Origin of the sequence: Enterobacter sp. PP-008-ECC_S150 (assembly GCF_045257065.1) — a bacterium.
Taxonomy (GTDB): Bacteria; Pseudomonadota; Gammaproteobacteria; order Enterobacterales; family Enterobacteriaceae; genus Enterobacter; species Enterobacter chengduensis.
Genome location: NZ_JBJHHG010000015.1, coordinates 56,273 through 152,026, shown reverse-complemented (window position 1 = coordinate 152,026; position 95,754 = coordinate 56,273). Strand labels below are relative to the sequence as shown.

The 95,754-nt window shown below is 57.5% G+C and carries 90 protein-coding genes, 7 tRNA genes and 2 pseudogenes (1 of these 99 running past the window's edge); 64 read left to right on the top strand and 35 right to left on the bottom strand.

The window, feature by feature from the left end; translation table 11 throughout:
- Positions 1-95, top strand: a 95-nt coding sequence (locus ACJBF3_RS17125) for an IS3 family transposase (RefSeq protein WP_135717608.1), incomplete at its 5' end; no start/stop codon positions are given.
- A gap of 26 nt (positions 96-121) precedes the next feature.
- Here the strand turns inward: ACJBF3_RS17125 and chiP are convergent.
- From chiP to nagE, 3 genes and pseudogenes are all read right to left on the bottom strand, one after another.
- Positions 122-607, bottom strand: a pseudogene (gene chiP, locus ACJBF3_RS17120) (chitoporin); the annotation flags it as partial.
- 446 nt (positions 608-1,053) lie between these two features.
- Positions 1,054-2,721 (bottom strand): glutamine--tRNA ligase, encoded by a 1,668-nt coding sequence (glnS, locus tag ACJBF3_RS17115; RefSeq protein WP_045325783.1) that lies wholly within the window; start codon positions 2,719-2,721, stop codon positions 1,054-1,056.
- Between the two features lie 179 nt (positions 2,722-2,900).
- The gene (gene nagE / locus ACJBF3_RS17110; protein ID WP_045325782.1) at positions 2,901-4,844 is read right to left on the bottom strand and encodes a PTS N-acetyl glucosamine transporter subunit IIABC; all 1,944 of its coding nucleotides are present in this window, start codon (positions 4,842-4,844) and stop codon (positions 2,901-2,903) included.
- 327 nt (positions 4,845-5,171) lie between these two features.
- Here nagE and nagB point away from each other — a divergent pair, with 327 nt between their 5' ends.
- The 12 genes from nagB to ACJBF3_RS17050 all read left to right on the top strand — a co-directional run bounded on the left by nagB (position 5,172) and on the right by ACJBF3_RS17050 (position 12,037).
- Positions 5,172-5,972 (top strand): glucosamine-6-phosphate deaminase, encoded by an 801-nt coding sequence (nagB, locus tag ACJBF3_RS17105; RefSeq protein ID WP_008501061.1) that lies wholly within the window; start codon positions 5,172-5,174, stop codon positions 5,970-5,972.
- 55 nt (positions 5,973-6,027) lie between these two features.
- Positions 6,028-7,176 carry an N-acetylglucosamine-6-phosphate deacetylase gene (gene nagA / locus ACJBF3_RS17100; protein WP_045325780.1) on the top strand — a complete coding sequence of 383 codons (1,149 nt, stop codon included), beginning with the start codon at positions 6,028-6,030 and terminating at the stop codon, positions 7,174-7,176.
- Positions 7,177-7,184: 8 nt separating this feature from the next.
- The gene (locus ACJBF3_RS17095) at positions 7,185-8,405 is read left to right on the top strand and encodes an N-acetylglucosamine repressor (RefSeq protein WP_045325777.1); all 1,221 of its coding nucleotides are present in this window, start codon (positions 7,185-7,187) and stop codon (positions 8,403-8,405) included.
- Between the two features lie 45 nt (positions 8,406-8,450).
- Positions 8,451-9,203, top strand: coding sequence for a ribonucleotide monophosphatase NagD (nagD, locus tag ACJBF3_RS17090; RefSeq protein ID WP_045325776.1), 753 nt, complete (start codon positions 8,451-8,453; stop codon positions 9,201-9,203).
- 248 nt (positions 9,204-9,451) lie between these two features.
- Positions 9,452-11,116: an asparagine synthase B gene (gene asnB, locus ACJBF3_RS17085; RefSeq protein WP_010428626.1), complete on the top strand. Its 1,665-nt coding sequence runs from the start codon at positions 9,452-9,454 to the stop codon at positions 11,114-11,116.
- A 226-nt stretch (positions 11,117-11,342) separates the two neighbouring features.
- Positions 11,343-11,419 (top strand) — tRNA-Met (locus ACJBF3_RS17080).
- 8 nt (positions 11,420-11,427) lie between these two features.
- Positions 11,428-11,512: transfer RNA gene (locus ACJBF3_RS17075), tRNA-Leu, on the top strand.
- A gap of 23 nt (positions 11,513-11,535) precedes the next feature.
- Positions 11,536-11,610: transfer RNA gene (locus ACJBF3_RS17070), tRNA-Gln, on the top strand.
- A 32-nt stretch (positions 11,611-11,642) separates the two neighbouring features.
- Positions 11,643-11,717 (top strand) — tRNA-Gln (locus ACJBF3_RS17065).
- Between the two features lie 17 nt (positions 11,718-11,734).
- Positions 11,735-11,811 (top strand) — tRNA-Met (locus ACJBF3_RS17060).
- 40 nt (positions 11,812-11,851) lie between these two features.
- Positions 11,852-11,926: transfer RNA gene (locus tag ACJBF3_RS17055), tRNA-Gln, on the top strand.
- A gap of 36 nt (positions 11,927-11,962) precedes the next feature.
- Positions 11,963-12,037, top strand: a tRNA-Gln gene (locus tag ACJBF3_RS17050).
- Between the two features lie 122 nt (positions 12,038-12,159).
- On the opposite strand, the gene ubiF is transcribed toward ACJBF3_RS17050, so the two are convergent.
- Entirely contained in the window at positions 12,160-13,335 is a 1,176-nt protein-coding gene (gene ubiF, locus ACJBF3_RS17045; protein WP_045325773.1) for a 3-demethoxyubiquinol 3-hydroxylase, read from the bottom strand.
- 135 nt (positions 13,336-13,470) lie between these two features.
- Between ubiF and miaB the strand changes: the two genes are divergently transcribed.
- The 10 genes from miaB to rihA all read left to right on the top strand — a co-directional run bounded on the left by miaB (position 13,471) and on the right by rihA (position 23,742).
- Positions 13,471-14,895, top strand: a complete 1,425-nt coding sequence (gene miaB / locus ACJBF3_RS17040; protein WP_028012350.1) for a tRNA (N6-isopentenyl adenosine(37)-C2)-methylthiotransferase MiaB — start codon at positions 13,471-13,473, stop codon at positions 14,893-14,895.
- A 163-nt stretch (positions 14,896-15,058) separates the two neighbouring features.
- Positions 15,059-16,105, top strand: coding sequence for a PhoH family protein (locus tag ACJBF3_RS17035; protein WP_014883007.1), 1,047 nt, complete (start codon positions 15,059-15,061; stop codon positions 16,103-16,105).
- Positions 16,102-16,569 carry an rRNA maturation RNase YbeY gene (ybeY, locus tag ACJBF3_RS17030; protein WP_045325771.1) on the top strand — a complete coding sequence of 156 codons (468 nt, stop codon included), beginning with the start codon at positions 16,102-16,104 and terminating at the stop codon, positions 16,567-16,569. Before ACJBF3_RS17035 ends, ybeY begins: the two co-directional genes overlap by 4 nt.
- Before the next feature lie 89 nt (positions 16,570-16,658).
- Positions 16,659-17,537 carry a CNNM family magnesium/cobalt transport protein CorC gene (corC, locus tag ACJBF3_RS17025; RefSeq protein WP_021242574.1) on the top strand — a complete coding sequence of 293 codons (879 nt, stop codon included), beginning with the start codon at positions 16,659-16,661 and terminating at the stop codon, positions 17,535-17,537.
- A 5-nt stretch (positions 17,538-17,542) separates the two neighbouring features.
- Positions 17,543-19,081, top strand: coding sequence for an apolipoprotein N-acyltransferase (gene lnt, locus ACJBF3_RS17020; protein ID WP_045325768.1), 1,539 nt, complete (start codon positions 17,543-17,545; stop codon positions 19,079-19,081).
- Between the two features lie 401 nt (positions 19,082-19,482).
- Complete coding sequence (locus ACJBF3_RS17015; protein ID WP_045325766.1) at positions 19,483-20,388, top strand: amino acid ABC transporter substrate-binding protein; 906 nt, start codon at positions 19,483-19,485, stop codon at positions 20,386-20,388.
- A gap of 155 nt (positions 20,389-20,543) precedes the next feature.
- The gene (gene gltJ / locus ACJBF3_RS17010) at positions 20,544-21,284 is read left to right on the top strand and encodes a glutamate/aspartate ABC transporter permease GltJ (RefSeq protein WP_008501048.1); all 741 of its coding nucleotides are present in this window, start codon (positions 20,544-20,546) and stop codon (positions 21,282-21,284) included.
- The gene (gene gltK / locus ACJBF3_RS17005) at positions 21,284-21,958 is read left to right on the top strand and encodes a glutamate/aspartate ABC transporter permease GltK (protein WP_032649550.1); all 675 of its coding nucleotides are present in this window, start codon (positions 21,284-21,286) and stop codon (positions 21,956-21,958) included. The genes gltJ and gltK overlap by 1 nt, the downstream gene beginning before the upstream one ends.
- Positions 21,958-22,683: an amino acid ABC transporter ATP-binding protein gene (locus ACJBF3_RS17000; protein ID WP_014883001.1), complete on the top strand. Its 726-nt coding sequence runs from the start codon at positions 21,958-21,960 to the stop codon at positions 22,681-22,683. Before gltK ends, ACJBF3_RS17000 begins: the two co-directional genes overlap by 1 nt.
- Positions 22,684-22,803: 120 nt before the next feature.
- Positions 22,804-23,742 carry a pyrimidine-specific ribonucleoside hydrolase RihA gene (gene rihA / locus ACJBF3_RS16995; RefSeq protein WP_045325763.1) on the top strand — a complete coding sequence of 313 codons (939 nt, stop codon included), beginning with the start codon at positions 22,804-22,806 and terminating at the stop codon, positions 23,740-23,742.
- Between the two features lie 64 nt (positions 23,743-23,806).
- On the opposite strand, the gene ACJBF3_RS16990 is transcribed toward rihA, so the two are convergent.
- Positions 23,807-24,289, bottom strand: coding sequence for a zinc ribbon-containing protein (locus ACJBF3_RS16990; RefSeq protein ID WP_032642499.1), 483 nt, complete (start codon positions 24,287-24,289; stop codon positions 23,807-23,809).
- 214 nt (positions 24,290-24,503) lie between these two features.
- Here ACJBF3_RS16990 and leuS point away from each other — a divergent pair, with 214 nt between their 5' ends.
- From leuS to lipA, 14 genes are all read left to right on the top strand, one after another.
- Positions 24,504-27,086: a leucine--tRNA ligase gene (gene leuS / locus ACJBF3_RS16985; RefSeq protein ID WP_045325760.1), complete on the top strand. Its 2,583-nt coding sequence runs from the start codon at positions 24,504-24,506 to the stop codon at positions 27,084-27,086.
- A 14-nt stretch (positions 27,087-27,100) separates the two neighbouring features.
- Positions 27,101-27,670, top strand: coding sequence for an LPS assembly lipoprotein LptE (lptE, locus tag ACJBF3_RS16980; RefSeq protein WP_045325758.1), 570 nt, complete (start codon positions 27,101-27,103; stop codon positions 27,668-27,670).
- Complete coding sequence (holA, locus tag ACJBF3_RS16975) at positions 27,670-28,701, top strand: DNA polymerase III subunit delta (protein WP_045325756.1); 1,032 nt, start codon at positions 27,670-27,672, stop codon at positions 28,699-28,701. The genes lptE and holA overlap by 1 nt, the downstream gene beginning before the upstream one ends.
- A complete protein-coding gene (nadD, locus tag ACJBF3_RS16970; RefSeq protein WP_045325753.1) occupies positions 28,694-29,359 on the top strand; it encodes a nicotinate-nucleotide adenylyltransferase in 666 nt (221 codons plus the stop codon). Before holA ends, nadD begins: the two co-directional genes overlap by 8 nt.
- Before the next feature lie 269 nt (positions 29,360-29,628).
- Positions 29,629-29,946: a ribosome silencing factor gene (rsfS, locus tag ACJBF3_RS16965; protein WP_023334893.1), complete on the top strand. Its 318-nt coding sequence runs from the start codon at positions 29,629-29,631 to the stop codon at positions 29,944-29,946.
- Between the two features lie 3 nt (positions 29,947-29,949).
- Positions 29,950-30,417, top strand: a complete 468-nt coding sequence (gene rlmH, locus ACJBF3_RS16960; RefSeq protein ID WP_003858701.1) for a 23S rRNA (pseudouridine(1915)-N(3))-methyltransferase RlmH — start codon at positions 29,950-29,952, stop codon at positions 30,415-30,417.
- A gap of 28 nt (positions 30,418-30,445) precedes the next feature.
- Positions 30,446-32,347, top strand: coding sequence for a peptidoglycan DD-transpeptidase MrdA (gene mrdA, locus ACJBF3_RS16955; protein WP_045325750.1), 1,902 nt, complete (start codon positions 30,446-30,448; stop codon positions 32,345-32,347).
- A gap of 2 nt (positions 32,348-32,349) precedes the next feature.
- Complete coding sequence (gene mrdB, locus ACJBF3_RS16950) at positions 32,350-33,462, top strand: peptidoglycan glycosyltransferase MrdB (protein WP_008501037.1); 1,113 nt, start codon at positions 32,350-32,352, stop codon at positions 33,460-33,462.
- Between the two features lie 16 nt (positions 33,463-33,478).
- Entirely contained in the window at positions 33,479-34,579 is a 1,101-nt protein-coding gene (rlpA, locus tag ACJBF3_RS16945) for an endolytic peptidoglycan transglycosylase RlpA (RefSeq protein ID WP_045325748.1), read from the top strand.
- Positions 34,580-34,718: 139 nt separating this feature from the next.
- Positions 34,719-35,930 (top strand): D-alanyl-D-alanine carboxypeptidase DacA, encoded by a 1,212-nt coding sequence (gene dacA, locus ACJBF3_RS16940; protein ID WP_032638844.1) that lies wholly within the window; start codon positions 34,719-34,721, stop codon positions 35,928-35,930.
- A gap of 106 nt (positions 35,931-36,036) precedes the next feature.
- Positions 36,037-36,300: a DUF493 family protein YbeD gene (gene ybeD / locus ACJBF3_RS16935; protein WP_003858718.1), complete on the top strand. Its 264-nt coding sequence runs from the start codon at positions 36,037-36,039 to the stop codon at positions 36,298-36,300.
- A 95-nt stretch (positions 36,301-36,395) separates the two neighbouring features.
- The gene (lipB, locus tag ACJBF3_RS16930) at positions 36,396-37,037 is read left to right on the top strand and encodes a lipoyl(octanoyl) transferase LipB (RefSeq protein WP_045325745.1); all 642 of its coding nucleotides are present in this window, start codon (positions 36,396-36,398) and stop codon (positions 37,035-37,037) included.
- Between the two features lie 291 nt (positions 37,038-37,328).
- On the top strand, positions 37,329-38,282 hold the full coding sequence (locus ACJBF3_RS16925; protein WP_045325743.1) for a YbeF family transcriptional regulator: 954 nt from the start codon (positions 37,329-37,331) through the stop codon (positions 38,280-38,282).
- Positions 38,283-38,489: 207 nt separating this feature from the next.
- Entirely contained in the window at positions 38,490-39,455 is a 966-nt protein-coding gene (lipA, locus tag ACJBF3_RS16920; RefSeq protein WP_023334887.1) for a lipoyl synthase, read from the top strand.
- Between the two features lie 81 nt (positions 39,456-39,536).
- On the opposite strand, the gene tatE is transcribed toward lipA, so the two are convergent.
- Together tatE and ACJBF3_RS16910 are read right to left on the bottom strand one after the other, a co-directional pair.
- Entirely contained in the window at positions 39,537-39,740 is a 204-nt protein-coding gene (gene tatE / locus ACJBF3_RS16915) for a twin-arginine translocase subunit TatE (protein WP_023310742.1), read from the bottom strand.
- Between the two features lie 125 nt (positions 39,741-39,865).
- Positions 39,866-40,654 (bottom strand): deaminated glutathione amidase, encoded by a 789-nt coding sequence (locus ACJBF3_RS16910; RefSeq protein WP_045325741.1) that lies wholly within the window; start codon positions 40,652-40,654, stop codon positions 39,866-39,868.
- Positions 40,655-40,721: 67 nt separating this feature from the next.
- Between ACJBF3_RS16910 and crcB the strand changes: the two genes are divergently transcribed.
- Entirely contained in the window at positions 40,722-41,105 is a 384-nt protein-coding gene (crcB, locus tag ACJBF3_RS16905; RefSeq protein ID WP_045325738.1) for a fluoride efflux transporter CrcB, read from the top strand.
- A 219-nt stretch (positions 41,106-41,324) separates the two neighbouring features.
- On the opposite strand, the gene cspE is transcribed toward crcB, so the two are convergent.
- Entirely contained in the window at positions 41,325-41,534 is a 210-nt protein-coding gene (gene cspE, locus ACJBF3_RS16900) for a transcription antiterminator/RNA stability regulator CspE (protein ID WP_002439184.1), read from the bottom strand.
- A 190-nt stretch (positions 41,535-41,724) separates the two neighbouring features.
- On the bottom strand, positions 41,725-42,342 hold the full coding sequence (gene pagP, locus ACJBF3_RS16895) for a lipid IV(A) palmitoyltransferase PagP (protein WP_045325736.1): 618 nt from the start codon (positions 42,340-42,342) through the stop codon (positions 41,725-41,727).
- A gap of 394 nt (positions 42,343-42,736) precedes the next feature.
- Here pagP and dcuC point away from each other — a divergent pair, with 394 nt between their 5' ends.
- The gene (gene dcuC / locus ACJBF3_RS16890) at positions 42,737-44,104 is read left to right on the top strand and encodes an anaerobic C4-dicarboxylate transporter DcuC (protein WP_045325734.1); all 1,368 of its coding nucleotides are present in this window, start codon (positions 42,737-42,739) and stop codon (positions 44,102-44,104) included.
- A 130-nt stretch (positions 44,105-44,234) separates the two neighbouring features.
- Positions 44,235-45,008 carry a ribonuclease I gene (rna, locus tag ACJBF3_RS16885; protein ID WP_371196657.1) on the top strand — a complete coding sequence of 258 codons (774 nt, stop codon included), beginning with the start codon at positions 44,235-44,237 and terminating at the stop codon, positions 45,006-45,008.
- Here rna and ACJBF3_RS16880 read toward each other — a convergent pair.
- Entirely contained in the window at positions 45,002-45,619 is a 618-nt protein-coding gene (locus tag ACJBF3_RS16880) for a flavin reductase family protein (RefSeq protein ID WP_045325731.1), read from the bottom strand. The two genes, rna and ACJBF3_RS16880, sit on opposite strands and share 7 nt — an antisense overlap.
- Positions 45,620-45,864: 245 nt before the next feature.
- On the opposite strand from ACJBF3_RS16880, the gene rnk reads away from it, so the two are divergent.
- Together rnk and yldA are read left to right on the top strand one after the other, a co-directional pair.
- On the top strand, positions 45,865-46,275 hold the full coding sequence (rnk, locus tag ACJBF3_RS16875; RefSeq protein WP_045325729.1) for a nucleoside diphosphate kinase regulator: 411 nt from the start codon (positions 45,865-45,867) through the stop codon (positions 46,273-46,275).
- 137 nt (positions 46,276-46,412) lie between these two features.
- Positions 46,413-46,502 (top strand): small membrane protein YldA, encoded by a 90-nt coding sequence (yldA, locus tag ACJBF3_RS16870; protein WP_274533061.1) that lies wholly within the window; start codon positions 46,413-46,415, stop codon positions 46,500-46,502.
- A gap of 9 nt (positions 46,503-46,511) precedes the next feature.
- Here yldA and ACJBF3_RS16865 read toward each other — a convergent pair whose 3' ends face one another.
- Entirely contained in the window at positions 46,512-47,750 is a 1,239-nt protein-coding gene (locus ACJBF3_RS16865) for a zinc-dependent alcohol dehydrogenase (RefSeq protein ID WP_045325727.1), read from the bottom strand.
- A 180-nt stretch (positions 47,751-47,930) separates the two neighbouring features.
- On the opposite strand from ACJBF3_RS16865, the gene uspG reads away from it, so the two are divergent.
- Positions 47,931-48,359 (top strand): universal stress protein UspG, encoded by a 429-nt coding sequence (gene uspG, locus ACJBF3_RS16860; RefSeq protein ID WP_023310731.1) that lies wholly within the window; start codon positions 47,931-47,933, stop codon positions 48,357-48,359.
- A 71-nt stretch (positions 48,360-48,430) separates the two neighbouring features.
- On the opposite strand, the gene ahpF is transcribed toward uspG, so the two are convergent.
- Positions 48,431-49,996, bottom strand: a complete 1,566-nt coding sequence (ahpF, locus tag ACJBF3_RS16855) for an alkyl hydroperoxide reductase subunit F (RefSeq protein ID WP_045325724.1) — start codon at positions 49,994-49,996, stop codon at positions 48,431-48,433.
- A gap of 188 nt (positions 49,997-50,184) precedes the next feature.
- Positions 50,185-50,748 (bottom strand): alkyl hydroperoxide reductase subunit C, encoded by a 564-nt coding sequence (ahpC, locus tag ACJBF3_RS16850; protein ID WP_008501015.1) that lies wholly within the window; start codon positions 50,746-50,748, stop codon positions 50,185-50,187.
- A 640-nt stretch (positions 50,749-51,388) separates the two neighbouring features.
- Here ahpC and ACJBF3_RS16845 point away from each other — a divergent pair.
- The 3 genes from ACJBF3_RS16845 (at position 51,389) to ACJBF3_RS16835 (ending at position 54,296) form a co-directional block, all read left to right on the top strand.
- Positions 51,389-52,288, top strand: a complete 900-nt coding sequence (locus ACJBF3_RS16845) for a DNA-binding transcriptional repressor CitR (protein ID WP_045325722.1) — start codon at positions 51,389-51,391, stop codon at positions 52,286-52,288.
- Positions 52,289-52,461: 173 nt separating this feature from the next.
- Positions 52,462-53,685 (top strand): phosphoadenosine phosphosulfate reductase, encoded by a 1,224-nt coding sequence (locus ACJBF3_RS16840; RefSeq protein ID WP_045325720.1) that lies wholly within the window; start codon positions 52,462-52,464, stop codon positions 53,683-53,685.
- The gene (locus ACJBF3_RS16835) at positions 53,670-54,296 is read left to right on the top strand and encodes a ParB/RepB/Spo0J family partition protein (protein WP_045325719.1); all 627 of its coding nucleotides are present in this window, start codon (positions 53,670-53,672) and stop codon (positions 54,294-54,296) included. Before ACJBF3_RS16840 ends, ACJBF3_RS16835 begins: the two co-directional genes overlap by 16 nt.
- On the opposite strand, the gene ACJBF3_RS16830 is transcribed toward ACJBF3_RS16835, so the two are convergent.
- The gene (locus tag ACJBF3_RS16830) at positions 54,297-55,457 is read right to left on the bottom strand and encodes a pyridoxal phosphate-dependent aminotransferase (RefSeq protein ID WP_045325717.1); all 1,161 of its coding nucleotides are present in this window, start codon (positions 55,455-55,457) and stop codon (positions 54,297-54,299) included.
- A gap of 122 nt (positions 55,458-55,579) precedes the next feature.
- Here ACJBF3_RS16830 and ACJBF3_RS16825 point away from each other — a divergent pair, with 122 nt between their 5' ends.
- The 3 genes from ACJBF3_RS16825 to ACJBF3_RS16815 are packed head-to-tail and all read left to right on the top strand — an operon-like array spanning position 55,580 to position 57,419.
- Complete coding sequence (locus ACJBF3_RS16825; RefSeq protein WP_045325715.1) at positions 55,580-56,194, top strand: methylthioribulose 1-phosphate dehydratase; 615 nt, start codon at positions 55,580-55,582, stop codon at positions 56,192-56,194.
- The gene (gene mtnC, locus ACJBF3_RS16820) at positions 56,191-56,880 is read left to right on the top strand and encodes an acireductone synthase (protein WP_045325713.1); all 690 of its coding nucleotides are present in this window, start codon (positions 56,191-56,193) and stop codon (positions 56,878-56,880) included. Before ACJBF3_RS16825 ends, mtnC begins: the two co-directional genes overlap by 4 nt.
- Positions 56,877-57,419: an acireductone dioxygenase gene (locus tag ACJBF3_RS16815; RefSeq protein WP_045325710.1), complete on the top strand. Its 543-nt coding sequence runs from the start codon at positions 56,877-56,879 to the stop codon at positions 57,417-57,419. Before mtnC ends, ACJBF3_RS16815 begins: the two co-directional genes overlap by 4 nt.
- Positions 57,420-57,516: 97 nt before the next feature.
- Here ACJBF3_RS16815 and ACJBF3_RS16810 read toward each other — a convergent pair whose 3' ends face one another.
- On the bottom strand, positions 57,517-57,741 hold the full coding sequence (locus ACJBF3_RS16810; RefSeq protein WP_045325709.1) for a helix-turn-helix transcriptional regulator: 225 nt from the start codon (positions 57,739-57,741) through the stop codon (positions 57,517-57,519).
- Between the two features lie 106 nt (positions 57,742-57,847).
- On the opposite strand from ACJBF3_RS16810, the gene ACJBF3_RS16805 reads away from it, so the two are divergent.
- Complete coding sequence (locus tag ACJBF3_RS16805) at positions 57,848-58,120, top strand: helix-turn-helix transcriptional regulator (RefSeq protein ID WP_045325706.1); 273 nt, start codon at positions 57,848-57,850, stop codon at positions 58,118-58,120.
- A gap of 35 nt (positions 58,121-58,155) precedes the next feature.
- Here ACJBF3_RS16805 and ACJBF3_RS16800 read toward each other — a convergent pair whose 3' ends face one another.
- Both ACJBF3_RS16800 and mtnA read right to left on the bottom strand, forming a co-directional pair.
- Positions 58,156-58,635 (bottom strand): SRPBCC family protein, encoded by a 480-nt coding sequence (locus ACJBF3_RS16800; RefSeq protein ID WP_045325704.1) that lies wholly within the window; start codon positions 58,633-58,635, stop codon positions 58,156-58,158.
- Positions 58,636-58,677: 42 nt separating this feature from the next.
- The gene (mtnA, locus tag ACJBF3_RS16795) at positions 58,678-59,694 is read right to left on the bottom strand and encodes an S-methyl-5-thioribose-1-phosphate isomerase (protein WP_045325703.1); all 1,017 of its coding nucleotides are present in this window, start codon (positions 59,692-59,694) and stop codon (positions 58,678-58,680) included.
- A 104-nt stretch (positions 59,695-59,798) separates the two neighbouring features.
- Between mtnA and mtnK the strand changes: the two genes are divergently transcribed.
- On the top strand, positions 59,799-60,998 hold the full coding sequence (mtnK, locus tag ACJBF3_RS16790) for an S-methyl-5-thioribose kinase (protein WP_045325702.1): 1,200 nt from the start codon (positions 59,799-59,801) through the stop codon (positions 60,996-60,998).
- A gap of 87 nt (positions 60,999-61,085) precedes the next feature.
- On the opposite strand, the gene ACJBF3_RS16785 is transcribed toward mtnK, so the two are convergent.
- From ACJBF3_RS16785 to ACJBF3_RS16770, 4 genes are all read right to left on the bottom strand, one after another.
- Positions 61,086-62,327, bottom strand: coding sequence for an LVIVD repeat-containing protein (locus ACJBF3_RS16785; RefSeq protein ID WP_072265699.1), 1,242 nt, complete (start codon positions 62,325-62,327; stop codon positions 61,086-61,088).
- 93 nt (positions 62,328-62,420) lie between these two features.
- Positions 62,421-63,485, bottom strand: coding sequence for a sugar ABC transporter substrate-binding protein (locus tag ACJBF3_RS16780; protein WP_045325699.1), 1,065 nt, complete (start codon positions 63,483-63,485; stop codon positions 62,421-62,423).
- 19 nt (positions 63,486-63,504) lie between these two features.
- Entirely contained in the window at positions 63,505-64,500 is a 996-nt protein-coding gene (locus tag ACJBF3_RS16775; protein ID WP_047717688.1) for an ABC transporter permease, read from the bottom strand.
- On the bottom strand, positions 64,497-65,999 hold the full coding sequence (locus tag ACJBF3_RS16770; RefSeq protein WP_045325695.1) for a sugar ABC transporter ATP-binding protein: 1,503 nt from the start codon (positions 65,997-65,999) through the stop codon (positions 64,497-64,499). The genes ACJBF3_RS16775 and ACJBF3_RS16770 overlap by 4 nt, the downstream gene beginning before the upstream one ends.
- Before the next feature lie 158 nt (positions 66,000-66,157).
- Here ACJBF3_RS16770 and ACJBF3_RS16765 point away from each other — a divergent pair, with 158 nt between their 5' ends.
- The 4 genes from ACJBF3_RS16765 to ACJBF3_RS16750 all read left to right on the top strand — a co-directional run bounded on the left by ACJBF3_RS16765 (position 66,158) and on the right by ACJBF3_RS16750 (position 68,913).
- Complete coding sequence (locus ACJBF3_RS16765) at positions 66,158-67,246, top strand: oxidoreductase (RefSeq protein ID WP_045325692.1); 1,089 nt, start codon at positions 66,158-66,160, stop codon at positions 67,244-67,246.
- A gap of 57 nt (positions 67,247-67,303) precedes the next feature.
- Complete coding sequence (locus ACJBF3_RS16760; protein WP_032638782.1) at positions 67,304-68,047, top strand: SDR family NAD(P)-dependent oxidoreductase; 744 nt, start codon at positions 67,304-67,306, stop codon at positions 68,045-68,047.
- Positions 68,048-68,231: 184 nt separating this feature from the next.
- Positions 68,232-68,528: a type II toxin-antitoxin system RelE/ParE family toxin gene (locus ACJBF3_RS16755; protein WP_045325690.1), complete on the top strand. Its 297-nt coding sequence runs from the start codon at positions 68,232-68,234 to the stop codon at positions 68,526-68,528.
- Positions 68,509-68,913, top strand: a complete 405-nt coding sequence (locus tag ACJBF3_RS16750; protein ID WP_045325687.1) for a helix-turn-helix domain-containing protein — start codon at positions 68,509-68,511, stop codon at positions 68,911-68,913. Before ACJBF3_RS16755 ends, ACJBF3_RS16750 begins: the two co-directional genes overlap by 20 nt.
- Here ACJBF3_RS16750 and ACJBF3_RS16745 read toward each other — a convergent pair.
- A complete protein-coding gene (locus ACJBF3_RS16745; RefSeq protein WP_006809671.1) occupies positions 68,910-69,107 on the bottom strand; it encodes a YbdD/YjiX family protein in 198 nt (65 codons plus the stop codon). The two genes, ACJBF3_RS16750 and ACJBF3_RS16745, sit on opposite strands and share 4 nt — an antisense overlap.
- Positions 69,108-69,167: 60 nt before the next feature.
- The gene (gene cstA, locus ACJBF3_RS16740; RefSeq protein ID WP_045325685.1) at positions 69,168-71,273 is read right to left on the bottom strand and encodes a pyruvate/proton symporter CstA; all 2,106 of its coding nucleotides are present in this window, start codon (positions 71,271-71,273) and stop codon (positions 69,168-69,170) included.
- A gap of 279 nt (positions 71,274-71,552) precedes the next feature.
- On the opposite strand from cstA, the gene ACJBF3_RS16735 reads away from it, so the two are divergent.
- Genes ACJBF3_RS16735 through ACJBF3_RS16725 form a run of 3 tightly spaced genes read left to right on the top strand, consistent with a single transcriptional unit; the run spans position 71,553 to position 73,853 of the window.
- Entirely contained in the window at positions 71,553-72,266 is a 714-nt protein-coding gene (locus ACJBF3_RS16735; protein ID WP_045325683.1) for a nucleoside recognition domain-containing protein, read from the top strand.
- Positions 72,263-72,727 carry a YjiG family protein gene (locus ACJBF3_RS16730; protein WP_045325682.1) on the top strand — a complete coding sequence of 155 codons (465 nt, stop codon included), beginning with the start codon at positions 72,263-72,265 and terminating at the stop codon, positions 72,725-72,727. Before ACJBF3_RS16735 ends, ACJBF3_RS16730 begins: the two co-directional genes overlap by 4 nt.
- A 13-nt stretch (positions 72,728-72,740) precedes the next feature.
- Entirely contained in the window at positions 72,741-73,853 is a 1,113-nt protein-coding gene (locus ACJBF3_RS16725; RefSeq protein ID WP_045325680.1) for a M20 family metallopeptidase, read from the top strand.
- Between the two features lie 90 nt (positions 73,854-73,943).
- Here ACJBF3_RS16725 and entH read toward each other — a convergent pair whose 3' ends face one another.
- From entH to entC, 5 genes are read right to left on the bottom strand one after another with little or no spacing between them, the layout of a single operon-like run.
- A complete protein-coding gene (gene entH / locus ACJBF3_RS16720; protein ID WP_045325677.1) occupies positions 73,944-74,357 on the bottom strand; it encodes a proofreading thioesterase EntH in 414 nt (137 codons plus the stop codon).
- A complete protein-coding gene (gene entA, locus ACJBF3_RS16715; RefSeq protein ID WP_045325675.1) occupies positions 74,358-75,113 on the bottom strand; it encodes a 2,3-dihydro-2,3-dihydroxybenzoate dehydrogenase EntA in 756 nt (251 codons plus the stop codon).
- The gene (locus ACJBF3_RS16710; protein WP_045325673.1) at positions 75,110-75,964 is read right to left on the bottom strand and encodes an isochorismatase; all 855 of its coding nucleotides are present in this window, start codon (positions 75,962-75,964) and stop codon (positions 75,110-75,112) included. Before ACJBF3_RS16710 ends, entA begins: the two co-directional genes overlap by 4 nt.
- A gap of 11 nt (positions 75,965-75,975) precedes the next feature.
- Positions 75,976-77,586 (bottom strand): (2,3-dihydroxybenzoyl)adenylate synthase EntE, encoded by a 1,611-nt coding sequence (gene entE, locus ACJBF3_RS16705; RefSeq protein ID WP_045325670.1) that lies wholly within the window; start codon positions 77,584-77,586, stop codon positions 75,976-75,978.
- A gap of 9 nt (positions 77,587-77,595) precedes the next feature.
- The gene (entC, locus tag ACJBF3_RS16700; RefSeq protein WP_045325668.1) at positions 77,596-78,771 is read right to left on the bottom strand and encodes an isochorismate synthase EntC; all 1,176 of its coding nucleotides are present in this window, start codon (positions 78,769-78,771) and stop codon (positions 77,596-77,598) included.
- A gap of 187 nt (positions 78,772-78,958) precedes the next feature.
- On the opposite strand from entC, the gene fepB reads away from it, so the two are divergent.
- A complete protein-coding gene (gene fepB, locus ACJBF3_RS16695) occupies positions 78,959-79,918 on the top strand; it encodes a Fe2+-enterobactin ABC transporter substrate-binding protein (RefSeq protein WP_045325666.1) in 960 nt (319 codons plus the stop codon).
- Positions 79,919-80,028: 110 nt separating this feature from the next.
- Here fepB and entS read toward each other — a convergent pair whose 3' ends face one another.
- Positions 80,029-81,264 (bottom strand): enterobactin transporter EntS, encoded by a 1,236-nt coding sequence (gene entS, locus ACJBF3_RS16690; protein ID WP_045325663.1) that lies wholly within the window; start codon positions 81,262-81,264, stop codon positions 80,029-80,031.
- A gap of 108 nt (positions 81,265-81,372) precedes the next feature.
- On the opposite strand from entS, the gene fepD reads away from it, so the two are divergent.
- The 3 genes from fepD to fepC are packed head-to-tail and all read left to right on the top strand — an operon-like array spanning position 81,373 to position 84,157.
- A complete protein-coding gene (gene fepD / locus ACJBF3_RS16685) occupies positions 81,373-82,377 on the top strand; it encodes a Fe(3+)-siderophore ABC transporter permease (RefSeq protein WP_045325661.1) in 1,005 nt (334 codons plus the stop codon).
- The gene (fepG, locus tag ACJBF3_RS16680; protein ID WP_072265709.1) at positions 82,377-83,366 is read left to right on the top strand and encodes an iron-enterobactin ABC transporter permease; all 990 of its coding nucleotides are present in this window, start codon (positions 82,377-82,379) and stop codon (positions 83,364-83,366) included. The genes fepD and fepG overlap by 1 nt, the downstream gene beginning before the upstream one ends.
- Positions 83,363-84,157 (top strand): iron-enterobactin ABC transporter ATP-binding protein, encoded by a 795-nt coding sequence (gene fepC / locus ACJBF3_RS16675; protein ID WP_045325656.1) that lies wholly within the window; start codon positions 83,363-83,365, stop codon positions 84,155-84,157. The genes fepG and fepC overlap by 4 nt, the downstream gene beginning before the upstream one ends.
- 87 nt (positions 84,158-84,244) lie before the next feature.
- Here fepC and entF read toward each other — a convergent pair whose 3' ends face one another.
- Genes entF through fes form a run of 3 tightly spaced genes read right to left on the bottom strand, consistent with a single transcriptional unit; the run spans position 84,245 to position 89,518 of the window.
- Entirely contained in the window at positions 84,245-88,102 is a 3,858-nt protein-coding gene (entF, locus tag ACJBF3_RS16670) for an enterobactin non-ribosomal peptide synthetase EntF (protein WP_045325654.1), read from the bottom strand.
- Entirely contained in the window at positions 88,099-88,311 is a 213-nt protein-coding gene (locus tag ACJBF3_RS16665) for an MbtH family NRPS accessory protein (RefSeq protein WP_045325653.1), read from the bottom strand. Before ACJBF3_RS16665 ends, entF begins: the two co-directional genes overlap by 4 nt.
- A 10-nt stretch (positions 88,312-88,321) precedes the next feature.
- Positions 88,322-89,518 (bottom strand): enterochelin esterase, encoded by a 1,197-nt coding sequence (gene fes, locus ACJBF3_RS16660; RefSeq protein ID WP_045325650.1) that lies wholly within the window; start codon positions 89,516-89,518, stop codon positions 88,322-88,324.
- 144 nt (positions 89,519-89,662) lie between these two features.
- Here fes and ACJBF3_RS16655 point away from each other — a divergent pair, with 144 nt between their 5' ends.
- Entirely contained in the window at positions 89,663-91,912 is a 2,250-nt protein-coding gene (locus ACJBF3_RS16655) for a TonB-dependent siderophore receptor (protein ID WP_045325648.1), read from the top strand.
- Positions 91,913-91,992: 80 nt separating this feature from the next.
- A complete protein-coding gene (entD, locus tag ACJBF3_RS16650) occupies positions 91,993-92,658 on the top strand; it encodes an enterobactin synthase subunit EntD (RefSeq protein ID WP_045325646.1) in 666 nt (221 codons plus the stop codon).
- A gap of 21 nt (positions 92,659-92,679) precedes the next feature.
- Here entD and ACJBF3_RS16645 read toward each other — a convergent pair.
- From ACJBF3_RS16645 to ACJBF3_RS16635, 3 genes and pseudogenes are all read right to left on the bottom strand, one after another.
- Positions 92,680-92,778 (bottom strand): annotated as a pseudogene (locus tag ACJBF3_RS16645) (metal ABC transporter permease); the annotation flags it as partial.
- A 24-nt stretch (positions 92,779-92,802) separates the two neighbouring features.
- Positions 92,803-93,783 carry a fimbrial protein gene (locus ACJBF3_RS16640; RefSeq protein WP_045325644.1) on the bottom strand — a complete coding sequence of 327 codons (981 nt, stop codon included), beginning with the start codon at positions 93,781-93,783 and terminating at the stop codon, positions 92,803-92,805.
- A 76-nt stretch (positions 93,784-93,859) separates the two neighbouring features.
- Positions 93,860-95,754 carry the 3' portion of a fimbria/pilus outer membrane usher protein gene (locus ACJBF3_RS16635; RefSeq protein WP_045325641.1) on the bottom strand. Its footprint extends 469 nt past the window's final position, so the window shows 1,895 of its 2,364 coding nt (coding positions 470-2,364); the start codon falls outside the window, past its right edge; its stop codon occupies positions 93,860-93,862.

Genomic DNA, 95,754 nt, shown 5'->3' with positions numbered 1-95,754 from the left:
ATATTGACTACTACAACAGCAGAAGAATTAGCCTGAAATTAAAAGGTCTGAGTCCAATTGAATATCGAACCCAGACCTATGTGCCTCGTGTTTAACTGTCCAACTTTTTGGGGTCAGTACAGTGCGGGGCTAACAGCGTTTGACCGGTTGGCTGAATATAGCCCGCGCGAGCCCATACCGGGCCGTATTTAAATTTCGCAGCCGCCTTATACAGGCTGATACCGCTTTTATCCCCGGAATAGTCTTCATCATAGGCTTTGTTACTTGAGGAGAAGGCGATTTCGTTCGGGTGGCCGCTGTCGCCGTTTTCCGCCATTTCAATCGCGGTGAACGCAGCAATATCCAGACCGAACATGTCGGCGGCATAGCCTGACTGGAAGTCCAGGTTGGCATTCCAGGTGGAGTGTGAAAGGTTGGTTTTATATTTGTCTTCAGTGACGTCTTTACGGTCACGTTCACGCTGCCAGTAATAGATACCGCCCGTGAGGGTCGAATCGTCGATAAAGCCTGCCGCTTTCGCTTCTGGTGTCACCACCAGGCCCGACATTGCTGTCACACCGGCAATAGCCAGCGCCAGCGCACTACGTTTGCCACTGAACGTACGCATAGATTATTCCTCTTTGACGAATTAAAACGCCTGAAACGGCGTAAATAAAAAAGACCAAATGGTCAGGGGTAGTTTTAAATACCCTCGAATTAACTACCGTCTTTAGGTTATTTTTCGCGACGCGAATTATCAATGCTTTTCAGCGGGCAAAAGTCAGGATTATGACGAAGTGCACATAATTGGTAGTGCTTTGTAACATTTGCAGAGAGGCGAGAAATGGCGGGGAATTATCAGGTATTTCAGGGAGTAGACGCGGGTTCTCTTTTCTTTTTTATAACCTTTTTGATTTTCGTAATGATACAAACTTTTTTTTGGAAAATAAGTAGCACGTCATTGACCTGATATTTTTATGACGCCTTTACAGGCCCTGGCTTAATACCCTGATCGTTATATAAAAAAACGCCGCATGGTGCGGCGTTTGTCTCTCATTGACCAGAGCAGCAATATTATTCGCCGATCTTCGTCCAGGTATCGCGCAGGCCGACGGTACGGTTAAATACCGGTTTTTCCGCCGTGCTGTAACGGCTGTCCAGGCAGAAGTAACCTTCGCGTTCGAACTGGAACGCTTTGCCCGCTTCAGCCGCTTTCAGGGACGGCTCAGCGTAGCCCTGCTTGATGACCAGAGATTCCGGGTTGATAGTGGCCAGGAAGTCTTCCGCCGCACCCGGGTTAGGCACGCTGAACAGACGATCGTACAGACGGATCTCTACCGGCAGCGCGTGGGATGCGCTCACCCAGTGAATAACGCCTTTCACCTTGCGGCCATCGGCCGGATCCTTGCTCAGCGTTTCCGCATCGTAAGAACAGAAGATGGTGGTGATGTTACCTTCCGCGTCTTTCTCAACGCGCTCGGCTTTGATCACGTAAGCGTTACGCAGACGCACTTCTTTACCCAGCACCAGACGCTTGTACTGCTTGTTGGCTTCTTCGCGGAAGTCAGCGCGGTCAATCCAGATCTCGCCGCTGAACGGCACGTCACGGCTGCCCATTTCCGGTTTGTTCGGATGGTTAGGCATCGCCACCAGCTCGCTCGCACCCTGCGGATAGTTTTCGATCACCAGTTTTACCGGGTCGATAACCGCCATCGCGCGCGGGGCGTTTTCGTTCAGGTCTTCGCGAATGCAGGACTCCAGGGAGGCCATCTCGATGGTGTTGTCCTGCTTGGTCACGCCGATGCGCTTGCAGAACTCACGAATAGAGGCAGCCGTGTAACCGCGACGGCGCAGACCAGAGATGGTTGGCATACGCGGGTCATCCCAGCCTTCAACGTGCTTGTCAGTCACCAGCAGGTTCAGCTTACGCTTGGACATCACGGTGTACTCCAGATTCAGACGAGAGAACTCGTACTGACGTGGATGCACAGGAATGGTGATGTTATCCAGCACCCAGTCGTACAGGCGACGGTTGTCCTGGAACTCCAGCGTACACAGGGAATGCGTAATGCCTTCCAGCGCATCGCTGATGCAGTGGGTGAAGTCGTACATCGGGTAGATGCACCACTTGTTGCCGGTCTGGTGGTGTTCTGCGAACTTGATGCGGTACAGCACCGGATCGCGCATCACGATGAACGGCGATGCCATGTCGATTTTGGCACGCAGGCAGGCTTTGCCTTCTTCGAAGCCACCAGCTCGCATTTTTTCAAACAGCGCCAGGTTCTCTTCCACGCTGCGATCGCGGAACGGGCTGTTTTTGCCCGGGGCGGTCAGCGTGCCGCGGTACTCACGGATCTCATCTGCAGACAGTTCGTCAACATACGCCAGACCTTTGTTGATAAGCTCTACCGCGTAGGCATACAGCTTATCAAAGTAGTCAGAGGAGTAGCAGATATCGCCAGACCAGTTGAAGCCCAGCCATTGCACGTCATTCTTGATGGACTCAACGTATTCGATGTCTTCTTTTGCTGGGTTGGTGTCATCGAAACGCAGGTTGCACTGTCCCTGGTAGTCTTGCGCAATGCCGAAGTTCAGGCAGATAGATTTTGCGTGACCAATATGCAGGTAGCCGTTTGGCTCCGGCGGGAAACGCGTATGAACCGTGGTGTGCTTACCACTGGCCAGATCTTCATCGATGATCTGACGAATAAAGTTACTCGGGCGGGCTTCTGCCTCACTCATCGTGGATTCCTCAAAGCGTAAACAACGTATAACGGCGTATGATCTTATAAGCCGGACGTAGTGACAACCCTTAGTTACGGAAAATACGTATCAGATGAAAATAATGGGGGCATTTGCTGCAAAAAAAAGCGGCGGAGGATATCCCCCGCCGCTTAAGGCATGACTCTACTCAGGAGCGATTATTTGCCTTTAATCTCATACAACGGGGTCTGACCCGCAACAACCTGACCTTTCGCCTGGATGACCAGACCGCCGAAGTCGTCGATGTTGCTGCACACCACCGGGCTTATCATGGAGCGTGCGTTGGCGTTCAGGAAGTCCAGATCCATTTCCAGAACCGGCTGCCCGGCAACCACTTCAGCACCCTCTTCCACCAGGCGAGTAAAGCCTTTACCGTCCAGCGCAACGGTATCGATGCCCATGTGGACCACGATCTCCGCGCCATTTTCGGTTTCGAGGCAGAACGCGTGGTTGGTGTTGAAGATTTTCACGATGGTACCGGCCGCTGGGGACACCACGGTTTTATCCGTTGGTTTCACCGCCACACCGTCACCAACCGCTTTGCTGGCGAAGGCTTCGTCAGGTACCTGCTCAAGGTCAACCACGTCACCCGTTACCGGAGAGACCAGAGCGGCAACCGTGACGGCGTTAGGCACGGCCTGCGGCTTCGCGACCGGTGCAGCAGGCGCGCTGTCGGCTGATGCCGCCGCGACCGGGCCACGAGCAACCACTTTCTTCATTTCGTCACCGATGGATTCCGCTTTGGCACCCACGATAACCTGGATAGTTTGCTTGTTCAGCTTAACGACGCCCGATGCGCCAAGACGTTTACACATTGCGTCGCTCACGCGCGCAGAGTCGCCCACGGTCAGACGCAGACGGGTAATACAGGCATCAATGGCTTTCAGGTTATCGGTACCGCCAACGGCGGCAATGTAGCTGGTTGCCAGCTGGGTTAAACCTTCTTCGGTATTGCTGTTGGCTTCGCCGGTCACTACGTCATCTGCGGTATCTTCACGGCCCGGCGTTTTGAGGTTAAACATACGAATAACCGCGGTGAACAGGACGAAGTAGATGACGAAGAAGGCCGCGCCCATCACCACCAGCATCCAGACGTTCTTGCTTGCCGCCGGCAGGTTGTACATGAGCACATAGTCGATCGCGCCTGCGGAGAAGGAGAAGCCCGCATGAATGCCCAGCAGGGTTGCCACAAACAGGCTGATGCCGGTTAACACCGCGTGCATCAGGTACAGCAGCGGAGCCAGGAACATGAACAGGAATTCCAGAGGCTCGGTCACGCCGGTCAGGAATGCGGTAATGGCCACTGACAGCAGCATACCGCCGACCATTGGACGACGCGCTTTCGGCGCAGCCAGGTACATTGCCAGCGCAGCGCCCGGCAGACCAAACATCATGATTGGGAAGAAGCCGGACATAAACATGCCCGCGGTGCCGTCACCCGCGTAGAAGCGGTTGATGTCGCCGTGGAAAATCGTGCCTGCCGCGTTGGTGAACTCACCAATCTGGAACCAGGCGATGGTATTGAGGACCTGATGCAGACCGGTTGGGATCAGCAGACGGTTAATGAAACCGAAGATGCCCGCACCCACTGCGCCTGCAGAGACGATCCACTCGCCGCCCGCATGAATAGCATGCTGCACCGGTGGCCAGACGTAGCCAAAGATAGCGGCCAGAACCAGACAGAAGAAGCCCGTCGCGATCGGCACGAAACGTTTGCCGCCAAAGAAGCTCAGGAAGTCCGGCAGCTTAATGTTCGCCCAGCGGTTGTACACCGCACCACCGACCAGACCGGTAATGATACCTGCCAGCACGCCCATGTTGATTTCTGGGTTAATCGTTACCATCGCTTTCGTCAGGATGAAATAACCGACTGCCCCTGCCAGCGCTGCGGCACCCGCGCTGTCTTTTGACCAGCTTGAGGCAACACCGATGGCGAAAATCAGCGCCAGGTTGTCAAAAATGGCACCGCCAGCCTGAGCAATAAACGGTACGTTAAGAAGATCGGGTTGCCCGAATCGCAGCAGCAGCGCTGCAACCGGTAGCACGGCGATAGGGAGCTGCAAAGCCCTACCGAGGCGCTGGAAAAAACCTAAAATATTCATCCTATTCCCCCTACGAGACCCTTTTCAGGCTCGCGCATAAACTATGTTTTTTATTGTGTCGCTAACGATAGATACCGTTGATAATTCACTGGCAGTCTGAGTGTGTAAAAAATTAATTCGTATCGCAAATTAAACACCTATTTTTTGTGATTTTTGTCACCAAATATCGTATTCAACCCTCCCTTACACTGGCTTACAGCGAAAACTTATTTTATCATTCAAAAAATCAAGGCGGAGCGATCCGGCCTGAAAGGTTCCAGGTTACGCTTAAGTATCCGGTTCCGAAAGCCATCCGCCCACTCTTCTACTTAAACTTCGAGGTGAACAATGAGACTGATTCCCCTGGCAACTGCTGAACAAGTCGGTAAATGGGCCGCTCGCCATATCGTTAACCGCATTAACGCGTTCAAACCGACCGCGGATCGTCCTTTCGTTCTTGGTCTTCCAACCGGCGGCACGCCGCTGACCGCCTATAAGGCGCTGGTTGAGATGCATAAAGCAGGCCAGGTTAGCTTCAAACATGTTGTTACCTTCAATATGGATGAATACGTTGGCCTACCGAAAGACCATCCGGAAAGCTACCATAGCTTCATGCACCGTAATTTCTTTGATCACGTTGATATCCCAGCTGAAAATATTAACCTGCTGAATGGAAACGCGCCTGATATTGACGCAGAATGCCGTCAGTATGAAGAAAAAATCCGTTCTTACGGTAAAATCCACCTGTTTATGGGCGGCGTGGGCAACGATGGTCACATCGCGTTTAACGAACCGGCGTCATCTCTGGCTTCCCGCACCCGTATTAAAACGCTGACCCATGACACGCGCGTGGCAAACTCCCGCTTCTTTGACGGTGACGTGAACCAGGTTCCAAAATACGCCCTGACCGTAGGCGTGGGCACCCTGCTGGATGCCGAAGAAGTGATGATTCTGGTGCTGGGCGGCGTGAAGGCGCAGGCGCTCCAGGCTGCCGTTGAAGGCAACGTTAACCATATGTGGACCATCAGCTGCCTGCAGCTGCACCCTAAATCAGTCATCGTCTGCGACGAGCCGTCCACGATGGAGCTGAAAGTGAAGACGCTGAAATACTTCAACGAGTTAGAAGCCGAGAACATCAAAGGTCTGTAATTGAATAACCGCCTCTGCATCAAGAGGCGGCCGCTTTTTTTAACCGGGGGTCGATATGTACGCTTTAACCCACGGTCGGATTTATACCGGCCATGAAATTCTGGATGACCATGCGATTGTTATCGCGAATGGCCTGATTGAACGTGTTTGCCCGCTGGCAGAACTGCCGTCGGAGATTGAACAGCGCTCACTCAATGGAGCAGTAATCTCCCCCGGTTTCATCGACGTACAGCTGAACGGCTGCGGCGGTGTGCAATTCAATGACACCGCGGATGCGGTGACGGTCGAAACGCTGGAGATCATGCAGAAAGCCAACGAGAAATCGGGCTGCACCAGCTATCTGCCGACGCTCATCACCAGCAGTGATGACCTGATGAAGCAGGGTATCCGCGTGATGCGCGAATATCTGGCCAAACACCCGAATCAGGCGCTCGGTCTGCACCTTGAAGGTCCATGGCTGAACCTGGTCAAGAAAGGAACGCATAACCCAGACTATGTGCGTAAGCCTGACGCGGAGCTGGTTGATTACATGTGTGCTAACGCCGATGTGATTGCCAAAGTCACGCTGGCACCGGAAATGACCGGCACGGACGTCATCAGCAAACTGGCTGCCGCCGGAATTGTCGTTTCAGCAGGCCACTCAAACGCCACGCTGAAAGAAGCGAAAGCCGGTTTCCGCGCGGGCATTACCTTTGCGACGCACCTTTATAACGCCATGCCTTACATCACGGGGCGTGAACCGGGTCTGGTCGGCGCGATTCTGGACGAGCCAGACGTTTACTGCGGCATTATCGCGGACGGCATGCACGTCGATTACACCAACATTCGCAACGCCAAGCGGCTGAAAGGTGACAAGCTTTGTCTCGTGACTGATGCCACCGCACCGGCAGGTGCAAATATTGAGCAGTTCATTTTTGCCGGTAAAACAATATACTACCGCAATGGACTGTGTGTGGATGAAAACGGTACGCTGAGCGGTTCCTCTCTGACCATGATTGAAGGGGTGCGTAACCTGGTTGAACATTGCGGGATTGCGCTTGATGAAGTCCTGCGTATGGCGACCCTTTATCCCGCTCGCGCAATTGGCGTGGATAAACAGCTCGGCGGAATTGCACCAGGTATGGTTGCAAACCTGACGGCATTCACACACGATTATAAAATTATTAAGACCATCGTTAATGGTAACGAGGTCGTCACTGAGTAAGTAAAAGTATGACACCTGGCGGACAAGCTCAAATCGGTAATGTCGATCTCGTTAAACAACTTAACAGTGCGGCGGTCTACCGCCTGATTGACCAACACGGCCCCATCTCGCGGATTCAGATAGCCGAACAAAGCCAGCTTGCTCCCGCCAGCGTGACAAAAATTACCCGTCAGCTCATTGAGCGCGGTTTGATCAAAGAAGTCGATCAGCAGGCCTCCACCGGGGGCCGCCGCGCCATCTCCATTATTACCGAAACCCGCAATTTTCAGGCTATTGGCGTCCGGTTGGGCCGTCATGACACCACGCTCACGCTGTACGATCTGAGCAGTAAAGCCATCGCTGAAGAGCACTATCCTCTTCCGGAGCGCACCCAGGAGACGCTGGAGCATGCGCTGCTGAATACCATTGCGACGTTTATTGAAAGCTGTCAGCGCAAGATCCGCGAACTCATCGCCATCTCCGTGATTCTGCCCGGCCTGGTCGACCCGGAAAGCGGCGTGATCCGCTATATGCCGCACATTCAGGTGGAAAACTGGGGGCTGGTCGAGGCGCTGGAAAAACGTTTTAAGGTGACCTGCTTTGTGGGCCACGACATTCGCTCGCTGGCGCTGGCGGAGCACTACTTTGGTGCGAGCCAGGACTGTGAAGACTCAATTCTGGTGCGCGTTCACCGCGGAACGGGCGCCGGCATTATCTCTAACGGCCGTATTTTTATTGGTCGCAACGGTAACGTTGGCGAGATCGGCCACATTCAGGTCGAGCCGCTGGGCGAACGCTGCCACTGCGGCAACTTCGGCTGTCTTGAAACCATTGCCGCCAACACGGCCATCGAGCAGCGCGTTCGCCATCTCCTTGAACAGGGTTACCAAAGCCGCGTCACGCTGGACGACTGCAAGATAGGCACCATCTGCAAAGCCGCCAATAAAGGCGACGCGCTGGCCTGCGAGGTGATCGAGCAGGTTGGCCGTCATTTGGGGAAAACCATCGCCATCGCCATTAACCTGTTTAATCCACAGAAAGTGGTGATCGCCGGTGAAATAGTGGAGGCGGAAAAGGTGCTGCTCCCCGCCATTGAAGGCTGCATTAACACCCAGGCGCTGAAAGCATTCCGCCAGAACCTGCCGGTGGTGCGTTCAAAGCTTGATCATCGCTCGGCGATCGGCGCGTTCGCGCTGGTGAAACGCGCCATGCTCAACGGAATTCTGCTGCAGCATTTGCTGGAAAGCTGATCGGACCTTATAGTAACGCCTTCTTTTTTTGATGCCGGACTGTCCATGACCATTAAGAATGTAATTTGTGATATCGACGGCGTGCTGATGCACGATAACGTTGCCGTGCCGGGTGCTGCGGAGTTTCTCCACCGCATCATCGACAAAGGAATGCCACTGGTTCTGCTCACGAACTACCCTTCTCAGACCGGTCAGGATCTGGCAAACCGCTTTGCTACGGCGGGCGTCGACGTGCCGGACAGCGTGTTTTATACCTCGGCGATGGCCACGGCAGATTTCCTGAAGCGTCAGGAAGGGAAAAAAGCCTACGTCGTGGGTGAAGGCGCGCTGATCCACGAGCTGTATAAAGCGGGCTTTACCATTACCGACGTGAACCCGGACTTCGTCATTGTCGGCGAGACGCGTTCTTTTAACTGGGAAATGATGCATAAAGCGGCCTACTTTGTCGCCAGCGGCGCGCGCTTTATCGCCACTAACCCGGATACGCACGGTCGCGGTTTTTACCCGGCCTGCGGCGCGCTGTGCGCCGGTATCGAGAAAATCTCCGGTCGCCAGCCGTTTGTTGTCGGTAAGCCTAGCCCGTGGATCGTCCGTGCCGCCCTCAACAAGATGCAGGCGCACTCAGAAGAGACGGTGATTGTCGGCGACAACCTGCGCACCGACATCCTGGCCGGCTTCCAGGCGGGTCTGGAGACGATTCTGGTTCTCTCTGGCGTCTCTCAACTTGATGACATTGATGCGATGCCGTTCCGGCCAAGCTGGATTTACCCCTCCGTCGATGAAATTGACATTATCTGATACCGAACCACGCCCAGGGCGTGGTTTTTTATTTTCTCGCCTGCAAAACACCGCCACATCTAACGAAAAAGCGCTTTCATTGCATAATCATCAATAAAACCGCTCATGCCATACGCTTTTTTCACCGATCCGCAACCGCCATTGCACTATTTCCGTTTTCACCCGTAAAACGCTTGCGCGCCCTGCCCCTTTGCGGCATTTTCATAAGCAAGCAACATTACAAAGCAACAGGGTTAACGGAGAAGGTTATGTGTTCAATTTTTGGCGTACTGGATATTAAAACTGACGCGGGCGAACTGCGTAAAAAGGCACTCGAACTGTCCCGCCTGATGCGCCATCGCGGACCGGACTGGTCAGGCGTTTACGCCAGTGACAAAGCGATTCTGGCTCACGAACGCCTGTCTATTGTTGACGTCAACGCCGGTGCACAGCCGCTGTATAACGAGAAAAAAACGCACGCGCTGGCTGTCAACGGTGAGATCTACAACCACCAGGCGCTGCGCGCAGAGTACGGTGACCGCTACGCGTTCCAGACCGGTTCTGACTGTGAAGTGATCCTGGCGCTGTATCAGGAAAAAGGACCCGAGTTCCTGGACGACCTGCAGGGCATGTTTGCCTTCGCCCTGTACGACAGCGAAAAAGACGCTTACCTGATTGGCCGTGACCATATCGGTATTATCCCGCTGTACATGGGACATGATGAACACGGCAACTTCTATGTTGCCTCTGAAATGAAGGCTCTGGTGCCGGTTTGCCGCACCATTAAAGAGTTCCCGGCAGGCAGCTACCTGTGGAGCAAAGACGGCGAGATCCGTCAGTATTACCAGCGCGACTGGTTCGACTATGACGCGGTTAAAGATAACGTTACGGACAAAGCCGAGCTGCGTCAGGCGCTGGAAGATTCCGTGAAAAGCCATCTGATGTCTGACGTCCCGTACGGCGTGCTGCTCTCAGGCGGTCTGGACTCCTCCGTGATCTCCGCGATCACCAAGAAATTCGCGGCCCGTCGCGTGGAGGATCAGGAGCGCTCGGAAGCCTGGTGGCCGCAGCTGCACTCCTTTGCCGTGGGCCTGGAAGGGGCGCCGGACCTGAAAGCCGCGCAGGAGGTGGCAAACCACCTCGGCACCGTGCACCATGAGATTCACTTCACCGTGCAGGAAGGCCTGGATGCGATCCGCGATGTGATCTATCACATTGAAACCTATGACGTGACTACTATCCGCGCCTCCACGCCGATGTACCTGATGTCGCGTAAGATCAAGGCGATGGGCATCAAGATGGTGCTCTCCGGCGAAGGTTCTGACGAAGTGTTTGGCGGCTACCTGTACTTCCACAAAGCGCCGAACGCCAAAGAGCTGCACGAAGAGACCGTGCGTAAGCTGCAGGCGCTGCACATGTTTGACTGCGCGCGCGCTAACAAGGCGATGTCCGCCTGGGGCGTTGAAGCACGCGTGCCGTTCCTGGATAAGAAATTCCTCGACGTCGCGATGCGCATCAACCCGCAGGACAAGATGTGCGGCAACGGCAAAATGGAAAAACATATCCTGCGTGAATGTTTTGAATCCTACCTGCCGGCAAGCGTGGCATGGCGTCAGAAAGAGCAGTTCTCCGATGGCGTAGGCTATAGCTGGATCGACACCCTGAAAGAGGTGGCGGCGAAACAGGTTTCTGACCAACAGCTGGAAACCGCAAGCTTCCGCTTCCCGTACAACACGCCGGGTTCGAAAGAGGCGTATCTGTACCGCGAGATCTTTGAAGAATTGTTCCCGGTCCCAAGTGCTGCGGAGTGTGTGCCTGGCGGTCCGTCCGTCGCCTGTTCTTCCGCTAAAGCCATTGAATGGGATGAATCTTTCAAATCCATGAACGATCCGTCAGGACGCGCGGTCGGCGTTCATCAGTCCGCCTACAAGTAATCGCTCATTTCATCTTCAGGCCCTGCGGGGCCTGATTTTTTTTGCCCTCCTTTTTGTCCTCTAAAATCGATTAATAACCAATAATTGCCGAATATTCGGTCACGCTGTTCGCAACCTAACCAAACAGTCACATTCCGGCTATTTTCGTTGAAAAAGGTGTTGACGCTGCAAGGGTCTATACGCATAATGCGCCCCGCAACGCCGATAAGGTAACGCGAAAAAAGATGGCTACGTAGCTCAGTTGGTTAGAGCACATCACTCATAATGATGGGGTCACAGGTTCGAATCCCGTCGTAGCCACCATCTTTTTTGCGGGAGTGGCGAAATTGGTAGACGCACCAGATTTAGGTTCTGGCGCCGCAAGGTGTGCGAGTTCAAGTCTCGCCTCCCGCACCATTCCCAAGTATGCGTTGCACGGATGGGGTATCGCCAAGCGGTAAGGCACCGGTTTTTGATACCGGCATTCCCTGGTTCGAATCCAGGTACCCCAGCCATATTTCTTCGATTTTGCGGTTCTCCGCGGTATTGGGGTATCGCCAAGCGGTAAGGCACCGGTTTTTGATACCGGCATTCCCTGGTTCGAATCCAGGTACCCCAGCCATCGAAGATTGCAGTACTGGCTACGTAGCTCAGTTGGTTAGAGCACATCACTCATAATGATGGGGTCACAGGTTCGAATCCCGTCGTAGCCACCAAATTAAGATTGTCGATTTATCGGGAATCAAAACAAATTGTTGGGGTATCGCCAAGCGGTAAGGCACCGGATTCTGATTCCGGCATTCCGAGGTTCGAATCCTCGTACCCCAGCCAATTTAAAAAGTCGTTAAGCAGATTGTTTAACGCAATTGGGGTGTCGCCAAGCGGTAAGGCTCTGGTTTCTGATACCAGCATTCCGGGGTTCGAATCCCTGCACCCCAGCCACTTAGTAACAAAAAAGCCCGCTCTGCGGGCTTTTTTGTTTTTGTTGCTCAGAGTTGTGCGGCCTGATTCCCCCTCACCCTAACCCTCTCCCCAAAGGGGCGAGGGAATAGTCGGAGCAAAGATTAGAGTCCGAGTGCGTACTTCAGCGCCTGACGCTTCAGGCCACCGGCACGCTCCGCTGCCATCAATCCAATATTACGCAGAATGCGCACCGGGGCGACGTCATTGCTGAACCCGGCATAGAACAGATCCATCCCCGACTGCATGATGAAATTATCCACCATACGCCGCGTCTGGTAGCGCTTCAGTACCTGATGGCTGGCCCAGCTTTCCGCGTGTCCGCGGGCGCTGCCCAACACATCCAGTAACGCATCAACATCACGATACCCGAGGTTTACCCCCTGCCCGGCCAGCGGATGAATGGTGTGTGCCGCATCCCCCACCAGCGCCAGCCCTTCGCGAGCATACTGCAACGCATGACGGCGCGTGAGCGGGAACGCCCCGGCGGAGACCGGCGTAACATGGCCCAGACGGCTCGGAAAGTTCAACAGGATCTCGCGCTGTAGCTGTTCCATCGAAAGCCCCTGCAGCTGGCGAATGCGCGCCGGTTTGTCGTACCACACCAGCGACGCCCAGCGATCGAACAGCGGTAAAAAGGCGTGCGGGCCGTTCGGCGTAAAGTGCTGCCAGGTGCTCTCGCCCGGGGCATTATCGCACTCGACGGTAATCAGCATGCAGGACTGTTCATACTGCCAGGCATGAACGCCAATGCCCGCCATCTGTCTGACCTGCGAGTTAGCGCCGTCCGCCCCGACGACCAGCTTCACGGCCAGCTCATCACCGCTGTCGAGCGTCAGCAGATAGCCGCGATGGTGAGAATGGAGTGACTTAAGCGACGCAGGCACGCGCAGCGTCACCTTCGGATGCGCCTCCAGCGCCTGCCAGAGCGCCCGCTGGAGCACGTTGTTTTCTACCATATAGCCCAGGCGCGGCAGCTTCAGCTCAGCGGCATCAAACGCGACGTGGGCATTTTCCCACTCCCAGGTTTCGAGACGGCTGTAGGGATGGGCGCGCATCGCCTGCACCGCCTCCCAGACGCCCAGCCCGCGGAGCAGATCGACGGACGCCGCGCTGATAGCCGAAATGCGCACATCCGGCTTGCTGGCGGGATCGAAAGTCGGCGGTGCAGCCTGTTCAATTACCGTTACCTCAAATCCCTGCTGCGCCAGCCCCAGCGCCAGCGCGCCGCCGACCATACCGCCGCCGACAACGGCAACTTCGGTGTGTTGGAGTGTCATGGTCAATTTTCCTTATTGGAGAATCCCTTAAGTTTACCGGATTTTTTCGGTCCTGAGGCACACAACCTTCATACTGGTCACAACCCCACCAAAGCATTACAATACGCGGCTTGCAATCCTGAGCTGAGCAAGTCGATGACTAAAAAACTCCATATAAAAACCTGGGGCTGTCAGATGAACGAATACGATTCATCCAAGATGGCCGATCTGCTGGATACCACCCACGGATACCAGCTGACTGAAAATGCGAAAGAAGCGGACGTGCTGCTGCTGAACACCTGTTCGATTCGTGAAAAAGCGCAGGAAAAAGTCTTTCACGTGTTAGGCCGCTGGAAGCTTCTTAAACGTAAAAACCCGGACCTGATCATCGGGGTGGGTGGCTGCGTCGCGTCGCAGGAAGGCAAGCTGATCCGTCAGAGAGCCCCGTATGTGGATATCGTCTTTGGCCCGCAGACCCTGCACCGCCTGCCGGAGATGATCAATCAGGTTCGCGGCAACCGTAGCCCGGTCGTTGACGTCAGCTTCCCGGAGATTGAAAAATTCGACCGCCTGCCGGAGCCGCGCGCCGATGGCCCGACCGCCTTCGTCTCCATCATGGAAGGCTGCAACAAGTACTGTACTTACTGCGTGGTCCCATACACCCGTGGTGAAGAGGTCAGCCGCCCGGCAGACGACATCCTGTTTGAAATCGCGCAGCTAGCCGCCCAGGGCGTTCGCGAAGTGAACCTGCTGGGTCAGAACGTTAACGCCTGGCGCGGTGAGAACTACGACGGCACCACCGGAAGCTTTGCCGAGCTGCTGCGCCTGGTGGCCGCGATTGACGGCATCGACCGCATTCGCTTTACCACCAGCCATCCGATGGAATTTACCGACGACATCATCGATGTGTATCGCGATACGCCAGAGCTGGTGAGCTTCCTGCACCTGCCGATTCAGTGCGGCTCTGACCGCGTGCTGAACCTGATGGGCCGACCGCATACGGTGCTGGAGTACAAATCTACCATCCGTAAGCTGCGCGAAGCGCGTCCGGATATCCAGATCAGCTCCGACTTTATCGTCGGCTTCCCGGGTGAAACCGCTGATGACTTCGAGCGCACCATGAAGCTCATCGGCGAAGTGAATTTTGACGTCAGCTACAGCTTTATCTTCTCTGCGCGTCCTGGCACCCCAGCGGCCGATATGGTTGACGATGTGCCGGAAGAGGAGAAAAAGCAGCGTCTGTATATTCTGCAGGAGCGTATCAACCAGCAGGCCAACGCGTGGAGCCGCCGTATGCTCGGTACCGTCCAGCGCATTCTGGTGGAAGGCACGTCGCGCAAGAGCATTATGGAACTCTCCGGCCGTACCGAAAATAACCGCGTGGTCAACTTTGAAGGCACCCCGGACATGATCGGTAAGTTTGTGGACGTCGAAATCGTTGAAGTGCTGACCAACTCGCTGCGCGCGAAGGTGGTCCGCACCGAAGACGAAATGGGCCTGCGTATCGCAGAGTCACCGGAATCCGTGATTTCGCGTACCCGCAAAGAGAACGATTCCGGCGTGGGGATTTACCAGCCTTAATCCTGATGGCCTGCCCTTCCGGCAGGCCTTGTATTTCCTCTCATCATCCCCAATATCTTCCGCAACGCTTGCGCCTTTATTCTGTGGCGTGAATAATTTCGGTAATGACCGTTTTATTACGCCGTGTGGCAGCAGGTCAGTTAACCAATCAAAGAGGAACAGTTTGAACATAGATACGCGTGAAATCAGCCTAACGCCCGCAGACAACGCTCGCCTGCTGAGCCTGTGCGGACCGTTTGATGACAACATCAAACAACTGGAGCGACGTCTGGGTATCGAAATTAACCGTCGCGATAATCACTTCAAACTTACCGGACGCCCTATCTGCGTCAATGCGGCAGCAGATATCCTGCGCAGCCTGTATGTCGATACCGCCCCGATGCGCGGCGAAATTCAGGATATCGAGCCGGAACAAATTCACCTCGCCATTAAAGAGGCGCGCGTGCTTGAGCAGAGCGCGGAAAGCGTGCCGGACTACGGCAAGGCGATCAATATCAAGACCAAGCGTGGCGTCATCAAGCCGCGTACGCCAAACCAGGCGCAGTACATCGCCAATATCCTCGACCACGACATCACCTTCGGGGTGGGTCCGGCGGGGACGGGGAAAACCTATCTGGCGGTTGCCGCGGCGGTAGATGCGCTGGAACGCCAGGAGATTCGTCGAATTCTGCTGACGCGTCCTGCCGTTGAAGCCGGTGAAAAACTGGGCTTCCTGCCGGGCGATCTGAGCCAGAAGGTCGACCCGTATCTGCGCCCTTTATATGACGCGCTGTTCGAGATGCTGGGCTTTGAGAAGGTCGAGAAGCTGATTGAGCGTAACGTGATCGAAGTGGCTCCGCTCGCCTATATGCGAGGCCGCACGTTAAACGACGCGTTCATCATTCTTGATGAGAGCCAGAACACCACCATCGAACAGATGAAGATGTTCCTGACGCGTATCGGCTTTAACTCGAAAGCGGTCATTACTGGTGACGTGACCCAGATCGACCTGCCGCGCAGCACTAAATCCGGCCTGCGCCACGCCATCGAGGTGCTGGCCGAGGTTGACGAAATCAGCTTTAACTTCTTCCACAGTGAAGACGTGGTACGCCACCCGGTGGTCGCGCGTATCGTTAACGCCTATGAAGCCTGGGAAGAGGCGGATCAGAAGCGTAGGGCCGAACTGGCCGCAGAACGTAAGCGCGACGCGCAGGAGCAAGAACAGAAATGAGTCAGGTGATCCTCGATTTACAGCTGGCCTGTGAAGACCATTCCGGCATGCCGGATGAGGCGCAGTTCCAGAAATGGCTGGATGCCGTTATCCCGCAGTTTCAGGAAGAATCAGAAGTGACGATTCGCCTGGTGGATGAAGCCGAAAGCCACGAGCTTAACCTGACCTATCGCGGGAAAGATAAGCCGACCAACGTGCTCTCTTTCCCGTTCGAAGCGCCGCCGGGTATTGAGATGCCGCTGCTGGGCGATCTGATCATCTGCCGCCAGGTGGTTGAGCAGGAAGCCAAAGAGCAGCAAAAGCCGCTTGAGGCCCACTGGGCGCACATGGTGGTACACGGCAGCCTGCACCTGTTGGGCTACGATCACATTGAAGATGACGAAGCGGAAGAGATGGAGTCCCTTGAGACAGAGATAATGCTTGCTCTGGGCTATGAGGATCCGTACATTGCCGAGAAAGAATAGTCCGTCACCTGACGGACTCACCTGCCGCCACGAAAGGATAACGCGTGGCGGTAAACGTTGAACTAACAAGAGAACCCTTAACAAACGCCATGAGCGACGACAATTCACACAGTAGCGACACGACAACCAGTAAAAAGGGATTTTTCTCCCTCATTCTGAACCAGCTTTTCCACGGCGAACCCAAAAACCGTGATGAACTGCTGGAGCTGATTCGTGATTCCGGGCAAAACGACCTTATCGACGAAGATACGCGCGAAATGCTCGAAGGGGTGATGGACATTGCCGACCAGCGCGTCCGCGATATCATGATCCCCCGCTCGCAGATGATCACCCTGAAACGTAACCAGACGCTGGACGAGTGCCTCGATGTCATCATCGAATCCGCCCACTCGCGTTTCCCGGTCATTAGCGAAGACAAAGATCACATCGAAGGGATTTTGATGGCGAAAGATCTGCTGCCGTTTATGCGCAGCGATGCCGAAGCCTTCAGCATGGAAAAAGTGTTACGCCAGGCCGTGGTCGTGCCGGAAAGTAAACGTGTGGATCGGATGCTGAAAGAGTTCCGCTCCCAGCGCTACCACATGGCGATTGTTATTGACGAATTTGGTGGCGTCTCCGGCCTGGTCACGATCGAGGACATCCTCGAGCTGATCGTGGGCGAAATCGAAGACGAGTACGACGAAGAAGAGGATATCGACTTCCGTCAGCTTAGCCGCCACACCTGGACCGTGCGTGCGCTGGCCTCTATCGAGGACTTCAACGACGCCTTCGGAACCCACTTCAGCGATGAAGAGGTCGATACCATTGGCGGGCTGGTGATGCAGGCCTTTGGCCACCTCCCGGCGCGCGGAGAGACCGTTGACATCGACGGTTACCAGTTCAAAGTAGCCATGGCCGACAGCCGACGTATTATACAGGTTCACGTCAGAACGCCGGACGACTCACCGGTGCCAAAACTGGAAGATTAATGTAAATGGCATTTGCCCCATTGCTTGAACGCCAGCGCGTCCGTTTGCTGCTGGCGCTGTTACTCGGAGCCAGCGGTACGCTGGCTTTCTCACCTTACGATATCTGGCCTGCGGCCATTCTCTCCCTGATGGGGCTTCAGGGTCTGACCCTGAACCGTCGCCCGGTGCAGGCTGCCGCGATCGGCTACTTCTGGGGGCTGGGGCTGTTTGGCTCAGGCATCAACTGGGTTTACGTCAGCATCGCGCAGTTTGGCGGTATGCCCGGGCCGGTAAACGTCTTCCTGGTGGTGCTGCTCGCCGCGTATCTCTCGCTCTATATCGGCCTGTTCGCCGGCATCCTTTCTCGCCTGTGGCCAAGAACCACCTGGCTGCGCGTTGCCATTGCCGCACCGGTGGTCTGGCAAATCACCGAGTTCCTGCGCGGCTGGGTGCTGACCGGCTTCCCGTGGCTGCAGTTCGGCTACAGCCAGATTGACGGCCCGCTGAAAGGCCTGGCGCCGGTCATGGGCGTGGAAGCCATCAACTTCCTGCTGATGGCAGTGAGCGGCCTGCTGGTATTAGCGCTTGTCACGCGCGGATGGAAGCCGCTGGCTGTGGCGCTGATACTGTTCGCTCTGCCCTTCCCGCTGCGCTATATCCAGTGGTTCACCCCAGAGCCCGCGCGCGCCATGCAGGTTTCCATGGTGCAGGGAAATATCCCGCAGTCCATGAAGTGGGACGAAAAAGAGCTGCTGAATACGCTGAAGATCTACGCCAACGCCACCGAAGAGGTGATGGGGAAATCGCAGCTGATTATCTGGCCGGAGTCCGCCATTCCCGATCTGGAAATTAACCAGCAGCCGTTCCTCAACATGATGAACGATCTGCTGGTAGCGCGCGGCAGCACGCTGATCACCGGGATCGTCGATGCGCGTCTGAATCAGCAGAACCGCTACGATACCTACAACACCATCATTACCCTCGGCAAAGACAGCGAGTACAGCTACCACTCCACTGACCGGTACAACAAGAACCACCTGGTGCCGTTTGGCGAGTTTGTTCCGCTGGAATCCATTTTGCGCCCGCTGGCCCCGTTCTTTGACCTGCCGATGTCCTCCTTCAGCCGCGGGCCGTACGTTCAGCCCCAGCTGCACGCGCACGGCGCGGCCCTGACGGCGGCCATCTGCTACGAAATTATCCTCGGCGAGCAGGTGCGCGATAACTTCCGCCCGGATACGGACTATCTGCTGACCATCTCTAACGATGCCTGGTTCGGTAAGTCAATCGGCCCGTGGCAGCACTTCCAGATGGCACGCATGCGCGCCCTGGAGCTGGCGCGTCCGCTGCTGCGCAGCACCAACAACGGTATCACCGCCGTAATTGGTCCTCAGGGTGACATTCAGGCGATGATTCCGCAGTTTACCCGTGAGGTGCTGACCGCTAACGTCACGCCAACCACGGGGCTGACGCCCTATGCCCGCACCGGCAACTGGCCGCTGTGGATCCTGACTGCGCTGTTCGGCTTTGGTGCTGTGCTGATGAGCCTGCGTCAGCGTCGTAAATAACCTTCCCTTCTGTTGCCGGGTGGCGGCTACGCCTTACCCGGCCTACTTTCCCATGCTGTAGGTCGGGTAAGGCGTAGCCGCCACCCGACAATTCCCTCCAAATGACCATTCTGGCACGCCTATTGCTTTGTTTATTCAGGTAAACGCCGTTTGGCTTAACGTGCAACCTTGTCGCACCAGCGTAGATCGTCGGTAGCGCCGAAACGGTGCAACGGGAGATTATTGCCTCTGAATGGTGCGGCGCGCTTCGCAAAAATAAACAATAACGCAGCAAAATCTTTACATTAAGCCAGACTAAATGTTAACAAGCTTGCATAACACTGCACTCGCATCGCGCGAGATATAACAACATCACAATGGGTATCAATGCGTCGCTGGCGCTGATAAGAAAGGAGTTGGGTATGCAATTACGTAAACTGGCCACAGCAATGCTGGTTATGGGAATCTCTGCCGGCGTGGTTCACGCTGAAGATGCACCGGCAGCAGGTAGCACTCTCGACAAGATTGCCAAAAACGGCGTCATCGTGGTCGGCCACCGTGAATCCTCTGTTCCGTTCTCGTACTACGACAACACGCAAAAAGTCGTGGGCTATTCACAGGATTACTCCAACGCCATCGTTGAAGCCGTGAAGAAAAAGCTGAACAAACCTGACCTGCAGGTGAAGCTGATCCCCATCACTTCACAGAACCGTATTCCCCTGCTGCAAAACGGCACCTTTGACTTTGAGTGTGGTTCCACCACCAACAACCTCGAGCGCCAGAAACAGGCGGCCTTCTCTGACACCATCTTTGTCGTGGGCACCCGTCTGCTGACGAAGAAAGGTGGCGAAATCAAAGATTTCGCTGACCTGAAAGGCAAAGCGGTCGTGGTGACATCCGGTACCACGTCAGAAGTGCTGCTGCACAAGCTGAACGACGAGAAGAAAATGGATATGCGCATCATCAGCGCGAAAGACCATGGCGACTCCTTCCGTACCCTGGAAAGCGGTCGTGCGGTCGCGTTTATGATGGATGACGCCCTGCTGGCGGGCGAACGTGCAAAAGCGAAGAAACCTGACAACTGGGATATCGTCGGTACCGCGCAGTCGAAAGAAGCCTACGGCTGTATGCTGCGTAAAGACGATCCGCAGTTTAAAAAGCTGATCGATGACACCATCGCCCAGGTGCAGACCTCCGGCGAAGCGGAAAAATGGTTCGACAAGTGGTTCAAGAACCCGATTCCACCAAAAAACCTGAACATGAATTTTGAACTGTCTGACGACATGAAGGCGCTGTTCAAATCTCCAAACGACAAGGCTCTTAACTAATTAGAACAACAGGGGCGGGATCTCCTGCCCTCTCGATTGTCGGGAAGCATGGACAGACTATACGTTGAGTGGTCGTTCCCCACTCAGCACGAAAAATGAGCTTCTCACCAATCTTCGAGGGTAGCGCTGCTACCCTTTTTTTTCTGGAGTTTATTATGTCAATAGACTGGAACTGGGGCATCTTTCTGCAACAAGCCCCGTTCGGCAACACCACCTATCTTGGCTGGCTGTGGAGCGGCTTTCAGGTCACCGTGGCATTATCGATAACGGCGTGGATCATCGCGTTTCTTGTCGGTTCTTTGTTCGGTATTCTGCGCACCGTCCCTAACCGTTTTCTTTCAACACTCGGCACCCTCTATGTGGAACTGTTCCGTAACGTTCCGCTGATCGTGCAGTTCTTTACCTGGTATCTGGTTATCCCGGAACTGCTGCCGGAAAATATTGGCATGTGGTTCAAGTCGGAGCTGGATCCTAACGTGCAGTTCTTTGTCTCCTCCATGATGTGTCTGGGGCTGTTTACCGCTGCGCGCGTTTGCGAGCAGGTGCGTGCCGCTATTCAGTCACTGCCGCGCGGACAAAAAAATGCGGGCCTGGCGATGGGCCTTACCCTGCCACAAACCTACCGCTACGTGCTGCTGCCTAACGCCTACCGCGTTATCGTTCCGCCGATGACCTCCGAGATGATGAACCTGGTGAAGAACTCGGCCATCGCCTCCACGATCGGCCTGGTTGATATGGCCGCGCAGGCGGGCAAGCTGCTGGATTATTCCGCCCACGCGTGGGAATCCTTCACCGCGATCACGCTCGCGTATGTTCTGATTAACGCTTTCATCATGCTGGTGATGAACCTGGTTGAACGCAAAATTCGCCTGCCGGGCAACATGGGGGGCAAATAATGTACGAATTTGACTGGAGTTCTATCGTTCCCTCCATGCCTTACCTGCTGGATGGACTGATGATTACCTTAAAAATCACCGTCATTGCCATCATCGTCGGTATCGTCTGGGGCACCCTGCTGGCCGTCATGCGCCTGTCGAGCTTTAAGCCGCTTGCCTGGTTTGCCACCGCCTACGTTAACGTGTTCCGTTCGATCCCGCTGGTGATGGTGCTGCTGTGGTTTTACCTGATCGTGCCCGGCTTCCTGCAGAACGTGCTGGGGCTGTCGCCGAAAACCGATATCCGTCTGATCTCCGCCATGGTGGCATTCTCAATGTTTGAGGCCGCTTACTACTCGGAGATTATCCGCGCGGGCATTCAGAGCATCTCCCGCGGGCAGTCCAGCGCCGCGCTGGCGCTGGGGATGACGCACTGGCAGTCCATGCAGCTCATTATTCTGCCGCAGGCGTTTCGCGCCATGGTTCCGCTCCTGCTGACCCAGGGTATCGTACTGTTCCAGGATACTTCGCTGGTCTACGTGCTGAGCCTGGCAGACTTCTTCCGTACCGCGTCAACCATCGGTGAGCGTGACGGTACGCAGGTCGAGATGGTGCTCTTTGCGGGTGCGGTCTACTTTGTGATTAGTTTAAGCGCGTCGCTGTTGGTCAGCTGGCTGAAGAAAAGGACGGTATAATGATTTCCCTGAAAAATGTTTCTAAATGGTATGGGCACTTTCAGGTGCTGACCGACTGCTCTACCGAAGTGAAGAAAGGCGACGTGGTGGTGGTGTGCGGGCCGTCCGGCTCCGGTAAATCGACGCTGATCAAAACCGTTAACGGGCTGGAGCCGGTGCAGCAGGGTGAGATCGTCGTCAACGGCACCAAGGTTAACGACAAGAAAACTAACCTCGCCCAGCTTCGCTCTCACGTGGGCATGGTGTTCCAGCATTTTGAGCTGTTCCCTCACCTCTCCATTATTGAGAACCTCACGCTGGCGCAGGTAAAAGTGCTTAAGCGCGATAAAAAAGCGTCGCGCGAGAAAGGTCTGAAGCTCCTGGAACGCGTTGGGCTTTCGGCGCATGCCGATAAGTTCCCGGCGCAGCTGTCCGGCGGCCAGCAGCAGCGTGTGGCGATCGCCCGCGCGCTGTGCATGGATCCGGTGGCGATGCTGTTCGATGAGCCCACGTCGGCGCTCGATCCGGAGATGATCAACGAAGTGCTGGACGTGATGGTCGAGCTGGCGCACGAAGGGATGACGATGATGGTAGTGACCCACGAAATGGGCTTTGCCCGTAAGGTAGCCAACCGCGTGATCTTTATGGATGAAGGGAAGATCGTCGAAGACTCGCCGAAAGAAGAGTTCTTCGCTAACCCGAAATCCGAGCGTGCGAAAGATTTCCTCGCCAAAATCCTGCATTAATCTTCCCGGTGCGCAATCTGCGGATTGCGCACTGCTTCACGCTTTAGCGCTCTTCATCTATTCGGCGTCACATTGCAGCGTTAACCTTGTCACAAAATAACGCTATGAATGGAGAACGCTATGGCACAGCCTATTATTCTCGATTGCGATCCGGGTCATGATGACGCGATCGCGCTCGTTCTTGCACTTGCCTCCCCTGAACTCGACGTCAAAGCCGTCACCTCGTCTGCCGGAAACCAGACGCCGGATAAAACCCTGCGTAACGTTTTGCGCATGCTCACCCTGCTCAATCGCTCCGATATTCCCGTCGCCGGCGGGGCCGTGAAGCCGCTGATGCGCGAGCTGATCATTGCCGACAACGTTCATGGTGAAAGCGGGCTGGACGGTCCGGCGCTGCCGGAGCCAGGCTTTGCGCCGCAAAACTGTACCGCCGTGGAGCTGATGGCGAAGGTGCTGCGCGAGAGCGCGGAGCCCGTTACGCTGGTGGCGACCGGACCACAAACCAACGTGGCGCTGCTGCTGAACGCCCATCCTGAGCTGCACGCTAAAATTGCGCGCATCGTCATCATGGGCGGCGCGATGGGGCTGGGGAACTGGACGCCAGCAGCGGAGTTCAACATTTTCGTGGACCCGGAAGCCGCTGAGATGGTCTTCCAGTCCGGCTTACCGATTGTCATGGCGGGTCTGGACGTTACCCACCGCGCGCAGATTATGGCGGACGATATTGAACGTTTTCGCGCCGTCGGCAATCCGGTTGCGACAACCGCGGCTGAGTTGCTCGACTTTTTTATGGAGTACCATAAGGCTGAGAAATGGGGCTTCCACGGCGCGCCGCTGCACGATCCGTGTACGATTGCCTGGCTACTGAGGCCGGAGATGTTTACCACCGTGGACAGATGGGTGGGCGTTGAGACGCAGGGGAAATACACCCAGGGCATGACGGTGGTGGACTACTATTCGCTGACGGGGAATAAGCCGAATACGACGGTGATGGTGGATATCGACCGGGAGGCATTTGTGGATTTGCTGGCTGAGAGACTGGCTTACTATAGTGCGTAGTGCGGCCTGATGCCCTCACCCCGGCCCTCACGGACAGGGAGAGGGCGAAAACCTGCACTTTTACCTATGGCTCAAACGGCCGACGCTGGAACTGATCGTGCCCGCATTTCGGACACAGCGGCAGGACATCCGGCGTGTACACCGCAATATGGTGGTGACATTTCTCGCACACCAGATTTCCTAGCCCGACCACCTCACCGCTGTGATACACGCCGTGATGGTTCAAATCCTGAAAGACCTCGCGCCACTCCAGCTGCGTTTTATCCGTGATATCGGCGAGTTCCTGCCACAGGCTCTCTTTAATCACCCGCATGAAAACGCTGTCCGTGACCTCCTCCTGACTCTCCTGGTAACTGCGCGCGAACTCTTCCAGATCGCGACGCACGGCGCGCGTCACCTCTTCCACTTCGGTTCGCGTTAACTCACCCGTTTGCGTCACGCGGGCACGCGCCTGCTCCACCAGCGCGTCGATATCGCGCTCGCCGTTACGCAGCCGTTCCGTCAGTGTCGCCACCAGTTCACGGTAAAATTGAGCAACCTTGTTCATCATTTTGCCTCCCGGGTCAGTAACTATTTCTAATAATAGACCTTATTTCATCACCGCTTTGTCAGGTGAAGCACAGACCGGGTAAATTCCTGCAAAGCGCATTTGTGCGAAAGGCTGTTTTGACGCGGGCGTTTGGGCTATGCTATGCGGATCTGAATTACCACATCCATTGGCTACATTTGTAGCTGTATTGAAAACAGGACCACTGGCTGCCATGCAAGAGCAATACCGCCCGGAAGAGATAGAATCAAAAGTCCAGCAACACTGGGACGAGAAGCGCACCTTTGAAGTAACCGAAGACGAGAGCAAAGAGAAGTATTACTGCCTGTCGATGCTTCCCTATCCTTCTGGTCGACTACACATGGGCCACGTGCGCAACTACACCATCGGTGATGTGATTGCGCGCTACCAGCGCATGCTGGGTAAAAACGTCCTGCAGCCTATCGGCTGGGACGCGTTTGGTCTGCCTGCGGAAGGTGCTGCGGTCAAAAACAATACCGCTCCGGCGCCGTGGACGTACGACAACATCGCGTACATGAAAAACCAGCTCAAAATGCTGGGCTTTGGCTATGACTGGAGCCGCGAGCTGGCAACCTGTACACCCGAATACTACCGCTGGGAACAGAAATTCTTCACCGAGCTGTACAAAAAAGGCCTGGTGTACAAGAAGACCTCTGCCGTTAACTGGTGTCCGAATGACCAGACCGTTCTCGCGAACGAACAGGTTATCGACGGCTGCTGCTGGCGCTGCGACACCAAAGTTGAGCGTAAAGAGATCCCACAGTGGTTTATCAAAATCACCGCTTACGCGGACGAGCTGCTGAACGATCTGGATAAGCTGGACCACTGGCCAGATACCGTTAAGACCATGCAGCGCAACTGGATCGGCCGTTCTGAAGGCGTGGAAATTACCTTCAACGTTGAGAACCACGACCAGCCCCTGACCGTCTACACTACCCGTCCGGACACCTTCATGGGCGCGACCTACCTGGCGGTGGCCGCAGGTCACCCGCTGGCGCAGAAAGCGGCGGAGAACAATCCGGAACTGGCGACCTTCATCGATGAGTGCCGCAACACCAAAGTGGCCGAAGCCGATATGGCGACGATGGAGAAAAAAGGGGTTGATACCGGCTTTAAAGCCATTCACCCGCTGACGGGCGAAGCAATCCCCGTCTGGGCCGCCAACTTCGTACTGATGGAGTACGGCACAGGCGCCGTGATGGCCGTTCCGGGTCACGACCAGCGCGACTACGAATTTGCCACCAAATATGGCCTGACCATCAAGCCGGTTATCCTGGCGGCTGACGGTTCTGAACCAGACCTGTCTGAGCAGGCGCTGACTGAAAAAGGCACCCTGTTTAACTCCGGTGAATTCAGCGGCCTGAGCTTCGAAGAGGGCTTCAACGCCATCGCCGATAAGCTGGCGTCTCTGGGCGTGGGCGAGCGTAAAGTTAATTTCCGTCTGCGCGACTGGGGCGTTTCCCGTCAGCGTTACTGGGGTGCGCCAATTCCAATGGTGACGCTGGAAGATGGCACCGTGATGCCAACGCCAGAAGATCAGCTCCCGGTGATCCTGCCGGAAGACGTGGTCATGGACGGTATCACCAGCCCTATCAAGGCCGATCCTGAGTGGGCAAAAACCACCGTTAACGGTCAGCCTGCGCTGCGTGAAACCGATACCTTTGACACCTTTATGGAGTCATCCTGGTACTATGCGCGCTACACCTGCCCGCAGTATCAGGACGGCATGCTGGATTCCAAAGCGGCGAACTACTGGCTGCCGGTAGATATCTACATCGGCGGCATCGAGCACGCCATCATGCACCTGCTCTACTTCCGCTTCTTCCATAAGCTGATGCGCGATGCGGGCATGGTGAACTCTGACGAACCGGCTAAACAGCTGCTGTGTCAGGGCATGGTGCTGGCGGATGCCTTCTACCACGTTGGTGCCAACGGCGAGCGTAACTGGGTTTCTCCGGTTGATGCGATCGTTGAGCGCGATGAGAAGGGCCGTATCGTTAAGGCGAAAGACGCCGAAGGTCATGAACTGGTTTACACCGGCATGAGCAAGATGTCCAAGTCGAAAAACAACGGTATCGACCCGCAGGTGATGGTTGAGCGCTACGGTGCAGATACCGTGCGTCTGTTCATGATGTTTGCCTCTCCGGCGGATATGACCCTTGAGTGGCAGGAATCCGGTGTTGAAGGCGCGAACCGCTTCCTGAAACGCGTCTGGAAACTGGTTTACGAACATACCGCCCAGGGCGATGCTCCGGCGCTGAACGCCGCTGCGCTGACTGAAGATCAGCAGGCGCTGCGTCGCGATGTTCATAAAACGATTGCGAAAGTGACCGATGATATTGGTCGTCGTCAGACCTTCAATACCGCAATTGCGGCTATTATGGAACTGATGAACAAGCTGGCGAAAGCCCCGCAGGACGGCGAGCAGGATCGTGCCTTAATGCGTGAAGCACTGCTGGCCGTTGTTCGCATGCTGAACCCGTTCACGCCGCACGTGAGCTTTACCCTGTGGCAGGAGCTGAAAGGCGAAGGCGATATCGACAACGCGCCGTGGCCGCAGGCTGACGAAGCCGCAATGGTGGAAAACACCACGCTGGTTGTGGTGCAGGTAAACGGCAAAGTTCGCGGTAAAATTACCGTGGCGGTCGATGCAACCGAAGAACAGGTTCGCGAGCGCGCAGGCCAGGAACCTCTGGTCGCAAAATATCTTGAGGGCGTTACCGTACGTAAAGCGATCTACGTACCGGGCAAACTGCTCAATCTGGTCGTTGGCTAAGCGCGGGAGGAAACGTGCGACAACTGGCAACAATACTCTTATCTCTGGCGGTGCTTGTCACCGCTGGCTGTGGCTGGCACCTGCGCAATACCACGGCGGTGCCCGCTGAGATGAAAACGATGATGTTCGACTCATCCGATCCGAATGGTCCACTCAGCCGGGCAATTCGCAATCAGCTGCGTCTGAACGGCGTTGAGCTTGTTGAAAAACAAACGCTGCGTCAGGATGTACCGTCTCTGCGTATTACAGGAAGCGGTCTGTCGAGAGATACAGCGTCAATCTTCCAGGATGGCCGTACCGCAGAGTATCAGATGGTGTTGACGGTCAACGCGGCAGTTCTGATCCCGGGTAAAGACATCTATCCGATCAGCACGAAAGTGTACCGTTCGTTCTTCGATAACCCGCAGACGGCGCTGGCAAAAGATGCCGAACAGCAGATTATCATCAACGAAATGTACGACAAGGCAGCGGAACAGCTGATCCGCAAGCTGCCGAGTATTGCGGCATCAACCAAACAAGGATCTGACATTGTTGAAAAACCGGTTGCTGGCACGCTTCCTGCTGCTACCTCTCTGGGTAAATGATGATCAGGCTGTATCCTGAACAACTCCGCGCGCAGCTCAATGAAGGGCTGCGCGCGGCGTATCTGCTTCTTGGAAACGATCCGCTATTGCTTCAGGAAAGCCTGGATGCCGTGCGGCACGCCGCCGCCGCGCAGGGCTTCGATGAACACCACACCGTCCAACTGGACAACAACACCGACTGGAACGCCCTCTTCTCGCTTTGTCAGGCGATGAGCCTGTTCGCCTCGCGCCAGACGATTCAGATCCTGCTGCCGGACAACGGTCCTAACGCGGCGATGAATGAGCAGCTCGCCACGCTGGTCAGCCTGCTGCACAGCGATCTGCTGTTAATCGTGCGTGGCAACAAGCTCACCAAAGCGCAGGAAAACGCGGCGTGGTTTACCCAGCTCGCGACGCACGCGGTGCTGGTCACCTGTCAGACGCCCGAGCAGGCGCATCTGCCTAAATGGGTAGCCGCGAGAGCGAAGCAGCACAACCTTCAGCTGGATGACGCGGCGAATCAGCTGCTCTGCTACTGCTATGAAGGTAACCTGCTGGCCCTGGCGCAGGCGCTGGACAGACTTTCCCTGCTCTGGCCGGACGGCAAGCTGACCTTGCCGCGCGTCGAGCAGGCCGTTAACGACGCGGCGCACTTCACGCCGTTCCACTGGGTGGACGCGCTGCTGTCGGCAAAAAGCAAACGCGCCCTGCATATTCTGCAACAGCTGCGCCTTGAAGGGAGCGAACCCGTTATTATGCTGCGCACGCTGCAGCGCGAATTACTGCTGCTGATTACGCTCAAGCGTCAGTCTGCCCATACGCCGCTGCGTTCGCTGTTTGATAAACACCGCGTGTGGCAAAACCGCCGCGCAATGACCACCGAGGCCGTCAACCGCCTGAGTCATGAACAGCTTCGTCAGGCGGTACAGCTTCTGATGCGCGCTGAGCTCACGCTAAAGCAGGATTACGGCCAGTCGGTCTGGGCGGAACTGGAAAGCCTTTCACTGCTGCTCTGCCACAAGGCGCTGGCAGACGTTTTTATTGATGGATAGTATGCACTCTTTACAGGCCCTGTATGGCGGCACCTTCGACCCGGTACACTACGGGCATCTGAAGCCGGTTGAAATTCTGGCAAATCTGATTGGTCTTCAGCGCGTCACCATCATGCCCAATAATGTCCCTCCCCATCGCCCGCAGCCCGAGGCAACCAGCGAGCAGCGAAAAGAGATGCTCGCCCTGGCCATCGCCGACAAGCCTCTTTTCCGGCTGGACGAGCGAGAGCTGCGTCGCGACACGCCCTCCTGGACGTCTCAGACGCTTCAGGAATGGCGCGCAGAACAGGGACCAGACCAGCCGCTGGCCTTTATCATCGGCCAGGATTCCCTGCTGAACTTCCCCACGTGGCATCGGTATGAAACCATTCTGGAGAACAGCCATCTGCTCGTCTGCCGCCGTCCGGGCTATCCGCTGACCATGCGCGAAGCGCAGTACCAGCAGTGGCTGGAAGATCATCTCACCGATAACGTAGAAGACCTCCACAGTCAGCCAGCCGGGAAGATCTATCTGGCGGAAACGCCGTGGTTCGATATCTCTGCGACCCTCATTCGCGAGCGTTTACAGCAGGGTCTGGAATGTGACGATCTGCTGCCAGGCGCGGTGCTGGCCTATATCCATAGTCACGGTTTGTATCAGAAAAGCGCAGATGAATAGCCGGAGGGCATAAAAAGCGGCTTATTGTTTATCCTGCCTTGACAGGGTAAGCCATACTGTTATTCTCCGCTGCCAGACTTTCCCGCCAGTCATTGCTTTACAGAAATTGTTTTACAAAAATGGCGATGCAATCTCAGGCGGAGGGTGGGATGATACCCGCCTTCTAAAGCCCGGCCGGAGACATTTGTCCCGACAGAGGCGTGAGTTCAGGTATACTGTCTGGCTACGAATTCAACGTTTTACAATCTCATTCACCCCAGGGGGAAAACTTGCAGGGTAAAGCACTCCAGGATTTTGTTATTGACAAAATTGATGACCTGAAAGGTCAGGACATCATCGCTATCGACGTTAAGGGTAAATCCAGTATTACCGACTGCATGATCATCTGCACCGGTACTTCGACGCGTCATGTTGTTTCAATTGCCGACCACGTGGTTCAGGAATCCCGTGCAGCGGGGCTGTTGCCGCTGGGTGTTGAAGGTGAAGCGACGGCTGACTGGGTGGTTGTCGACCTCGGCGATGTGATTGTCCATGTTATGCAGGACGAGAGCCGTCGCCTGTATGAGCTGGAAAAACTCTGGGGTTAATGCGTGAAGTTGCAGCTGGTCGCCGTCGGCACCAAAATGCCGGACTGGGTACAAACCGGTTTTACTGAATATCTGCGTCGTTTTCCAAAAGACATGCCGTTCGAACTGGTGGAGATCCCCGCCGGAAAGCGCGGCAAGAACGCGGATATCAAACGTATTCTCGATAAAGAGGGCGAACTGATGCTGGCTGCCGCAGGCAAAAACCGCATCGTCACCCTCGATATTCCAGGAAAACCCTGGGATACGCCGCAGCTGGCGCACGAACTGGAGCGCTGGAAGCAGGATGGCCGTGACGTCAGTCTGTTGATTGGCGGACCAGAAGGGTTATCCCCCGCCTGCAAAGCGGCGGCTGAACAAAGTTGGTCCCTCTCCGCGCTGACGCTTCCCCACCCGCTCGTTCGGGTTCTGGTGGCTGAAAGCCTGTATCGCGCGTGGAGCATTACTACCAACCACCCCTATCACCGCGAGTAATGACTGACCAGGGTAGATTAAGCAGCGGATGAAACTACAGAATTCTTTTCGCGACTATACGGCTGAGTCCGCGCTGTTTGTGCGCCGGGCGCTGGTCGCCTTTACCGGGATTTTGCTGCTTACCGGCGTGCTGATCGCCAACCTTTATAATCTGCAAATTGTCCGCTTCACCGACTACCAGACGCGTTCAAACGAAAACCGTATTAAGCTGGTGCCTATCGCACCCAGCCGCGGAATTATCTACGATCGTAACGGCACCCCGCTGGCGTTAAACCGCACCATCTATCAAATCGAGATGATGCCGGAAAAAGTCGATAACGTTCAGGATACGCTGGAAGCGCTCAAAAGCGTTGTCGACCTTAACGATGACGACATCGCCGCCTTCAAAAAAGAGCGCGCTCGCTCTCACCGCTTTACCTCCATTCCGGTTAAAACCAATCTGACGGAAGTCCAGGTGGCCCGCTTTGCGGTGAACCAGTACCGCTTCCCCGGCGTGGAAGTAAAAGGATATAAGCGTCGCTACTACCCCTACGGCTCCGCGCTGACGCATGTCATTGGCTACGTCTCCAAGATTAACGACAAAGACGTCGATCGCCTTGATAAAGACGGCAAGCTGGCCAACTACGCGGCGACGCACGATATCGGTAAGCTGGGCATTGAGCGTTACTACGAGGATGTTCTGCACGGGCAAACGGGCTATGAAGAGGTTGAGGTTAACAACCGTGGCCGCGTGATCCGCCAGCTGAAAGAAGTGCCGCCTCAGGCGGGGCATGACGTCTATCTGACGCTCGACCTTAAGCTACAGCAGTATATCGAAACCCTGCTGGCGGGCAGCCGTGCAGCCGTGGTGGTCACCGATCCTCGAACCGGCGGCATCCTGGCCATGGTCTCTATGCCAAGCTATGACCCAAACCTCTTCGTTGACGGTATTTCCAGTAAAGACTATTCCGGCCTGCTGAATGACCCGAACACGCCGCTGGTAAACCGCGCGACGCAAGGGGTTTACCCGCCTGCATCAACGGTTAAGCCGTACGTGGCGGTCTCTGCGCTGAGTGCCGGCGTTATCAACCGTAATACCAGCCTGTTTGACCCGGGCTGGTGGCAGCTGCCAGGTTCCGATAAGCGCTACCGCGACTGGAAAAAATGGGGCCACGGTCATCTGAACGTCACCAAATCGCTGGAGGAGTCTGCGGATACCTTCTTCTATCAGGTGGCATATGACATGGGTATCGACCGCCTGTCAGAGTGGATGAGTAAATTCGGCTACGGGCATTACACCGGCGTTGACCTTTCAGAAGAACGTTCAGGCAACATGCCAACGCGCGAATGGAAGCTGAAGCGCTTTAAGAAACCGTGGTACCAGGGTGACACCATTCCGGTCGGTATCGGCCAGGGCTACTGGACGGCAACGCCGCTGCAGATGAACAAGGCCATGATGATCCTCATCAATGACGGCGTGGTGAAAGTGCCCCATCTGCTGCAAAGCACGGTTGAAGACGGCAAAAAAGTGCCGTGGAACCAGCCGCACGAGGCGCCCGTGGGTGACATTCATTCCGGCTTCTGGGAAATTGCGAAAGACGGTATGTACGGCGTGGCAAACCGTCCGAACGGGACCGCGCATAAGTACTTCGCCGGTGCGCCGTACAAGGTGGCCGCGAAATCCGGTACTGCGCAGGTGTTTGGTCTGAAAGCCAACGAAACCTATAACGCGCACCGCATTGCTGAACGTCTGCGTGACCATAAGCTGATGACGGCGTTTGCCCCTTATGATAACCCGCAGGTCGCGGTGGCGATGATTCTGGAGAACGGCGGTGCCGGGCCAGCGGTCGGGACCATCATGCGCCAGATCCTTGACCACATTATGCTGGGTGATAACAACACCGAACTGCCGGCTGAAAACCCGGCCGCCGCTGCGGCGGAGGACCAATAATCATGACGGATAATCCAAATAAAAAATCGCTGTGGGACAAAATCCACATCGACCCAGCCATGCTGCTGATCCTGCTGGCGCTGCTGGTTTACAGCGCCCTGGTTATCTGGAGCGCCAGCGGCCAGGACATCGGGATGATGGAGCGTAAGATCGGCCAGATCGCGATGGGTCTGATCATTATGGTGGTGATGGCGCAAATCCCGCCGCGCGTCTACGAAGGCTGGGCGCCCTACCTCTACATCTTCTGTATTATTTTGCTGGTTGCGGTAGATGCGTTTGGCGCTATTTCAAAAGGGGCGCAGCGCTGGCTGGATCTGGGTATTGTCCGCTTCCAGCCCTCGGAGATTGCCAAAATCGCCGTTCCGCTGATGGTGGCGCGCTTTATCAACCGCGACGTCTGTCCGCCGTCGCTAAAAAATACCGCCATCGCGCTGGTGCTCATTTTCCTGCCGACGCTGCTGGTTGCGGCGCAGCCTGACCTTGGCACCTCAATCCTTATCGCCCTCTCCGGCCTGTTTGTCCTCTTCCTGTCGGGCCTGAGCTGGCGCCTGATCGGTATCGCGGTGGTGCTGATTGCGGCGTTCATCCCTATCCTCTGGTTCTTCCTGATGCATGATTACCAGCGCCAGCGCGTCATGATGCTGCTCGATCCGGAAACCGATCCGCTCGGCGCGGGCTATCATATTATTCAGTCCAAGATTGCGATTGGCTCCGGCGGGCTGCGCGGTAAGGGCTGGCTGCACGGCACGCAGTCGCAGCTGGAATTTTTACCGGAACGCCATACCGACTTTATCTTTGCCGTACTGGCGGAAGAGCTGGGGCTGGTGGGCATCCTGATACTCCTGGCGCTGTACGTCCTGCTGATCATGCGGGGATTGTGGATTGCCGCACGCGCGCAAACCACCTTTGGTCGCGTCATGGCGGGCGGGTTGATGCTGATTTTATTCGTTTATGTCTTCGTAAATATTGGTATGGTGAGTGGTATTCTGCCGGTGGTAGGCGTACCGCTGCCGCTGGTGAGTTACGGAGGCTCGGCACTGATCGTGTTGATGGCCGGGTTTGGTATCGTGATGTCGATCCATACCCACAGAAAAATGTTGTCAAAAAGCGTATAAAAATAAGGGGATCGGAATGCGTAAGCAGTGGCTGGGGATCTGCATTGCGGCAAGTTTACTTGCGGCCTGCACAAGTGATGATGGTCAGCAACAGGCAACCGTCGCGCCGCCGCAGCCTGCGGTGTGTAATGGCCCGATCGTTGAAATCAGCGGTGCCGATCCCGTTTATGAACCGCTGAATGCCAGTGCGAATCAGGATTACCAGCGCGATGGCAAAAGCTACAAAATTGTTCAGGACCCTTCCCGTTTCAGTCAGGCGGGCTTTGCCGCCATTTATGACGCCGAGCCGGGCAGTAACCTGACGGCCTCCGGGGAAGCGTTCGACCCCATGCAGCTGACGGCGGCACACCCGACGCTGCCGATTCCGAGCTACGCCCGCATCACCAACCTGGCGAATGGGCGCATGATCGTCGTGCGTATCAACGACCGCGGCCCTTACGGAAATGACCGGGTGATTTCCCTGTCGCGCGCGTCCGCCGATCGCCTGAACACCTCGAACAACACCAAAGTCCGCATTGACCCGATTATCGTCGCGCAGGACGGCTCGCTTTCCGGGCCGGGTACCGCGTGTACGACGGTAGCGAAGCAGACCTATGCCCTTCCCGACCGCCCAAATCTTGACGGCGGAATGGGCAGCGTTTCATCTCCAGCCGAGCCTGCTCAGCCGGGGGGAGAAATACGCCCAATCAGCAACGACACGCTGCAAAGCGAGGATTCAACGGGCGCGCCGGTAAAGAGCAGCGGCTTTCTTGGCGCACCGACGACGTTAGCCTCGGGCGTGCTGGAAGGCAGTGAGCCTGCGCCGGTTGCTGCACCAGCGACGCAACCGGCCCCTGTAACCGCGCCAGTGGCTACGCAAAGTGCAGCGGTGGCAGCACCCGCAGCGGCCAGCGGAAGCTATGTGGTTCAGGTCGGCGCAGTAAGCGATCAGGCCCGGGCCAAACAGTATCAGCAGCGTCTGAGCCAGCAGTTTGGCGTACCCGGACGCGTTGAGCAGAACGGCGCGGTCTGGCGTATTCAGATGGGGCCGTTTGCCAGCAAACCGCAGGCTGCGTCCCTGCAGCAGCGCCTGCAGAATGAAGCTCAGCTTCAGTCATTTATCGCTGTTGCGAAATAATTAACCGGCGGTATCCGAATTGTCAGTTTGTGTAAAATACATTCACAAACTCATGCTTAAAGTCGGATGCCTGCCTGAATAGCATTTGCTATAGTAAGGCACTTTTTTTAATTCCATCACGGATGTCGTAGTTCTGACCATGAAGACCACTTTTTCTGCTCGTTTTGTGCAGCGCATGGCGCTGACCACGGCCCTTTGCGCGGCTGCGCTCTCTGCAGCTCACGCCGATGACCTGAATATCAAGACCATGATCCCTGGCGTTCCGCAAATCGACGCGGAATCCTACATCCTGATCGATTACAACTCTGGCAAAGTGCTGGCAGAACAGAATGCCGATGCCCGCCGTGACCCGGCCAGCCTGACCAAAATGATGACCAGCTACGTTATCGGCCAGGCGATGAAGGCAGGTAAATTTAAAGAATCGGATCTCGTCACCATCGGCAACGATGCGTGGGCAACCGGGAACCCGGTTTTCAAAGGTTCCTCGCTGATGTTCCTGAAGCCGGGTATGCAGGTTCCGGTTTCCCAGCTGATTCGCGGTATCAACCTGCAGTCGGGTAACGATGCCTGCGTGGCGATGGCCGATTTCGCCGCCGGTAGCCAGGATGCTTTCGTGGGCCTGATGAACAGCTACGTGAACGCGCTGGGTCTGAAAAACAGCCATTTCCAGACCGTACACGGCCTGGATGCAGACGGTCAGTACAGCTCCGCGCGCGACATGGCGCTGATTGGTCAGGCGCTGATCCGTGATGTTCCTAATGAATACTCTATCTACAAAGAGAAAGAGTTCACCTTCAACGGCATTCGTCAGACCAACCGTAACGGCCTGCTGTGGGATAACAGCCTGAACGTCGACGGCATTAAAACTGGCCACACCGACAAAGCGGGCTACAACCTGGTGGCCTCTGCCACTGAAGGTCAGATGCGTCTGATCTCTGCCGTGATGGGCGGCCGCACCTTTAAAGGTCGTGAGACAGAAAGCAAAAAGCTGCTGACCTGGGGCTTCCGTTTCTTCGAAACCGTGAATCCACTGAAAGCAGGCAAAGAGTTTGCGTCTGAACCCGTCTGGTTCGGCGACAACGACCGTGCTTCTCTCGGCGTTGACAAAGACCTTTACCTGACCATTCCGCGCGGTCGTATGAAGGATCTGAAAGCCAGCTACGTGCTTAACAGCACCGAGCTGCACGCTCCGCTGCAGAAAAACCAGGTTGTGGGCACCATCAACTTCCAGCTGGATGGTAAAACAATCGATCAGCGTCCGCTGGTGGTTCTGCAAGAAATTCCTGAAGGCAATTTCTTCGGCAAAATCATTGATTACATTAAATTGATGTTCCACCACTGGTTTGGTTAAAAATCGAACACTTGAAAGTGTGATTTTGATCCCCATATACTAAGTATCCTGATAACTCCCACCTGACGTGGGAGTTATTATTTTTTGACGTTACGCCGGAGCTGACATGAAAACCAAACTTAACGAACTGCTTGAATTCCCTACCCCATTTACCTACAAAGTAATGGGTCTGGCGAAACCTGAGCTGGTTGATCAGGTGGTTGAAGTGGTACAGCGCCATGCGCCGGGTGACTACTCTCCGTCAGTAAAACCAAGCAGCAAGGGCAACTACCACTCGGTTTCTATTACCATCACTGCGACACACATTGAGCAGGTTGAGACGCTGTACGAAGAGCTCGGCAATATCGAAATTGTTCGCATGGTGCTGTAGTCCCTTTGCGGTTACCCGGTTTGCCGGGTAACCCCTCTCCCCCGCTGTGATATACTCCCCCCACACTTTTGTCCCTCGTCTTCGGAGACGCAGTTTTGTATCAGGATAAAATTCTGGTCCGTCACCTCGGGCTGCAACCTTATGAGCCTGTCTCCCAGGCCATGCATGACTTCACCGATTCACGCGATGACAGCACCCCAGATGAGATTTGGCTGGTCGAACACCTGCCGGTCTTTACGCAGGGTCAGGCCGGTAAAGCGGAACATCTGCTGATGACGGGAGATATCCCGGTTATCCAGAGCGATCGCGGTGGTCAGGTGACTTATCATGGGCCCGGACAGCAGGTGATGTACGTCCTGCTTAATCTGAAACGCCGAAAGCTGGGCGTGCGAGAGCTGGTCACTCTGCTAGAACAGACTGTCGTCAACACGCTGGCGGAGTATGGCATTGACGCGCACCCGCGAGCCGATGCGCCGGGCGTCTACGTTGGGGAAATGAAGATCTGCTCCCTGGGCCTACGTATCCGTAAGGGCTGCTCATTCCATGGTCTGGCATTGAATATTAATATGGATCTCGCGCCTTTCCAGCGCATAAACCCCTGCGGCTACGCCGGCATGGAAATGACGCAAATGTGCCAGTGGGTTAACACCGCTACGCCTGAAAATATTCGTCCCGTGCTCTTGAAGAACGTGTTAGCGCTACTTAACAATCCCCCGCACGAATATATCCTTGCTTAATATATCGTACAACAGGGCTCGATAATTTGACGGGCCACTGTTTATTTACCGCTTTTGCACTTTACAATAATCCACAGATTCTATATTTTCGAAGCGCCCGAATATTACCGCTACATATTATTTAGCCTCCAGCAAGCACAGCAAACACGGCATAAGTAACGTGAGCAATTATCACACAAGTGTTTGCTTTTGATATACAAGTGAAACAAAACCAACACTTTACGAATCTCTACAAGCATAATAAATAAATTCAACTATCATTCATATTGTGAATGTATACGGAGTGAAAGCGTGGAGTATAATAATTTACCAGCCAAACGACTGAATGAACCTGGTGGCGAAGACAAGCCGCAAATTTTTCGGACTTTACGTAATATTGATCTCAATTTACTGACTATTTTTGAGGCAGTATATGTCCATAAGGGTATCGTTAACGCTGCGAAAATTCTTAATCTCACGCCTTCTGCAATAAGCCAGTCAATCCAGAAGCTACGCGCTATATTTCCTGACCCATTATTTATCCGTAAGGGCCAGGGGGTCACGCCGACGGCTTACGCCACCCATCTCCATGAGTACATCAGCCAGGGGCTGGAGTCGATTCTTGGCGCCCTGGATTTGACCGGAAGCTATGACAAGCAGAGAACCATTACCATCGGCTGCTCCCCGTCTGTGGGTGTGCTGGTGATGCCGGCGATCTTTAAGGCCGTGAAAGAGCATGCGCCACAGCTCCTGCTTCGCAATGTGCCGCTCAATGAACCTGACATTCAGCTTGCCCAGTTCCAGACGGACCTGATCATAGAAAGCGGCAGCTTCAGTGCCAGAGCGCTGGGGCAAAATGTGCTCTATGCTGATAACCTGGTGCTGGTTTGCCGCCAGCAGCATCCGGTTCTTAGCGAACCGTTGAACATCGAAAACCTGCGCAACTACGATCACTCGTCCTTCATGACCGAAGGGCAGTCTAACCATGCTCTGCGTCAGCGTATTGATGAAATTTTCCCGGAACGGCAGATCAGCTTTAGCAGTTACAATATGTTTACGACTGCATCCCTGATCGGCAGCAGCGACATGCTGTGCGTCATGCCATCACGCCTCTACAGCCTGCTACGAAAATGCTGGCCGCTGGAGAGTATTCCGCTTAGTCAGCTTAATGCGGAATCTATCGAGATTTCACTGCATTATAACAAGCTGAGCTTGCGCGACCCGGTCCTGGAAAACGTCATCCGCATTATCCGTCAGGCCTTCTGACAGGTTCAGCCAGCACACGTCCCTGCAACACGCAGGGCAAAAAGCACAAAACAACAACTATTTTACAAATTGGCGATCTGGCAGGCTGCTTTAACGACCGTTTCAATGATATACTGCCTGTCGTTCGTTCAAAAATAGTTGATAAATACAACATTCCCTTGAATTGAAACGCTTTCCTTCGATATTCGCAACTGGAACACGCACGCTATGAGTAAACCCATTGTGATGGAACGCGGTGTTAAATACCGCGATGCCGATAAAATGGCCCTTATCCCGGTTAAAAACGTGGCTACAGAGCGCGAGGCGCTGTTAAGAAAACCGGAATGGATGAAAATCAAACTTCCGGCCGACTCTTCGCGTATCCAGGGGATCAAAGCGGCGATGCGCAAGAATGGCCTTCACTCCGTATGTGAAGAAGCCTCTTGTCCGAACCTTGCCGAATGTTTCAATCACGGTACCGCGACGTTTATGATTCTGGGTGCAATCTGTACCCGCCGCTGCCCGTTCTGCGATGTTGCTCATGGCCGTCCGGTCGCACCTGATGCTAACGAACCCCAGAAACTGGCGCAGACCATCGCCGACATGGCGCTGCGCTATGTGGTCATCACCTCCGTTGACCGTGACGATCTGCGTGACGGTGGTGCTCAGCACTTCGCTGACTGTATTACGGCCATCCGCGAGAAAAGCCCTAATATCAAAATCGAGACGCTGGTGCCTGACTTCCGCGGCCGTATGGACCGCGCGCTGGATATCCTGACCGCGACGCCGCCGGATGTGTTTAACCACAACCTGGAGAACGTGCCGCGTATTTACCGTCAGGTCCGCCCGGGCGCTGACTATAACTGGTCGCTGAAACTGCTGGAGCGCTTTAAAGAAGCACATCCGCATATTCCGACCAAGTCAGGTCTGATGGTCGGTCTGGGTGAAACCAATGAAGAAATCATTGAAGTGATGCGCGATCTCCGCCGCCACGGTGTGACCATGCTGACGCTGGGGCAGTATCTGCAGCCAAGCCGCCACCACCTGCCGGTGCAGCGCTACGTGAGCCCGGACGAGTTCGATGAAATGAAAGCCGAAGCGATGGCGATGGGCTTCACCCACGCAGCCTGCGGCCCATTCGTTCGCTCCTCATACCATGCAGATATGCAGGCAAAAGGCGAAGAAGTTAAATGATGCTGTAATATTCATTTACAGTAATACAAAAAAACCGGCCTCATGAGCCGGTTTTTTTTCGCAAGCCCTCAGGCATTGCTGTCACTCTTTGTGAGAAAGCTTGTCAGCCGGGACGTCATCCTCGGCGCTTTTCTTCGCCGCAGCATCATCGTCGTTCATTGCTTTCTTAAAGCCTTTGATGGCAGCCCCCAGGTCACCACCCAGCGTGCGTAACTTCTTGGTACCAAACAGCAGGACGACCAGTGCGGCAACCACCAGCAGTTTGGTAATACTAATCTCACCCATAGATACCTTCTTTACTTAAAACAGGCTGCATTCAGCGCCAAAACCTGATTGTATTAACGGTCATTTAGCGCGTGCACACAATAGCAATCTGTAACAAGGTGAATCAAGCATTGTTGAAAAAAACATCACAATAATTGCGGTGGCGCAAAACGTCGGTTGCGAAGAACAGGTAATTGCTGGCGCGCAAGCGCAATTCTTTCTAAAAATATCTCAGCCATCAGCAAAACCGGCCCTTCCGCGGCGGCGGCAATCGTCACGCCCAGCGGATCAACCACCCTGCTCTGCCCAATATTTTTATTTCCGCACTCGCCGGACGCAACAATATAGCAGGTCGTATCCAGCGCGCGGGCCGCAAGCAGCGTCGCCCAGTGGTGCTCTTTTAGCGGCCCCCTGACCCACGCGGCAGGCAGTACCAGTACGTCCGCCCCCTGCAGCGCAAGATGAAGCGCCAGTTCGGGAAAACGCAGGTCATAGCAGGTCATCAACCCAACCTTAAACCCGTCAACATCAATTAACGGCGGAACACGGTCTCCAGGGTCAACGCGCCGCGACTCCTGTATGCTGAACGCATCATAGAGATGAAGCTTGGCATAGCGCGCGACGATGGCACCGTTGCGGATGGCTACCAGCGTATTCACCGCGCGCCCCGGCGCAGAGGGGACATGGATCGTTAAGATCGTCGTCATCGTATTGCCCACGCTCTGGGCGAGCAGCTGCTGTATAAATTCCCCCTCCAGCGGCTGGGCGGACTTTACCGACAAATCCGGGTCATTATCATCCCTGGCCAGCAGCGCTTCCGGGAGAACCAACAGCGACGCCCCTTTCTGTCGCGCCTGCACCATCAGGTTCACACACTGCATTGCGTTAACCTGCCAGTCAGGCGCAACTGCAAACTGCCCTACCGCCACATACATATTTGTCCCCTCATCCTAAACGGCGTTAAACTCGCTTCTCTTACACATCAAATAGCAGGTATTTAGCGTGTTACAACTCCTTTTGGCAGTTTTTATTGGTGGAGGCACAGGAAGCGTAGCGAGGTGGTTCCTGAGTATGCGGTTTAACCCTCTGCACCAGGCGATCCCCATGGGGACGCTGGCCGCTAACCTGATCGGTGCCTTTATCATCGGCATGGGGCTGGCCTGGTTTAACCGAATGACGCACATCGACCCCATGTGGAAGGTATTAATTACTACCGGATTCTGCGGCGGGCTAACCACCTTCTCCACCTTTTCCGCAGAAACGGTTTTTCTCTTTCAGGAAGGTCGTATCGGCTGGGCGCTGATGAATATCGGGGTTAACATGCTCGGCTCCTTTGCGATGACGGGGCTCGCATTTTGGCTATTTTCCTCTGTAAGTACGCATTAACAGCCGGACCGTTAATGTTGGCTTAATTTTTCTCTGTCACTCTGAAGGCAATACTGAACGAGGGTGACAGAATGAAACAGAGTCTGATGAGCGCAGGAATGGTGTTGCTGAGCGTGCTGATCGTGGCCAGCTTCCTGAAAATGTATCTGCTGGGCTGATTCCAAACGAAAAAAACCCGCTCAGTGAGCGGGTTTTGAAATTCTTGCTGACGCGTCTGAATTACAGAGCGATTACGTTAGCAGCAGAAGGGCCTTTGGCACCGTTAGTGATTTCGAACTCTACGCGCTGACCTTCAGCCAGAGTTTTGAAACCATTAGACTGGATTGCAGAGAAGTGTACGAACACGTCTTTGCTGCCATCTTCAGGAGTAATGAAACCGAATCCTTTGGACTCATTAAACCACTTAACGTTACCTTTAATCTTAGACATCAAAATTACCTTTACATTAAAAAACGACACAAATGCTGTGTCGGTTACCAGTACATCAATTGTGGGACCTTTTGTCCAGCGGATCTTTGAGAAAAAGTGACTAAAGTCGCGTTAATTTTCACTCACAGATTTTTATCGTTTATGAATCAACGCCTGCGCGTTTTTTCACCAGAACGCGACGTTTTGTCAGTTAAAACTGAAAACGCATCCAGGCGAAGTAAACGTTTCCGTTGTTGTATGTCCCCGGAATGTAGGTCATCTGGAACGTTGCGGGGCCATAGCCAATAGAGGCCAGGGGCAGCAGCACCGGGATCGGGATGTAGTTCCAGTTGTCACGCGCGGTGACCCCGGCGGTATAGCCCAAACCGACGTGGAAGTTCTCGTCCGCGAGCGGTCGCCAGGTTTTTTCCCAACCATAACCCCCAATCGGCTCCCATTTATTAAACGAGTCCTTGAAGGCCATCAGATAGATGCCGTGCCAGTTTCCCTTTTCATCCCAGCGCGACTGACCAAAACCCGCGCCCCACGGACGCTCGTTGTATTTATCGGTTTTCTCTTTGTCATAAGCAAAACGCGCATGCCACGTTATTGCCGGAACATAGAGATCGTAATGTTCAGGTGCCGTCCAGGTCTGGGAGACATTATCCGTAAAGGTTGAGAACCAGCCTTTACCCGTCGCGTTACCTTCTGCCTGTGCAACAGAAGAAAACGTTAACTGCCCAAAAATACACAACAAAATAGAGAAAAATGTATTACGTACGATCACAATGCAATTACCATTCTTAGTATTCGAGGCAAAGTTTACCATAAAATAGTTGAATCAACGCTTAACGGCATGGGCGTTATTCCTAATTGTTCCTCCTCTTTCCGGGAATATTCTTAAATAAAGCGGGGACCAGCCTCAAATAATCTCACTATGAGTAAGGTTTATTGCATATAACCATCCAAATCAATAACATACAAAACAACACATAACATTAACAATTTGTTATCATTATTGGGACATGTTGCGCTGTTTCTGATGGTCAAGGGCGGCGTGACATAAATGTCTGGGCCATGGCAAAAACGCGGTTGTTCTGTTCTCTAGTCGTCTGTTTATTGATTTTAATCAGCAAGAGCAGGCCAATTATTCGGCACATTTTCATCCTTATTTTTTTTATTGATTTTTTGTGCTCCATTACAGCAGAGATACAGGGGAAATCATGCTTACGTTATTCGAGCTCCTTATTGGCGTCGTCGTCATTGTCGGCGTCGCGCGCTACATCATTAAAGGCTACTCGGCCACGGGCGTATTATTTGTAGGCGGCTTAACGCTGCTGATTATCAGCGCACTCATGGGGCACCAGGTGTTACCTGCCAGCGCGGCCAGCACCGGTTACACCGCTACCGATATTGTTGAATATATTAAGATACTGCTCATGAGCCGCGGCGGCGACCTGGGCATGATGATCATGATGCTGTGTGGTTTTGCGGCCTACATGACCCACATTGGTGCCAACGACATGGTCGTTAAGCTGGCCTCCAAACCCCTGCAATACATCAACTCGCCGTATCTGCTCATGGTCGCCGCCTATTTCCTCGCCTGCCTGATGTCGCTGGCCGTTTCGTCGGCGACCGGACTGGGCGTACTGCTGATGGCGACGCTGTTCCCGGTTATGGTGAACGTTGGCATCAGCCGCGGCGCGGCAGCGGCCATTTGCGCGTCTCCGGCAGCCATTATTCTCTCCCCAACCTCCGGCGACGTTGTGCTCGCGGCAAAGGCGGCAGAGATGTCGCTCATCGACTTCGCCTTTAAAACCACGCTACCGATCTCCATTGTTGCGATTGTCGGCATGGGTATCGCGCATTTCTTCTGGCAGCGCTATCTCGATAAGAAAGAAAACATCAGCCATGAAATGATGGACGTAAGTGAAATCACCACCACCGCTCCCGCGTTTTATGCCATCCTGCCCTTCACGCCCATTATCGGGGTGCTGATTTTTGACGGCAAATGGGGTCCGCAGCTGCACATCATTACCATTCTGGTCATCTGTATGCTGCTGGCCGCCGTGCTGGAGTTTGTGCGCGGTTTCAACACGCAAAAAGTTTTCTCGGGTCTGGAAGTGGCCTATCGCGGTATGGCGGATGCCTTCGCTGGCGTGGTGATGCTGCTGGTTGCCGCCGGCGTTTTTGCCCAGGGTCTGAGCACCATCGGCTTTATCCAGAGCCTGATCTCTATCGCCACCTCGTTCGGCTCGGCCAGTATTATCCTGATGCTGGTTCTGGTGGTGCTCACCATGCTGGCGGCCATGACTACCGGTTCCGGTAATGCGCCTTTCTACGCTTTCGTTGAGATGATCCCGAAACTGGCCCACTCCTCCGGTATTAACCCGGCCTATCTCTCCATTCCCATGCTGCAGGCGTCAAACCTGGGCCGCACCATTTCCCCGGTGTCGGGCGTGGTGGTCGCCGTTGCGGGGATGGCGAAAATCTCACCATTTGAGGTCGTCAAACGCACCTCAGTGCCCGTTTTGGTGGGTCTGATTATCGTGATTATCGCCACGGAAGTGCTGGTCCCCGGCGCTGCCTAAGCGAAATTCTGGATATCCAAAAAGCGCCTGCGGGCGCTTTTTGTGCTTTAATAACTCCCAGAAATTAATCACGCTCATTCGATCAGGAAATTATATGTTCAGGAAGGATATCGTCATCCCGTCTGGCGCAATGGCGCTTGCACTTTGTATCTTCTCCGCACAGTCGGAACCGCTCAAGGCAACACAGTATGGCGATTTCGATCGCTATGTGCTGGCGCTGTCCTGGCAAACCGGATTTTGCCAGAGCATGGTTGAGCGCAACCGCAATGAACCTGACGAATGTCGCCTGCAGAAAGAGCTCGAGAATAAAGCCGATTTTCTGACCGTTCACGGACTCTGGCCCGGCCTGCCAAAATCGATTGCCGCACGCGGCGTGGATGAGCGTCGATGGATGCGTTTCGGCTGTGCCACGCGGCCCATCCCGAACATGCCGGAAGTGAAGGCCAGCCGCAAATGCGATGCCGCCGAAACCGGACTGTCGCTTTCCGCTGCCGCGAAGCTTAACGACGTAATGCCGGGCGCGGGCGGAAATTCCTGCCTGGAACGTTACGAATATGCCAAACATGGCGTCTGCTTTGGTTTCGACCCCGATGCCTATTTCGGCACGATGGTGCGGTTGAATCAGGAGGTTAAAAACAGCGCGGTCGGTAAATTCCTCGCCGATAGCTACGGGAAACCCGTCAGTCGCAGCGACTTTGACAGTGCCGTTGCCCAAAGCTGGGGCAAGGAGAACATCAAGGCGATCAAGCTGACCTGCAACGGCAACCCGGCGTATCTCACCGAGATGCAGATTTCGCTGAAGGCTGACGCCATCAACAACCCGCTTTCTTCGGCGTCATTTGCTCCGCAGCCACATCCGGGTAACTGCGGAAAACAGTTCGTGATCGATAAAGCCGGTTACTGATCCGCGCCCGGGCGCACCATATCAAACCGGTTTTCATCGCTGATGCCATAATACGCCGTCGGCCCACCCGCTCGCAGGATGGGCTGCGCTTTCGCCGTCTGATAGATCCCCTCTTCCAGCAGCGTTTCATCGATATGGATACCGATCACCTCCCCCAACACCAGCCAGGTATCCACCGGCGTACCGTCGGCACCGGTAAGCTGAATGCACTGCGACAGGCGGCACTCAAAGTTCACCGGGCTTTCTGCGACGCGCGGGGCGTTCACCAGCAGGCTCGCCGCGGGCGTCAGCCCGGCAAAGCTAAATTCATCCCGATCGTGCGGCAGCATTGCCGAGGTTTGGTTCATCGCTTGCGCGAGATCGCGCGTGGCCAGATTCCAGACAAACTCTTTTGTCTCATGAATATTACGCACGCTGTCCTTCCAGCCGTTGCTGGAAAAGCCGATGATCGGCGGGCGATAGTTAAAGCAGTTAAAGAAGCTATACGGCGCGAGGTTCAGCTGACCGGCCTTATCGCATGAGGAGATCCAGCCGATCGGACGTGGACCAATAATGGCGTTCAGCGGATCGTGCGGCAGGCCATGCCCCTGGGACGGTTGGTAGAAGTACATAGTTCTCTCTCGTTGATGGGCAACGCCCGGGTTCAGGACACTCAGCGTAACGTATTCTGCCCGGAATGAAGACTGAATAAATTTCAGCGAAAATTCATATGGCGCATGAATGTGACCTTCATCACTTCAAACTTATGCGCTCAGCCAGTATCATCGGGAGAGTTAAACCCTCGCTGCCAGACGGCGAGGGTTTTCTTTTGGAACCGTTTCTGCGTTAGACGCAGCATTAACGACATGGAGTAAAAATGTCCAGACCTACCATTATCATCAACGAGCTCGACGCAGAACGTATTGACCGGCTGCTGGAAAAAGCGGAGTTTGCCTCACTTCCCGTGGCCGATGCCCTGAATGAGGAGCTCGACCGGGCACAGATGTGCACGCCTGAGACGATGCCTCATGACGTGGTCACCATGAACAGCCAGGTGAAATTCCGCAACCTGACTACCGGTGAAGAGCTGACCCGCACGCTGGTTTACCCGGCCCAGATGACCGACAGCAGCGCGCAGCTTTCTGTCCTTGCGCCGGTGGGCGCCGCGCTGCTCGGCCTCCGCGCGGGCGATACCATTCACTGGGAGCTGCCGGGCGGTGCCTCTACCCATCTGGAAGTGCTGGAGCTGCTCTACCAGCCGGAAGCCGCGGGCGATTACCTGCGTTAATCTCTTCTGAACAAGCGCCTCCGCGTTGCACAGAGGATGCAGCTGCATCCTCTTTCCGTAAATTCACCCTAATTTCCTATACCGCGCAAAATGGCCTTCATCCACGCTTAATCTGTTTTAGTGCCGCGGGGACGGTCATGAGTGAGATACTGGCTATCACACTTATCTTTCTGGTTTTTGTGGCGATTATCGTCGCGGCCGTGCTCTGTCTGGAGCGCTACGGATAAGCGTCACTCTCATGCAACCCCACCCGGGAAGGCATTCACCAGCCCCTTAACCTTCTGCTCTGCGGCTTCGGGTGTGTCTGCTCCGGGGACCAGAATCACCTTCCGGCACTCCTCCTCGCGTTTTTCGAATACCTTATAGGCGCGTTCCGCGTCAGCAAGAGGGAGATAATGGGTCACGATCTCTTCCGGCGTCAGCAGCCCTTTTTCAATCAGCGGTAACAGTTCGCCCAGCCAGGCGTGGACGTGGGTCTGGCCCATCTTAAACGTCAGCCCCTTGTCAAACGCATCGCCAAACAGGAAGCCATGGATAAACCCGGCGTACACGCCGGGTACGCTAACCACCCCACCGCGACGAACGGCCGCAATGCACTGGCGCAACGCTTTGCCGCTGCTGCCTTCAAGCTTAAGGTTGCTGAGGATCGTTTCCGTGGTACTGCCTTTTGCTTCGAACCCTACGGCATCAATCACGGCGTCAACGCCGCGCTGGCCAGCGGTCTGCTCAATGATTTTTTCCGCGGCGTCGTTATCTTCATCAAAGTTGATGGGGATTGCGCCATAGCGCGCCTCGGCAAATCGCAAACGATATGGGTGATGATCGACAACGAAGATCTGCTCTGCCCCTAACAGCCGCGCGCAGGCGATGGTCAGTAACCCCACCGGCCCGGCCCCGAAGACCGCTACGCTTGAGCCTTTTTCAATCTGCGCATTCTTTGCTGCCTGCCAGGCCGTGGGCAAAATATCGGACAGGAACAGCGCCTTATCGTCGGAAAGGAGTTGCGGGACCTTAAAAGGCCCGACGTTGCCTTTTGGCACGCGAACGTATTCCGCCTGGCCGCCCGGCACGCCGCCGTAGAGATGGCTATAGCCAAACAGCGCGGCCGGCGCGGGGATTTGCTTTTTGTTCAGCGCGGCGCCCTGCCCGGCATTGGTATTCTCACAGGCCGCGTACTGCTGTAGCCGACAAAAGAAACAGTCTCCGCAGGCGATGACGAAGGGGATCACCACGCGATCGCCTTTTTGCAAATTCTTCACCTCTGCGCCGCGCTCGACGACCTCCCCCATAAACTCATGGCCAAATATATCGCCGTGCTGAACTTTTGGGATCTTTCCGCGATAGAGATGCAGGTCGGAGCCGCAGATAGCCGTGGCCGTGACGCGCAGAATGATATCGTCGGGCTGCTCGATGATGGGATCGGGGACATTCTCAACGCGCACATGGTGCGGACCGTGATACGTCAGTGCTTTCATGCGACCTCCGGAAGGTGCCAGGTAAGTGTATAAGGGTAGCTACCCCTGAAGGTCTGCCCCGGAATACGGGCCTTTTGAGATTTATCCTGGCAAGATAAGAAAACTGACGGGGCGCTTACAGAAACCATGGGTATTTTATGGTTAAATGAATTCAGCGTTTATAAACAAGGAGAAACGGGTATGTATCAGAGAATCATTATGCCGGTTGATGTTTTTGAGATGGAGCTGAGCGACAAGGCCGTTCGCCATGCGGAGTTTCTGGCGCAGCAGGACGGCGTCATCCATCTGCTACACGTTTTGCCGGGATCCGCCAGCCTGAGCCTTCACCGCTTTGCCGCCGACGTGCGCCGCTTCGAAGAGCATTTGCAGCACGAAGCGGAAACGCGCCTGCAAACCATGGTCAGCCACTTCAGCATCGACCCTTCACGCATTAAAACGCACGTCAGATTCGGCAGCGTACGCGATGCGGTCAACGAACTGGCGAACGAGCTGAAAGCCGACGTGGTGGTCATCGGTTCGCGCAACCCGTCCATTACCACCCATCTGCTCGGCTCTAACGCCTCCAGCGTGATCCGCCACACGCACATTCCGGTGATGGTCGTAAGATAAAAATAAGATAAAAAAAGAGGCCACCTTTCGGTGGCCTCTCGCTATTGCAGGTGTAGCCTTACTTTCTTCTATTATGCGGTTTTGGTGCGAATCAGGTAGTCAAACGAACTCAGCGACGCCTTCGCCCCTTCGCCCGTGGCGATAATGATCTGCTTGTACGGCACGGTGGTGCAGTCGCCCGCCGCAAACACGCCCTTCACGCTGGTTTCGCATTTTGCGTCGATGATGATTTCGCCCATGCGGTTGCGCTCAATCGCGCCTTCCAGCCAGGTGGTGTTCGGCAGCAGACCAATCTGGACGAAAATCCCCGAAAGCTGAACGCTGTGCACGTCGCCGCTCACGCGGTCGCGGTATTCCAGGCCGGTCACCTTGCTGCCGTCGCCCTTCACTTCCGTGGTTTGCGCATTCAGCACGATGTCGACGTTTTTCAGGCTGCGAACCTTATCCTGCAGAACCTGGTCGGCCTTCATCTCTGGCGCGAACTCCAGCAGGGTAACGTGTTCAACAATCCCCGCCAGGTCGATAGCCGCTTCCACGCCGGAGTTACCGCCGCCGATTACCGCCACGCGTTTCCCCTTAAACAGCGGGCCGTCGCAGTGCGGGCAGTAGGTCACGCCTTTGGTGCGATACTGCTCTTCGCCCGGGACGTTCATGTTGCGCCATTTCGCACCGGTGGCAATGATGATGCTGCGCGCTTTCAGCACCGCGCCGGACGCGGTTTCAATCTGGTGCAATCCGCCCTCGACGGCTGCCGGCACCAGCCTGCTGGCGCTCTGGCTGTCGATCACGTCCACGTCGTAGTCGCTGACGTGCGCCTTCAGCGCGCCGGCCAGCTTCTGGCCTTCGGTCTTCGGCACGGAGATGTAGTTCTCAATGTCCACGGTATCGAGCACCTGGCCACCGAAGCGTTCGCCCATCAGGCCGGTACGGATGCCTTTACGCGCGGAGTAAACCGCTGCCGCCGCGCCCGCAGGGCCGGAACCGACGATCAGCACGTCGTAGGCATCGCGTTTGTTCAGCGCTTCCGCCGCACGTTTTTCGGCACCGGTATCCACTTTGCCTACAATTTCGGTCAGCGTCATGCGACCCTGGCCAAACTCCTGACCGTTCAGATACACCGCCGGAACGCCCATCACGTTGCGATCGGTGATCTCATTCTGGAAGGTACCGCCGTCAATCGCCGTGTGCTTGATGCGCGGGTTGAGTACCGACATCAGGTTCAGCGCCTGCACCACGTCCGGGCAGTTGTGGCAGGAGAGCGAGTAATAGGTTTCAAATTCGAAATCACCGTCGATATCGCGGATCTGTTCCAGCAGCGCCTGCGCTTCTTTTGACGGATGACCACCGGTCCACAGCAGGGCCAGCACCAGCGAGGTAAATTCGTGACCCAGCGGAGAGCCGGCAAAGCGCGGTCCCTGGTCGGAGCCTGGGTTGGTAATCAGGAAAGAGGGCTTACGGACCGGCAGCGCGTTGTCTTCTTTGAAGGTCACTTTCGGCGACAGTTCGGCGATCTCCGCCAGCAGTTCCTTGATCTCTGCCGATTTGGCGCTGTCGTCCAGCGTGGCAATCAGCTCAACGGGTTTGTTCAGTTTCTCAAGGTAGGCCTTGAGCTGGGTTTTCATGTTTGTGTCGAGCATTGTTCTTCCCTCTCTTAAGACGTCATCATGCAAGCTGCCTTGTGCGGGCGGCCTGAATGCAACTTGCATCATGGTGCTGGAATGAAATGGGCGCGGGTGCGCCCATCGAATGCCGGGTGGCACTTCGTTTACCCGGCCTACGGCTGTTGTAGGCCTGTGCAAGCGCAGCGCCGCCAGGCAAGAAAGGCTTAGATTTTACCCACCAGATCCAGAGATGGAGCCAGCGTTGCTTCGCCTTCTTTCCATTTAGCCGGGCACACTTCGCCTGGGTGAGAAGCCACGTACTGAGCGGCTTTCACTTTACGCAGCAGGTCAGACGCATCACGGCCGATACCTTCAGCGGTAACTTCGATGGCCTGGATAATGCCCTGCGGGTCAACAACGAAGGTGGCACGGTCAGCCAGGCCTTCATCTTCACGCATGTTGTCGAAGTTACGGGTCAGGGCGCCAGTCGGGTCACCGATCATCGCGTATTTGATTTTTGCGATGGTTTCAGAGCTGCTGTGCCATGCTTTGTGGGTGAAGTGGGTATCGGTAGACACAGAGTAAACGTCCACGCCCAGCTTCTGCAGTTCGTCGTAGTGGTCTGCCACGTCGCCCAGTTCAGTCGGGCAAACGAAGGTGAAGTCAGCCGGATAGAAGAAGAAGACGCTCCAGCGGCCTTCGGTATCTTTCTCGGTAACTTCGATGAACTCACCGTTTTTGAACGCCTGGTTTTTGAAAGGTTTAATTTTGGTGTTAATCAAAGACATCTGTACTTCCTCCGTGTTTTCGTTGAGATGTAAGGTAACCAACTTTATCCATCGGGGCTAATGCGTATGCTTTATCAAATCAATCAGCCAAACCTTACAACGCTAACAAGACAACGTGATGAACTGAATTAATGGAAGGCCGAAATGTAAAAAGGCCGCCCTGGTGGGCGGCCCTGATACCTGAACTTTCCACAGGAACTTTCAGTGCCAGCCTGAACTGGCGTTGCGTTGCGCTCTACATACCTTGATCTCAAGGCGGTAACAGCCCCCTGATTACAGCATCCGCAATGACGCAGGGCAATGGATGCAAGGGGTAATCTTATCTATGACTGCGATAGGTTTTACCAAACGGTGCAGGCCGCGTGTTCGTTATCGAAACCGCGGCTAAAAATAAAAACGCGTGATAATTCTCTGTCCATATATAAATCAAACTATTTATATTCAATTTTATTTTCTTTTTTAAAGATAAAAATATCTTAATTATTATTGAAGTTCTATTTCATTAATCTATTTTCGTGATATATTAAGTTGGTTTTCAATAACAATTAAGTTAGTTAACTATCATGGATGGTAAATGGTTAACTTAGTTCTATAGTTATCAGTGATGTGATAACGAACCGCAGCGCACTCAGGATGAAACATGGCAAATCTTTACGACCTCAAAAAATTCGATCTCAACCTGTTGGTTATTTTTGAATGTATCTACCAGCACCTGAGCATCAGCAAGGCAGCAGAAACGCTCTACATTACCCCGTCGGCGGTCAGTCAATCGCTGCAGCGGCTGCGCAACCAGCTCAGCGATCCTCTCTTTATCCGTTCGGGAAAAGGCATTACCCCCACCACGGTGGGCGTCAATCTTCACCATCATCTTGAGCAAAACCTCAATCAGCTTGAGCAGACGATTAACATCATGAATGCGTCTACGCTTAAGAAAAATTTTGTGGTCTATAGCCCGCAGATCCTGACGACGCAAAACCTGCTTTCTCCGCTTAAGCTATTAATGAGCAATCATAATTATGAGATAGAGCTTCACGATATGCTGCTGAGCGCAGATTCAGCAGAAGACCTGCTGGCGTACCGTAAAGCGGATCTCATCTTCTCGATGGCGCCGATCAACAACCGTTCAATGGTTTGCGTTCCTTACGCATCTTACAAAATCATTTTGATATGCAGCCAGGATCATCCTCGTATCAAAGACGTTGTTTCAATGGAGGACCTCCAGGAAGAGAAGTTTACGTTGTTCATGAGTGATGAACCCGGTATTAAGAACTACCAGGCCCAGACTGAGGAAGTGCACGCCGAAAAAAAAGTTATTTTCCGCTGTGATTCAGCGTCCACCATCCTCGCCATGATTAGCGCCTCGGATTTAATCGGATACATGCCGGAAGTCTTATATGAAAAATACAAAGACGTCTTGCGTTTCAAGAAAGTTAATGCTCCCTTCACACCACCTCCAATGGATGTCTTTATGATTTATAATCGTTCAGCACTCAACAACGCGGTTTTCTCGTCATTCATTGAACAAATTACAAAAAAATAACCAGCGGGGTTGTGAGCATCACAACCCTTAACCTTTCATTAAAATATAACCCCCATGTATAGATAACAAAAACATTGCTCTTTTCCATTTACCTGCGCTTTTTTTCCTCTAGTATTATTCTCTCTCCATTATTGACACCCATAAGGTATTTATATCCAGGGAGGCGTTTGGCTATGTCAATGTGTAAGTATCCGCTTAATCAAAATGTCCTTGAGGCCGCGAAAGAGCGCATTACATGGGCGCTTGAGAATCTACCCAGGGTTTGTGTTTCATTTTCAGGCGGGAAAGATTCAACCATAATGCTGCATTTGACGGCCCAGCAGGCCCGAAAAATGGGAAAGAAAATCTCTCTGCTCTTTATCGACTGGGAAGTGCAGTTCACTTATACCATTCAGCACGTAAATAATATGATGGCGCAATACGCCGATGTTATTGAGAACTGCTGGTGGGTTGCGCTACCGCTCACCACGCAAAATGGTCTTACGCAATTTAACCCCGAATGGCAATGCTGGGAGCCCGGCAAACAGTGGGTGCGCCAGCCGCCCGAAGGGGCCATTACCGATTCAGCTTACTTCGATTTCTACCAGCCGGGCATGACGTTTGAGGCTTTTGTTCGCGCGTTTTCAGACTGGTTTGCCGCAAACCGTCCGGCGGCAATGTTGGTCGGCATCCGCGCCGATGAATCCTACAATCGTTTTTTGACTATCGCGAACGCGCGTAAGCGGCGCTTTGCCGATGACAAACCCTGGACCAGCGCCTCCCCGGGTGGCCACGCCTGGTACATCTATCCGCTTTACGACTGGAAAACCGCCGATATCTGGACATGGTTTGCTAAAACGGGCGGATGCTACAACCCCCTTTACGATCTGATGTTTCAGGCAGGCGTTCCACCACGCTATATGCGCATTTGTGAGCCGTTTGGCCCGGAACAGCGCCAGGGACTGTGGCTTTATCATATTGTTGAGCCGGAACGCTGGGCGGCGATGTGCGAGCGGGTAAGCGGCGTGCACAGCGGAGGGATCTATGCGGGCCAGGACAATCACTTCTATGGCCACCGTAAAATCCTCAAACCCGACGCGCTCAGCTGGCGCGAATACGCCATGCTGCTGCTCGACAGCATGCCGCAAACGACGGCAGAGCATTACCGCAATAAAATTGCGATTTATTTGCACTGGTATCAAAAGCGAGGCATGGACGATATCCCGGACACCCAGGAAGCCGATATCGGGACAAAAGATATTCCGTCCTGGCGACGCGTGTGCAAGGTATTGCTCAACAATGACTACTGGTGTCGCGCCCTTTCATTCAGTCCTAACAAACCGAAGCACTATCAGCGCTACAGCGAACGAATAAAGTCAAAACGCAAGGAATGGGGGATCTTATGCAGCAACGATTGATTAAAGAGATGGAGCACTATCTTCAGTCTCTTCCCGAAGACAAACGCATTGAAGCCATCAATGCCTTTCGCCAGGCCATCCATGAAAATAGCCCTTTTCGCGAGCAGCCTGTCGACTGCGTGCTGTGGATAAAACAGGACGAGATTACCGCGAATGATTACAACCCCAATAACGTCGCGCCGCCGGAAAAACGTCTGCTCTGTAAATCGCTCGAGATAGATGGCTTCACGCAGCCCATCGTGGTGACGGAGAGCGATCCTCAGCATTATGAAATTGTCGACGGCTTTCACCGTCACGAGATTGGTTCAAACCGGGCGGTATTAAAGCGCCAGCTCAAAGGTTACCTGCCGGTAACCTGTCTGCGAAAAGCGCGGCAGAAAAAGCTCGACCGGATGGCGGCGACCATCCGCCATAACCGGGCGCGAGGCCGACACCAGATTAACGCGATGTCCGATATCGTCCGCGAACTGGCTCAGCTTGGCTGGAATGACGAGAAAATCGGCAAAGAACTGGGTATGGATCGCGACGAGGTTCTGAGGCTTAAGCAGATTAGCGGTCTGCTGGAACTCTTTGCAGACCGCCGTTATTCCGAAGCCTGGACGGTCAAGTAATCAGAGCGCGCTCAGGCGCTCTGCCGCCGCCAGCAGCGTCGATTCCTGTTTCGCAAAGCAGAGACGAATCAGCCTGTGCGGGAAGGGATCGGCGCAAAAGACAGAGAGCGGAATAGCCGCAACGCCCACCTCTTTGGTCAGCCACTGGCAGAAGCTGACGTCATCCAGCTCGGAAATGGCGCTGTAGTCCGCCAGCAGGAAGTAGGTCCCTTCCGCAGGCAGGATCTCCAGACGGCTTTGGCTCAGCGCGGACACAAACAGATCCCGGCGCTCGCGATAGAAACGCGGCAGCTCGCGGTAATGCTGGGGTTCTGCGCGCAGCATATCCGCCAGCGCCAGCTGAGCCGGTGTGTTGACGGCAAAGGTCAGGTACTGATGCACCTTGCGCAGCTCAGCGCTAATCGCGGCAGGTGCAATGCAGTAGCCCACCTTCCAGCCGGTCATATGGTAAGTCTTACCGAAAGAAGAGACGGCGATAGCACGCTCGCGAAGCTGGGGATGGGCCAGCACGCTGGCGTGCCCCTCTTCTGCAAAGCAGATGTGCTCATACACTTCATCGCTCAGCACGAAAATTTCACGTTCGGCAATTGCCTGCCACAGCGTCGCAAAATCGGCTTTCTGCCACACGGTCGCGGACGGGTTATGCGGGGTGTTCAGGATCACCAGGCGGGTTTTATCACTCAGCAGCGCGGCAAATGCCTGCCAGTCCGGGCGGAAGTGCGGCGGCTGTAACGCCACGCGTTTCACCACGCCGCCGGAGAGTTCAACCGCAGGCGCATAGCTGTCGTAGCTCGGGTCAAAGCAGATCACTTCATCGCCCGCGCGCACCAGCGCGGTGATGGCCGCATACAGCGCTTCGGTCGCCCCTGCCGTCACCGTGATATCACTGTTCGCATCGGGCTTATGGCCATATAGTTCCGCCGTTTTGTCCGCAATCGCCTCCCGCAGCGCCTGTACGCCCGTCATCGGCGCATACTGATTCGCCCCCTGCGCCACGTGATAAGCCAGACGCGCCTGCAGATACGCCGGGCCGTCAAAGTCCGGGAACCCCTGAGAAAGGTTGATGGCGCTGTGCTGCTGCGCCAGAGCACTCATTTGCGTAAAGATTGTCGTTCCCAGGTTGGGCAGTTTACTTTGTGGAATCAATGGGTTGTTGCTCATTGCGCGGCGCCTGTTTGTAATACTGTTGTTGCTGCCACTATAACACGATGTTAGTCTTTGGCAATCAAGACGCTTAGACGTCTATATGCTATGAATATTCCTGGCCGAGAGGGTAAAAGGAAATGACAGACAACCTGCAACTCACACATCTTGTTGATGCCTGCCGCTGGATTGGCGCCAAAGGCTGGGCTCCCGCCACCGGCGGCAACATGTCGGTACGTCAGGACAAACATCTCTGCTGGCTCAGCGAATCCGGGAAAGACAAAGGCAGCCTGACAACGAAGGATTTTCTCCAGGTCGAGATCGCCACCAACCGCGCGCCGTCTGGCCGAAGGCCGTCGGCGGAAACCGGTCTGCACACGCTGATTTATCGCCTGTTCCCGGAAGCCAACGCCGTCCTGCACGTTCACACGGTTAACGCCACGGTGCTGTCCCGCCTGGTCAAAGAAGCCGAGCTCCACATCAGCGGCTTCGAAATGCAAAAAGCCCTCACCGGACAGACCACGCATCTGGATACGGTGGCTATCCCGGTCTTTGATAATGACCAGGATATCGACGCCCTCGCCTCGCGCATTGCCCATTACGCGCAGGAACGTCCGCTTAATTATGGTTTTCTTCTGCGCGGCCATGGCTTAACCTGCTGGGGACGCGATGTGGCCGAAGCCCGCCGTCATCTGGAAGGACTGGAATTCCTGTTTGAATGTGAAATGCGTTTACGCCAACTGGAGAGAGTATGATTCGCGCGATTGTGACGGATATTGAAGGGACCACCAGCGATATTCGTTTTGTCCATGATGTTTTGTTCCCCTACGCGCGCGAGCGGCTGGCGGCCTTCGTGACGGCGCAGCAGTACGCCGAGCCGGTGAAATCCATTCTGGACAACCTGCGTGATGAAATCGGCAACCCGCACGCCAGCGTCAGCGAGCTAATCGACGCCCTGTTTGCCTTTATGGACGAAGACCGCAAATCCACGGCCCTCAAAGCGCTGCAGGGGATCATCTGGCACGACGGCTATGTGAACGGCGACTTTACCGGCCACCTCTACCCGGACGTGCTGCCCGCGCTGGAAAAATGGAAAGCGCAAGGGATTGATCTCTATGTTTATTCCTCTGGCTCCGTCGCCGCGCAGAAACTGTTATTTGGCTACAGCGACGAAGGTGATATTACTCATCTGTTCAGCGGCTATTTTGATACCCACATCGGCGCCAAGCGCGAGGTGCAGTCTTATCAAAACATTGCGGCGCAAACGGGCATCGCCCCGTCGCAGATCCTGTTCCTGTCCGATATTCATCAGGAGCTGGACGCGGCTGAACGGGCAGGTTTTCGCACCCTGCAGCTGATTCGCGGTGATGATGACGGCGCGAGCCATCACCATCAGGTCCACCAGTTTGACGAGATTAATCCGGAGCAGATCCCTTCATGAGCGCATTGACCCTTTATTCCGACAAAGACGCCAGCCAGCCGCTGTGGCACAGCACCGACGCGGCAGAGATTGCCCAACGGCTCAACGCTAAGGGCGTGCGCTTCGAACGCTGGGCGGCTGACCGTGATTTAGGCCAGGATCCCGCCCCTGAAGCCGTGATCGAGGCGTATCAGCATGCGATCGACAGGCTGGTGGCGGAGAAAGGCTATCAGAGCTGGGACGTCATCAGCCTGCGCGCCGACAACCCGCAGAAAGAGGCGCTGCGCGCGAAGTTCCTGAATGAGCACACCCACGGCGAAGACGAAGTCCGCTTTTTCGTCGAGGGCGCGGGCCTGTTCTGCCTGCACATCGGCGACGAGGTGTATCAGGTGCTGTGCGAGAAAAACGATCTGATTTCCGTCCCCGCGGGTACGCCGCACTGGTTTGATATGGGCTCAGAGCCGAACTTTACGGCGATTCGTATTTTCGATAACCCGGAAGGCTGGGTGGCGCAGTTTACCGGTGACGCCATTGCGGATGCGTATCCGCGCCTCGCGTGATCTGCCAGCACGGAGCTATCCCCTCGCCCCTCTGGGGAGAGGGTTAGGGTGAGGGGAACATGTGGCTCAGGTAGTAAGTTCCATATTCAGGCATTAATTAAATACTGGCGATAATTCTCTGCACATCTGCGCCAACTAACCTCGCCAGATGTACAAACTCCACCACGTCTAGCCTACGCTCACCGTTTTCCACTTTTGCAATAAACGATTGTGGTTTATCTAAGGCCTCAGCAAGCTGCGCCTGAGTAATCCCCTTCTCTTTACGAGCTTTCTTCAACGCATTGATAACACGCTGGTATTCATCCGAGTAGACTGAAGCCATTGTTCCGATTTCCTACAAATATCCTGAAATCGAATATCCACCCATTGCGTTTTTATCCCAAAACAGGATAATTCAGCGCGTAACAAACACATGTAAGGAGGACACAATGCGTCATCAGAACTGGCATCCTGCCGATATCATTGCCGCACTAAAGAAACATGGAACAAGCCTGGCTGCGTTGTCACGAAAGGCTGGCCTTTCCTCATCCACGCTGGCAAACGCGCTTACCCGACCATGGCCCAAAGGTGAACTGCTTATCGCTCAGGCGCTAGACATTCCACCCGATGTGATATGGCCGGAAAGATACTTTGATGAAAAGGGAGCGCCAGTTTTTCGTCAGATGAGGAATACCAAAAAGAGAAATCTGTCTTCAACATAATCAATACATTCTCCCCCTCACCCCAACCCTCTCCCTCAAGGGAGAGGGGGTCTCAAACCCTTCACATACCCCACCAGCTGATCCAGCACAATCCTCCACCCGTCGTGGAAACCCATCTGCTCGTGCTGCTCGCGGATTTCCTTCGTGGGGTGGCGCGCTATCGCCGTGTAGCGGGTTTTGCCCTCGCCAACATCCTCCAGCAGCAAAATCGCGGTCATGAACGGTTTCTCCGCCGGTTTCCAGCCTTCGGTGTAGCCGTCGGTAAAAACCAGCTTTTTACCGGGATCGATTTCCAGAAATACGCCGCGGTTATCCATCCGCTGCCCGTCCACCTCAAACACGGTGTTGAACCGCCCGCCCACGCGGAGGTCGAGGTCGCATTCGGTGACCTTATGGGGCGCAGGGATGAAGAAATTTTTGATGTGCTCTGGCGTGGTCCAGCAGAGCCACAGCAGGTCGCGCGGTGCATCCACCACGCGCTCCAGCTTTAAGTCTGTTTCAGGATCGAGCGTCACGATGATGTCCTCTAAAGGGAGACCCTTAAAGGATAGCCAGGCTCAGGCAAATTTCCCTTCCGCGACCTCTTGCGGCGTGACCACCCCCGTATCCAGCACCCAGCCGCTAATCAGCGAGGCTGGCGTAACGTCAAACGCCGGGTTATAGACCTGCGCGTCTTCCGGTGCCCACTGCACCGCGCCAAAGCTTCCGGCGGCGCCCGTCACCTCGCTGGCAGCGCGCTGCTCAATCGGGATCGCGTCACCGTTCGGGCAGTCCGGATCGAGTGTCGTTTGCGGCGCGGCCACGTAGAACGGAATGCCGTGGAATTTCGCCAGCACCGCCAGAGAATAGGTCCCAATCTTGTTCGCCACGTCGCCGTTGGCCGCAATACGGTCTGCGCCCACCCACACGGCATCCACCAGCCCTTTCGCCATCAGGCTGGCGGCCATGGAGTCGGTAATCAGACGATACGGCACGCCCAGCTCGCCGAGCTCCCACGCCGTCAGCCTGCCACCCTGTAAGAGCGGACGGGTTTCATCCACCCAGACGTTGCTCACGTTGCCATCCTGATGCGCCCGGGCAATCACGCCCAGCGCGGTGCCGACGCCCGCCGTTGCCAGGCCGCCGGTGTTGCAGTGGGTCAGCAGGCGGCTGCCGGGCTTCACCAGCGCGCTGCCCGCTTTCGCAATCGCGTCACAAAGCCGTTTGTCTTCGTCGATCAGGCGCAGCGCCTCCGCCACCAGTGCCGGAACATACTCTTCCTGCCAGAGCGCCAGCTTCATGCGGTCGAGGTTGTTCATCAGGTTCACCGCCGTCGGGCGGGACGCGCGCAGCGTTTCCAGCGCCATCGCCAGCTCGTCGCGGCTTTTGCCGTTTTCCGCCAGCAGGGCCAGCAGCAGGCTTGCAGAGAGACCAATCAGCGGCGCGCCGCGCACCCGTAAAGCGTGGATATGCCCTACCAGCGTCTCTACCGTCGAGGCCTCCAGCCAGCGTTTCTCCTGCGGAAGCGCCTGCTGGTCGAGAATAAAAAGCTGATTATCCGCCACCCGCAGGCTGGTCGTCTGTAATGTCTGCATGTCGTTAATTCCCTGTTGCGTTGTTGTAGCACATTGTGTCAGGATGAAATCCAGATGTATAGACGTCTACATGTCTTTATTAGCAATCTTGTGAGGAGCAGGCCATGTCGCAATACCGTACCTTTACCGCTCAGGACGCCGTGGAGTATGCCAGGCAGTTTGGCGGACTTGACGATCCGTTATCGCTGGTAGAGGCGCAGGAAGTTGGCGACGGCAACCTCAATCTGGTGTTCAAAATCTTCGACAGCGCAGGCGTGAGCCGCATCGTCGTTAAGCAGGCGCTGCCCTACGTGCGCTGCGTCGGCGAGTCGTGGCCGCTGACGCTGGACCGCGCGCGTCTGGAGGCGGAAACCCTGGTCGAGCATTACCAGCACAGCCCGCAGCACACCGTAAAAATCCACCACTTCGACCCGGAGCTGGCGGTGATGGTGATGGAAGATCTCTCCAGCCATCGCATCTGGCGCGGCGAGCTGATTAAAAACATTTATTACCCGCAGGCGGCGCGTCAGCTGGGTGAATACCTCGCAAGCGCGCTGTTCCACACCAGCGATTTCTACCTGCACCCGCATGCGAAAAAAGCGCAGGTGGCGAAATTCATCAACCCGGAGATGTGCGAGATCACCGAAGATCTGTTCTTCAACGATCCGTACCAGATCCACGAGCGCAACAGCTACCCGGCCGAGCTGGAAAATGACGTCGCCGCCCTGCGCGACGACGGCCAGTTGAAGATTGCCGTAGCCTCCCTGAAGCACCGCTTCTTCTCGCACGCTGAGGCGCTGCTGCACGGCGATATCCACAGCGGGTCGATTTTTGTGGCGGACGGCAGCCTGAAGGCTATCGACGCCGAGTTCGGCTATTTCGGGCCGATTGGCTTTGACGTCGGCACCGCCATCGGCAACCTGCTGCTCAACTTCTGCGGCCTGCCGGGGCATCTGGGCATTCGCGATGCCGCCGCCGCGCGCGAGCAGCGCCTGACCGATATTCAGGCGCTGTGGAACACCTTCGCGGAGCGCTTCCAGGCGCTGGCAAATGAGAAAACGCGCGATGCCGCGCTCGGCGCGCCGGGCTATGCCTCCGCGTTTCTGAAGAAGGTCTGGCATGACGCGATTGGCTTCTGCGGCACCGAGCTGATTCGCCGCAGCGTCGGGCTTTCCCACGTCGCGGATATCGACACCATCCAGGATGACGCCATGCGCCACGAATGCCTGCGCCACGCGATTACGCTCGGCAAGGCGCTGATTCTCATTGCCGACCGCATCGACAGCGTGGAAGATCTGGTGGCGCGCGTTCGGCAGTACAGCTGAGAACATTTGCCCGGTGGCGCTGCGCTTACCGGGCCTACGGGTACAAAATGAAGGCCGGGTAAGGCGAAGCCGCCACCCGGCAAAAACTCACCCCAAATACTCAATCACCGACAGCCCGCCGTTATAATCCGTGCTGTAAATAATCCCCTGCGCATCCACAAACACGTCGCAGGACTGGATCACCTGCGGGCGATTTGGCCGCGTATCCATCATCCTCTCCGGCGCGGCAGGCACCAGCGCGCCGGTCTCCACCGGACGATACGGATTGGAGATGTCATAGGCACGCACGCCCGCGTTCTGATAAGTCGCAAAAATCAGCGTCGAGCTGACAAAGCTCCCCGGCCGGTTCTCGTGCAGGTTGTGCGGCCCGAAATGCGCCCCTTTCGCCACGTAGTCGGTTTCATCCGGCTGCGGGAAAGTGGAGATACTCACCGGGTTCGACGGCTCGCGGATATCAAACAGCCAGATCAGCTTCTCGCCGTCCTCCTGGTTGTCGAGCACCGCTTCGTCCAGCACCACCAGCAGATTGCGGTCCGGCAGCGGCAGCGCGGTGTGCGTGCCACCGCCAAACGGCGGGCTCCAGTTACGGTGGCTAATGAGCTTAGGCCGGGTGCGGTCCTTCACGTCCAGCAGCGTCAGGCCGCCGTCGCGCCAGCTGCCGTACGCGGTATCCCCTGCAATAATCGCATGGTGGAGCGCGTAGCGTTTCCCTTCCGGCCAGTTCGGCTTCTCCCCTTCGGCCTGGTTCATTCCCGGCAGCCACCAGCGCCCCGCCACTTCGGGCTTACGCGGATCGGCAAGGTCGATGGTCAGGAAAATGTAGTCGGTAAAGCCGTCAATCAGCGCCGAGACGTACGCCCAGCGCCCGCCAACGTACCAGATACGGTGAATACCGATACCGCTCAGCGACAGAAAGCCGATTTCGCGCGGCCTCTCCGGCGTGGAGATATCAAAGACGCGCAGCCCGGCGCTCCAGCCTTTGTCCCGCACGTCGCTGACGGTCTCCCCCACCTGGCGGGTGTAGTAGACCTTCTCATCGGCAAAGCGGGCATCGGCAAACAGATCCCGGGCGTTGATCACCAGCAGCAGGTCGTCATGCGCCTGCAGGTGCACGTTCCAGGTGCCGGGCGGCGCGGGCACGTAGCCTGACGATTTCGGGTTCTTCGGGTCGCGCACGTCGACAATCGAAAAGCCCTGCGACACCATATGGCCGATATAGGCGAAACCGCGGTGCACCATGAGCTGCACGCCGTCCGGACGACCGCCCTGGTCGCTATGGCCAATCAGCCGCATATTGCGGCTGTATTCGGGAGGGGGTAAATGAGTCACCTTGAGCTCCTTTCGCCCGGTGGCGCTGCGCTTACCGGGCCTACGGGCGCGAAATGTAGGCCGGGTAAGGCGCAGCCGCCACCCGGCTGGGTTTTATTTATTCTTCGCTTCCAGCGTCGCAAACCACGGCGCGATAAAGTCTTCCGTCTGGCCCCAGCCCGGAATGATTTTCCCCAGCGACGCCACGTTCACCGGGCCCGGCTGGGCGGTCAGCAGCGCCTGCGGAATGGCGGCCGCTTTGAAATCGTAGGTCGCAGGCGTGGCTTCTCCGGCAATCTTATTGGCCACCAGACGCACGTTGGTTGCGCCAATCAGCTTCGGATCCACCGCCACGCTCACCTTCCACGGGCTGCCCGGCTCGCGCATCAGCTGCAGATCCTGGTTGGAGATATCGATGCTGTAGAGCTTGATCTCGGTGCGGCCATTCTCTTTCAGCGCCTTATAGGCGCCCTGGCTGAAGGCGTCCCAGGTGCCCCAGATGGCGTCGATTTTGCCTTTCGGGTATTTCGCCAGGATAGCGCCCACCTTGTTGGCGGTGTCGCCCTGCACGTCAGACGAGACCGCGCCGATTGACTCCAGCTCTTTGATGTCCGGATACTGCTTTTGCAGCGCTTTGTACGCCGCCTGACGACGCTCCATCGGCGGGAAGCCCGCTACCCACAGCTTGACGATATTGGCCTTGCCGTTGAAATCTTTCGCCAGCTGGCCGAAGGAGAGGTTCGTCAGCGAAGCATCATCCTGCTGGGTAACGGTCACGCCTGGGATCTCGCCGTTGACGGCGGTATCAAACACGGCGACCTTGATCCCGGCATCCACCGCCTTCTTCACCAGCGCGGTAGAGTACGGGTCGCGGCCCTGAGACAGGATAATCCCGTCGTACTTCTGGCTGATGGCCTGGTTCACGAAGTCCTGAAATTTAGCGTCGTCCCCGTTGCTTAAAAAGGTGCTGATCTTAAAGCCGAGCTTTTTCCCTTCCTGAATGGCCCCCGCAATAAACTGCGTGGTGTTGTCGTCTGAGCCAAGGTTGCGGATCACCGCGATGCGAATCGGGCCGTCATGGTTGGCAATGGCCGCCGGAAGCGGCGCGGGCGTGGCCGCGAAGCCAGGCAGAGCGGTGAATAACCCAAGTGCCACCAAAGAGAGAGCAATTTTTTTCATTTTGTATCCCGTTGTGTTGTCAGCGTTTTTGTATGTAGGTAATCGCCAGCGCTACCGCGAGCACCAGCCCTTTTATAATGTCCATGGCGTAATACGGCACGGAGAGCATCACCAGCCCGTTCGACAGCACGCCGAGAATCACCGCCCCGACCAGGGTTCCCAGCGCGTTCGGCTTGCCGGATCCGGCCAGCGAGAAGCCGATCCACGCCGCCGCCACCGCGTCCATCAGATAGCCGCCGCCCGCATTCACCTGCGATGAGCCGATGCGCGAGGCCAGCAGAATGCCGCCCAGTCCCGCCAGCAGGGAGGCGATCACGTAAGCCGCCACCTTGTAGCGCGTGGTGCGAATGCCGGAGAGACGCGCGGCCTCGGGGTTACCGCCAATGGCGTACATGCGTCGTCCATGCGTGGTCAAAGAGAGCCCCAGCTGCGCCAGCACGGTCACCACCAGCATCACGATCACGATAGTCGGCACCTGCCCCAGCAGGCTGAACGCCGCCGGAATGGTCCCTTCCGCCATGTCGCCGCTCGGCAGCACCATGTTCTCGGTAATTGACCCGCCGTAGCTGTAGGTCATCGCCACGCCCTGGATCACAAACAGGCTGGCCAGCGTCGCGAGCATGTCCGGAATGCGCAGGATGACGATCAGAAAGGCGTTAAACAGCCCCACCAGCGAGCAGAGCGCGAGGGTGATCAGAATCGACTCGGTGGTGCCGAAGCCGTGCCAGACGAAAAGCGAAATCACCAGCGCGTTCGCCAGCGAGGCGGTCGATCCCACGGAGAGATCGAACCCGCCGATGGTCAGCGATATCGACACGCCAATGGCTATCACCGTCACGATGGCAATCGAGCGCAGAATATTGATGATGTTGTTTGGATCGAGGAAGCTGTCCGACGCCAGGCCAAAGACGACCACCAGCGCAACCACGGTCAGCAGCATGCCCCACTTGTAGAGAAAATCGAAAATCTGCTGGCGGCCCGACGCCGCCGCGTTTACTGAAAGGGCCTTGCTCACGACGCCGTTCCTCCGGTTGAATAATAAAGTAGTGTCTCTTCGCGGGCCTCGGCCCCGGCGATTTCCGCCACGATGCGCCCGTCCCACAGCACGCAGATGCGGTCGCACAGCCCCACCAGCTCGGCGAATTCGCCCGAGGCGTAAATCACCCCTTTGCCCTCGCGCGCCAGGCCGTCAATCAGCTGGAACAGATCGGTTTTGGCCTTCACGTCCACGCCTTTGGTCGGCTCGTCGAAAATCAGCACGCGGGCGTCATTGCGCAGCCACTTGCCGATGGCGACCTTCTGCTGGTTGCCACCCGATAAGCGGCGCAGCACCTGCCCCGGTCCACGCGCGCGCACCCCGACGCGAGCAATCACCTCTTCCGCCCAGCGCCACGCCTGACGATGGCCGAACAGGCTCCAGCGCGAAAAGCTGTTATCCGCCGTCACGGCCAGGTTCATGCTCACCGGCTCGTCGATAAAAATGCCCTCTTTGCGCCGCTCCTCCGGCACCAGCGCCAGGCCGCGCAGCACGGAATCCGCCGGGTCGCGCGGCTGCCAGGACTGATGATTCAGCTCACCGCGCGCCACGCGGCTTTTGCTGGCGCCAAACAGCGCCTTGCAGAGTTCGGTTTTGCCCGCACCCGCCAGCCCGGCAATGCCGAGGATTTCGCCCTTACGCAGGTGCAGAGAGATATCCTTCAGCAGCGCGTCGTCGTGCAGCCCTTCTACCCGCAGCAGCGTTTCGTCGCTGTGCGGCGGCCGCGCGGGCGGATAGATATCGCTCAGCACGTGGCCGAGCATCTTCTCGACGATCGCTTCGCCGCTGAGATCGCCCATCGGCCCGGACTCAATCAGATTGCCGTCGCGCAGTACCGTCAGGGTGTCGCAGATGGCCTTCAGCTCGTGAATGCGGTGGGAAATAAACACCACGCCGATGCCCTGCTGCTTTAAGCGTCTTACGACCGCAAACAGACGCTCGCTCTCGTGCGCGTCCAGCGGCGCGGTAGGTTCATCAAGAATTAAAAAACGGCAGTGGTGGGATAGCGCCCGTGCCAGCAAAATCTGCTGCTTTTCGGCAAGCGTGCAGCTGTCGATGGAACGGCGCACGTCCAGAGCGACATCCAGCTGGGCCAGCGCCCGTCTCGCCTGCTGGCGGATCGCGCGCCAGCTGAAGCGGTGCCCCGGCTGCGCCAGCTGGTCGAGCATGATGTTCTCGGCGATGCTTAACCCCGGGATCAGGGCCACGTCCACCTCCTGCTGCACGAGGTGGATCCCCAGCCGTTTGGCGTCGAGCGGTTCACGGATCGTCACCGGCTGGTTGTTAATGCTTATCTCGCCCTCATAGTGGTCGTGCGTGCCGCACAGCACCGCCATCAGCGTCGATTTCCCCGCGCCGTTGGCGCCGGTCAGCGCATGTACCGATCCGCCGGTTAAGGTGAAATTCACGCGTGACAGCGCCTGAAAGCCGGAAAAGGCCAGGCTGATACCGCGCATCTCAAGGCGACTGGAAACCATCCGCGTAAATCCTTCATTACTCTTCTGATTTATCGAATTTTTCACAGCTCTGGTTGACTGACAACGACGGAAAAGGCATAAGTTAAAGCGAAATATTATTAGCCATCCGGATGTCCAGACATAACATCGGGTTAGCGCTTCCCAAAAAGGACAACACCATGAGCAACACCGATATCCGCGTCGTGCCTGGCCCGGCGAACTACTTCTCCCATTCCGGAAGCCTTGCGCATCTGAAAGACTTCTTTACCCAGGAACAGCTGTCCCGGGCGGTGTGGATCTACGGCGAACGCGCCATCGACGCCGCGCGCCCTTTTCTGCCGGAGAGCTTTCACGCGCCGGGGGCGAAGCACCTGCTGTTTAAGGGCCACTGCAGCGAGCGCGACGTCGCCCACCTGGTGAACGAATCCGGCAGTGACGCCAGCGTGGTGATTGGCGTCGGCGGCGGTGCGGTGCTGGATACCGTCAAGGCCGTGGCGCGTCGACTGAACGTGCCGTTCGTGGGCATCCCCACCATTGCCGCCACCTGCGCGGCGTGGACTCCGCTCTCCGTCTGGTACAACGATGCCGGTCAGGCGCTGCATTTTGAGATCTTCGACGACGCCAACTTCCTGGTGCTGGTGGAGCCGCAAATCATCCTTAACGCCCCGGCGGAATATCTGCTGGCAGGCATCGGCGATACGCTGGCGAAGTGGTACGAAGCGGTGGTCCTCGCCCCGCAGCCTGAAGATCTGCCCCTGACCGTCCGGCTGGGCATTAACGGCGCGCTGGCGATCCGCGACGTGCTGCTGGAACGCAGCGAGGAGGCGCTTGCTGACCAGCAGCGCGGCAAGCTGACGCAGGCGTTTCGGGACGTGGTGGATGCGATCGTCGCCGGTGGCGGTATGGTCGGGGGTTTGGGCGAACGCTATACGCGCGTGGCGGCGGCCCATGCGGTGCACAACGGCTTAACCGTGCTGCCGCAGACGGAAAAATACCTGCACGGTACCAAGGTAGCCTACGGCATTCTGGTGCAAAGCGCCCTGCTCGGCCAGGACGACGTGCTGGCGCAGCTGGTGACGGCGTATCAGCGCTTTAAGCTGCCGACCACGCTTCGCGAGCTGGACGTCGATATTAACAGCCGTGACGAGCTGGATAAGGTGATTGCCCACACCCTGCGCCCGGTGGAGTCGATTCACTATTTACCCATTACGTTAACCCCTGACGTTCTGCGCGCCGCGTTTGAGAAAGTGGAATCCTTCAGCCGTTAATCGTTCTGACCGTCTATACCTAATGATGATTCTTACCACTCTCGTCACGAGGTCATCATGCAGATCGATTTAACAGGAAAAAAGGCGCTGGTTACCGGTGCCAGCCGCGGGTTGGGTCGTGCTATCGCGCTGTCGCTGGCGCGCGCCGGTGCGGATGTGATTATTACGTATGAAAAATCTGCCGATAAAGCCCAGGCGGTCGCCGATGAGATAAAGGCGCTGGGACGTCACGGCGAGGCCGTGCAGGCCGACAGCGCCAGCGCGCAGGCGATTCAGGATGCCGTCACCCATGCGGCGCGTTCACTTGGCGGGCTGGATATTCTGGTCAATAACGCCGGGATCGCGCGCGGCGGCCCGCTGGAGTCCATGACCCTGGCGGACATCGACGCTCTGATCAACGTCAACATCCGCGGCGTGGTGATCGCCATTCAGGAAGCGCTGGTGCATATGTCCGACGGCGGGCGCATTATCAACATCGGGAGCTGTCTGGCGAACCGCGTGGCGCAGCCGGGCATTGCCGTTTACTCAATGACCAAGTCGGCCCTTAACTCTCTTACCCGCGGCCTGGCGCGCGATCTCGGCCCGCGCGGCATCACCGTAAACCTTGTCCACCCCGGTCCCACCAACAGCGATATGAACCCGGAAGACGGGGAACAGGCTGACTCTCAGCGTCAGCTTATTGCTTTGGGCCATTACGGTCAGCCGGAAGACGTCGCGGCGGCGGTCACGTTTCTTGCCAGCCCGGCCGCCGGGCAGATCTCCGGTACCGGTCTGGACGTTGACGGCGGCCTGAACGCCTGATCGCAATTTTCCTGCAAGCCTCTGTCGACCGGCAGAGGCCTTTTCGAGCCGCCTCGACGCTTTACCTTTTGCCGCTTTCTCGCATTTTTTCTCCGCTCTACAGTACCCCCATTAGAAATTCGGAATTTATCTAATAGTCTTATTATTTCCTTATATTTTGTGTGGGCGTACAGTGGAGGTACGGATGAAGATTGTCTGGGCAAATGGTGCAAAGAAGGCATTTTCAAAGATTGACGAGCGGTATCAGCGACGCATTGAGGTAAAGCTTGCCGAACTGGATGACCGCTCGGCACCCCGGCCCGATATCAAAAAAATATCGGCGACTGAAGATCATTTCCGGCTACGCGTTGGCGATTACCGCATCATCTATATGCTTCGGGACGAGCCTGATAACCATTGTTATGTTTTGGCCGTCAAGCGCAGAACTTCAACGACTTACCTGCATGAGGAGAAAGCCACCTATGGCTGTTCAGCTAATTAAGGACGATAACGGTAAAACGCAGTATGTGGTTATTCCTTATCACGAATACTTCCGCATGTGCTCACAGATGGCAGAGATCGACGACGAAACCGATGACGATCTGGAGGATATTGAGGTCGAACACGATAGTCTGGATGACGTGGAATTGCCCGGCGAAGTGTGCAGCATCATGACCTGGCAGAACGTCAGCCTGCAGGCCGCGTGGCGTATCCTGCGCGGGCTATCCCAGCAGGAGGTGGCGGAGAAACTTGGCATCACCCAGTCCGCCGTGTCGCAGCTGGAAGCGGTGGACTCCCGTCCGCAAAAGCGCACCCGCGAAAAGCTGGCGGCGCTCTACGGCTGTAAGCAGGAGCAAATCAGCCTCTATTTACCGAAAGAGGGTTAACAGCACTTCGCTCCGCCCTTGCCGCCGTAGCGAGCGTCCTGGCGATCGCGGAAAAATTCTTCGTAGGTCATGGGCGTCTGGTCCGGATGGTTGACGCGCATATGCTCGACGTAGTTGTCGTAGTCCGGCACGCCAATCATCATTTTGGCAGCCTGGCCCAGGTACTTACCTGCTTTGGAAAGGGTGTCGAACATCGTTCTGATCTCACAGGAAATGTAGGCCGGGTAAGGCGAAGCCGCCACCCGGCACACAGGTTAATGCGCCCCTTTCGCCTGGGTGACAATCTCTTCCAGGTTTTCAGGCATTGGCTCGTACGGCGTCTCTTTCGCCGTCGGCTTGTCTTCCTTCAGGGCCGCCAGCGCGGTCTTCAAAGAATACAACGCCAGCACCACGACCACCACCATAAAGAAGATGGTCAGCCCGGCGTCCAGACGGTTGTTAAACACCAGCTGCGACAGCTGGGACTCGGTGTACTGCGCCGGGATCTTGCCGCTGTCGATCATCGCCTGGAACTTGTTGGCAATCGCCAGGAAGCCCACCTTGTTATCGGGGCTGAAGGCTTTCTGCCAGCCCGCAGTCAGGGTACAGATCAGCAGCCACGCGGTTGGCAGCAGCGCCACCCACGCATAGCGCTGGCGCTTCATCTTGAACAGCACCACCGCGCAGAGCATCAGCGCCATGCCCGCCAGCATCTGGTTGGCGATGCCGAACAGCGGCCACAGGGTGTTAATGCCGCCCAGCGGATCCACCACGCCCTGGTGCAGGAAATAGCCCCACGCCAGCACGCACAGCGCCGTCGCCAGCAGGTTAGCCGGGAGCGAATCGGTGCGCTTCAGGTTCGGGGAGATCACCCCCAGCAGGTCCTGCAGCATAAAGCGCGCCGCACGGGTTCCCGCATCCACCGCCGTCAGGATAAACAGCGCCTCAAACAGGATGGCGAAGTGATACCAGAACGACACGTCCATCAGCCCGCCCAGCGCGCCGTGGAGAATGTAGGCCATGCCCACCGCCAGCGTCGGTGCCCCGCCCGCCCGGGAGATAATGGACTGCTCGCCCACTTCGTTAGCAATACTTGTTAACGTGTCCGGGGTAATCGCAAAGCCCCAGCCGCTCACCACCTGTGCGGCAGATGCCACCACGTCAACGGTGCCCGCCGGTGCCAGGACCGCCATCGGGCTGTTCATCGCGAAGTAGACGCCCGGGTCGATAATACAGGCGGAGACCAGCGCCATAATGGCGACGAAGGACTCCATCAGCATGCCGCCGTAGCCAATCAGGCAGGCCTGATTCTCATTCGCCAGCATCTTCGGCGTGGTGCCGGAGGCAATCAGCGCGTGGAAGCCCGACACCGCCCCGCAGGCAATGGTGATAAACAGGAACGGGAACAGGTTGCCGGTCCAGACCGGGCCGGTGCCGTCGATAAATTTGGTCAGCGCCGGCATGGTCAGGGTCGGACGCATAATCAGAATGCCGATCGCCAGACCGACGATGGTGCCGATTTTCAGGAACGTAGAGAGGTAGTCACGCGGAGCCAGCAGGAGCCACACCGGCAGCACCGCCGCCACGAACCCGTAGCCCACCAGCATCCACGTCAGCTGAACGCCGGTAAAGTCGAAGAACGGTGCCCAGGTCGGGCTTTCCGCCACCCAGCCGCCGGAGATAATGGCGAACACCAGGAACACCAGGCCAATTACCGACACTTCACCAATGCGGCCCGGGCGCAGATAGCGAATGTAGATCCCCATAAACAGCGCCAGCGGAATGGTAAAGGCAACGGTATACGTTCCCCACGGGCTGTGGGTCAGCGCTTTCACCACGATCATTGCCAGCACGGCGAGGATGATCACCATGATCATAAAGGTCGCCACCAGCGCAATCACCCCGGCGGTGGCCCCCATCTCCTCTTTCACCAGCTCCCCCAGCGAACGCCCGTCGCGACGGGTCGAGACGAACAGCACCATAAAGTCCTGCACCGCGCCCGCCAGCACCACGCCCGCAAGGATCCAGATCATCCCGGGCAGGTAGCCCATCTGCGCAGCCAGCACCGGTCCCACCAGCGGGCCTGCCCCGGCAATCGCCGCAAAATGGTGACCGAACAGCACTTTCTTGTCGGTCGGCACATAGTCCAGCCCATCGTTATGGCGAACGGCAGGCGTCATGCGCGTCGCGTCAACGCCGAGGACGTTCTTCGCGATATAGCGGCCATAAAAACGGTAGGCGATCAGATAAATGCAGACGGAGGCGACAACGATCCACAGCGCGTTGATCTGTTCCCCCCGGTTGAGGGCGATATAGCCCAGGGCAAAAGCTCCCACAACGGAGAGCCCTGCCCATGTAAGGTATTTCCCTGAGTTGTTCATCGTGGTTATCCGTTGTTGTGAAACAGTGAGATGTTACATTTTGTTTCTAGAACAACCGGAAAAATTTAACAACTCTGAAACGCAATAATGCGTGGTCAAACCAGAGATTTACACCACAGTGTTAAGCCGATCACTTTCGCTTCTCCCCCGCTCCGTCACCGGTCACATTTTTATCTTTTTCATCCCGTGACGCCGTTACGAAATGATTTGCATCATCTTTTTTGGGTAAAACATCGCCAGAATGAGCCTGCGCACCCGCGCATTTACAAGGAAAAGGATATGAAAAGTTCAGAACCTCGGGAGTATAAGGTCGGGCCCGGCGCGTACTTTGCGCTGGCTTTCGCAGCCGTTTTCTTCTCCGGCCTGTTGGGTGGAAAAGAGTGGTACGGCGTGTTTGATTTCACCACCCTCAACGGCGCGTTCGGCAAGGTTGTCAGCAAAGCCAGCCTCGACGACGGCACGTTAACCACCGCCACCAGCGCCTTTCGCGGCGCGGGCGGCAGCGGCGCGATGGACGGATTTCTGTTCGCGCTCGGGCTGATTCCGGCAGTCATGTTTGCGCTCGGCATGATCAACGTGCTGGAGCACTACGGCGCGCTGCGTGCGGCGCGCAAGCTGTTAACCCCGCTGCTGCGCCCGCTGCTGGGCATCCCCGGCACCGCCGGTCTGGCGCTGATCGGCAGCCTGCAAAGCACCGACGTCGGCGCGTCGCTTACGCGCAACCTGGCCGACGAAGGGCAGATTAGCGAAACGGAAAAAGACGTCTTCGCCATGTTCCAGTTTTCCGCTGGCGCGATGATCACCAACTTTTTCTCCTCGGGCGCGATCCTTTTTACCCTGGTCGCCGCTGACGGCACCGCGGCGGTTCCGGCCTCAATAGGCGGATGCATCGCCGTGATGTTTGTGATGAAAATCGTTGGCGCAAACCTGCTGCGCCTGATCCTGACGTTGACGGGAAAAACCGCCGCCGTGAAGCAAGGAGAAGCCGCATGAGTGCGCCACAATCGAATCCCGTTATTACCGATGTCTTCGTCGAGGGCGCGCGCAAGGGCTGGGGCATCGCCACCAGCAGCACCCTGCCCAACGTAGTAATGGCGTTTATCATCATCAAGGCGCTGGAAATTACCGGTGCCCTGAAAGGGCTGGGCATGATCTTCGCCCCATTGATGGGCCTGTTCGGCCTGCCGGGCGAAGCCGCCGCCGTGCTGATTGGCGGCTGGATGTCGATGGGCGGCGGCATCGGCGTGGCGATTGGCCTGTTTGATAAAGGCATTCTGACCGGGGAACACTTAGCCATTCTCGCCCCGGCGATCTATCTGATGGGCTCGCAGGTGCAATACCTGGGCCGCATCCTCGGCGTGATCGGCACCCGCGCCAGACGCATTCCGCTGATGATCGCCCTCTCGGTGATCAACGCCTTCTTAGCCATGCTGCTGATGCGCATCATTCTCTGAACAGGACGTAACCATGAATCTTGACCACTATATTGAAGAACTTAAAACCCTGGTGAACGTGGACTGCGGCACCCAGACTACCGCCGGCGTGGCTACCGTCGCGGGCATCATGCAGACGCTCTGGCAGCGCGAGGGCTGGCACGCCGAGCAGGTCGATTTGGGCGATAAGGTTGGCCCCGGCGTGTTCGTCAGCAACAGGCCGCAGGCCGAGCGGTTCGACGTGCTGCTGGTCGGGCACCTGGATACCGTGTTTGCCCCCGGCACCGTGGCCGAGCGTCCGATGAGCGAGGACGATTCCCGCCTGTACGGCCCCGGCGTCTCGGATATGAAGAGCGGACTTCTGAATATTTTGTGGGCGATGCGCGGGCTCGACGCCGCGGATAAAGATCGTCTCGCGATTGCCGTGGCGATGAACCCGGACGAAGAGACCGGCTCGGTCCATTCCCACGCGTGGATTGGCGAGCTGGCCAAGCGTTCCCGCTGCGTGCTGGTGTGCGAAGCGGCCCGCGCCGACGGCTCGCTGGTGAAAGCGCGTAAAGGCATGGCGGGCTACCACCTCACCTTCAGCGGCGTGGCGGCGCACGCGGGCAACGACCCGGAAAAAGGCCGCTCGGCGATTACCGCGCTGGCGCACGCCGTGACCGCCATTAACGCGCTCACCGACTGGGATCGCGGCACCACGCTCAACGTCGGGGTGATCCGCGGCGGCAGCGCGGCCAACGTGGTGGCGGACAGCGCCTTTGCCGAACTCGACGTGCGCTTCTGGGAAAACGACGAGTATGACCGGGTCAATCAGGCGCTGGACGCGCTGTGCAGAAATGGCTTTTTAGAAGGCGTAGCCACCTCGCTGACGCGCGTTAACCACAAGCCGGCAATGGCGGCGAGTGAAGCCACGCGGCAGCTGATGCAGCTCGTCGAAAAAGCGGGTAAAGAAGAGGGGATCGCCATCACCTGGCAGGCAGTCGGCGGCGGCAGCGACGCTAACCACACCGCCGCGCTCGGCGTTCCGACCCTCGACGGCCTGGGGCCAATAGGCGCGGGCTTCCACAGTCCGGCGGAGTGGCTGGATAAAGCATCCATTGAACCGAGGATCCGGCTGCTGAAGCGGGTTGTGTCGATGCTGTAAACACCGCCCGGTGGCGCTGCGCTTACCGGGCCTACATTTGGCGCGTAGGCCGGGTAAGGCGAAGCCGCCACCCGGCGATTCAGTACAATACTAGCCCAGCACCATCGTACTCAACCGACAGGTGCAGCAGCGCCTTCCCTGCTCGTCGAAAATCACAATCTCCCAGCTCTGGCTGGTACGCCCCAGATGCAGCGGCTGGCACACCCCGCGCACCTTGCCGTGGGATACCGCCCGGTGGTGCGTCGCGTTCAGCTCTGTGCCCACCACGCTCTGCCCGTCGCGGGTCATCAGAAACCCGGCCATCGAGCCGAGCGTCTCCGCCAGCGCCGCCGAGGCGCCGCCGTGCAGCAGGCCAAACGGCTGGTGGGTGCGCGCGTCCACCGACATCTCCGCTTCCAGCGTGTCGTCACCGATGCGGGTATAGACAATGCCGAGATGCGCCACCATTGTGTTCAGGCTGGTGGCGTTCAGCGCCTCAAGCGATAAATGACGTTTCCAGATCATTTATGCCCCCAGCGTGGAGCCGCCGTCCACCACGATATCCTGCAGGGTGATGTGGCTGGCGGCATCGGAGGCCAGGAACAGCACCGTGCTGGCGATCTCCTGCGGACGGGCGATTTTACCCAGCGGAATGCCGAGCTTGAACTGCTCGCCAAAGCCGCGAATGCGCTGCTGTTCCGCATCGTCGCTTTTCCACAGGGTGCGCTGCATGTCGGTGTCCGTTGAGCCCGGCGACACCAGGTTACAGCGCACGCCGCTGCCCGCCAGCTCCAGCCCCGCGGTCAGGGCAAGGCTTTTCAGCGCCGCTTTCGACGCACCGTAGGCGCTCATGCCGATGCGCGGGGTGTGCGCCGCGTCGGACGCCACGGTGACGATCGCCCCGCCCTGCTGGCGTCGAAACTGGCCCATCGTCTGCTGGAACAGGTTGAACGCGCCGCCAACGTTGACCGCGAAGGTCTGCTGCCAGTCCGCCTGCGAGAGCTGGTCCGTCGCCCCCATGCGCAGAATGCCCGCCGCGTTGACCAGCACGTCCAGGCGTTCAAGCGACGCCAGCACGCGCCCGCACACCTCCTGCACCTGCCCTGCATCCGCCACGTCCAGCGTTTCGGTGGTAAACGGATAATCGCCCAGCGGAAACGCCAGGTCGAATCCGGTCACCTGCGCGCCCGCCTCGGCGAACGCCAGCGCCGTCGCATAGCCAATGCCCTTGCCCGCCCCCGTCACCCAGACGGTTTTACCGGTGAAATCCAGTCCCATCACTTCACCTCGCGGGAGAGCAGCGCCCACCAGGCGTCGAGGGTGGGGTTTTTTGCCAGCATAACGAAGTCGATGTCGCCGTGCACTTTGCGCCAGCGGGCGGCCAGCGCCATCATGCGAACCGAGTCCAGACCGTAGTCGATCAGGTTTTCGTCATCCATCGGCTCGTCGGACTCGTCCAGCAGCGGCAGGATAAGCTCGCGCAGCGCGGCCTTCGAGGCCGGAACGGACGGCAGCAGCTCGTCGGTCATCACCACGCGGCCAGAACGCCCGGCCACGTAGTTAAGGGACATCAGATGCTCGTCGCGGGTAAAATCCGCCAGCGCGTCGGCAATAAAAAACGGCTTGATGTCGCGCATAAAGGCGTCAGTAGCGGTGGTCATGCAGCCGATGTGGGCGTACACGCCGGTAATCAGCAGCTGGTTGCGGCCCGTCTCCTTCAGCATCTGCTCCAGCGGCGAACGGTGGAACGCGCTGTAGCGCCACTTCACCAGCACCGTGTCCGCCTCGTCCGGCGTCAGTTCAGCCACGATGCGCTGCTGCTCCGGCGAGCGGGTCAGGCCCGGCCCCCACATGTCGTTCAGCAGGGCGCGGTCTTCGTCGCTCTGCTCTTTCGGCTGCGCGGTGTAGTACACCGGAATATTGTACGCTTTGCAGTACGCGCGAAGTCTGGCGATGTTCGCCACCACCTGCTGCATCATGGCGCTGTTTTCGCCCCAGAAGTTCAGGAAATACTCCTGCATGTCGTGGATCAGCAGCGCCGCGCGTTCAGGCTCAAACGCCCAGTTCACCTTGTTGGTCGGCAGCTCTGCCGCTGTTGGCAGCGCGTATGCGGTTAATTTTGGGATAGCCATACTCTTTTTCCTCAGCCCTGTGCGCGTTCCGCGAGCCACAGGCGCAGCTGTTTCTTATCGACTTTGCCGACCGGCGTCAGCGGAAGCGCATCCACGCTCTCCACGCGGTCCGGCAGCTTGAATTCGGCAACGCCCTGCTCGCGCAGGAAGCGGCGCACCTCCACCGCGCGCAGGGGCTGTTTCACCACCAGATACGCGCAGCTCTTCTCGCCCAGCAGGGCATCGTCCATGCTCACCAGCGCGGCGTGGATCACCGACTCGTGGCGCAGCAGCAGGTTCTCGATCTCTTCCGCGGCGATCTTCTCGCCGCCGCGGTTGATCTGATCCTTCTCGCGCCCCTGCACGGTAATGTAGCCCTGCTCGTCGATGGCGATCAGATCGCCGGAGCAGTAAAAGCCGTTGGCGTCGAAGGCGCTGGCGTTGTGTTCCGGGCTGTTGAAATAGCCGCGGAAGGTGTACGGCCCGCGCGTCATCAGACGCCCGACCTCCCCGCGCGGCAGCGGGTTGCCGTGCTCGTCCGCCACCCACACTTCGTCGTCCGGGCACATCGGTCGGCCCTGGGTGTTGATGATGCGTTCCGGCGCGTCGTCGAGCGCGGTGTAGTTCACCAGCCCTTCCGCCATGCCGAACACCTGCTGCAGCTGGCAGCCAATCTCGGCCGGAATGCGCGCCGCGAGCGTGGCGGAGAGCCGTGCGCCGCCCACCTGGAGCAGCTTAAGGGAGGCAAGCTGCGCGCTCCCCGCGCCGTCGGCAATCGCCTGCAGCCACAGGCTCACCGCCGGGGGAACCAGCGAGGTGACGGTAATCTGATGCCGTTCGATCAGCGGGAAGCAGAGCGTGGCGCTCGGATCGTTCGCCAGCACCACGCAGCCGCCCGCGGTGAAGACGCCGAGCGATCCCGGCGAGCTCATGGCGTAGTTATGCGCCGCGGGCAGCGCGTTCAGATACCGGGTATGCGCAGTGATACCGCAGATCTCGTTGCTGCGGCGGATGCTGTAGTCGTAGTCGTTGTGCGTGCGCGGGATCAGCTTCGGCGTGCCGGTGCTGCCGCCGGAGAGCTGGAAGAACGCCACCTCGTCGGCGGGCGTCGGGTTCGGGATGAAGCTGTCCGCCTGGCGCGCAATCGCCGCTTCCAGGGCGTGTTCGCCCTTATCGCCGCGCAGCAGCACGACGCGTACCGAACGGTGTTCATCCACGAAAGCATTGAGGAAGTCATCGCCCGCAAACAGCGCGTGGTCGCGATCGGCAATCAGCACGGCGGGTTTGATCTGCATCGCGTAGGCGTTCAGCTCGCTGCGCTGGTGGCTGAAGAGCGCGTTGACCGGCGCGACGCCGATTTGCAGCAGCGCAAAGAAGGTGATGTAGAACTCGGCCACGTTGCCAAGCTGCACCAGCGCGGTCTCGCCGCGCTGCAGCCCCTGCGACTGAAGGGCTGACGCCAGGCTGTTCACCGCCTGATTAAAGGCGCGGTAGGTGATGTGCCGCTCGCCGTCGATAATCGCCACCGCATCGCTGTCCGCACGATCCGTCAGGATGTGGGTCAGCGGCAGATCCTGCCAGTAGCCTTTTTCACGATAGCGGCGGGCAAAATCTTCAGGCCAGCGGGTAAAGGGAATAGTCATCAGTCTTCCTTAGTGCAGGCCAAACACGTTGAGCATGGTGGAGAGCTTAACGCCCGTCTCGCGCCACTCGCCAACCGGCGAGGAGGCAGGCACAATGCCCGCACCGGCAAACAGGCGAACGGTGTTCTTATGCAGACGCGCGCAGCGGATGGTGACCACCCACTCGCCGTTGCCTTCGCTGTCGCACCAGCCGACGATGCCGCCGAACAGCTCGCGGTCGAACGGCTCCAGTTCGGCAATCAGTTCCTTCGCCGCCTGATGCGGGAAGCCGCTCAGCGCCGGAGTCGGGTGCAGCAGGCAGGCCAGGGTCAGGGCGTTCTCGTTTTCACGCGCCTCGCCTTCCACCGGTGTCGCCAGGTGCCACAGCGTCGGGGTGGTAATCAACTGAGGAGAATCCGGCATGCTGAGATGGTGGCTGCGCGGTGCCAGAATGGCCTTCATCGCCTGGGTCACCAGGTCGTGCTCGTGACGATCTTTTTCGGAGGCCAGCAGCTTATTGCCCGCCTCGCGGTCCAGCACGTCGTCCGGCTGACGGCGCGCGGAGCCCGCCAGCGGCAGCGAGCTAAAGTGCGCGCCCTCTTTGCGCAGCAGCAGCTCGGGGCTGGCCCCCAGCAGCACGCCGCCGTCTTCCAGCGGCACGTGGAAGTTGAAGCTCACCGGGTTCTGGGCGATCAGGCGCTCCATCAGCGCGCCGCTGTCCATTTTTTTGTCGGTTGCGATATCAATCAGGCGCGATAGCACCACCTTATTGACCTGCGGCGTGGCGGTGAGCGACGCGGCGCGAGCGACCATCTCTTCAAAGACGGGCTGCGGGGGGATCTCGGTGCGTTGTGCCACCTTCAGCGCCTGCGCGGCGGAAAAATAGCGTGCGGACTGCTGTCGCGCAGGACGGGAAAAGCTCTGCCAGCGCTGCGGAATAAACAGCGACGAAGGTTTGCGGGTATCGAACGGGATCGCCCCTACCATCACCGGGTGAGCAATACCGCTGGCTTTTGCATTCCGGAAGGCCTGGGCTAATTTCTGCTGGAAGCCACCCGCCGGATCGTCGCCGCCGACGGCGGGTTCACTGAAGCGGGCAAAACAGCCGGAGGTGGTAAAACTGCGGTATGGCGACATAAAGAAAAAGCTGTCTGACGGCAGCGTGGTCGCGGCGTGCTGAACTTCCTCAGCCAGGGACGTGTCCATATCATCCTCCACAAACGATAAAAGAAGCAATAATGATTATCATTTATATTTTCGTTGGCTAACCTAATCCCACATCGCTTCGCTGTCAACCGTCGGACAAATAACTTCTGCGACAAACGCTTGCATCCCGTGACAGCAACCATGAAAATGAGAAGCATTATCTTCAACAGAAACAGGACGTCGCGCTGTGAAATTCCCCGCTCTTTTCCGTAATACCCTGCTTTTACCTGGACTTTTTGTTTTAGGACTTGCCTCAGCCGCTGCCGCCGACTGGCCGCGTCAGGTGACCGACAGCCGCGGCGTGCACACGCTTGAGAGCAAACCGACGCGCATCGTCTCCACCAGCGTGACCTTAACCGGCTCCCTGCTGGCGATAGACGCACCGGTCATCGCCAGCGGCGCGACCACGCCGAACAACCGCGTGGCGGACGGGCAAGGTTTCCTGCGCCAGTGGGGGGATATTGCGAAACAGCGCAAGGTGGCGCGGCTGTACATTGGCGAGCCGAGCGCCGAAGCGGTCGCCGCGCAAATGCCGGATCTGATTTTGATCGGCGCCACCGGCGGCGATTCCGCGCTGGCGCTGTACGATCAGCTCTCCGCCATCGCCCCGACGCTTATCATCAACTACGACGACAAGAGCTGGCAGGAACTGCTGACCCAGCTGGGCAGCATCACCGGACAGGAAAAACAGGCTGCCGGGCGCATAGCCGCGTTTGATAAACAGCTCGCCCAGGTGAAACAGCAGATGACGCTGCCGCCGCAGCCGGTCAACGCCATCGTCTACACCGCCGCCGCGCGCAGCGCCAACCTGTGGACCGCAGAATCCGCGCAGGGCAAGCTGCTGCACCAGCTGGGCTTTACGCTGGCGCAGCTGCCCGCCGGGCTGCACACCTCCCAAAGCCAGGGGAAACGCCACGACATCATTCAGCTGGGCGGGGAAAACCTGGCGACGGGGCTGAACGGCGAAGGGCTTTTCCTGTTTGCAGGTGATGAGAAAGACGTGGCGGCGATTTACGCCAACCCGCTGCTGGCGCATTTGCCGGCGGTGAAAAACAAACGGGTTTGGGCATTGGGCACGGAGACGTTCCGCCTGGATTATTACAGCGCGATGTTGGTGTTGCAGCGTTTGGATTCAATGTTTAAATAAGCGCAGCGCCACCGGGCCTTTTGTCGGGTGGCGGCTTCGCCTTACCCGACCTACAGGGTCAGGGGAGTGCAAAATGTAGGCCGGGTAAGGCGCAGCCGCCACCCGGCAAATCACGCCGGAGCCCTCTCCTGCCTGAACCGACGCAACTCCACCAAAACCGCCAATAAAATCACGCCAATAATCGCCAGTACAAACCCGCTGCTGCTCGCCGATGCCGCCGGGCTCATTATCGCCCCCAGCCCGCCGAGGATCGCCGCACCAATGGCATCCCCCGTGACGTTCTGCGCGGTCCACAGGCCGTTGATGCGCCCGAGCATCCCTTCCGGCGTCTGGGTCTGGATCAGGGTGTACTGCAAGAGCGAGCTGATGGCGCTCAGCCAGCCGAAGATCGCCAGGCACAGCACGCCCAGCGCCCACACCGGCATCAGGCTAAAGAAGCCCACGGCGATAAACGAGGCCAGCGTGGCAAACAGCATAATCAGCCCCGGACGCGCGCTCTGCGCCAGGTTGCCGCTGGTCAGCGCCCCGCACGCCGCGCCGAGCGGAATGGCAGCGTACAGCACGCCTATTTCCGAGGCGCTCATCCGCCACTCGCCCGCCAGCGCCGGGTAGAGCACGCGCACGGCGCTCGCCATGGTCAGCAGGCCGCCGAGCAGCGCAATGCCGCCAATCAGCCGGTTGCTGAACAGAAAACGAATGGCCGCCATCAACGACTTAAGCGGATGCTCGCGCGGCTGCGGCGGAGGCGGCAGCCGCGGCAGGCGCAGCAGCGTCAGCGTGGTGATGAAGGTTCCCGCTGCCGCCAGGCCGTAGTTCCACGCCACGTTGCCGGTTGCCAGCAGCAGGCCGCCCACCATCGGCGAAATCACCGAGCCCAGACGCACGGTGAGCATGGTGATCGCCCCCGCCTGCATCAGGTTCTCGCGCCCGACTAGCGCGGGGGTGGCCGCCAGCAGCGCCGTCACGCCCAGCGAGGCGAAAAAGCCGTCCCACAGCCCCAGGGCATAAATCGCGATCAGCGACGGCTCCGGCAGCATCGCGTTCAGACACAGCCCGATAAAGCCCACGCCGCAGGTGCCGCGCGCCAGCAGGATCAGCTTTTTACGCTCGTAGCGGTCCGCCAGCACGCCGCCGACCATCAGGCCGATAAACATCGCGCTACCGGTTAAGGTGACGGACAAGCCCACCAGCCAGCTGGAGTGCGTCATGGCCTGGATCTGGACAGGCACGGCCACGCCGAGCAGGCCGAGGGACAAAATGGAGATAAAGCGTGCGATAAAGACGGCGCGATATGCCGGGTGCGTTTTGAGCAGGCTGAGGTTGAGCAGCCAGGATTTTTGATTCATGACAAAGCCTTGAGTGTAATTCTACCCATTCCATGGGCGCACATGCTAACATAGCCAAATAAGATAGATAACGATAATCACTATCATTATCAGATCATGGATGTTGCTATGTCGTTTTCCTCTTCTTCGGTGCGCGCCCTTGCCGTGCCCGTTTTATTGCTGCTGCTGATCCTTGCGGTTGCGCTCAGCCTGCTGGTCGGCGCGAAGCCGCTGCCCGCATCCGTTGTCGTTGATGCACTCATTGGACGCTGCCAGAGCGCCGACTGCGTCATCGTGCTCGACGCCCGCCTGCCCCGCACGCTCGCCGGGCTGCTGGCCGGTGGCGCGCTCGGCCTTGCCGGTGCGCTAATGCAAACCCTCACCCGCAACCCGCTGGCGGACCCGGGCATTCTCGGCGTCAATTCGGGTGCCAGCTTTGCCATCGTGCTCGGCGCGGCGCTGTTCGGATTGAGCTCACCTACTGAACAGCTGGTGATGGCCTTTTGCGGCGCGCTGGCCGCCTCGCTGGTGGTGGCGTTTACCGGCAGCCAGGGCGGCGGCCAGCTAAGCCCGGTACGCCTGACGCTGGCGGGCGTGGCGCTCGCGGCGGTACTGGAAGGCCTATCCAACGGCATCGCCCTGCTCAACCCGGACGTTTACGACCAGCTGCGCTTCTGGCAGGCCGGATCGCTGGATATCCGCACCCTTGAAACCCTGAAAGTGGTGGCGCTTCCGGTGATGATCGCCGCCGCCGTGGCGCTGCTTTTAAGCCGGGCGCTCAACAGCCTGAGCCTCGGCAGCGACACCGCCACCGCTCTCGGCAATAGGGTGGCGCGCACGCAGCTCATTGGCCTGCTCGCCATCACCGTCCTGTGCGGCAGCGCGACCGCCGTGGTCGGGCCAATCGCCTTTATCGGCCTGATGATGCCGCATATGGCGCGCTGGCTGGTGGGAGCGGATCACCGCTGGTCGCTGCCAGTCACGCTGCTGGCAACCCCGACCCTGCTGCTGTTTGCCGACGTGCTGGGGCGCCTGCTGGTGCCCGGCGAGCTGCGCGTCTCGGTGGTCAGCGCCTTTATCGGCGCGCCGGTGCTCATCTTCCTGGTACGCCGTAAACGCGGAGGTGGCGCATGATGGCTCCGTCCCGTCGCTTAACCACCAGCGTCTCGCTGCTGAGCATTGCCATTCTGCTGCTGGCGGTCTGGAGCCTGCGCAGCGGCGCGGTGACGCTTGATTTCACCCAGGTCTTTAACGCCCTGCTCGGCAGCGCGCCGCGCAACATCACCCTGGTGGTGACGGAGTGGCGACTGCCGCGCGTGGCGATGGCGATTCTGGTGGGCGCGGCGCTCGGGGTGAGCGGTGCGATATTCCAGTCGCTGATGCGCAACCCGCTCGGCAGCCCGGACGTGATGGGCCTCAATACCGGGGCCTGGAGCGGCGTGCTGGTGGCGATGGTGCTGTTTGGTCAGCACCTGACGGCCATTACCTTTACGGCAATGGCGGGCGGCATTCTGACGTCCTTACTGATCTGGCTGCTTGCCTGGCGCAACGGTATCGACACCTTTCGTCTGATCCTTATCGGCATTGGCGTCCGCGCGATGCTGATGGCCTTTAACACCTGGCTCCTGCTGCAGGCCTCGCTGGACACCGCGCTCTCCGCCGGGCTGTGGTATGCCGGTTCCCTCAACGGCCTGACGTGGGGCAAAACCTGGCCCGCCGCGCCGCTCATTTTGCTGATGTTTATCGGCGCGCTGCTGCTGGTGCGCCGCATGCGCCTGCTGGAGATGGGCGACGACAGCGCCTGCGCGCTGGGGGTAAGCGTTGAGCGCTCGCGCCTGATGCTGATGCTGGTCGCCGTATTATTAACCGCCGCCTCCACCGCCATCGCCGGGCCAATCTCCTTTATTGCTCTCGTCGCCCCACACATTGCGCGGCGGCTTAGCGGCACCGCGCGCTGGGGACTCGCCCAGGCGGCGCTGTGCGGATCGTTATTGCTGCTGGCCGCCGACCTCTGCGCCCAGCGGCTGTTTATGCCTTATCAACTGCCGGTGGGCGTGGTAACCGTCAGCCTCGGCGGGATTTACCTCATCGTCTTGCTCGTTCAGGAGTCACGCAAGAAATGACCGATTCAACCACCCGCTTGCGCGGCGAAAAACTTACCCTTGGCTACGGCAAAAAAATCGTTGCCCGTGACTTATCCGTCACTATTCCGGACGGCCACTTCACGGCGATTATCGGCCCAAACGGCTGCGGGAAGTCGACCCTGCTGCGCACGCTGAGCCGCCTGATGACGCCGGTTGAAGGCAGCGTGCTCCTTGATGGAGAGCAGATCCAGCGCTTCGCGAGCAAAGAGGTGGCCAGGCGCATCGGATTGCTGGCGCAGAATGCCACCACGCCGGGAGACATCACGGTGCAGGAGCTGGTCGCGCGCGGGCGCTACCCCCACCAGCCGCTGTTCACCCGCTGGCGTAAAGAGGATGACGAGGCGGTGAACCGCGCGATGCAGGCGACGGGGATGACCGATCTGGCCCAGCAGAGCGTGGATACCCTTTCCGGCGGGCAGCGCCAGCGGGCGTGGATCGCGATGGTGCTGGCGCAGGAGACCTCGATCATGCTGCTGGACGAGCCGACGACCTGGCTCGATATCAGCCATCAGATAGACCTGCTGGAGCTGCTGAGCGATCTGAACCGCACGCAGGGGTACACGCTGGCGGCGGTGCTGCACGATTTAAACCAGGCGTGCCGCTACGCCACGCACCTGATTGCCTTGCGCGACGGGGAGATTGTGGCCCAGGGCGCGCCGAAGGAGATTGTGACGCCGGAGCTGATCGCGCGGATCTACGGGATGCGCTGCATGATTATCGACGATCCGGTGGCGGGCACGCCGCTGGTGGTGCCGTTAGGTCGGCGGTAATTGCCGGGTGGCGGCTACGCCTTACCCGGCCTACGGGATCCGAATGTAGGCCGGGTAAGGCGTAGCCGCCACCCGGCACTTTTGACGTTACCTCAAGATATCCTTCAACACTGGCCCAATTTTCTCAAACGCCTGCGGTGAAATGATGTCTACGTGGGCGCAGTCCTGGCTGTATACCTCAAGCGCTGCCACCCACGGTGCCCAGGCGACCTGCGGATCCATCGTTCGCGTGCGTTCGGCGACAAACAGCGTCGCCTTACCGTCAAAGCGTGCGCTGTGCGCCGTGGTGAGCAGCCGCACCGCGTCGGCGTAATTGCCCTCGATGGCGTTAAACAGCTCGCTGCTCCCCTGCCCCTGCTGGGCGGCGATAAACGCCTGCCGCTCGCGCTCGATTTCCGCCAGCACTGCCGGGTCGAGGCCGTTGGCCTCTTTTTCCGCCCAGTTCTGGGTTTCCGGCGGCCAGGTGTCCAGCAGGCCAAGGAAGGCCACCTCTTCCCCCTGCTGGCGCAGGCGGGCCGCAATCCCCTGCGCCAGCGTGCCGCCGAGGGAATAGCCGAACAGGTAATACGGCCCCTGCGGCTGCCGCGCGCGCAGCGTATTCAGGTGATGTTCGATCACCCCGTCCAGATCCGCACACTGCTGCATCGGCCCATCAGGTCGGGGAGACTGAATGCCCATAATGGACCAGCGCGGGCTGAGATAGCGCGCCAACACGCTGAACTGCCAGGCAAAGCCGGATGCCGGATGGAAGCAGAACAGCGTCGGACCGTCGCTCTCACGGAGCGGCAGCAGGGTTTCATATCCCAGACGCTGCGCCTGCTCGTCGCTTAGCGTTGAGTCCAGCAGCGCGCTAAGCTTGCTCACGGTGGAGGCGACCATTATCTGCCCCGGCGTGACCTTGCGGGCGAACGTGCGGCTGAGCTGCGCCGCCAGGCGCATCGCCAGCAGCGAATGTCCGCCGAGGGCAAAGAAGTCGGCCTCAATGTCGTTCACCTCGCAGCCCAGCAGCGCCGCAAACGCCTGCGCGACGGCGATTTCGGTTTCACTTTCCGGCGCGCGGCCGGACGTTTTACTCGTCAACGCCGGCAGCGGCAGCGCCTTGCGGTCGAGCTTGCCGTTCGCGCTGAGCGGCAGCGCGCTGATTTGCAGCAGCACCACCGGCACCATATGCGGCGGCAATTGCGCCTTCAGCAATTCGAGCAGCGCGTCGCGGTCCAGCGGTAAGCCGGATTCAGAGACAACGTATCCCACCAGCTGGCGGGCATCCCCCCCCGTTTCCGCAGCCTGGTTGAACACGCAGGCGTGCGCCACGGCCTGGGCGACGTCCGGCAGGGCAAGCATCGCCCGGTCGATTTCGCCCAGCTCGATGCGCTGGCCGCGAATTTTCAGCTGATCGTCGCTGCGGCCCAGATATTCCACCGCGCCGGTGTCCAGCCAGCGGGCAACGTCCCCGGTGCGGTACATCCGCTCGCCGGGAGCAAACGGGTCGGCGATAAAGCGGCTGGCGGTGAGGTCCGGACGTCCCAGATACCCCTGCGCCAGCTGAATGCCGGTGAGGTAGAGATCGCCCGCCACGCCGAACGGCACCGGGCGCATCATCGCATCCAGAATGCGCAGCCCCGTGTTCCACACCGGGAAGCCGATCGGCACGCTGTTGCCTGTAACCGCCGCCAGTTCAGGGCCGTAAGCCGGATACCAGCTGACGTCCACCGCCGCTTCGGTCGGGCCATAGAGGTTATGCAGCGGCACGCGGGTGAGCTGCTCCCACTCGCGGCACAGTTCGGCCGGCAGCGCTTCGCCGCTGCAGAACACCTGCTTAAGCGTTTTGCAACACGCCACGTTTTCCGGCGTCAGCGAGGCGACAAACGCCGCCAGCATCGACGGCACGAAGTGGGTTGTCGTCACGCCGTAGCGGGCGAAGAAGTTCTGCATCGCCTGCGGGTCCCGGTGCGCGTCCGGCTCGGCCATCACCAGCTTCGCCCCGGCGATAAACGGCCACCAGAACTCCCACACCGACACGTCAAAGCTGCACGGCGTTTTCTGCGCCACGACGTCAAACGCCGTCAGTTGATAATGATCCTGCATCCACTTCAGGCGGTTAACGATGGCGGTATGGCCGACCATGACCCCTTTTGGACGCCCGGTCGAGCCGGAGGTAAAGATGATGTACGCCGTCTGCTCCGGCTTCGCCAGGCGCAGCGGTTCAGCACCCGCGGTCGGTAATAGTGTGTTGTAACTAAACGTCTCGACGGAAAGATCGCTAAAGCGCGGAAGCTGTTCGTCGGTGGTAATAAGCAGGGAGGGCTTCGCGTCCTCCAGCATCATCCGCAGGCGGTCGTCCGGGTAGCCGGTATCGAGCGGCAGCCACGCGGCACCGGCTTCAACGATGGCGTGCAGCGCCAGCGTCAGGAACACCGAGCGCGGCAGGGCCACCGCCACGCTGTCGCCCGGCGTCACGCCGCGTTCGCGCAGCAGGTTTGCCAGCGCGACGACCTGCTCGCGCATCTGGCGATAGCTGAGTTCAATGTACGCGTCCGCCAGCGCGGGGGCGTCCGGCGTTTTGCTCGCCTGCTCCGCCACCAGCCCTGCCAGCGTGGTTGACGGCAGCGCCAGCCCGGTATCGTTGATCCGCGCCAGCTGCGCGTATTCCTGCTCAGATACCGTTTCCACCTCGCCGCAGCGCAGGTCCGGGTTGGCCGCGAACTGCACCAGCATCGCGTTCAGGCGCGCCACGTGACGGGAAAGCGTCGCTTCATCGTAACGCTGCTTATTGGCGAGGATCTCTATGCTCAAACCGCCCTCTTCGTCCGGGAACAGCGCCAGCTCCAGATCGTTCACCGGGCCGGTTGCCAGCGTGTGGGTAATGGCCTCCACGCCGTCGATATCCAGCTGATAATCGAACACCTTGACGTTCAGCACCGGGCCAAACAGCGCTTCGTCGCCCGCCGCTTTCCCGCTGTCGCGGACGATCTGCTCGGCGTCGTAGCGCTGGTGGCGGCGCATTTTTTTCAGCTGGTTCGCCAGGCGCAGCGCCAGCGTCGGGAGGCTCTCCTGCGGATCGATATTGACCGCCAGCGGCAGGACGTTGAGCACCGGTCCGGTCGCGGTCAGCGCCGCGGAGCCCATGCGGCGCATAAAGATAAACCCGGCGGCGTAGTCCAGCCGCCCGGTCAGGCGGCCCAGCCACAGCGCCACCAGCGCAAGCGCCAGGTCGGTGCGCTGCGCCTCCCCTGCCGCCTGCGCAAGCTGGCTAAACGCCCGACCGTCGGCGGCAATCTTCAGGCGCAAAATATCGGTGGTAGCGGCGCGTCCCGGCAGCGGCGCGGAGGAGAGCGAGACCGGCGAAGGCAGCCGTTTACGCTGCTCGGCCCAGAAGGCGCCGTCGCGCAGGTACGCCTCGCTGTCGCGATAGCGCTGATATTCTTCCACCACCTCGGCAAACGGCGTAAACGGGGATTCGGGGGGGGGGTTGCCCTTCTTCCAGGCGGCATAAATTGTGGCGATCTGGCGGGTAATGGCCGGGAAGCTGAAGCCATCCACTACCAGATGGTGATAGCGCTGATACCAGTACCAGTGGTTTTCACCGACCTGAATCAGCTGGTGAAACGCCAGCGGCTGACCGCTGTCGACGCGCAGGTTCTGGTTAAGATCGGCCTCCATCAGCGCCACGGCTGCACCGTGGGAATCCACGCAAACAACGGACGGCTCCGGCCGCATGACGGCGTCATCCACCCACTGCCACACCTCGCCGTTCTCCTCGGCAAAACGCATCCGCAGGGTATCGGCCTGCATCATGCCAGCGGCAATGGCCTTTGCCAGCAGCGGCGCGTCGATATCGCCTTTCAGCTCGGTGTAGTGCGCCACACTCCAGGCGTTGGGCAGTGTGGACAGCTGCTCCGCCATCCAGATGCCCGGCTGGGCGGCGACGAGAGGAAGACGGTTCATGCGATCTCCCCCGCAAAATAAGACGGTTCAAGCGTTTGCCAGCGCGCGGCCAGCCACTGCTGGCACGCCTCCTGAGACTGGGCTTCGCACACCACGCGCCACCCTGCCGGAAGCCCGCACTGCTGCGGCCACAGGCTGTACTGCCCCCGGTCGTTTTGCAAAATGGCGAACTGTCCCTGCGGATTATCGAAAGGATTGCTGAATTCCATACAGACTCCGTTAGTGAATGAGCGGCTGCCAGAGGGTCATCAGCCCCTGCGTCAGCCCACCGCGCCAGCACAGCGCGTCGTGCCCGCCGTCAACCTGACGCCAGTAAACCTGCCGGGCGTGCAGCTCGGCGTAAATCGCCTGGTTCGCGCGGAAGATGAGCGGCTCGTTGCGCCCGGCTTCAAGGATGACGCGTAGCCCGTGAGCGGATATTTCACCTGTTTTAAGCTGTTCGATTAACAGCCCGTCCTGCTGCCCACCGCGGTGCGGCCACCAGTACGAACCGGACTGGCTGAGCACGCAGCCAAAGCGCTGCGGCCAGTTGAGGCCAGCATAAAGCGACGCCAGGCCGCCAAAGCTTTGGCCCGCCACCACGGTACGGTCGGCGCGGTCGCTAAACGGCGCGAGATTTTTTACGCGGGGGAGAAGCTCTTCCTGCACCGCCAGCCAGAAATCGGGATTGCAGGGCAGCTCGCGGCTGCGATGCGCCATGTCGATAACATCGATTAAGACGTAGACAGCAGGCGGTAACTTGCGCTCGGCGGTGAGCGACACCAGCGCGGGCCAGATCGACATGCTTTCGGCCCAGAACTGCCCGTCGAGCAGCACCGCCAGCGGGCGTTCGGGGTTATCGTCCCCGGTGGTAAAAATCCAGACGCGACGGCGATTTTTAAGGCGCGCGCTTTCCCATTCAATGCAGGTCGGCGCGTCGTAGGGCGTATCCGGATGATTCCAGCCAGGCTGAACCGGCGCTTGCGGCATCTCCAGCGCGGAGACGGCATGACCGCGCCCGCCGCGCCAGCTCTGCGGATTCAGCGGGTCGGAAACCGCGTGCGGCAGCAGCTTGCGCCAGCCTTCGCGCAGCGCCATGCGGTCCGGCTGCGCGCCTTCAAACACAACGCTGGCAAAATCGTTTTCATTTACGGAAGGGATAAAACAGTAGCTTCCGCGCCACTCGGGGCTGAACTCGCCCTGCCACTGCCAGACGTCGGTATCGGGAATGCGTTCGAGGGACTGCGGGCGGGCATTTTGATGGTGATCGGTCACGCCGGTGACGTAGAGCCAGACGCGTTTGATCGGTGACGAATCTTGCGTTCCTTTCGGGTCGCGCCACCAGAACGTGACGCGATATTTTCCCTTTTCCGGCGTCCATTCAGGCCCGTTTTTCGACTGCCACCACGCATCACTTCCCGTTGTTAACGCCGTCACCCTTATAACCTCATGTTTAACAGTCTTTTTTGTCTCAGGACAAATTTTATTGATAATATTATTGATAACTATTTGCATTTGCAATAGCGTAGTGCCCGCGCTGTGGGAAGCGCTCATAAAACAACCACAAAAGCGGGACGTACAATGAATAAGAAGATTCACTCTCTGGCCTTGCTGGTCAATTTAGGGATTTATGGCGTCGCGCTGCCCGCCATGGCAGCCGACAACACCGCCTCTGCGCAGCACGAAGACACGATGGTGATTACCGCCGCCGAGCAGAATCTGCAGGCGCCGGGCGTATCAACCATCACCGCCGATGAGATCCGTAAAAACCCGCCCGCGCGCGACGTGGCTGAAATCATCCGCACCATGCCGGGCGTTAACCTGACCGGGAATTCCACCAGCGGCCAGCGCGGGAATAACCGTCAGATTGATATCCGCGGCATGGGGCCGGAAAACACGCTGATCCTGATCGACGGCAAGCCGGTCACCAGCCGTAACTCCATCCGTCTGGGCTGGCGCGGCGAGCGCGACACCCGCGGCGATACCGGCTGGGTGCCGCCAGAGATGATCGAACGTATCGAAGTGATCCGCGGCCCGGCAGCAGCGCGTTACGGCAACGGTGCGGCAGGCGGCGTGGTTAACATCATCACCAAAAAATTCGACGACCAGTGGCACGGTTCCTGGAACACCTACCTGAACGCGCCGGAACACAAGGACGAAGGTTCAACCAAACGCACCAACTTCAGCCTGAGCGGCCCGCTGGGCGGCGACTTCAGCTTCCGCATGTTCGGCAATCTGGACAAAACCCAGGCCGACGCCTGGGCCATCAACCAGGGCCATCAGTCCGATCGTACCGGAGCCTACGCCGACACGCTGCCGGCGGGCCGTGAGGGTGTGGAGAATAAAGACATCAACGGCGTGGTGCGCTGGGACTTCGCGCCAATGCAGTCTCTGGAGTTTGAGGCAGGCTACAGCCGTCAGAATAACCTCTACGCCGGTGATACCCAGAACACCAACAACGACAACAGCTCCAGCGGTCTGGTGAAGAAAAACTACGGCAAAGAGACCAACCGTATTTATCGTCAGAACTTCGCGGTGACCTGGAACGGCGGCTGGGATAACGGCATCACCACCAGCAGCTGGGCGCAGTACGAGCACACCCGCAACTCGCGTCTGGGCGAAGGGCTGGCGGGCGGTCTGGAAGGCCTGTTCAACAGCAATAAATTCACCGACACCGACCTGGCCGACGTGATGCTGCACAGCGAAATCAACCTGCCGATTGATTTCGTCGTTAACCAGAATCTGACCCTGGGCACCGAATGGAACCAGCAGCGCATGAAGGACTCGACCTCCTTCACGCAAACCCAGCAGGGCGGCACCATTCCGGGCATGAGCAACGACCGCAGCCCGTACACCTCGGCGGAGATCTTCTCCCTGTTCGCCGAGAACAACATGGAGCTGACCGACAGCACCATGCTGACCCCGGCGCTGCGCTTCGACCACCACACCATCGTCGGCAACAACTGGAGCCCGTCCCTGAACCTGTCGCAGGGCCTGGGGGATGACTTCACGCTGAAGATGGGGATCGCGCGCGCCTATAAAGCGCCGAGCCTGTACCAGACCAACCCGAACTACCTGCTCTACAGCAAAGGCCAGGGCTGCTACGCAAGCTCCGATGGCGTGGGCTGCTACATGATGGGCAACGACGACCTGAAGGCGGAAACCAGCATCAACAAAGAGATTGGTCTGGAGTGGAAGCGCGACGGCTGGCTGGCGGGCGTGACCTGGTTCCGCAACGACTACCGCGACAAGATTGAAGCGGGCTACGCGCCGATTGGCCACACCTCTTCCGGTAAGGTGCAGACGGATATCTACCAGTGGGAAAACGTGCCGAAGGCGGTGGTGGAAGGGCTGGAAGGCTCCCTGAACGTGCCGGTCAGCGACACGATTAACTGGACCAATAACATCACCTACATGCTGCAGAGCAAGAACAAGGAGACCGGCGACCGCCTGTCGATCATTCCGGAGTATACGCTGAACTCGACCCTGAGCTGGCAGGTGCATCAGGACGTGTCGCTCCAGTCGACCTTTACCTGGTACGGCAAGCAGCAGCCGAAGAAATACAACTACAAAGGTCAGCCTGTGACCGGGTCTGAAAAAGACGAAGTCAGCCCGTACAGCATCGTTGGCCTGAGCGCGACCTGGGACATGACCAAAAACGTCAGCCTGACCGGCGGCGTGGACAACGTCTTCGACAAGCGCCAGTGGCGCGCGGGTAATGCCCAGACGACCGGAAATGCTACCACCGGGGCGTATATGTATGGTGCAGGGGCGTATACGTATAATGAGCCGGGCCGCACGTGGTATATGAGCGTCAACACAAGATTCTGATACAGGCAGTCACTTCCCCCTCTCCCTGTGGGAGAGGGTCGGGGTGAGGGCATCAGGCTGCACAATTCTGAAGGGAAAACATGCACACCACCCACACCACGTTCATTCTCGCCGGCCACACCGTCCACCATGTCACCTTCGCCCCCACCACCTTCACCGATGCCGATCTCCTCTGGCTCCCTCACCACGCTGAGCTTTCAAACGCCGGACGCAAGCGCAAAGCTGAGCATCTTGCAGGCCGCATCGCCGCCGCGCATGCTTTGCCCGATCATACCGTGCCCGGTATCGGCCCCAGCGGTGAACCGCTCTGGCCGGAAGGATTTTCAGGAAGTATCACCCACAGCGGCACGCGGGCGATGGCGGTTGTCGTCCATCATCCAGATGCACTGGTGGGTATTGATTGCGAAGCCGTTCTTCCAGACCGTGAAGCCCGCGAAATCCAGGACGGCATCATTGACGAGCAGGAAGCGATGTGCCTGACGCGCTCGGGGTACTCCTTTGCGCTGGCGTTGACGCTGGCATTCAGCGCTAAGGAGAGCCTGTTCAAGGCCCTCTTTCCGCAGGTGCGGTCATGGATGGGTTTTGACAGCGCTCGCGTCACACAGCTCGACGATAAGTCACTTACGCTGGCCTTGACCCGTCAACGCGCGGGCTATGCCAAAGGCACCGTCTTCACCCTTTACTGGCAACAGCACGGCGAACAGGCGATCACCCTGCTGCCACGCTCTCCGGTCGGCGTGCCTTAACGCCGATCGCCACCAGCGGGTACCGAACCTGCCGGAAAAAATGTTCCCCATAAACGTATCCTGCTTGATTCGGCTGTTATCTTTCAGGTATTCAGTGGGGGCCGCGCAGAACAGACCGGATGCGAGGCCATTTCAAATAAAGCGCTAACGATAGGTCATGGTAAACGACGCCGTGGCGCTCACCGAACCCGATTGCGCATTTGCTGAGGTCATGTAATACGCGGCCTTAAAGGGAATATTGACAACTTCCCCTGGCGAAGTCGTCGTGCCGTATTTAATAAGCTTGCCGAACTGCACGGGCGAATCATTATATTTCAGCTGAATGCCCAGACCTGTAGCCGTCGAACTGCTGTTTAAGCCCAACACGCCGTTAGCGGCATCGGCAAGCGGGCTGACGTTATCCAGCGTCACATTCACTGCGGTCTGCTCACTACAGATAAGCGGTATGGAAAATGTCACCGGATTCTGGGTGCTACCGACGCCGTTAAACTTCGGTAATAACGCAATCCCCATATTAATATTCAAATTTTTATCTTCAATCTGACAGGATGCGGTGCTGATATTCATCGGCGAAAAAATATATTTAAAAAGCGGAAGGCGCATAATGTTATTGCTCCTCGGTGTACTGTATTCAGTATTGAGCGTCAGAGCGGGTATAGACCCCGTCGCCGGGGTGGCGCTGGTTTTGATCAGCTCAAAGGTATCCGTGAACGTTGATACGCCATTCTGGAGGATCCCTCGCCGCCAGCTCGGATTATTGAGGCTCATTCTGGTGACAAACTCGCTGCTTTGCGTGGTGCTGGAAAAGTTCTTCCACCGGATGCCGATGCCGGGGACCTCAGTCGCCCGCACGTTTACCAGCGGCGAGGCGCCGTAATCCGTATTTGCCCCGGAAAGCTGAATAAACCACGAGCCATCGTATCCAATTTGCTGACCCTCAGGGTCACATGTTATGGGGTTACTGGTGACTATCGTTGCTAATACCGTTCCAACGGGCGCATCCCGCTGAACGACAATATTGTGATCGAAGTTGACCGCTACGTCATTTGCAGAACACAGCGCAAAGGCATTCAGAGAGACAGCGCACCCCACGGCTGCCGTCGCAATTTTAAATACAGTGGGCATAATATGTTCCTTTATTTCAGGCGAGGCGTGGGCCTTCTCTCGCAAAGTCATCACGCGCATTAACGCAATGAGAAATTTAACGACACGCCGCAGTGGTACGCTGAATTTTACCCGGCAAGGCGTTCACGTTTATTTTGGCGCGGCAGGTTTTCGCTCCCCACTGTACGGTTATACTGTCACCGTCGTTCAGGCCGCTCATATAGACCTCTCCGTCGCTCCCGACAATGCTCATCGCATCGCTTCCGTTGAGCTTTACCATGGCTCCAAAGGGCACCGGCGAGTTCTGGTACAGCAGCGTTATCAGTGCCCGGAATCCCGTTCTCGCCTTGAACGTCGCGCGCACCACCGCACCGCGCGTAGGTACCACGTTAACGACGGATTCGGCCACATCCACGTCCGGCCCCAGCGAACCGGTGTCTATCGCAATCCGGTTTTCCTGATAGGCGCTGGCATAGGGCACTACCGCATATCCACGCCAGTCCGTTTTAACGCCAGGATTATTGCGCACGCTCACGCCGGACGCGCCCTGCGCTTCCAGCAGCACAACGGTATCCCCCAGCGGCTGAGAGAACGTCACGCCATGCTCGTGGCCGACAATCCCCCCCTGCAGGCCAAAGTTCAGCTGGCTGTTCTGTCGGCTGTAGTTGTAACCTGCGCTTACGGTGCCGTAGCCGCCTTTATAGCTTCCACTCAGGGCGCTTCTCGATTCCCCGCCAGACGAGGTATAGCCCTGCTGAACCAGGTAGCTCAGGTTATTATCGGCAAGGGCGGTGCCGCTCAGACCCACCTGGTGCGTTTCGGGGCCGTTCTTTTGCATATTCACGCTATAGCTGGCCCAGCTTTGCGGCAGCCATTTGCTCAGCGGCACCTGAAGGTTAAAGGCGAGAATCTGGTCCTTACGGTCTTTGCCCGGCGTTTCGCTATAGGTGTAGCCGAGCGAGTAATTGATATCGCGAATACTGGTGTTAAAGCCGGTGCTGACGTTGCGCTCATAGCCCTGCCTGCTCCAGTAGTCCTGCTGGTATGCTGAAATATAAAAGTTCCCCCAGCTTTGCAGCGACTGGCTGAGGTTGAGCTGCAGTCGGCTTCGCTTGTTGTAGCGCTGGCTGCTAAATTCATTCACTTCCTGAAAGGTATAAAACCCTTGCGTGGAGTAGCGATAGCTGGCGAGCGTCACGGTGGTGTCGGTCGTGGCCACCGTTTTTGAATACTGCACCCGATAGGACTGCCCCCGGCTGCGGCGATTTTTCTCCTCAACGATCTGGCTATCGGCTAGGGTAACGTCCGCCGACAGTGAGCCTATATCGCCAAAGCTGAGGCCGGAACCGAGCACGCCGGAGGTATAGTTACCTGCCCCCAGAATACCGCCGTAAAGCGTAAGATGGTTGGAGAGGCCATAGGCCAGCGTGCCCAGGCCGAATGTGGGCGTATGCGCGCCATGCCTGGTGGTTCGAAACTCCCCTGTGCTCAGCGCATACTTCATGCGGCCTTCCCGCAGCATGACGGGAACCGCGGAGAAAGGCTGCACGAAATGCTGGACGCTGCCGTCGGCTTCGGTGACGACAATGTCCAGATCGCCGCTCGCTGACGTAGGATAGAGATCGCGAATGACAAAGCTGCCGGGCGCCACGTAGGTTTGATAAACCGTGTAGCCGTTTTGCTTCACGGTAACCGTGGCGTTGGTGCGGGCAATTCCCCGAATGATGGGGGCGAAGCCGCGCATGCTCTCCGGCAGCATGGTGTCATCGGAAAAAATTTGCGCGCCGCGAAACATCACGCTGTCAAACACGTCGCCGGGGGTGCTGGTTTCCCCCACCTGAAACTGCCCTCTCAAAAACTGGACGTCACGGCTCAGGGTCGTATTCAACGACGAAAACGACTGTTTTCCGTTGTTCTTCGTCAGGGTGCTGTAATTACGCAGGCGCCACGGCCCTGCATTAATACCGCTTTGCAGGTTAGTGTAAAGCTGAT

What these genes read in the sequence shown, in the direction of transcription:
- ACJBF3_RS16640 (WP_045325644.1), bottom strand. Translation starts at nt 93,783, where the DNA reads ATGCCCACTGTATTTAAAATTGCGACGGCAGCCGTGGGGTGCGCTGTC.
- leuS (WP_045325760.1), top strand. Translation starts at nt 24,504, where the DNA reads ATGCAAGAGCAATACCGCCCGGAAGAGATAGAATCAAAAGTCCAGCAA.
- ACJBF3_RS16780 (WP_045325699.1), bottom strand. Translation starts at nt 63,485, where the DNA reads ATGAAAAAAATTGCTCTCTCTTTGGTGGCACTTGGGTTATTCACCGCT.
- nagA (WP_045325780.1), top strand. Translation starts at nt 6,028, where the DNA reads ATGTACGCTTTAACCCACGGTCGGATTTATACCGGCCATGAAATTCTG.
- fepD (WP_045325661.1), top strand. Translation starts at nt 81,373, where the DNA reads ATGTCGTTTTCCTCTTCTTCGGTGCGCGCCCTTGCCGTGCCCGTTTTA.
- fepG (WP_072265709.1), top strand. Translation starts at nt 82,377, where the DNA reads ATGGCTCCGTCCCGTCGCTTAACCACCAGCGTCTCGCTGCTGAGCATT.
- ACJBF3_RS16805 (WP_045325706.1), top strand. Translation starts at nt 57,848, where the DNA reads ATGCGTCATCAGAACTGGCATCCTGCCGATATCATTGCCGCACTAAAG.
- ACJBF3_RS16725 (WP_045325680.1), top strand. Translation starts at nt 72,741, where the DNA reads ATGAATCTTGACCACTATATTGAAGAACTTAAAACCCTGGTGAACGTG.
- gltJ (WP_008501048.1), top strand. Translation starts at nt 20,544, where the DNA reads ATGTCAATAGACTGGAACTGGGGCATCTTTCTGCAACAAGCCCCGTTC.
- rlpA (WP_045325748.1), top strand. Translation starts at nt 33,479, where the DNA reads ATGCGTAAGCAGTGGCTGGGGATCTGCATTGCGGCAAGTTTACTTGCG.
- ACJBF3_RS16655 (WP_045325648.1), top strand. Translation starts at nt 89,663, where the DNA reads ATGAATAAGAAGATTCACTCTCTGGCCTTGCTGGTCAATTTAGGGATT.
- holA (WP_045325756.1), top strand. Translation starts at nt 27,670, where the DNA reads ATGATCAGGCTGTATCCTGAACAACTCCGCGCGCAGCTCAATGAAGGG.
- entC (WP_045325668.1), bottom strand. Translation starts at nt 78,771, where the DNA reads ATGGACACGTCCCTGGCTGAGGAAGTTCAGCACGCCGCGACCACGCTG.
- entE (WP_045325670.1), bottom strand. Translation starts at nt 77,586, where the DNA reads ATGACTATTCCCTTTACCCGCTGGCCTGAAGATTTTGCCCGCCGCTAT.
- mtnK (WP_045325702.1), top strand. Translation starts at nt 59,799, where the DNA reads ATGTCGCAATACCGTACCTTTACCGCTCAGGACGCCGTGGAGTATGCC.
- ACJBF3_RS16710 (WP_045325673.1), bottom strand. Translation starts at nt 75,964, where the DNA reads ATGGCTATCCCAAAATTAACCGCATACGCGCTGCCAACAGCGGCAGAG.
- ybeY (WP_045325771.1), top strand. Translation starts at nt 16,102, where the DNA reads ATGAGTCAGGTGATCCTCGATTTACAGCTGGCCTGTGAAGACCATTCC.
- lnt (WP_045325768.1), top strand. Translation starts at nt 17,543, where the DNA reads ATGGCATTTGCCCCATTGCTTGAACGCCAGCGCGTCCGTTTGCTGCTG.
- ACJBF3_RS16765 (WP_045325692.1), top strand. Translation starts at nt 66,158, where the DNA reads ATGAGCAACACCGATATCCGCGTCGTGCCTGGCCCGGCGAACTACTTC.
- fepC (WP_045325656.1), top strand. Translation starts at nt 83,363, where the DNA reads ATGACCGATTCAACCACCCGCTTGCGCGGCGAAAAACTTACCCTTGGC.
- mtnA (WP_045325703.1), bottom strand. Translation starts at nt 59,694, where the DNA reads ATGCAGACATTACAGACGACCAGCCTGCGGGTGGCGGATAATCAGCTT.
- ACJBF3_RS16835 (WP_045325719.1), top strand. Translation starts at nt 53,670, where the DNA reads ATGCAGCAACGATTGATTAAAGAGATGGAGCACTATCTTCAGTCTCTT.
- ACJBF3_RS16910 (WP_045325741.1), bottom strand. Translation starts at nt 40,654, where the DNA reads ATGTATGTGGCGGTAGGGCAGTTTGCAGTTGCGCCTGACTGGCAGGTT.
- ACJBF3_RS16810 (WP_045325709.1), bottom strand. Translation starts at nt 57,741, where the DNA reads ATGGCTTCAGTCTACTCGGATGAATACCAGCGTGTTATCAATGCGTTG.
- uspG (WP_023310731.1), top strand. Translation starts at nt 47,931, where the DNA reads ATGTATCAGAGAATCATTATGCCGGTTGATGTTTTTGAGATGGAGCTG.
- ACJBF3_RS16865 (WP_045325727.1), bottom strand. Translation starts at nt 47,750, where the DNA reads ATGAAAGCACTGACGTATCACGGTCCGCACCATGTGCGCGTTGAGAAT.
- ACJBF3_RS17000 (WP_014883001.1), top strand. Translation starts at nt 21,958, where the DNA reads ATGATTTCCCTGAAAAATGTTTCTAAATGGTATGGGCACTTTCAGGTG.
- ACJBF3_RS17095 (WP_045325777.1), top strand. Translation starts at nt 7,185, where the DNA reads ATGACACCTGGCGGACAAGCTCAAATCGGTAATGTCGATCTCGTTAAA.
- entH (WP_045325677.1), bottom strand. Translation starts at nt 74,357, where the DNA reads ATGATCTGGAAACGTCATTTATCGCTTGAGGCGCTGAACGCCACCAGC.
- ACJBF3_RS16845 (WP_045325722.1), top strand. Translation starts at nt 51,389, where the DNA reads ATGGCAAATCTTTACGACCTCAAAAAATTCGATCTCAACCTGTTGGTT.
- ybeD (WP_003858718.1), top strand. Translation starts at nt 36,037, where the DNA reads ATGAAAACCAAACTTAACGAACTGCTTGAATTCCCTACCCCATTTACC.
- rna (WP_371196657.1), top strand. Translation starts at nt 44,235, where the DNA reads ATGGCGCTTGCACTTTGTATCTTCTCCGCACAGTCGGAACCGCTCAAG.
- ACJBF3_RS16750 (WP_045325687.1), top strand. Translation starts at nt 68,509, where the DNA reads ATGGCTGTTCAGCTAATTAAGGACGATAACGGTAAAACGCAGTATGTG.
- ACJBF3_RS16825 (WP_045325715.1), top strand. Translation starts at nt 55,580, where the DNA reads ATGACAGACAACCTGCAACTCACACATCTTGTTGATGCCTGCCGCTGG.
- ahpC (WP_008501015.1), bottom strand. Translation starts at nt 50,748, where the DNA reads ATGTCTTTGATTAACACCAAAATTAAACCTTTCAAAAACCAGGCGTTC.
- lipA (WP_023334887.1), top strand. Translation starts at nt 38,490, where the DNA reads ATGAGTAAACCCATTGTGATGGAACGCGGTGTTAAATACCGCGATGCC.
- yldA (WP_274533061.1), top strand. Translation starts at nt 46,413, where the DNA reads ATGAGTGAGATACTGGCTATCACACTTATCTTTCTGGTTTTTGTGGCG.
- gltK (WP_032649550.1), top strand. Translation starts at nt 21,284, where the DNA reads ATGTACGAATTTGACTGGAGTTCTATCGTTCCCTCCATGCCTTACCTG.
- nadD (WP_045325753.1), top strand. Translation starts at nt 28,694, where the DNA reads ATGGATAGTATGCACTCTTTACAGGCCCTGTATGGCGGCACCTTCGAC.
- ACJBF3_RS16770 (WP_045325695.1), bottom strand. Translation starts at nt 65,999, where the DNA reads ATGGTTTCCAGTCGCCTTGAGATGCGCGGTATCAGCCTGGCCTTTTCC.
- corC (WP_021242574.1), top strand. Translation starts at nt 16,659, where the DNA reads ATGAGCGACGACAATTCACACAGTAGCGACACGACAACCAGTAAAAAG.
- rnk (WP_045325729.1), top strand. Translation starts at nt 45,865, where the DNA reads ATGTCCAGACCTACCATTATCATCAACGAGCTCGACGCAGAACGTATT.
- mrdB (WP_008501037.1), top strand. Translation starts at nt 32,350, where the DNA reads ATGACGGATAATCCAAATAAAAAATCGCTGTGGGACAAAATCCACATC.
- cspE (WP_002439184.1), bottom strand. Translation starts at nt 41,534, where the DNA reads ATGTCTAAGATTAAAGGTAACGTTAAGTGGTTTAATGAGTCCAAAGGA.
- asnB (WP_010428626.1), top strand. Translation starts at nt 9,452, where the DNA reads ATGTGTTCAATTTTTGGCGTACTGGATATTAAAACTGACGCGGGCGAA.
- entF (WP_045325654.1), bottom strand. Translation starts at nt 88,102, where the DNA reads ATGAACCGTCTTCCTCTCGTCGCCGCCCAGCCGGGCATCTGGATGGCG.
- mtnC (WP_045325713.1), top strand. Translation starts at nt 56,191, where the DNA reads ATGATTCGCGCGATTGTGACGGATATTGAAGGGACCACCAGCGATATT.
- dacA (WP_032638844.1), top strand. Translation starts at nt 34,719, where the DNA reads ATGAAGACCACTTTTTCTGCTCGTTTTGTGCAGCGCATGGCGCTGACC.
- ACJBF3_RS16735 (WP_045325683.1), top strand. Translation starts at nt 71,553, where the DNA reads ATGAAAAGTTCAGAACCTCGGGAGTATAAGGTCGGGCCCGGCGCGTAC.
- ACJBF3_RS16665 (WP_045325653.1), bottom strand. Translation starts at nt 88,311, where the DNA reads ATGGAATTCAGCAATCCTTTCGATAATCCGCAGGGACAGTTCGCCATT.
- ACJBF3_RS16815 (WP_045325710.1), top strand. Translation starts at nt 56,877, where the DNA reads ATGAGCGCATTGACCCTTTATTCCGACAAAGACGCCAGCCAGCCGCTG.
- ACJBF3_RS16830 (WP_045325717.1), bottom strand. Translation starts at nt 55,457, where the DNA reads ATGAGCAACAACCCATTGATTCCACAAAGTAAACTGCCCAACCTGGGA.
- nagD (WP_045325776.1), top strand. Translation starts at nt 8,451, where the DNA reads ATGACCATTAAGAATGTAATTTGTGATATCGACGGCGTGCTGATGCAC.
- ACJBF3_RS16990 (WP_032642499.1), bottom strand. Translation starts at nt 24,289, where the DNA reads ATGAACAAGGTTGCTCAATTTTACCGTGAACTGGTGGCGACACTGACG.
- ubiF (WP_045325773.1), bottom strand. Translation starts at nt 13,335, where the DNA reads ATGACACTCCAACACACCGAAGTTGCCGTTGTCGGCGGCGGTATGGTC.
- miaB (WP_028012350.1), top strand. Translation starts at nt 13,471, where the DNA reads ATGACTAAAAAACTCCATATAAAAACCTGGGGCTGTCAGATGAACGAA.
- ACJBF3_RS16745 (WP_006809671.1), bottom strand. Translation starts at nt 69,107, where the DNA reads ATGTTCGACACCCTTTCCAAAGCAGGTAAGTACCTGGGCCAGGCTGCC.
- ACJBF3_RS16840 (WP_045325720.1), top strand. Translation starts at nt 52,462, where the DNA reads ATGTCAATGTGTAAGTATCCGCTTAATCAAAATGTCCTTGAGGCCGCG.
- ACJBF3_RS17015 (WP_045325766.1), top strand. Translation starts at nt 19,483, where the DNA reads ATGCAATTACGTAAACTGGCCACAGCAATGCTGGTTATGGGAATCTCT.
- mrdA (WP_045325750.1), top strand. Translation starts at nt 30,446, where the DNA reads ATGAAACTACAGAATTCTTTTCGCGACTATACGGCTGAGTCCGCGCTG.
- ACJBF3_RS16880 (WP_045325731.1), bottom strand. Translation starts at nt 45,619, where the DNA reads ATGTACTTCTACCAACCGTCCCAGGGGCATGGCCTGCCGCACGATCCG.
- ACJBF3_RS16760 (WP_032638782.1), top strand. Translation starts at nt 67,304, where the DNA reads ATGCAGATCGATTTAACAGGAAAAAAGGCGCTGGTTACCGGTGCCAGC.
- ACJBF3_RS16755 (WP_045325690.1), top strand. Translation starts at nt 68,232, where the DNA reads ATGAAGATTGTCTGGGCAAATGGTGCAAAGAAGGCATTTTCAAAGATT.
- entD (WP_045325646.1), top strand. Translation starts at nt 91,993, where the DNA reads ATGCACACCACCCACACCACGTTCATTCTCGCCGGCCACACCGTCCAC.
- entS (WP_045325663.1), bottom strand. Translation starts at nt 81,264, where the DNA reads ATGAATCAAAAATCCTGGCTGCTCAACCTCAGCCTGCTCAAAACGCAC.
- dcuC (WP_045325734.1), top strand. Translation starts at nt 42,737, where the DNA reads ATGCTTACGTTATTCGAGCTCCTTATTGGCGTCGTCGTCATTGTCGGC.
- nagE (WP_045325782.1), bottom strand. Translation starts at nt 4,844, where the DNA reads ATGAATATTTTAGGTTTTTTCCAGCGCCTCGGTAGGGCTTTGCAGCTC.
- pagP (WP_045325736.1), bottom strand. Translation starts at nt 42,342, where the DNA reads ATGGTAAACTTTGCCTCGAATACTAAGAATGGTAATTGCATTGTGATC.
- rihA (WP_045325763.1), top strand. Translation starts at nt 22,804, where the DNA reads ATGGCACAGCCTATTATTCTCGATTGCGATCCGGGTCATGATGACGCG.
- glnS (WP_045325783.1), bottom strand. Translation starts at nt 2,721, where the DNA reads ATGAGTGAGGCAGAAGCCCGCCCGAGTAACTTTATTCGTCAGATCATC.
- ahpF (WP_045325724.1), bottom strand. Translation starts at nt 49,996, where the DNA reads ATGCTCGACACAAACATGAAAACCCAGCTCAAGGCCTACCTTGAGAAA.
- tatE (WP_023310742.1), bottom strand. Translation starts at nt 39,740, where the DNA reads ATGGGTGAGATTAGTATTACCAAACTGCTGGTGGTTGCCGCACTGGTC.
- cstA (WP_045325685.1), bottom strand. Translation starts at nt 71,273, where the DNA reads ATGAACAACTCAGGGAAATACCTTACATGGGCAGGGCTCTCCGTTGTG.
- ACJBF3_RS16730 (WP_045325682.1), top strand. Translation starts at nt 72,263, where the DNA reads ATGAGTGCGCCACAATCGAATCCCGTTATTACCGATGTCTTCGTCGAG.
- nagB (WP_008501061.1), top strand. Translation starts at nt 5,172, where the DNA reads ATGAGACTGATTCCCCTGGCAACTGCTGAACAAGTCGGTAAATGGGCC.